At 63.5% G+C, this 114,200-nt stretch carries 110 protein-coding genes, 2 tRNA genes and 1 pseudogene (2 of these 113 cut by a window edge); 48 read left to right on the top strand and 65 right to left on the bottom strand.

Annotation, left to right across the window (positions count from 1 at the left end; all coding sequences use genetic code 11):
* On the top strand, positions 1-55 hold the final stretch of the coding sequence (locus tag WIMU1_RS01640; RefSeq protein ID WP_062794868.1) for a TetR family transcriptional regulator. 557 nt of this gene lie to the left of the window's left edge; 55 of the gene's 612 nt are visible here — the last part of the coding sequence; its start codon lies off the left edge, out of view; its stop codon occupies positions 53-55.
* Between the two features lie 116 nt (positions 56-171).
* Here WIMU1_RS01640 and WIMU1_RS01635 read toward each other — a convergent pair whose 3' ends face one another.
* From WIMU1_RS01635 to WIMU1_RS01615, 5 genes are all read right to left on the bottom strand, one after another.
* Positions 172-1,404, bottom strand: coding sequence for an amidohydrolase family protein (locus WIMU1_RS01635; RefSeq protein ID WP_062794867.1), 1,233 nt, complete (start codon positions 1,402-1,404; stop codon positions 172-174).
* A 174-nt stretch (positions 1,405-1,578) separates the two neighbouring features.
* Positions 1,579-2,493, bottom strand: coding sequence for an LLM class F420-dependent oxidoreductase (locus WIMU1_RS01630; RefSeq protein WP_062794866.1), 915 nt, complete (start codon positions 2,491-2,493; stop codon positions 1,579-1,581).
* 15 nt (positions 2,494-2,508) lie between these two features.
* Entirely contained in the window at positions 2,509-3,318 is an 810-nt protein-coding gene (locus tag WIMU1_RS01625; RefSeq protein ID WP_062794865.1) for an SDR family NAD(P)-dependent oxidoreductase, read from the bottom strand.
* Positions 3,319-3,333: 15 nt separating this feature from the next.
* Positions 3,334-3,792: a nuclear transport factor 2 family protein gene (locus WIMU1_RS01620; protein WP_062794864.1), complete on the bottom strand. Its 459-nt coding sequence runs from the start codon at positions 3,790-3,792 to the stop codon at positions 3,334-3,336.
* A 194-nt stretch (positions 3,793-3,986) separates the two neighbouring features.
* Positions 3,987-4,844, bottom strand: coding sequence for a PaaI family thioesterase (locus tag WIMU1_RS01615; RefSeq protein WP_147431440.1), 858 nt, complete (start codon positions 4,842-4,844; stop codon positions 3,987-3,989).
* Positions 4,845-5,036: 192 nt separating this feature from the next.
* Here WIMU1_RS01615 and WIMU1_RS01610 point away from each other — a divergent pair, with 192 nt between their 5' ends.
* Positions 5,037-6,248 (top strand): CaiB/BaiF CoA transferase family protein, encoded by a 1,212-nt coding sequence (locus tag WIMU1_RS01610; RefSeq protein WP_062795687.1) that lies wholly within the window; start codon positions 5,037-5,039, stop codon positions 6,246-6,248.
* 76 nt (positions 6,249-6,324) lie between these two features.
* A complete protein-coding gene (locus WIMU1_RS01605) occupies positions 6,325-6,855 on the top strand; it encodes a DoxX family protein (RefSeq protein WP_062794862.1) in 531 nt (176 codons plus the stop codon).
* Between the two features lie 33 nt (positions 6,856-6,888).
* On the opposite strand, the gene WIMU1_RS01600 is transcribed toward WIMU1_RS01605, so the two are convergent.
* On the bottom strand, positions 6,889-7,167 hold the full coding sequence (locus WIMU1_RS01600) for an NAD(P)-binding domain-containing protein (RefSeq protein ID WP_062794861.1): 279 nt from the start codon (positions 7,165-7,167) through the stop codon (positions 6,889-6,891).
* A gap of 92 nt (positions 7,168-7,259) precedes the next feature.
* Between WIMU1_RS01600 and WIMU1_RS01595 the strand changes: the two genes are divergently transcribed.
* Complete coding sequence (locus WIMU1_RS01595) at positions 7,260-7,544, top strand: hypothetical protein (protein ID WP_062794860.1); 285 nt, start codon at positions 7,260-7,262, stop codon at positions 7,542-7,544.
* A gap of 22 nt (positions 7,545-7,566) precedes the next feature.
* Here the strand turns inward: WIMU1_RS01595 and WIMU1_RS01590 are convergent, their stop codons facing one another.
* Entirely contained in the window at positions 7,567-8,436 is an 870-nt protein-coding gene (locus WIMU1_RS01590; protein WP_062794859.1) for a mycofactocin-coupled SDR family oxidoreductase, read from the bottom strand.
* A 45-nt stretch (positions 8,437-8,481) separates the two neighbouring features.
* Complete coding sequence (locus WIMU1_RS01585; RefSeq protein ID WP_062794858.1) at positions 8,482-9,978, bottom strand: aldehyde dehydrogenase family protein; 1,497 nt, start codon at positions 9,976-9,978, stop codon at positions 8,482-8,484.
* A gap of 123 nt (positions 9,979-10,101) precedes the next feature.
* Here WIMU1_RS01585 and WIMU1_RS01580 point away from each other — a divergent pair, with 123 nt between their 5' ends.
* A complete protein-coding gene (locus tag WIMU1_RS01580; protein ID WP_062794857.1) occupies positions 10,102-10,767 on the top strand; it encodes a TetR/AcrR family transcriptional regulator in 666 nt (221 codons plus the stop codon).
* Between the two features lie 5 nt (positions 10,768-10,772).
* Here WIMU1_RS01580 and WIMU1_RS01575 read toward each other — a convergent pair whose 3' ends face one another.
* The 15 genes and pseudogenes from WIMU1_RS01575 to WIMU1_RS01510 form a co-directional block, all read right to left on the bottom strand.
* Positions 10,773-11,519, bottom strand: a complete 747-nt coding sequence (locus tag WIMU1_RS01575) for an SDR family NAD(P)-dependent oxidoreductase (protein ID WP_062794856.1) — start codon at positions 11,517-11,519, stop codon at positions 10,773-10,775.
* A gap of 39 nt (positions 11,520-11,558) precedes the next feature.
* A complete protein-coding gene (locus WIMU1_RS01570) occupies positions 11,559-12,134 on the bottom strand; it encodes a hotdog domain-containing protein (RefSeq protein WP_062794855.1) in 576 nt (191 codons plus the stop codon).
* Positions 12,131-13,075, bottom strand: a complete 945-nt coding sequence (locus tag WIMU1_RS01565; RefSeq protein WP_062795683.1) for an LLM class F420-dependent oxidoreductase — start codon at positions 13,073-13,075, stop codon at positions 12,131-12,133. Before WIMU1_RS01565 ends, WIMU1_RS01570 begins: the two co-directional genes overlap by 4 nt.
* Before the next feature lie 10 nt (positions 13,076-13,085).
* On the bottom strand, positions 13,086-14,273 hold the full coding sequence (locus WIMU1_RS01560) for an acyl-CoA dehydrogenase family protein (RefSeq protein WP_062794854.1): 1,188 nt from the start codon (positions 14,271-14,273) through the stop codon (positions 13,086-13,088).
* 8 nt (positions 14,274-14,281) lie between these two features.
* Positions 14,282-14,866, bottom strand: coding sequence for a flavin reductase family protein (locus tag WIMU1_RS01555; RefSeq protein WP_062794853.1), 585 nt, complete (start codon positions 14,864-14,866; stop codon positions 14,282-14,284).
* A gap of 31 nt (positions 14,867-14,897) precedes the next feature.
* Complete coding sequence (locus WIMU1_RS01550; protein WP_062794852.1) at positions 14,898-16,097, bottom strand: thiolase family protein; 1,200 nt, start codon at positions 16,095-16,097, stop codon at positions 14,898-14,900.
* Positions 16,098-16,128: 31 nt separating this feature from the next.
* Complete coding sequence (locus WIMU1_RS01545) at positions 16,129-17,595, bottom strand: aldehyde dehydrogenase (RefSeq protein WP_174548704.1); 1,467 nt, start codon at positions 17,593-17,595, stop codon at positions 16,129-16,131.
* A 52-nt stretch (positions 17,596-17,647) separates the two neighbouring features.
* Positions 17,648-18,433 (bottom strand): enoyl-CoA hydratase/isomerase family protein, encoded by a 786-nt coding sequence (locus tag WIMU1_RS26575; protein ID WP_245969290.1) that lies wholly within the window; start codon positions 18,431-18,433, stop codon positions 17,648-17,650.
* Between the two features lie 75 nt (positions 18,434-18,508).
* A pseudogene (locus tag WIMU1_RS26570) lies at positions 18,509-19,945 on the bottom strand (AMP-binding protein); the annotation flags it as partial.
* Positions 19,946-20,016: 71 nt separating this feature from the next.
* Positions 20,017-21,585: a class I adenylate-forming enzyme family protein gene (locus tag WIMU1_RS01535; protein WP_062794849.1), complete on the bottom strand. Its 1,569-nt coding sequence runs from the start codon at positions 21,583-21,585 to the stop codon at positions 20,017-20,019.
* Positions 21,586-21,642: 57 nt separating this feature from the next.
* A complete protein-coding gene (locus WIMU1_RS01530) occupies positions 21,643-22,158 on the bottom strand; it encodes an aromatic-ring-hydroxylating dioxygenase subunit beta (protein ID WP_062794848.1) in 516 nt (171 codons plus the stop codon).
* Entirely contained in the window at positions 22,155-23,453 is a 1,299-nt protein-coding gene (locus tag WIMU1_RS01525; protein ID WP_174548691.1) for an aromatic ring-hydroxylating oxygenase subunit alpha, read from the bottom strand. The genes WIMU1_RS01530 and WIMU1_RS01525 overlap by 4 nt, the downstream gene beginning before the upstream one ends.
* Positions 23,440-23,928, bottom strand: a complete 489-nt coding sequence (locus WIMU1_RS01520; RefSeq protein WP_062794847.1) for a Zn-ribbon domain-containing OB-fold protein — start codon at positions 23,926-23,928, stop codon at positions 23,440-23,442. Before WIMU1_RS01520 ends, WIMU1_RS01525 begins: the two co-directional genes overlap by 14 nt.
* Positions 23,925-25,046 (bottom strand): thiolase family protein, encoded by a 1,122-nt coding sequence (locus tag WIMU1_RS01515; RefSeq protein ID WP_371850282.1) that lies wholly within the window; start codon positions 25,044-25,046, stop codon positions 23,925-23,927. The genes WIMU1_RS01520 and WIMU1_RS01515 overlap by 4 nt, the downstream gene beginning before the upstream one ends.
* A 23-nt stretch (positions 25,047-25,069) precedes the next feature.
* Positions 25,070-25,369 (bottom strand): hypothetical protein, encoded by a 300-nt coding sequence (locus WIMU1_RS01510; protein WP_062794846.1) that lies wholly within the window; start codon positions 25,367-25,369, stop codon positions 25,070-25,072.
* Between the two features lie 253 nt (positions 25,370-25,622).
* On the opposite strand from WIMU1_RS01510, the gene WIMU1_RS01505 reads away from it, so the two are divergent.
* From WIMU1_RS01505 to WIMU1_RS01465, 9 genes are all read left to right on the top strand, one after another.
* Positions 25,623-26,519, top strand: coding sequence for an alpha/beta fold hydrolase (locus WIMU1_RS01505; protein WP_062794845.1), 897 nt, complete (start codon positions 25,623-25,625; stop codon positions 26,517-26,519).
* Positions 26,516-27,346: a 2-oxo-hept-4-ene-1,7-dioate hydratase gene (gene hpaH / locus WIMU1_RS01500; protein ID WP_062794844.1), complete on the top strand. Its 831-nt coding sequence runs from the start codon at positions 26,516-26,518 to the stop codon at positions 27,344-27,346. Before WIMU1_RS01505 ends, hpaH begins: the two co-directional genes overlap by 4 nt.
* The gene (locus WIMU1_RS01495; RefSeq protein WP_062794843.1) at positions 27,343-28,131 is read left to right on the top strand and encodes an aldolase/citrate lyase family protein; all 789 of its coding nucleotides are present in this window, start codon (positions 27,343-27,345) and stop codon (positions 28,129-28,131) included. The genes hpaH and WIMU1_RS01495 overlap by 4 nt, the downstream gene beginning before the upstream one ends.
* A gap of 84 nt (positions 28,132-28,215) precedes the next feature.
* Positions 28,216-29,388 (top strand): acyl-CoA dehydrogenase family protein, encoded by a 1,173-nt coding sequence (locus WIMU1_RS01490; RefSeq protein ID WP_062794842.1) that lies wholly within the window; start codon positions 28,216-28,218, stop codon positions 29,386-29,388.
* A 16-nt stretch (positions 29,389-29,404) separates the two neighbouring features.
* Positions 29,405-30,433, top strand: a complete 1,029-nt coding sequence (locus WIMU1_RS01485; RefSeq protein ID WP_062794841.1) for an acyl-CoA dehydrogenase family protein — start codon at positions 29,405-29,407, stop codon at positions 30,431-30,433.
* On the top strand, positions 30,430-31,581 hold the full coding sequence (locus tag WIMU1_RS01480; protein WP_062794840.1) for an acetyl-CoA acetyltransferase: 1,152 nt from the start codon (positions 30,430-30,432) through the stop codon (positions 31,579-31,581). The genes WIMU1_RS01485 and WIMU1_RS01480 overlap by 4 nt, the downstream gene beginning before the upstream one ends.
* Positions 31,578-33,125, top strand: coding sequence for a class I adenylate-forming enzyme family protein (locus tag WIMU1_RS01475; RefSeq protein WP_062794839.1), 1,548 nt, complete (start codon positions 31,578-31,580; stop codon positions 33,123-33,125). Before WIMU1_RS01480 ends, WIMU1_RS01475 begins: the two co-directional genes overlap by 4 nt.
* The gene (locus WIMU1_RS01470) at positions 33,122-33,838 is read left to right on the top strand and encodes a tyrosine-protein phosphatase (RefSeq protein WP_062794838.1); all 717 of its coding nucleotides are present in this window, start codon (positions 33,122-33,124) and stop codon (positions 33,836-33,838) included. Before WIMU1_RS01475 ends, WIMU1_RS01470 begins: the two co-directional genes overlap by 4 nt.
* 27 nt (positions 33,839-33,865) lie before the next feature.
* Positions 33,866-34,060, top strand: coding sequence for a ferredoxin (locus WIMU1_RS01465; RefSeq protein ID WP_062794837.1), 195 nt, complete (start codon positions 33,866-33,868; stop codon positions 34,058-34,060).
* A gap of 20 nt (positions 34,061-34,080) precedes the next feature.
* On the opposite strand, the gene WIMU1_RS01460 is transcribed toward WIMU1_RS01465, so the two are convergent.
* Positions 34,081-34,905, bottom strand: a complete 825-nt coding sequence (locus tag WIMU1_RS01460; protein ID WP_062794836.1) for an NAD(P)-dependent oxidoreductase — start codon at positions 34,903-34,905, stop codon at positions 34,081-34,083.
* Between the two features lie 204 nt (positions 34,906-35,109).
* On the opposite strand from WIMU1_RS01460, the gene WIMU1_RS01455 reads away from it, so the two are divergent.
* Genes WIMU1_RS01455 through WIMU1_RS01435 form a run of 5 tightly spaced genes read left to right on the top strand, consistent with a single transcriptional unit; the run spans position 35,110 to position 39,889 of the window.
* Positions 35,110-36,150, top strand: a complete 1,041-nt coding sequence (locus WIMU1_RS01455; RefSeq protein ID WP_371850281.1) for a phosphotransferase family protein — start codon at positions 35,110-35,112, stop codon at positions 36,148-36,150.
* Position 36,151: 1 nt separating this feature from the next.
* Complete coding sequence (locus WIMU1_RS01450; RefSeq protein ID WP_062794834.1) at positions 36,152-36,913, top strand: SDR family NAD(P)-dependent oxidoreductase; 762 nt, start codon at positions 36,152-36,154, stop codon at positions 36,911-36,913.
* Positions 36,914-36,932: 19 nt separating this feature from the next.
* Complete coding sequence (locus WIMU1_RS01445; RefSeq protein ID WP_062794833.1) at positions 36,933-38,252, top strand: acyl-CoA dehydrogenase family protein; 1,320 nt, start codon at positions 36,933-36,935, stop codon at positions 38,250-38,252.
* A gap of 47 nt (positions 38,253-38,299) precedes the next feature.
* Positions 38,300-38,911, top strand: a complete 612-nt coding sequence (locus WIMU1_RS01440) for a TetR/AcrR family transcriptional regulator (protein WP_062794832.1) — start codon at positions 38,300-38,302, stop codon at positions 38,909-38,911.
* Positions 38,912-38,920: 9 nt separating this feature from the next.
* Positions 38,921-39,889 carry an NADPH:quinone oxidoreductase family protein gene (locus WIMU1_RS01435; RefSeq protein ID WP_062794831.1) on the top strand — a complete coding sequence of 323 codons (969 nt, stop codon included), beginning with the start codon at positions 38,921-38,923 and terminating at the stop codon, positions 39,887-39,889.
* Between the two features lie 73 nt (positions 39,890-39,962).
* Here WIMU1_RS01435 and WIMU1_RS01430 read toward each other — a convergent pair whose 3' ends face one another.
* The 5 genes from WIMU1_RS01430 to WIMU1_RS01410 form a co-directional block, all read right to left on the bottom strand.
* The gene (locus tag WIMU1_RS01430) at positions 39,963-40,775 is read right to left on the bottom strand and encodes an enoyl-CoA hydratase/isomerase family protein (RefSeq protein ID WP_062794830.1); all 813 of its coding nucleotides are present in this window, start codon (positions 40,773-40,775) and stop codon (positions 39,963-39,965) included.
* Between the two features lie 5 nt (positions 40,776-40,780).
* Complete coding sequence (locus tag WIMU1_RS01425) at positions 40,781-41,704, bottom strand: SDR family NAD(P)-dependent oxidoreductase (RefSeq protein ID WP_062794829.1); 924 nt, start codon at positions 41,702-41,704, stop codon at positions 40,781-40,783.
* 66 nt (positions 41,705-41,770) lie between these two features.
* Positions 41,771-42,211, bottom strand: coding sequence for a Zn-ribbon domain-containing OB-fold protein (locus WIMU1_RS01420; RefSeq protein ID WP_062794828.1), 441 nt, complete (start codon positions 42,209-42,211; stop codon positions 41,771-41,773).
* 2 nt (positions 42,212-42,213) lie between these two features.
* Positions 42,214-43,020 (bottom strand): enoyl-CoA hydratase/isomerase family protein, encoded by an 807-nt coding sequence (locus WIMU1_RS01415; protein ID WP_245969291.1) that lies wholly within the window; start codon positions 43,018-43,020, stop codon positions 42,214-42,216.
* Between the two features lie 14 nt (positions 43,021-43,034).
* A complete protein-coding gene (locus WIMU1_RS01410) occupies positions 43,035-44,300 on the bottom strand; it encodes a cytochrome P450 (RefSeq protein ID WP_062795678.1) in 1,266 nt (421 codons plus the stop codon).
* Between the two features lie 146 nt (positions 44,301-44,446).
* Here WIMU1_RS01410 and WIMU1_RS01405 point away from each other — a divergent pair, with 146 nt between their 5' ends.
* Positions 44,447-45,049, top strand: coding sequence for a cysteine hydrolase family protein (locus tag WIMU1_RS01405; protein WP_062794826.1), 603 nt, complete (start codon positions 44,447-44,449; stop codon positions 45,047-45,049).
* Positions 45,050-45,062: 13 nt separating this feature from the next.
* Here WIMU1_RS01405 and WIMU1_RS01400 read toward each other — a convergent pair whose 3' ends face one another.
* From WIMU1_RS01400 to WIMU1_RS01390, 3 genes are read right to left on the bottom strand one after another with little or no spacing between them, the layout of a single operon-like run.
* Positions 45,063-45,866, bottom strand: coding sequence for an SDR family NAD(P)-dependent oxidoreductase (locus tag WIMU1_RS01400; protein ID WP_062794825.1), 804 nt, complete (start codon positions 45,864-45,866; stop codon positions 45,063-45,065).
* Entirely contained in the window at positions 45,863-46,069 is a 207-nt protein-coding gene (locus WIMU1_RS01395; protein WP_062794824.1) for a hypothetical protein, read from the bottom strand. Before WIMU1_RS01395 ends, WIMU1_RS01400 begins: the two co-directional genes overlap by 4 nt.
* 11 nt (positions 46,070-46,080) lie before the next feature.
* The gene (locus WIMU1_RS01390) at positions 46,081-47,313 is read right to left on the bottom strand and encodes an amidohydrolase family protein (protein ID WP_062794823.1); all 1,233 of its coding nucleotides are present in this window, start codon (positions 47,311-47,313) and stop codon (positions 46,081-46,083) included.
* Positions 47,314-47,533: 220 nt separating this feature from the next.
* Between WIMU1_RS01390 and WIMU1_RS01385 the strand changes: the two genes are divergently transcribed.
* Together WIMU1_RS01385 and WIMU1_RS01380 are read left to right on the top strand one after the other, a co-directional pair.
* Positions 47,534-48,325, top strand: coding sequence for an SDR family oxidoreductase (locus tag WIMU1_RS01385; RefSeq protein WP_174548703.1), 792 nt, complete (start codon positions 47,534-47,536; stop codon positions 48,323-48,325).
* A 22-nt stretch (positions 48,326-48,347) separates the two neighbouring features.
* On the top strand, positions 48,348-49,397 hold the full coding sequence (locus tag WIMU1_RS01380; protein WP_062794822.1) for an alpha/beta hydrolase: 1,050 nt from the start codon (positions 48,348-48,350) through the stop codon (positions 49,395-49,397).
* A 99-nt stretch (positions 49,398-49,496) separates the two neighbouring features.
* On the opposite strand, the gene WIMU1_RS01375 is transcribed toward WIMU1_RS01380, so the two are convergent.
* On the bottom strand, positions 49,497-50,681 hold the full coding sequence (locus WIMU1_RS01375; RefSeq protein WP_062794821.1) for a thiolase family protein: 1,185 nt from the start codon (positions 50,679-50,681) through the stop codon (positions 49,497-49,499).
* The gene (locus tag WIMU1_RS01370; RefSeq protein ID WP_062794820.1) at positions 50,678-51,070 is read right to left on the bottom strand and encodes a Zn-ribbon domain-containing OB-fold protein; all 393 of its coding nucleotides are present in this window, start codon (positions 51,068-51,070) and stop codon (positions 50,678-50,680) included. The genes WIMU1_RS01375 and WIMU1_RS01370 overlap by 4 nt, the downstream gene beginning before the upstream one ends.
* Positions 51,071-51,435: 365 nt before the next feature.
* Between WIMU1_RS01370 and WIMU1_RS01365 the strand changes: the two genes are divergently transcribed.
* Positions 51,436-52,638 carry a CaiB/BaiF CoA transferase family protein gene (locus WIMU1_RS01365; RefSeq protein ID WP_062795674.1) on the top strand — a complete coding sequence of 401 codons (1,203 nt, stop codon included), beginning with the start codon at positions 51,436-51,438 and terminating at the stop codon, positions 52,636-52,638.
* Between the two features lie 256 nt (positions 52,639-52,894).
* Here the strand turns inward: WIMU1_RS01365 and WIMU1_RS01360 are convergent, their stop codons facing one another.
* The 3 genes from WIMU1_RS01360 to WIMU1_RS01350 all read right to left on the bottom strand — a co-directional run bounded on the left by WIMU1_RS01360 (position 52,895) and on the right by WIMU1_RS01350 (position 56,732).
* Entirely contained in the window at positions 52,895-54,058 is a 1,164-nt protein-coding gene (locus WIMU1_RS01360) for an NDMA-dependent alcohol dehydrogenase (RefSeq protein WP_062794819.1), read from the bottom strand.
* Between the two features lie 36 nt (positions 54,059-54,094).
* A complete protein-coding gene (locus WIMU1_RS01355; RefSeq protein WP_062794818.1) occupies positions 54,095-55,531 on the bottom strand; it encodes an aldehyde dehydrogenase family protein in 1,437 nt (478 codons plus the stop codon).
* 118 nt (positions 55,532-55,649) lie between these two features.
* Positions 55,650-56,732 (bottom strand): TIGR03857 family LLM class F420-dependent oxidoreductase, encoded by a 1,083-nt coding sequence (locus tag WIMU1_RS01350; protein WP_084247937.1) that lies wholly within the window; start codon positions 56,730-56,732, stop codon positions 55,650-55,652.
* A gap of 90 nt (positions 56,733-56,822) precedes the next feature.
* On the opposite strand from WIMU1_RS01350, the gene WIMU1_RS01345 reads away from it, so the two are divergent.
* The 5 genes from WIMU1_RS01345 (at position 56,823) to WIMU1_RS01325 (ending at position 61,165) form a co-directional block, all read left to right on the top strand.
* Positions 56,823-57,926: a phosphotransferase family protein gene (locus WIMU1_RS01345; protein WP_062794817.1), complete on the top strand. Its 1,104-nt coding sequence runs from the start codon at positions 56,823-56,825 to the stop codon at positions 57,924-57,926.
* Positions 57,923-58,375: an FAS1-like dehydratase domain-containing protein gene (locus tag WIMU1_RS01340; protein WP_084247936.1), complete on the top strand. Its 453-nt coding sequence runs from the start codon at positions 57,923-57,925 to the stop codon at positions 58,373-58,375. Before WIMU1_RS01345 ends, WIMU1_RS01340 begins: the two co-directional genes overlap by 4 nt.
* Entirely contained in the window at positions 58,372-58,803 is a 432-nt protein-coding gene (locus WIMU1_RS01335) for a MaoC/PaaZ C-terminal domain-containing protein (protein WP_062794816.1), read from the top strand. The genes WIMU1_RS01340 and WIMU1_RS01335 overlap by 4 nt, the downstream gene beginning before the upstream one ends.
* Before the next feature lie 70 nt (positions 58,804-58,873).
* Entirely contained in the window at positions 58,874-60,208 is a 1,335-nt protein-coding gene (locus tag WIMU1_RS01330) for a TetR/AcrR family transcriptional regulator (RefSeq protein ID WP_062794815.1), read from the top strand.
* Positions 60,209-60,394: 186 nt separating this feature from the next.
* Positions 60,395-61,165, top strand: coding sequence for an SDR family NAD(P)-dependent oxidoreductase (locus WIMU1_RS01325; RefSeq protein ID WP_062794814.1), 771 nt, complete (start codon positions 60,395-60,397; stop codon positions 61,163-61,165).
* Between the two features lie 105 nt (positions 61,166-61,270).
* Here WIMU1_RS01325 and WIMU1_RS01320 read toward each other — a convergent pair whose 3' ends face one another.
* Entirely contained in the window at positions 61,271-62,461 is a 1,191-nt protein-coding gene (locus WIMU1_RS01320; protein ID WP_062794813.1) for a CaiB/BaiF CoA transferase family protein, read from the bottom strand.
* Complete coding sequence (locus WIMU1_RS01315) at positions 62,458-64,602, bottom strand: acyl-CoA dehydrogenase family protein (RefSeq protein ID WP_084248037.1); 2,145 nt, start codon at positions 64,600-64,602, stop codon at positions 62,458-62,460. The genes WIMU1_RS01320 and WIMU1_RS01315 overlap by 4 nt, the downstream gene beginning before the upstream one ends.
* A 345-nt stretch (positions 64,603-64,947) precedes the next feature.
* Here WIMU1_RS01315 and WIMU1_RS01310 point away from each other — a divergent pair, with 345 nt between their 5' ends.
* From WIMU1_RS01310 to WIMU1_RS01295, 4 genes are read left to right on the top strand one after another with little or no spacing between them, the layout of a single operon-like run.
* Positions 64,948-66,459 carry a class I adenylate-forming enzyme family protein gene (locus WIMU1_RS01310; RefSeq protein WP_062794811.1) on the top strand — a complete coding sequence of 504 codons (1,512 nt, stop codon included), beginning with the start codon at positions 64,948-64,950 and terminating at the stop codon, positions 66,457-66,459.
* Positions 66,460-66,510: 51 nt separating this feature from the next.
* The gene (locus WIMU1_RS01305) at positions 66,511-66,816 is read left to right on the top strand and encodes a hypothetical protein (protein WP_062794810.1); all 306 of its coding nucleotides are present in this window, start codon (positions 66,511-66,513) and stop codon (positions 66,814-66,816) included.
* The gene (locus WIMU1_RS01300; protein WP_062794809.1) at positions 66,809-67,909 is read left to right on the top strand and encodes a CaiB/BaiF CoA transferase family protein; all 1,101 of its coding nucleotides are present in this window, start codon (positions 66,809-66,811) and stop codon (positions 67,907-67,909) included. Before WIMU1_RS01305 ends, WIMU1_RS01300 begins: the two co-directional genes overlap by 8 nt.
* Positions 67,910-67,950: 41 nt before the next feature.
* The gene (locus WIMU1_RS01295) at positions 67,951-68,751 is read left to right on the top strand and encodes a crotonase/enoyl-CoA hydratase family protein (RefSeq protein ID WP_062794808.1); all 801 of its coding nucleotides are present in this window, start codon (positions 67,951-67,953) and stop codon (positions 68,749-68,751) included.
* Positions 68,752-68,818: 67 nt separating this feature from the next.
* Here the strand turns inward: WIMU1_RS01295 and WIMU1_RS01290 are convergent, their stop codons facing one another.
* Both WIMU1_RS01290 and WIMU1_RS01285 read right to left on the bottom strand, forming a co-directional pair.
* Positions 68,819-69,406, bottom strand: a complete 588-nt coding sequence (locus WIMU1_RS01290) for a nuclear transport factor 2 family protein (protein ID WP_062794807.1) — start codon at positions 69,404-69,406, stop codon at positions 68,819-68,821.
* 49 nt (positions 69,407-69,455) lie between these two features.
* Positions 69,456-70,316, bottom strand: a complete 861-nt coding sequence (locus tag WIMU1_RS01285) for a 3-carboxyethylcatechol 2,3-dioxygenase (RefSeq protein WP_174548689.1) — start codon at positions 70,314-70,316, stop codon at positions 69,456-69,458.
* A gap of 177 nt (positions 70,317-70,493) precedes the next feature.
* Here WIMU1_RS01285 and WIMU1_RS01280 point away from each other — a divergent pair, with 177 nt between their 5' ends.
* Positions 70,494-72,173 (top strand): FAD-dependent oxidoreductase, encoded by a 1,680-nt coding sequence (locus tag WIMU1_RS01280; protein WP_062794806.1) that lies wholly within the window; start codon positions 70,494-70,496, stop codon positions 72,171-72,173.
* A gap of 383 nt (positions 72,174-72,556) precedes the next feature.
* Complete coding sequence (locus WIMU1_RS01275; RefSeq protein ID WP_062794805.1) at positions 72,557-73,798, top strand: ABC transporter substrate-binding protein; 1,242 nt, start codon at positions 72,557-72,559, stop codon at positions 73,796-73,798.
* Between the two features lie 382 nt (positions 73,799-74,180).
* Here WIMU1_RS01275 and WIMU1_RS01265 read toward each other — a convergent pair whose 3' ends face one another.
* The 4 genes from WIMU1_RS01265 to WIMU1_RS01250 form a co-directional block, all read right to left on the bottom strand.
* Positions 74,181-74,945 (bottom strand): ABC transporter ATP-binding protein, encoded by a 765-nt coding sequence (locus WIMU1_RS01265; RefSeq protein ID WP_084247932.1) that lies wholly within the window; start codon positions 74,943-74,945, stop codon positions 74,181-74,183.
* Complete coding sequence (locus WIMU1_RS01260) at positions 74,938-77,703, bottom strand: branched-chain amino acid ABC transporter permease/ATP-binding protein (protein WP_062794803.1); 2,766 nt, start codon at positions 77,701-77,703, stop codon at positions 74,938-74,940. Before WIMU1_RS01260 ends, WIMU1_RS01265 begins: the two co-directional genes overlap by 8 nt.
* Before the next feature lie 127 nt (positions 77,704-77,830).
* Entirely contained in the window at positions 77,831-78,838 is a 1,008-nt protein-coding gene (locus tag WIMU1_RS01255; RefSeq protein WP_062794802.1) for a MaoC family dehydratase, read from the bottom strand.
* Positions 78,838-79,683, bottom strand: coding sequence for an HpcH/HpaI aldolase/citrate lyase family protein (locus WIMU1_RS01250; RefSeq protein WP_062795663.1), 846 nt, complete (start codon positions 79,681-79,683; stop codon positions 78,838-78,840). The genes WIMU1_RS01255 and WIMU1_RS01250 overlap by 1 nt, the downstream gene beginning before the upstream one ends.
* 198 nt (positions 79,684-79,881) lie before the next feature.
* On the opposite strand from WIMU1_RS01250, the gene WIMU1_RS01245 reads away from it, so the two are divergent.
* Genes WIMU1_RS01245 through WIMU1_RS01235 form a run of 3 tightly spaced genes read left to right on the top strand, consistent with a single transcriptional unit; the run spans position 79,882 to position 82,355 of the window.
* Entirely contained in the window at positions 79,882-81,036 is a 1,155-nt protein-coding gene (locus WIMU1_RS01245) for an acyl-CoA dehydrogenase family protein (protein ID WP_062794801.1), read from the top strand.
* A 28-nt stretch (positions 81,037-81,064) separates the two neighbouring features.
* Positions 81,065-81,805 carry a GntR family transcriptional regulator gene (locus WIMU1_RS01240; protein ID WP_062795661.1) on the top strand — a complete coding sequence of 247 codons (741 nt, stop codon included), beginning with the start codon at positions 81,065-81,067 and terminating at the stop codon, positions 81,803-81,805.
* Positions 81,806-81,839: 34 nt separating this feature from the next.
* Positions 81,840-82,355, top strand: coding sequence for a DoxX family protein (locus tag WIMU1_RS01235; RefSeq protein ID WP_062794800.1), 516 nt, complete (start codon positions 81,840-81,842; stop codon positions 82,353-82,355).
* A gap of 15 nt (positions 82,356-82,370) precedes the next feature.
* Here WIMU1_RS01235 and WIMU1_RS01230 read toward each other — a convergent pair whose 3' ends face one another.
* Both WIMU1_RS01230 and WIMU1_RS01225 read right to left on the bottom strand, forming a co-directional pair.
* A complete protein-coding gene (locus tag WIMU1_RS01230) occupies positions 82,371-83,054 on the bottom strand; it encodes a TetR/AcrR family transcriptional regulator (protein ID WP_062794799.1) in 684 nt (227 codons plus the stop codon).
* Positions 83,051-84,526: an MFS transporter gene (locus WIMU1_RS01225; protein WP_062794798.1), complete on the bottom strand. Its 1,476-nt coding sequence runs from the start codon at positions 84,524-84,526 to the stop codon at positions 83,051-83,053. The genes WIMU1_RS01230 and WIMU1_RS01225 overlap by 4 nt, the downstream gene beginning before the upstream one ends.
* A gap of 341 nt (positions 84,527-84,867) precedes the next feature.
* Here WIMU1_RS01225 and WIMU1_RS01220 point away from each other — a divergent pair, with 341 nt between their 5' ends.
* Together WIMU1_RS01220 and WIMU1_RS01215 are read left to right on the top strand one after the other, a co-directional pair.
* Entirely contained in the window at positions 84,868-86,076 is a 1,209-nt protein-coding gene (locus WIMU1_RS01220) for a CoA transferase (RefSeq protein WP_062795660.1), read from the top strand.
* Positions 86,070-87,419 carry an amidohydrolase family protein gene (locus WIMU1_RS01215; protein ID WP_062794797.1) on the top strand — a complete coding sequence of 450 codons (1,350 nt, stop codon included), beginning with the start codon at positions 86,070-86,072 and terminating at the stop codon, positions 87,417-87,419. Before WIMU1_RS01220 ends, WIMU1_RS01215 begins: the two co-directional genes overlap by 7 nt.
* On the opposite strand, the gene WIMU1_RS01210 is transcribed toward WIMU1_RS01215, so the two are convergent.
* The 3 genes from WIMU1_RS01210 to WIMU1_RS01200 all read right to left on the bottom strand — a co-directional run bounded on the left by WIMU1_RS01210 (position 87,414) and on the right by WIMU1_RS01200 (position 89,481).
* Entirely contained in the window at positions 87,414-88,382 is a 969-nt protein-coding gene (locus WIMU1_RS01210; RefSeq protein WP_245969168.1) for an enoyl-CoA hydratase/isomerase family protein, read from the bottom strand. The genes WIMU1_RS01215 and WIMU1_RS01210 overlap by 6 nt on opposite strands.
* Before the next feature lie 135 nt (positions 88,383-88,517).
* Positions 88,518-88,868 (bottom strand): nuclear transport factor 2 family protein, encoded by a 351-nt coding sequence (locus WIMU1_RS01205; RefSeq protein WP_211339036.1) that lies wholly within the window; start codon positions 88,866-88,868, stop codon positions 88,518-88,520.
* Positions 88,858-89,481 (bottom strand): TetR/AcrR family transcriptional regulator, encoded by a 624-nt coding sequence (locus WIMU1_RS01200; protein WP_062794794.1) that lies wholly within the window; start codon positions 89,479-89,481, stop codon positions 88,858-88,860. The genes WIMU1_RS01205 and WIMU1_RS01200 overlap by 11 nt, the downstream gene beginning before the upstream one ends.
* Before the next feature lie 95 nt (positions 89,482-89,576).
* Between WIMU1_RS01200 and WIMU1_RS01195 the strand changes: the two genes are divergently transcribed.
* Positions 89,577-90,512, top strand: a complete 936-nt coding sequence (locus WIMU1_RS01195) for an FAD-dependent oxidoreductase (protein WP_211339037.1) — start codon at positions 89,577-89,579, stop codon at positions 90,510-90,512.
* A gap of 22 nt (positions 90,513-90,534) precedes the next feature.
* On the top strand, positions 90,535-90,810 hold the full coding sequence (locus WIMU1_RS26515; protein ID WP_211339038.1) for a hypothetical protein: 276 nt from the start codon (positions 90,535-90,537) through the stop codon (positions 90,808-90,810).
* A 724-nt stretch (positions 90,811-91,534) separates the two neighbouring features.
* Here WIMU1_RS26515 and WIMU1_RS01190 read toward each other — a convergent pair.
* Positions 91,535-92,647, bottom strand: a complete 1,113-nt coding sequence (locus WIMU1_RS01190; protein WP_062794793.1) for an ABC transporter permease — start codon at positions 92,645-92,647, stop codon at positions 91,535-91,537.
* Positions 92,644-93,888 (bottom strand): ABC-2 transporter permease, encoded by a 1,245-nt coding sequence (locus WIMU1_RS01185; RefSeq protein ID WP_147431441.1) that lies wholly within the window; start codon positions 93,886-93,888, stop codon positions 92,644-92,646. Before WIMU1_RS01185 ends, WIMU1_RS01190 begins: the two co-directional genes overlap by 4 nt.
* 106 nt (positions 93,889-93,994) lie before the next feature.
* Here WIMU1_RS01185 and WIMU1_RS01180 point away from each other — a divergent pair, with 106 nt between their 5' ends.
* Positions 93,995-94,645, top strand: coding sequence for a TetR/AcrR family transcriptional regulator (locus tag WIMU1_RS01180; RefSeq protein ID WP_084247931.1), 651 nt, complete (start codon positions 93,995-93,997; stop codon positions 94,643-94,645).
* A 313-nt stretch (positions 94,646-94,958) separates the two neighbouring features.
* Complete coding sequence (locus WIMU1_RS01175; RefSeq protein WP_084247930.1) at positions 94,959-95,240, top strand: hypothetical protein; 282 nt, start codon at positions 94,959-94,961, stop codon at positions 95,238-95,240.
* A gap of 250 nt (positions 95,241-95,490) precedes the next feature.
* Here WIMU1_RS01175 and WIMU1_RS01170 read toward each other — a convergent pair whose 3' ends face one another.
* From WIMU1_RS01170 to WIMU1_RS01160, 3 genes are all read right to left on the bottom strand, one after another.
* Positions 95,491-96,981 (bottom strand): flavin-containing monooxygenase, encoded by a 1,491-nt coding sequence (locus WIMU1_RS01170; RefSeq protein ID WP_062794789.1) that lies wholly within the window; start codon positions 96,979-96,981, stop codon positions 95,491-95,493.
* A gap of 332 nt (positions 96,982-97,313) precedes the next feature.
* A tRNA-Arg gene (locus WIMU1_RS01165) sits at positions 97,314-97,386 on the bottom strand.
* Between the two features lie 36 nt (positions 97,387-97,422).
* Positions 97,423-97,514, bottom strand: a tRNA-Ser gene (locus WIMU1_RS01160).
* 139 nt (positions 97,515-97,653) lie between these two features.
* Here WIMU1_RS01160 and hisC point away from each other — a divergent pair.
* Positions 97,654-98,715, top strand: coding sequence for a histidinol-phosphate transaminase (hisC, locus tag WIMU1_RS01155; protein ID WP_062794788.1), 1,062 nt, complete (start codon positions 97,654-97,656; stop codon positions 98,713-98,715).
* 13 nt (positions 98,716-98,728) lie between these two features.
* On the opposite strand, the gene WIMU1_RS01150 is transcribed toward hisC, so the two are convergent.
* On the bottom strand, positions 98,729-99,718 hold the full coding sequence (locus WIMU1_RS01150) for an alpha/beta hydrolase (RefSeq protein WP_443097271.1): 990 nt from the start codon (positions 99,716-99,718) through the stop codon (positions 98,729-98,731).
* Positions 99,719-99,915: 197 nt separating this feature from the next.
* Between WIMU1_RS01150 and WIMU1_RS01145 the strand changes: the two genes are divergently transcribed.
* The gene (locus tag WIMU1_RS01145) at positions 99,916-100,353 is read left to right on the top strand and encodes an acyl-CoA thioesterase (protein ID WP_062794787.1); all 438 of its coding nucleotides are present in this window, start codon (positions 99,916-99,918) and stop codon (positions 100,351-100,353) included.
* Between the two features lie 13 nt (positions 100,354-100,366).
* On the opposite strand, the gene WIMU1_RS01140 is transcribed toward WIMU1_RS01145, so the two are convergent.
* From WIMU1_RS01140 to WIMU1_RS01130, 3 genes are read right to left on the bottom strand one after another with little or no spacing between them, the layout of a single operon-like run.
* The gene (locus WIMU1_RS01140) at positions 100,367-101,620 is read right to left on the bottom strand and encodes a hypothetical protein (protein ID WP_245969171.1); all 1,254 of its coding nucleotides are present in this window, start codon (positions 101,618-101,620) and stop codon (positions 100,367-100,369) included.
* A 32-nt stretch (positions 101,621-101,652) separates the two neighbouring features.
* A complete protein-coding gene (locus WIMU1_RS01135; RefSeq protein WP_062794786.1) occupies positions 101,653-102,789 on the bottom strand; it encodes an acyltransferase family protein in 1,137 nt (378 codons plus the stop codon).
* A 22-nt stretch (positions 102,790-102,811) separates the two neighbouring features.
* Positions 102,812-104,128: a UDP-N-acetylmuramoyl-tripeptide--D-alanyl-D-alanine ligase gene (locus WIMU1_RS01130; RefSeq protein ID WP_062794785.1), complete on the bottom strand. Its 1,317-nt coding sequence runs from the start codon at positions 104,126-104,128 to the stop codon at positions 102,812-102,814.
* Between the two features lie 93 nt (positions 104,129-104,221).
* Between WIMU1_RS01130 and WIMU1_RS01125 the strand changes: the two genes are divergently transcribed.
* Positions 104,222-105,313: a D-alanine--D-alanine ligase family protein gene (locus WIMU1_RS01125; RefSeq protein WP_062794784.1), complete on the top strand. Its 1,092-nt coding sequence runs from the start codon at positions 104,222-104,224 to the stop codon at positions 105,311-105,313.
* A 65-nt stretch (positions 105,314-105,378) separates the two neighbouring features.
* On the opposite strand, the gene WIMU1_RS01120 is transcribed toward WIMU1_RS01125, so the two are convergent.
* Positions 105,379-106,023 carry a class F sortase gene (locus WIMU1_RS01120; protein WP_062794783.1) on the bottom strand — a complete coding sequence of 215 codons (645 nt, stop codon included), beginning with the start codon at positions 106,021-106,023 and terminating at the stop codon, positions 105,379-105,381.
* The gene (locus WIMU1_RS26810; RefSeq protein ID WP_158599295.1) at positions 106,023-107,339 is read right to left on the bottom strand and encodes an ice-binding family protein; all 1,317 of its coding nucleotides are present in this window, start codon (positions 107,337-107,339) and stop codon (positions 106,023-106,025) included. Before WIMU1_RS26810 ends, WIMU1_RS01120 begins: the two co-directional genes overlap by 1 nt.
* A 624-nt stretch (positions 107,340-107,963) precedes the next feature.
* Between WIMU1_RS26810 and WIMU1_RS01110 the strand changes: the two genes are divergently transcribed.
* Positions 107,964-108,956: a magnesium transporter CorA family protein gene (locus WIMU1_RS01110; protein ID WP_245969172.1), complete on the top strand. Its 993-nt coding sequence runs from the start codon at positions 107,964-107,966 to the stop codon at positions 108,954-108,956.
* 31 nt (positions 108,957-108,987) lie between these two features.
* On the opposite strand, the gene WIMU1_RS01105 is transcribed toward WIMU1_RS01110, so the two are convergent.
* From WIMU1_RS01105 to WIMU1_RS01090, 4 genes are all read right to left on the bottom strand, one after another.
* The gene (locus WIMU1_RS01105) at positions 108,988-110,034 is read right to left on the bottom strand and encodes an isopenicillin N synthase family dioxygenase (RefSeq protein WP_062794780.1); all 1,047 of its coding nucleotides are present in this window, start codon (positions 110,032-110,034) and stop codon (positions 108,988-108,990) included.
* A gap of 110 nt (positions 110,035-110,144) precedes the next feature.
* Positions 110,145-111,059: an alpha/beta hydrolase gene (locus WIMU1_RS01100; protein ID WP_062795656.1), complete on the bottom strand. Its 915-nt coding sequence runs from the start codon at positions 111,057-111,059 to the stop codon at positions 110,145-110,147.
* 82 nt (positions 111,060-111,141) lie between these two features.
* Positions 111,142-112,569 (bottom strand): fatty acid desaturase family protein, encoded by a 1,428-nt coding sequence (locus tag WIMU1_RS01095; protein WP_062794779.1) that lies wholly within the window; start codon positions 112,567-112,569, stop codon positions 111,142-111,144.
* 17 nt (positions 112,570-112,586) lie between these two features.
* Positions 112,587-113,684, bottom strand: a complete 1,098-nt coding sequence (locus WIMU1_RS01090) for a ferredoxin reductase (protein ID WP_062794778.1) — start codon at positions 113,682-113,684, stop codon at positions 112,587-112,589.
* A gap of 321 nt (positions 113,685-114,005) precedes the next feature.
* Here WIMU1_RS01090 and WIMU1_RS01085 point away from each other — a divergent pair, with 321 nt between their 5' ends.
* Positions 114,006-114,200, top strand: partial view of a hemerythrin domain-containing protein gene (locus WIMU1_RS01085; protein WP_062794777.1) — the 5' end (the start) only. Its footprint extends 516 nt past the window's final position; the window shows 195 of its 711 coding nt (coding positions 1-195); its start codon is at positions 114,006-114,008; the stop codon falls past the right edge of the window.

Below are 114,200 nucleotides of genomic sequence, written 5' to 3'. Positions count from 1 at the left end.
TGAGTTCGAGACCCTTCACGGGTTGATCGGCAACTACCAGGACAGCGGCCCCTGAACACGGGAGGCCGGGCGCGGATCTGAACCGGACACGACGATTCCTGGGACACGAATGGACCAGGGCCGCGAGCACAATGTGCTCGCGGCCCTGGCATTTTCCGTATGTGGTGCGGGTCAGACCGAGACGGCGTCCGCGGGCGCCTCGGCGGCGTCCGGACTCGGGTTACGCAGCGGTAGACCGAGGAACCGGCGTGCGTTGTCACCCATGAAATCGTAGGCACGCCGTTCACTCATGCCCTCGGCATACTTGTAGAAGCCCTTCGGCTCGGTCAGCCCTTCGGGATGCGGGTAGTCCGAACCGAACATGACCTTGTCCCAGCCGACTGTTTCCACAACATCGCTGACCGACCCTTCCCAGAAGGGGCTCACCCAGACGTTTCGACGGAAGACCTCGAGCGGGTCCTCCGGGAAGTTCTGCGGCATCTTCTTGTTCAGATCCGCGAGGTCGTGGAACAGCGGATGAATCCAGGCGCTGCCGTTCTCCACCGACGCGATGCGCAGCTTCGGAAAACGGGTCAGGGTGCCGTGGCAGATGAGCGACCCCAGCATGTCCGAGATCTCCCGGTGACCCAGCGCCAGCCAGCGGAAAGAGCTCATGGTCATGAAGTTGTTGGTGGACGGCGGTTCCCACTTGTTGATGTATTCGTCGAGCGGAGGCTGGCTGGCGTGCAGCACCACCGGCATACCCGCATCCTCGACGTCTTTCCAGAACGGGTCGAACTCGGGCAATGCCGGCGACCGCCAGCCTCTGTAGCCGTTGACGGGGGCGGGCTTGATCAGCACCACCTTGGCACCGTTGTCGACCAGGTATTCCAGCTCGCGACGTGCCTCATCGACAAGAGCGCACGTGATGACCGGCGTCATGAACAGCCGGTTCTCGTGGGTGAAGCCCCACGTCTCGAGCATCCACTGGTTGAGGGCATGGATCATCGCGACGGTGAGGTCGGGATCCTCGGCGGCAGAATGCTCCACCAGGTTGGCCAGGGTCGGGTAGACGAGCGCGGCGTCCACGCCCTGTCGGTTGATCTCTTCGATGCGCGCGCGGGGTTCCCGTGAGGCAGGCGGCGCCTCGATGGCCGTTCCCTGCATCTCACGCAAGGTCAGACCTTCGACATTTTGACCGGAGTAGAACTTCTCGTGGGCACCAGGCGCGGCCACCTTCTCGAAGGTCGGATTCGGGATGAACTCCGTGATCTTGTTCAGGATCGCGATCCGGGTGCGCTTACCGACCTGGACGAATTGCACCGCCGGCGAGAACTTTTCAGGCAGGAACTTGGTCAGGGCATCCGGCGTCTCGTACATGTGCGTATCGGCGTCGAAAATCGGAACATCGTTCAAATCGATCATGGGTAGGCCTTTTCTATCGGGTGGCTGAAGTCTTCGTCCAGCTTGCATGAGTTTGACGTAAACGTCAATAAATGGCGATGCGGCAGGTCTATCAACTTCTTGACGAGCGATTATAGCCTTCCCGAGGCGGTGACATAGTTGTCATAACCGCCGCGTAACGGCAGCAGTGACACCTCAACCGACTGTTCCGACACCGGCCAGTCGTGTGCCCAGCAGTTCGATCTCCGCCAAGCAGGCATCCATGCTGCGCGTCTTCGATTCCACCGAGATGTGGGTGACGCCGGCCTCGGACAACGGCCCGATCTGCTGTGCCACTGCGTCGGCCGTCTCATCGGAGTCACGTCGCGCGGTCGGCGTGAAGCACACCTCGAAGTCCGCGGGCCGCCCCAGAGCGCGCCGCTTGTCCCTGATCTGATCGATCCGCTCGGCGAGCTGATCGGTCTGCAGCTGTGGCGTATTCGTGATGGCAGACATTGCCGCGGATTGCTCGAACGGCAACCAGCCGTCGGCGAGCTCGGCGACCCGGCGGATCGACGCCTTACTGTTCCCGCCGATCCAGATCGGCGGGCCCGGACGCTGCGCCGGACGTGGGAGCATCCGGTGCCCGTGAGCGGGAAAGAACGGTCCCTCCCGGTCGATCACCTCGCCGGTCCACGCCTCCTGCATCGCCACGATCGCCTCGTCGAAACGCGGTCCGCGGTCATCGAACGACGCACCCAGGACGTCGAACTCATTCGCCTGGTATCCCGCACCCATACCGGCAATCACCCGGCCGCCGGACAACAGATCCAGCGACGCCACCGACTTCGCTGTCGTGTACGGATTGCGGTATCCCGCAACGAGAATGAAGGTCAGCAACCGGATCCGTGACGTTGCAGCAGCCATGAACGACAGCGCCACAAAGGGGTCCAGCGCGTGGTGGCCTCCGCCCACCAACCACTCCTCCGAGGGAAACGGGTGATCCGTGGTGGAGACGACGTCGAATCCGCTGGACTCTGCCACCACGGCGATCTCGGCGAACTCGTGTGCACCGATCCAGGTGTCCCAGTGCTTGACGGCCCCGGTGGGAAATTGAAAATTGAGTTTCATCTCGGCCTCCGACCGCTAGTAGATGGATCCGGTTCCGCCGCCGTCGAGGTGGAGGTTCACCCCGTTGATGAAACCGGAGGCGGGGCTGGCGAGCATGGTCACCGCATACGCGATGTCCTCGACCTGCCCGATCCGGGTGACGGTTTGACCGGTCCCCTTGAGCACGTACTCGGCCGCTCGGTCGACATCGTCGCCCCAGCCGCGTTTGTCGGCGAACGTGCGCAGGAACTCGACGAGCTTGTCGGTCATGATCATGCCGGGCGACACCGTGTTCACGGTGATTCCCGAGCCGGCAAGCGCCTTCGACAGGCCCATCGACATGTTGACCAGGGCCGCTTTGGACGGACCGTAGTCGGGCTGCCCGGACGTCGGGATGATGCCTGCGGCACTGGATATCTGGATGATCCGACCCCACTTGTCGGCCTTCATGCCGGGTACCACGTGGTGGATAAGTCGTCCGGCCGAGATGACGTTGCTCTGATACGTGGCGGCCCAGTCACTCGGCGGCAGATCGAACCACGACCCTCTGCCGGACTCCGAGGCGCCCCCGGCATTGTTCACCAGGATGTCGATGCCACCGAATGCATCAACGGCCCTCGCGGCGACGTCGTCGGCGCCCGCATCGGTCGACAGATCACCGGCGGCCGTCGCGACTGCGCCACCGCGAGCAGAGATCGCGGCCTCAGCCGCGGCCAGTTTTGCCTCGTTGCGCCCGTGAAGCACCACCGACACCCCTTCGTCGGCGAGTGCCTGAGCGATTGCGGCGCCGATGCCTCCGTTACTACCGGTCACCAGTGCGCGTTTGCCATTGAGCTGTAAATCCATGACGAGTCCTTATCCTCAGGCCTTGCTCGATGCGGCAGACGAGCCCGGGCGCGATCCGTCGATCACGACGAGTCGGCGCTTGAACAACCACTCATCGCCCACGGGCACCAGAACATCGCGATACGTGCCCCAGTGATCGGCGGCATCGGCTTGAAACACCGCGAAGTAGGCCGAGGATTCGATCCGATCGGGCGTGATCGAATCGAAGCGAAGGCTCGCGACAAAGTGCCGGACGATGGGTCGCGTCGTCGTCGCCGCAGCGGTGGCATGCGCCACCAGTTCGGCAGATACCGAGGTCAGCGTGTCGATGATGTTCTGTCGCCCTGTGGCGTTAAAGGAGTTTCGCGCCTCCAGAGACCCATCCTCGGTGAAGCATGCCGCGAGCTCGACCAGTCGGCCCTTGTCACCCGCCCGGTTGTATCGGGCGTACCGGTCCCGAACCAGCTCCCGAGCGATGAGATGTTCGACGTTCAACGCACAACCTCCGTATGCTGCCTTTGCGCACCCTAGTGGAGCATATAGTTAAATGAACGACCTCATAACGCTATACCCGATCCAGACAAGACGGAACACTTTCGCACAATGCGGCGGGTGTCATAGATCAGCACCGCCCGATGTCAGACGTCGAAGATGGGTTCCACAGCGGTGCTTCCGGTCGGTGGCACCGATTATCGGTACCTGGTGACGCGCGCTATTGCCGATGCCTGGCCATCGGCGCCGATGGCCACGCTGTCGGCCACTGCGGTGCCGCGCCCGATCCGAACCGGGGTCGCGTTGTAACGGGCCCCATCCCCCACCTTCATTGGCCGGAGGTAGTTGATACGCAATGAGCCAGAATAGTGGGCATCCGAATCACCCTGCTTCGATTGCAGGGCACCGACAGCCACCAGTTCCAACGCTATGGCCACGACGCCGCCATGCACACTTCCGATGTCGTTGTTCAGGTCTGGATCGAGCATCGGAATCAAGCTGTATCCGGACGAGGCGCCGTCCACCCGGAGTGACAATTGCTCCAACAACGTTGCGTGCCGGGACGGGGACGCGGGGTTTCTCGGACGCTGCAAATCGACGCCTCGCGCCGGAACGAAGACCGAACGGATCAACCCTGTACCGACTTCGATGCCGCCAATTCGAAAAGTGGTCAGCGACAATGCTTGTACCGAATCGAAACCGATCGACCGGAAGGACGCGACCACCTCGCCGGAGCTGACCATGGCCGCTCGATTCAAATCCATCGACAGCTCGCTGGTGACGGTCCACGTGTCGTCCGGTCGCACAACATGGTTCGACAACCCACCGGATCCGTCGAGCATCAACGCCAGTGGCCCCAGGCTCCTTACTCCCGTCTCCGTGTTCTCGAGAGAGGCGACATCCATGGTCAGCAAACTGCGACCGGTCCTCGGATCAGCCTCCACGATCGTTATGCCGAACCTGCGTTCGACAGGGGTCGGCTCCACCGCTGCCACCGCCGGTCGGCTTCCGGCCGCGTCCTCCAGTTCAGCCGAATCCGCATGAGGCTCGGTCATGTAGTACACCCCGTCAGGATATGTCCGATTCTGCAAAACCGGTTAATTAGTTACCTATACGGATATACACTAAGAGAGTTCGCGGGCCGAGTTGTGGCTCAAGGTCCCGCCGGACTCACCAAACCTCGCTTGTGAGGGCTATTCGGTCGCCGCCTGTCGCTTTGCCGATTCGACGGCATGAAAGGAAACGCCATGAACGACACCCTCTCCGGTATCCGCGTAGTCGAGCTCGCTGCCTGGACTTTTGTTCCCGCTGCCGGCGCAGTGCTCGCGGACTGGGGCGCCGACGTGATCAAGATCGAACACCCTGAGACCGGCGATCCTCAGCGCGGACTGATCAGTTCCGGGGTGGTCACCGGCTCCGGAGGCGTCAATCACTTCGTCGAGCAACCCAATCGCGGCAAGCGAAGTGTCGGTATCGACACAGGAACCCCCGAAGGCCTCGAAGTCCTGATGAAGCTGGTCGAGACCGCCGATGTGTTCGTGACAAACCTGCTGCCTGATTCGCGTGCGCGCATGGGCGTCGATGTCGGCGCCATCCGCGCCCGTAACCCGAAGATCATCTACGCACGCGGACACGGCTACGGCACAAAGGGCGACCTGGCCGTGCAGGGTGGCTACGATCTGGCGGCCTACTGGTCGCGCGGCGGCATCGCCGAAGCTTATTCGGCCGGCAACGGCGACTACCCACCGGTACAGCGGCCCGCTTTCGGCGACTCGTATGGCGGGCTCGCGATTGCCGCAGGCATCACTGCGGCCTTGCTCAAGCGCGAACGCACCGGAGAAGGATCTGTCGTTGACGTCTCACTTCTGAACGCCGCCATCTGGCAACTGGGGCCAGACATCGTTGGCGCCGGGGTTCTCGGCGCCGACATCCCCAAGTTCGATCTGAGCGCCATGCCGAACCCAGTGGCCAACATCTACAAGACTCAGGACAACCGATTCATCAGCTTCGTATTGCTGCAGGCCGATCGATTCTGGAGTGATTTCTGCACCCGACTCGGTCGCACCGACCTCATCGAGGACGAGCGCTTCTCACACGCGCTCCTCCGTTTTCAGAATCGGGTCGAATGCATCACGGAGCTGCGGGGCACATTCGAGTCGAAACCGTTGAGCCACTGGGAAGCTGCGTTTAGCGGCTTTGACGGCGTCTGGGACGTTCTGCGAACCCCATACGAGGTGCACAGCGACCCGCAGGTCATCGCAAACGGCTATTTGCCGAGGACTTCGGACAGCAGCGGCAACGAGTTCGCGCTCGCGGCGAGTCCCGTTCAATTCGACGAGGCACCATTGGAACTTCGTCGGGCCCCGAGCCATGGTGAGCACACCGACGCGATCCTCACCGAGCTCGGTCTGAGCGAAGAAGAGATCATCGAACTCAAGATCAGCTCCGCCATCTTGTGAGCAGCCGGGGATCGGGTTTGCGGCAGGAGTGTGCCGCAAGCCCGCACTCGCGTCATCCGATCCAAGGACTACACATATGACCCGCGTGCGAATCGAACCCGATTCAGCAACAACCCATTCCGGCCACTCCAGCGTCCAGCTGCTACTGCGCGCGGCAATCGGCGGCACAATGATCGCTCATGGCGTCAAGCACGGCCGCAGCATCGACGGCACGGCCGGCTGGTTCGGATCGATTGGCTTTCGCCGGCCCAAACTTCAGGCCCAGACCAGTGCGTTCGTAGAAGTCGGTTCCGGCGCGGCGATAGTCGCCGGCGCCGCAACGCCGCTGGCTGCCGCGGCGGTGGTCGGGACGATGGCCGTCGCGGCCCGCTCAGTGCACGTACCGAACGGTTTCTTCATCACCTCGGAAGGATGGGAGTACGTCGCCAACCTCGCCGTCGGCGCTGTCGCCCTGGCTGGCATCGGTCCCGGTCGTTGGAGTGTCGATCGGGCGCTCGGACTCGACACCAAGGTCAGTGGAAATCACGCTGCGGCATTGGCTGCCGGTCTCGGGCTGGTTGCCGCAGGTGCACAGCTGGCCACCTTCCACCGACCTGAGCCGCACTAGCGCCGACGCCGGGGCTCAGCCTTTCAACGAAGGTCAATCTACCCGGTCGATGGCACCGAACGCGTCCAAGGGCTTGTCTTGAGCAAGGACGTGGCCGAAGATCGTATTCAATGCCTTCACGACGTGTGCGCTCTCATGGGCGACAACCGCGATCTCCTGGGCCGCCGATGTGCCTGTGGCAGTTGCCAGTCCGCTGGCGTCGGCGTTGAACGTGTTGGAGATGTCGACGAGGATCCTGCCGGTCAGCGGTTCCCCGTAGTTCGCTACCGCTGAAAACTCATGCTCGACGCCTACCGGGCCGAGCGGGCACACCCGCTACCCGAGCCGCCGACGACGTACGATTCTTCACCCACCGCGCGCCGCCAACTGTCCGGAATCGAGAGTCACCCCACGCATGGCTGAATATGAAAGCGCAACCGACAGCGTTGCACGACCGCGGACTGGCCGTCGCCGAAGCCTCCACCGCGGTCGATTCGGCCACACAGGAGCAGGTCTGGTCGCTCTACGACGGACTGTCCGACGACGCAATCGCAGAGGCGCTCGGCCGAGAGACTGAGATCAACCGGGCCTGGACCGCCGAAGTGAGTGCCGGTGCGCAGTCCAGCAAAGCTGTCTTCGAAACGGACGGCCGCAGAACGCCGGCAAGCGCTGACCCAATCAACACCTGTGGTCACCCTTCTGCAGGGTGACCACAGGGCATAGAGCGGCCACCTACATGTTGGTGGGGCCGCCCGGCATCTTCAGGAGCGAACCGGCATCGACGCGCAGTTGCTGCCCTGTGACGTAGCGGGATTCGTCCGACGCGAAGAAGAGCACTGCGTTGGAGATGTCCACGGGTTCCACGTATGGGATGGGCATCGCCTGGAACATCGTGAACGCGGGCTCGACATCCTCACGCGTCGGGTTCTCCAGGTCCGGACGGAACATCGAGTAAAGACCGTCGTTGTGCAGGAGATGGGTGTTTACGTTTGTGGGATGGATCACGTTGACGCGGATGAACTCCGGCGCCAAATGCAGCGCAAGCTGCTCGGAGTACCCCATCAATGTCTTCTTGGCCCAACCATATCCAGCAGAACCGGGCCCCATCGCCGGATTATCCGTTGTACCCGGCAGCATCGCCGCCGTCGATCCGGTGATCACGACGGAAGCGTGCTTGCCCAGGTGCGGCATCGACACCGCGACCGCGTTCATCACACCGACGAGGTCGACGTCCACCGCATCGACGAAGTCGGACGCGTGCGGGTCACCCATCGCCATCGGCAGAATGCCGGCGTTGGCGACCACGATGTCGAGATGGCCGAGCGCGGCCAATCCTTCGTCGAGTGCAGATTTCAGCCGTGACCGGTCGCGCACATCGGCCTTGACTGTCACGATCCTGCGGTCCAGCTTCTCGACCAACTTGGCGGTCTCGGCCAGATCTTCCTCGGTGGCAAGTGGATAGGGGTTCGACTCGATCTGCTCACAGATGTCGACTGCGATGATGTCGGCGCCTTCTTCGGCCAGTCGCACCGCGTGACTACGGCCCTGGCCGCGTGCCGCACCGGTGATGAAAGCAACTTTGCCTTCGACTCTTCCCGCCATGATGTGTTCTCCTCGTTCAGTTCTCGATGATGATGTGTGTGGTGTTCAGGGGATGTCGAGCGGGAGCGTGGTCGCGACCGCCTTGGTCTCAAGGTAGGTCTCGAGGCCTTCAATGCCACCCTGCCTGCCGACACCGCTGTGTTTGTAGCCGCCGTACGGCGAGTCGGATCCGTAGAACATGCCGCCGTTGATCATGAAGGAACCGGTGCGGACCCCGCGGGCGATCGTCAACCCGCGCTCGGACGAGGACGTGAACACGTTGCCGGACAACCCGTAGACGCTGTCGTTGGCGATCCTGATGGCATCGGCGTCGTCGTCGAACGGTGTCACCGACAAGACCGGGCCGAAGATCTCGGTCTGGGAGATCGTGGCCGAATTGTCCACGTCGGCGAACAGCGTCGGCTGCACGAAGTAGCCATTGGGCTGGTCCTCGGGGATCTTGCCGCCGACGACCAACCGCCCACCCTCGGACTGACCGCGGGCGATCAGATCGAGAATGTTGGTCCGCTGCTTCTCGGTGATCACCGGACCACAGAACACACCGGGATCAGCGGGATCGCCGTAAGGGAGTGCGGCATAAACCTGCTCCAAAGTGGCGACGGCCTCGTCGTACTTGGACCGATGAACAAGCAGACGAGTCGGCAGCGCGCACCCTTGACCGGCATGCATGCACGCCGACATCGCCGACGGCAGCGCCAACGCGAGATCTGCGTCTTCTAAAATGATTCCGGCGCTCTTGCCACCCAGCTCGAGCAGCAGCTTCTTGAACGTCGGAGCGGACTTCTCGGTGATCAGCTGCCCGGTCCTGGTGGATCCGGTGAACGAGATCATGTCGACACGAGGGTCGGTGACCAGCTGCTGCGCGACGGCGGTGTCGCCGGTCGTGATGATGTTGACGACGCCGGCAGGGATGTCGGTCTTCTCCGCGATCAACCGCCCGACGCGGGTGGCATTCCACGGTGTCTCCGACGCCGCCTTGATGACCACCGTGTTCCCGGTCGCCAGGATGGGACCGAGCTTGCTGATGAGGATCTCGAAAGGGAAGTTCCACGGGATGATGCCCGCCACGACGCCGACGGGCTCTTTGAAGACATAACGCATGTTGGTCATACCGAGCAGTGAACTGTCGGCGATGCGCCGGTGCCAGGGAAAGTCTCCGACTGCCTCCGCGGGCCACAGGAGACCGTCGGACAGTGGCCAATCGAGTTGTGCCATATACGTGGTCATGAGCGGTGCACCCACCTCGGTGACCAGCTCCAGTCGAAGGTCCTCGACTTCGGAACTGATCGCCTCGTGAAGTTGGCGCAAGCACCGTTGGCGGAACTCGAGATCCGTTGCCCACGACGTGGTGTCGAAGGCCCGGCGAGCTGCCGCGATCGTCGCGTCCATGTCCCCGCCGGTGGCGTCGGCGACAACGCCGACGCTCTGGCCGGTGGCCGGATTCACGACGTCGAGTGTCGCTCCGTTTTCGGAGTGCCTCAGGGTGCCATCGAGGAGAAAACGCTCCTCGTGTGTGACGGAAACCGGTTGTGCTGCTGACATTTGTGTCCTCCAATCCCGCACATCCATGTGCGGGGCGACCTGTGTCCCCTGTCACAGACGGTATCTTTTGGGCCTCAGGTCCACAACCCCTGTGCGTAGTAGAGTTCGCAGGAAGGAGGACCGATGACCGATCTACAGAAGACGAACCGGGGTGGACGGCCCCGCGTCACCGACAAGAGCGCGATCGCAGCGGTCGGGCTGCGGCTGTTCGCCGATCGCGGTTACGACTCGGTCACCATGGCTGACATCGCCGAGGAATGCGGGATCGGACGCAGCACCCTCCTGCGGTACTTCGCCGCCAAGGCCGACATCCTGTGGGATCGGTCCGCCGACGAGGTGACCGCGCTGGCCGAGAAGCTGGGAACGGTGCCGGAAGCCGAGGATCCCATCGCCGTCCTCTGCGTAGAACTTCCCGCGATGCTGACCTATCTCGATTCCGAGATAGACCTGTTGCGCACCCAAGTGTCCATCATTGCGGAGTCGTCGAACGGATGGCCTCTCGGATCGACCCGGTTCAATCCCTGGGAATCGGTGGTCATCGGGTTCATCACGGACCGGACGCATCACAGCGCCGACGATCTGTTCACGAAGTTGTTGGCGCAGAGCCTGTTCAGCGCCGGCTGGACCGCTCTCACGGTATGGGCCGACTCCGACGAGGCGCGGCCGGACCGACTGCTCGACGAAGCGTTTGCTCTGGTGCGCAACGGTTTCAAGGCCGCCCGACCGTCCATCGAGCAGGCGGACAAGGGCACGGCCGGCGGTTGTTTCGGCACGGCCGGCGGCGTGTAGGGACGTCAATCCCACATCAGGCCACCGTCGATCAGAAGGGTGTGTCCGGTGACAAATCCCGCCTCGTCCGACAGCAGATAGGCGACCGCTGCCGCGACTTCTTCGGGCTTGCCCATGCGGCCGACCGGGATCAGATCCGCCCACTTCTCCTGCTGGTCTGCGCCGAAAGCGATGATTCCTTCGGTCAGGATCGTGCCCGGTCCGACCGCGTTGACCTGAATGTTGCGGCGCGCGTACTGCAGCGCGGCATTCTTCGTCAGCCCGACGACACCATGCTTCGCTGCCGTGTAGGCGGCCATGCCGGGCGCGTTCTTGGTGCCGGCGTTCGACGCCATGTTCACGATCTTGCCGTGACCCGCCTCGACCATGTGAGCCAATTCGCTCCGCATACACAGGAATGTGCCGCGCAGGTCGACACCCATCACCGCGTCCCACTCCGCAATCGCCAGCTGGTGCAGATCCCCCGGCGTGTGGGCGATACCGGCGTTGTTCACCGCCAGATCCAGTCCGCCGAGGTAGTCGATCGACCCCGCGATCAATGCCTCGACGCTGTCGGCGTCGGAAACGTCCGCTTTGATGAAGGCAGCCTTACCGCCCGCCGCCTCGATGGCGTCAACCGTGGCTGCGCCGCCCTCTTCGCTGATGTCCGAAACAACCACCTTCGCACCATCTTTCGCCAGGCGGATCGCGATTGACCGGCCCAGACCGGATCCCGCTCCGGTGACCAATGCGCCGGCATTCTCAAATGTCATCGTCTCTCCTTGGTTGATGCCTTCGGCTGGACTCGGCGGTCACGGTTGACCTGGCAGCAGGCGTATGAACAGGGCTTCTGCCGTGGCGCACACGACATCACCATTCAGAATCGTGCCGGTCACGAATGTCTTGCGGCCTTCGATCCTGTCTATCGACGCGTCTATCCGAAGGTCACAGTGGACGGGCGTCACGTTGCGGAAATCGACCTTCAAGTAGGCCGTTCGGGAACCGAGCTGGGCCCTTCGGCTGACAAAAGTTCCCAGGAGGTCGTCGAACAACATGGTGATGACTCCGCCGTGGGCGGCTCCTCCCCCACCCATGTGTGCATAACTAAAACGAACCGTTCCGACCAACTTCTTATCCGAGGTGTCGTACGACTGATAAGGAACCAACACGGGGTGCGCGATACCTCGCATCCCGAGGTCACGTGCTGGACGCGCTCCTTCTGGTGCCTCGAATTCCTTGAGCCGGTTCGTCACATCGGCGATGGCGGCCGTCAGCTCTGTCGTCGCCCCGGGAGGTGGCGCCACCAGGCAGAGAGTCGCCTGCAATTCGCGGAACGCTTCGATCATGTCGACGAATACGTCGGTGTCGTAGGCCTGCGCCTCTGTCATCTGTGATTCCTTCTACGCGCGGCCTGCCGGTTGACGAGTCCAGCGCTCATCACGGCGAGGTCTGTCTTGAAGTCTGCGAACGTGCGGCTGGTCGGCTCGATGGTGATCCACGTGACCCCGGCATCTTCGTAAGCATCCAGCTTGGGTCCCACCGCGGCGACGAAATCGCCGGCACCACCCTTTCGCAGCGCTCCACTCTCGAACGGTACGAACGAGACGTCGATGTCGGACTTGCCCGCCTCCGCGCGCAGCTTGTTCTGCGCGGTGATCTGAGCACCGAGAGCCTCGATGTCCTCCAGGGGTGGGGTTTTGGTGATCGCCGCCATTTCAGCCTTCTGGGCAATGGGCATCCAGCCGTCCGCCTTTTCGGTCACGCGACGTCGAGCGGCCTTGCTGTTCCCACCGATCCAGATCGGAGGACCACCGACGGTCAGTGGCAACGGCAACGCCACGTGCCCCGTGACGCCGAACGCCGGGCCACTGTGTTCCTCGCCTCGCCAGGTCGCCCGCATCGCATCGATCCCCTCGTCAAAGAGTTTGCCGCGACCTCTGTAGTCGGCGCGGAGCGCCTCGAACTCCGATTCCAGGTAACCGGCACCAAGCCCGAGTGTGACCCGGCCGCCGGACAAGAGGTCGAGACTGGCAACAGCTTTGGCACCGAGGTACGGACTCCGGTAGCCGACGACCATCAGGTAGGTGATCAAGCGGATGTCCTTGGTGGCCTCGGCCGCGATCGCCAGCGACACAAACGGATCGAACGCGTGGTGACCACCGTTGGCGAGCCACTCGCGATCCGGATACGGGTGCTCGCTCATCGAGAATCCGTCGAATCCAGCGTCTTCGCAACACTTTGCGACCTCGCCGAGGCTGCCGTCCCCGATCCACTCGCGGTAGTGCTTGACCGCACGCATCGGGAACATCAGGTTGAACTTCAAAGCCATCGTCACACCTTCACTTGAACAGTTCGCGGGCGATCACAACGCGCTGCACCTCGGTGGCACCTTCACCGAGCCGCTTCACGCGCAGATCGCGGAACCACCGCTCCAGGGGTAATTCGTCCGAAAGGCCGAGAGCACCGTGGACCTGAATGCACTTGTCGATGACCTTGTAGGCCACCTCGGTGCCGTACATCTTGGCGATCGACGCATCGACCTTGACGTCCTTGCCGAGGTCGGCATTCCAGGCCGCCTGATACATCAGCAGCCGGGCCGCCCGAAGTTCTACCTCGGCGTCGACCAACATCCAGGCAATGCCTTGTTTGTCTGAGAGTTTGCCGCCGAAGACCTCTCGGTCCTTGGCCCAGCAGCACGCCGCGTCCAGGGCTTCCTGCGCAATACCGATCGGCCCGGCGGCGTAGATGATCCGACTGTAGATCAGGAAGTCGCTGGCCAGTTTGAACCCGCCGCCTTCGGCGCCGATCAGGTTCGACGACGGCAGGCGCACGTTGTCGAAATGCAGCTCGTACGGCGAGAACGACGCCATGACGCCGATCCGGCTGAACGACAGTCCAGGCGTGTCCTTTTCGACAATGAAGCAGGAGATCCCGGCCCGACCCTCCCCGGTCCGCGCATACACCACCCCCCAGTCGGCGTTCTCTGCGTGCGATGTCCACATCTTGGTGCCGTTGAGAACGTAGACGTCTCCGTCGCGAACCGCCTTGAGGGTGATGGCCCGGGCCGGATCCGACCCACCCGTCGCCTCACTGATGGCCGTGTAGGCCTTGGTCATCCGACCGTCGAGGATCGGTTGCGCAAACTTCTCGAACTGCTCCGCCGACGCCTTGAACATGACATTCGGCGGGTTGCCTCCGAACGCCCCCAACGCCGGAAAGAAGGCTCCCATCCGGCACTTCGAAGCTTCTTCGGCAACGACCACCTGACCGAGCACGCTGAGTCCGGCACCGCCGTGCTCCTCGGGAGTTTGCAGAGCCCACAAGCCGAGACGGCGGGCCTTGTCCTGCAGCGGGATCAGTTGGTCCCGTGGAAGGCCGGCCGCGTCGTGCGGGAGTGTTGCCTCCAGCGGATGAACCTCGCGCTCCATGAACCGGCGAACAGTGTCGCGGAGCATTCGCAGTTCTTCGGGCAATTCCCAGGAGCCGAGCGGTGGACCTTCGACTGCGAGGGCGGCGTCGACGGTCATATGCGGCCTCAGACCTTCTGACCGAAGCGGTGGTCCTTGGCGCTCTGCAACTGCGGCACGTGGTTGGCGTCATACTGCTCGATCCAGTCCTCGGGCAGTTTGCCCCAGGCCTCACCGATCTTGATGCGTTGAGCCTCGCTGAACACCTCGGAGGCGACAACGTCACCGACGAAGATGGTGCTCTCCTGGACGTCGAGGGATCCGACCACCCGGCATTCGACGTAGCTGTGGGCATCGAGAAGGATCGGCGCACCCGTGACACCCTCCTTTGTCCGCAGTTTGCCGATCTTGTCACCGTCGCGGCCGGAGCTGCCGCCGAGAGTCATCAGGATCTCCAACGAGGCGTCGACCTCGTCGTCGCCGGCGCTGAGCATGTGCATCGCGAAAACACCTGAACTCAGCAGCATGTCGTGAGTCAGGTTGTACTTGGTGAGGCTCACGGTGGCGCGTGGCGCCTCAGGGATGATGCTGGCAGATCCGGCCGACAGCGACATCAGGCCGTTGGCGAAGCCCCCGTCGATGGTGGTGATGGCAACCGGGAACGGGCGCAGTCCGGCGAGGACCTTGTTTGCGGCGTCGGTGTCTACGGTCATGTCGTGTCCTTTGTTTCGGTTCGGAGAAGGTCTATGTGGTCGCGGGCGCAGGAACGTCGATGACCACTGCTCCGGCCTGTCCGCCACCGGCACACATCGCGGCGACACCGTATCCGCCGCCACGGCGGCGCAATTCGTTGATCAGAGAGAGGATCATTCGCGCACCCGACGCCGCCACCGGATGACCGATGGAGCATCCGCTACCGAGGACGTTGACGATGTCGTCGCTAATACCCAGCTTCTTGCAGGCCGCAACGGGTACCGCCGCGAACGCCTCGTTGATCTCCCATAGCGCCACATCGGACACCCCGATGCCAGCGCGATCGAGGACCTTCGGGATGACGTCGAGGACTGCAAGGCCGGTGTGGGCCGGGTTGATACCGGTAGCCGCCCAAGCCTTCACCGTGGCCAGGACCTCGAGCTCTTCGGACGCGGCGAGATCGGAGCCGACCACCATGACGGCGGCGGCGGCGTCATTGATGCCGCTGGAGTTGCCGGCCGTGATCGAGAATCCCTCGATCTCCGGATGCAGGGTTTTCAGACCAGCCAGCCGTTCCGCAGTCGTGTCGCGACGCGGGTGCTCGTCCGTGGTGAACTCCACGAACGTGCCGTCTTGCTGCCGTGCCGAGACCGGGATGATCTCGTCGACAAAGGCGCCCGCGTCGATGGCGGCGATGGCGCGCTGATGGGACCGGAGTGCCCAGGCGTCCATTTCCTCGCGGGTCAGGTCGAGTTCGGTGGCGGTGTTCCACCCGACCGTGATCGACATGTCCATGTTCGGGGCCGCGGCGCTGTCCGGATGGGTCGGCGGCATCCACTTGTTGGTGAACTCGTCGACGGTGCCGGGGGTCCGGAAGGACTGAAGTGGGCTGGTCGAGATGGATTGCGTGCCGCCGGCGATGATTGCCCGCTCGGCTCCGGAGATGATCTGTGCTGCCGCATTTCCGACCGCGGTCAGGCTGCCTGCACAATGCCGGTTGATGGCCTGTCCGGGTACCTGGGTCATCCCGGTCACCACTGCCGCATGCCGCGCGACATCGCCGCCGCCGTAGTTCGACTCGGCGAGGATGATGTCATCGATCTGCGAAGGCTCGAGGCCTGAGCGCTTCTGGACCTCCGCGACAACGACTTCGGCGAGTTCCATCGCCGTCGTGTCGCGCAGGGTTCCCTTGAATGAGGTGCCGACCGGGGTGCGTGCTCCGGCGACGATGACGGCTTCGATGGCTGACATGGTGTGAACCTTTCGTTCGGGGTGCGCGGCCTCAGCCGAGCGTGAAGGGGTCGCGCGTGGCACCGCTGAGTTCGACCCAGACGGATTTGGTTTCGGTAAAATCCTTGACGGCGTCGATGCCGTTCTCGCGGCCGATACCGCTGGCACCCACTCCACCGAAGGGGACGTGTGGTGCAACGGTCCGGTAGGAGTTGATCCAGACCGTGCCCGCCCGCAGCTTCGCGGCGACCCGGTGGGCGCGGTGCACATCCTTGGTCCACACCGAACCGGCCAGCCCGAACTCAGTGGAGTTCGCAGCCGTGATCGCCTCGTCCTCGTCGGCGAACGTCGAAACGGTGAGCACAGGTCCGAAGATCTCCTCGGAGACCGCGCGCATGTCCGCGGTGACTCCGGTCAGCACGGTCGGTTTGACGAAGTACCCGCCCAGTTCGCCGGCAGGCTCACCGCCGTAGGCGATGGTTGCGCCCTGTTCGCGCGCAGAGTCGAAGTGCGACAAAACCTTTTGATACTGCGGCTCGTTGGACACGGGTCCCATCTCGGTACGTGGGTCCTTGGGATCGCCGAGGACGATCGTCGACGCACGGGCAACGACCTTCTTGATCAGTTCGTCGGCCACACTCTCGTGGACGAGCAACCGGGAGCCCGCCAGACAGGTCTGTCCGGTGGCAGCAAAGATCCCGGAGATGACCCCGTTGGCAGCGGCATCGAGATCGGCATCGGGGAAGACCACCTGCGCCGATTTCCCACCGAGTTCGAGGGTGAACCGGGTCATGTTCGCCACCGCAGCCTGACCGACCCGGATTCCGGTTCCGGTCGACCCCGTGAACGCGATCTTGTCGACATCGGGATGCGAGGCCAGCGCGGCACCGGTCTCCGGGCCCCAACCGGTGACCACGTTGACCACGCCCGGCGGGAAGCCGGCTTCCGCGAAAAGCTTCCCGAATGCCAGGGTGGACGCCGGGGTGTGGTCGCTCGGCTTGATCACGAACGTGCAGCCTGCAGCGAGGCCGGCGGCCAATTTCCACGACAGCAACAGAAGCGGGGAGTTCCACGGGGTGATCGCGCCGACCACACCGACCGGCTCGTGGGTGGTGTACACGAGGAAATTGGGCTTGTCGGTGGGGATGACGCTGCCTTCGAGCTTGTCGGCCATCCCCGCGTAGTAGTAGAAATATTCGGGCAATCCGCGCATCTGTCCAGACATCTCACGGAGCAACTTGCCACCGTCACGGACCTCGAGTTCGGCCAGCTCGTCGGCATCCCGTGCGATGAGCTCGGCCAAGCGCCAAATCAATTTGCCTCGGGCCGAGGCGGTCAGGTCGCCCCACGGACCCGACAGCGCCGCGCGAGCGGCCTTCACCGCCCTGTCGATGTCCGCGGCGCCGGCGTCGGGTACCCGTACCCAGGGCTCCCCGGTGAACGGATCGACACTCTCGTAGGTCTTGCCCGATTCCGCCGCCACCTCGTCGCCGCCGATGAGCAACGGATAGCTGGCGATCTGGTCGGTGAGGGTATGTGTGCTCACGTGAACTCCTTAAAAACCTGGCAGGTCAACGAAAACGCGGGGTGCGCTTGTTCTTCCGGGAATCGCTCCGACCCGATCCGACGTTGCCGATCTGCGTGTACGACAAGCCGGTTCGCAGCGCGGTGGACGGCGTCATGTCCAGCGACTCCCAGATCGCACGCACCGTGCCCTGGATGGCCTCCGGTCGCCGTCCGGCGATCTCGGTTGCAAGTTGCTGCGCACGATCACGCAGTTCGGGTCGGGACGTGATCTCGGTGACGATGCCGGTCCGCAGAGCGCTGTCAGCGGTCATCCTCTCGTCACTACCGATCAGCGCCCACCGCAAGACCTCGCCCAGCGGTATCCCACGGGCCAGCATGCCCATAGGTTCGAGCGCGGAGACGATGCCGGCGTTGGCATGGGGGTCGAAGAAGGTCGTGTCGTCGCTGCAGATGACGATGTCGGACTCGTTGACGAAATACATCGCGCCACCGGCCACCATGCCGTGCAGGGCGCAGACGACCGGTTTCCAGACCCGGTGTTGTTTCGGTCCCAGCAGCACGCCGGGGTCTTCCTGGTTGAACCGGTTGATGTGTGTCCACCAGGCGCCTTCGCTGACGTCCACACCGGTGCAGAAGGCGCGCTCACCGTTGGCCTGTAGGACAGCGACGCGGATGTCGTCGTCATCGCGGACCCGTCCCCAGATCTCCGCAATTTCATTGGCCATCGTCTCGTTGAAACAATTCAGCCGATCGGGCCGGTTCAGCGTGATGGTGGCGATGTGGTCGGCGACCTCGAACTCCACTGTTGTGTACTGTGATTCGGACGTCATCGTGGAGACCGAGACCTTTGCGGCGGGGTCGAGAAGATCGCTGCGCAATTGCGACTTGGTGATCTTCCCGAGTGAGTTGCGGGGAATCCGGTCGACTACTTCAACCTGTTCCGGGTATTTACGTTTGTTCAGGGTGGTGGTCGCGAGGTACGCGCGGATCGAATCGAGGTTCGGCGGTGCGGCCGGATCGCTGGGCACCACCACCGCGCACACCCGCTCCCCTGACGCGTTGTCGGGCATACCGATCACGGTGAGATCGGCGATGGCGGGATCGTTGATCAGCACTTCCTCGACCTCACGCGCTGAGATGTTCTCCATCTTGCGCACGATGATGTCCTTGATCCGTCCCGTCACCGAGAGCCGGCCCGCAGCGTTCAGGAAGCCGAGATCGCCCGTCCGGAAGAATCCCTGCTCATCGAGCGCACCCTCATCCTGGGCCGAGTCCACATAACCGTGGAACAGTTGCGGGCCGTGCACGCGGATCTCGCCGATTTCGCCGACCGGCAATTCTGTGCCGTCGGCACCCACGATGCGCACCCGGCCCTGCGGACCGGGCGTACCTTCGAAGACTGCATGTTCGTCGTCCGTGTCGTCCGGACTGCCCCACGTCAGGTACGGGCATTCGGTCATCCCGTATCCGGAGATGATGCCTACTCCCCCGAGATGTTGTGCTGTTGCACGGCTCAATTCGGCCGGTCGACCCGACCCGCCACCGAGAGTGGCACGCGCCTGAGGGAACAGCGGAGCAACACCGCTCTCCCGTGAGATGCGAAGGTATTCGGTGGTGAACGGCAGGCCCGAGCCGATCAGGGTGGCGCCCTCGGAGATCAGCTGTTTCGCATTGTCTTCGGGGACAAACGCGGCAGCGGTGATCAGGGTGTGCCCGACCAGCAGGCTGCTCAGCACGTGGGCGATGCCTCCGACGTGGGTGATCGGTACGTAGGCGGCGCAACGCTCATCGGGAGTGACCTGCACATTGGTGACGAAGGTCTTCGCGGCGGAGATCAATCCGGCGTCGCCGTGCTTGACGCCTTTGGGCGCCGCCGTTGTTCCGGAGGTGTAGAAGATCCAGCTCACCGCGTTGTCGTCTCGCTCCGAGCGGGTCGGCAGCGTCGAGGAATCCCCGGAGATCCACGTGTCACCGACGATCAGCGTCCGCAGACCGTCGATCCGCTCGGCGACCGCATTCGCCATGGCCCCGTGATCGAAACCCCGGAACTCGGTGGGCACGATCAGCAGCGATGCGCCGACCTGCCCGGTGATGAACGCGACCTCACTCTCCCGCAGCATCGGGATGATCGGATTCTGCACGGCGCCCAGACGCGACAGGGCCAGCGACAACGCCATGGATTCGACACTGCTCGGCAGCTGCCAAGACACCACGTCGCCGGCCCGGACGCCGTGGGCGTGAAGGGCTGCGGCCGTGCTCTCTGCCAGATCGGCCAGGGCGGCGAAGGTGAAGCGGCGTCCGTGTTCGTCGACGGCGAACTCCCGCGACGGGCTCAGTTCCACCCGCTCGCTCAGGAGATCCCAGTAGTTCGTCGCCTGCGCGATCGCGACCACCGGTTTGTTCTGTGTGGAGGTCACGACGACACCTGGGAAGCCGCAACCTTCTCCGGCACGGGGACCAGCGAATCGGCGATGACCCGCTTGAGAATTTTGCCGGCCGGTCCGAGCGGGAACTCGGTCCGGAAATCGAAACGTCTCGGTTGCTTGTAGCCGGCCAATTCGGCGCGGCACAGCGCGGTGAGTTCGGCCGTGACGGCGTCTTCGTCGATGTCTCCCTTGGGGACCACAACAGCGATGGGCGTCTCGCCCCATTCCGGGTCCGGGACACCGACGACCGCGACCATCTCCACGGCGGGATGATGGCCGATGACGCGTTCGATCTCGGCCGGGTACACGTTGAAGCCACCGGAGATGATCATGTCCGTCTTACGGCCGGTGATGTGCAAGTAGCGCTCGGCGTCGAGGTATCCCAGGTCACCGGACCACAATCCGCTCGGGCGGAACGACTGCTTGGTCTGATCCGGGCGCCTCCAATAACCGACTGCGTTGGCTTCGCTGACGATCACGATCTCGCCGACCTCGCCGGTGGGCAGTTCGTTGCCGTCGGCATCGACGATGCGGATCGAACACATCGGGGTCTCTTGGCCGCAGGACGTCAGGATGCTCGTCTTCCCGTCGACCATGTCGCGATGATCTTGGGGCGTCAAGATGGTTGCCTGGCCGCCACATTCGGTGAGTCCGTAGCGCTGCTGCAAGTCACACCCGAGCAGATCCATCGCCTTCTTGGCCAGGCCAGGAGGAACGGGCGCCGAACCGTAGCTGATCCGGCGCAGACTCGACATGTCGCGCGCCGGACCCTCTTCGAGGATCCGGAGGGTCCGCTGCAGCATGGTCGGGATGAATGTGGTGAAAGTGACTCCACTGCGTTCGATCTCGTCGATGACCGCTTGCGGATCGAAGCGCTTGTGGATCACCATCGTCTGGCCCAGGTACGTCCATGACAGCGTCCGGACCATTCCGCCCGCGGTGAAGAACGGAGTGGTCGCGAGGAACACATCGCTGCGGTTGGTTTCGGTGACCAGACTGGTGTCGACGGCCTGCGCGAGCATGCCGCGGTGGGTGTTGATCACACCCTTGGAACGGCCCGTCGTGCCGCTCGTGTAGAGGATGAACTGGATGTCGTCGGGCCGCAGCGATTCCGGCGTGGGATCGCTGTCGTCGGCGGCGCGCAGGGCTGTTTCGTAATCAGTTCCCACTGTGCCGCCGCCGATTTCGAGAAGCGCCTTCAGATCGCCCAACTCTGAACCGAACCGCTCGACCTGATCGGTGTGGACCACCGCGGCCACCGCCCCCGAGTCGTCCCGGACATGGGCCAGCTCGTCCGGTGCCAGCCGGATGTTCACCGGCACGGTGACAAGTCCTGCCTTCGCGAAGGCAAAAGTGATCTCCGGCCACTCGATGCAGTTGCGGGCGATCACGATGACCCGGTCGCCCTTCTGCAGTCCGGCGGCGAACATGTGGTTGGCCAGGCGGCGGGCCCGCTCGTCGACGTCACTCCAGGTGTGCGTCCGCCCGGATTCGACGATGGCGGGCTTGTCCGGGTATCGACGAGCGTTGTTCTTCGAGATGTCGCCTACAAGCACGGTGCCTCACAGGTACTTCGGCGCGAAGGTACGGCCTTCGCGGGATGGAATGGACGTTCAGATCAGGAAAGCGAGTGTGTCGACCGGTCCACCGGCGCTGATCATGTGGACGGTTTTGCCGGCCAACTTGAATCCGTCGGCGTGACGGCGGACCTTGTGGATCACACGGCCGGCCCAAACTCGCTGGGTGTGCCGGTATTCGAAAAGGGCGAAGTTCGATCCGACCGTCACGGTGTCGACGGTGGAGTCGAGGACCTCCATGTTGGTCAACTGGCGCCGCATCACCGACGGCGGGGTCTGCGAATGCCGATTCCCGGTGTTCAACTGTGCGACACGGCTTTTGATCCGGCGACGGTTGTCGTAGATGTACGACAGGTTGGTCGCCGGGTCGTCGTCGGGATGCATGGGTACCCAGTACAGGGCGTCGTCGTCCCAGAGCAGTTCCCACTCGGAGTAGCGCGCTTCGTCAGCCAGACGTGCCTCCAGGTACAGGAACCCTGCCACCTCCGGCGACGGTGCCGGTAGTGGTTGCAGCGCCGAGGAGAAGACATCGGTGTCGTCGAGTGTGCTCATTGGGTGATCTCCTGTCCTACGACGCCGGCCCACTGGCGGTAGAAGCCCCGTTGGGGAGTCTCGGCGCTCTTGTCGCTGTTGACGATTCCGGTCTCGTCGGTGATGTCGGTTTCGAGCCCACGCGAGAGCCGCAGCCATTCCGGGTCCCTGGCTGCCAGACCGGCCTGATTGCGCATTCCGATTTCGCCGTCGTCGGCGATGAGGAAGCCGGCCGGGCCCATGGCACCCTCGGAGCGACGCAGCGTCCGCACATTCAGATCGTCTTGTCCTGGGATGAGGGCTGCAGTGGTGTACGCGATCGTCTCGTCCGGGCCGATGGGTTCGACATACATCACGTTCATTTCGGCGAGGAACAGGTTGGGCCAGATCAGGGTGTGCGGGGGGCCGACGACCAGGGAGTCGTGCGCCTTCTCCTCGCCGTACTTCTTTTCGAGCGCTGCAACATATTTCGGCAGCTTGGTGCGAGGCATCCGGCCGTACCAGATGAACTCCTCATCCAGCTTGCGGTATTCGGCCGAGTAGTCGATCTCGGAGTGGCCGTCGCCGATGTCGCGCACCACGACGTCCGTCTTCGACGGGATGTGCGATACCTTGGCCGGCCGGATCGCGTCGTACACCGACGCGTGCGTGAACAGCGCGTGGTAACCATCGACGTTGTTCTCCACCACCATTTTCCAGTTTGCGTGGTGCAGGTGCTTCATCCAGTTGGCGCGCAGATCGATCGTCCCGGTCGGCGACAGGTTGAGCAGGCGGTCGAAGGCCGCGATCGAACCGCCGAGATGTTCGGTGAGCGAAGGGCCTTCGGCGGCCAGTGAAGCGAAGATGAAGCCGCCGTAGCTGTCGACCCGAGGCGCCTCGGCCATTCCGAGCTCGGACCGGACAGCGCGGAAAGCCTCGCCGTAGCCCTCTTTCATCGGAACAGCGGTCAGCGAGCCGGTATTGCTGAACGTCCAGCCGTGGTACGGGCACCGGAACGAGCTGGCGTTGCCCTTCTCGGCGTTGCACAGCTTGTTGGCGCGGTGCGAGCACCGGTTGAGCAGAACCCTGATCTCACCGTCCTTGCCATGGGACACGACGACCGGTTCGCTGCCGATCCGCCGGGTCAGGTAGTCGCCGGGTTCGGCGACCTCGCTGTCATGGGCGACGTAGACCCAACCGGTGCGGAAGATGGTGTCCATCTCGCGCTGGAAGATCTCCGGTGACGTGTAGACGGAACCGTGCACACGATCTTCCTGCACGATCTTCGACACGTCGAAGTCGCTGGCGGTGCCGGGGTTCGACTCAGTGGTTGTCATTGATGGCCTCCGTATCGGTGGAATTGATGGGCCGTGCGGTATCGGTGGAATTGATGGGCTGTGCTGCCGGGAGCGCTGTTCCCGCGAGATTTCTGAAACCGATGTCGACGACGTCGCCGATCTGCGGGGCGCGGGTTGCCGGGTCGACGGTTGTCATGATCAGCCGGTGTCCGCCGGCGAGTTCGATGTCGACGATCGGGTACGGGCCGGTCGCGGTGACCAGTCCCGGTTCGAGGCGGTGCATCGTGGTCGACGAATGCACGACGCCGGTGGGAGCTGTTTCGAGCCAGTCGATCCGGTGGGACCCGCAGCCGTCGCAGACGTGCTGTTCGAGGTCGAGTGGAAGTGAGCAGGCGGCGCAGAACGGGAGCACCAGCGCGCCGCGGGCCGCCCCGGTGTACAGCGGTTCCAGTGGGTCACCCGACACCACGGGGCCGAGTGAATCGCTGAGCAGCCAATCGGTCGCGACGGTCATGCCGCACGCTCCAGGATCAGGGCGGCGTGGTGATCGATCCGACCACCGATTCCGCCGACCAGTGCGGTCGTCGCATCGGACACCTGCCGTCCGGCGCCGTCGCCGCGTAACTGCACGAGCGCCTCGGCCAGCGGGGTCATGCCTTGCAGGTAGAACCCGGACAGCTGACCGCCGCCGGTGTTGGTGGGGAGTGTGCCTCCGGCGGCGGTGTTGCCTTCGCGCACAAACTTTCCGGCCGGCGCTCCCCCGGTCAGACCATATTCTTCGAGCAGGATCAACGTGACGACCGAGAACGGGTCGTACAGCTGAACGGTGTCCAGGTCGTCGCGGGTCATTCCGGCGGCGGCCAGCGCGTCGTCGACGCAGCGCCTGCCGCCGCCGAACCAGGACTCGGCACCGGACCGCCGGTGACGGACCGGATGGTCTCTTCCGGTACCGCGGATGTCCACGCGCACCGGGTTTCCCACTGCCGGATCGGCACTGACGATGACGGCTACGGCACCGTTGACCGGCCGTGCGCAGTCGAGCCGTCGCAGCGGATCGGAGATCATCGGACTGTCCAAGTAGCCCTCGATGTCGAGGGGTGTGCGGATCACCGCGTCGGGATTGTCGAGCGCCCAGGCGCGGGTCGTGGTGGCCACCGCGCAGAGATCCTCGGGGGAACCGTCGCTGACGTGCATCCACCGCTGGGTGAGGAGGGCGTAGGTGGGCACCGAGCCGAGCACACCACTGGCACGCTCCAGGCCACGTGATCCGGATTGGCCGCCACTTCGCGCATACGTGGAGCCGGCGGCCTTTCCAGCGACAAGGGGGGCGTCGGCGAAAACGCACATGACCACGCGCGCGGCACCGGTCTCGACCGCATGCTGAGCCCGCTGGATCATCGCAATCGTGGTGGCGCCCTTGATCTCCACGTGCTCGAGCAGTCGCAGATCAGAGAAGCCGCCGGACGATGCAAACCCGACGCCGAGTCGGTCCGGCCGGATCCCCTGCGACGAACCGACCAGAAGTCCGTCCACGTCCGACAGCTCGATCCCGGCGTCTGCCACAGCATCTCGGCTCGCGCGACAGGCGAGGTCGAGCGGGCTGTCCCCCGGCTTGAGGGACATCGGGGTCATCCCCAAGCCCACGATCGACGCACTCACGATGATCTCCCCCGCAGGGGCCCCAACGAGCGGTCGCGGCGCTCGTCGCGGTAATTGCCGACGCGCAGCCAGTCCTCGCGGTCGTCGGGCGTGGCCAGGCACAGGCTGACGAGTTCGAGTGGTGACAGGAAGATGTAGTCGTCACTCTCGAGGTCCTCGACGAGCAGCCTGTCCCCGTTGCCGGTCGAATCCAGCGACACGCGTACCGCCGCGAACTCGTTGATCAGAGATGCGAGCTCCCGGCGGCGCACGCGGCGCGCATCGGCGTCGGCATCTTCATGTTCGTGTCTGGTCATAGTCATCGACGACCCGTCTCGCCCAACCTTGCTCTGGTGATTTCTCGAAAAGTTGAAACAACTCGTCGGAAGCCACTTGCTCTTGCGGTGATCCCGCCTCATAGTCATATCGTATACGGGTGTCAGAAACAATCCCTCGATTCGCAGAATTGGGGACCCAGAATTTGATACCTACCCAGCTCAAGGCACTGAAAGTGCTAAGACTGAAAGTGCACACAGTGGAAAATTACGTACTACAACGGAGGCCCCGACCATGACTGAGACAGCGATTTCCGCCCCCGCGGCCGACACTGACGAGTACCGCAGCATCTGGAGCCATCTGCGAGAACTGGAGTTCCGACAGGGCTTCGCAGACATCGGCGGAGTGCGAACCAGGTTTGTCGAGGCGGGATCCCCGGACAAACCGCACGCCATCCTGCTGCACGGCACCGGCGGCCACTGGGAGACGTTCGCACCGAACCTCGGACCACTCTCGGAGGACTTCCACTGCGTCGCGATCGACATGGTCGGCAACGGCTTCTCCGACAAGCCCGACTACGACTACGAGATCGCGGTCTACGTCAAACAGATCCTGGGCGTGATGGAGCACTTCGGAATGGAGAAAGCGCACTTCATCGGCATGTCACTAGGCGCCTGGGTGTCGGCTGCCATCGCGGTGGAGCATCCGGAACGGGTCGACAAGGTGATCTTGATGTCGCCCGCCGGCCTGATCGCCACCGCGTCGAACATGGCCCGGATCCGCGCCGAGCGCACCGAAGCGGTCAACAACCCCAGCTGGGAGTCCCTCCACAAGGTTTTCGCACACCTGATCGCGGACGAATCGAACCGGCTGCCCGACCTCATCGCACTCCGGCAGGCGATCTACCGCCGCGACGACACCCGCACCACGATCGACCACCTGCTGATCCTGCAGGAGGCCGAAGCCCGTGATCGCAACCTCATCCCCGAGGAGAAGTGGGCGACCATCGCCGCCCCGACCATGGTGGTGGCATCGGGCAAGGACGACGGTGAGTATCAGAGCACCGCGCACATCGTCGCCGGCCTGATCCCGAACGCCGAGGTGTTCGAGATGGCCGCGGTCCGGCACTGGCCGCACTTCGAGGATCCCGCTGCCTTCAATCCGGCGGCGCTGGAGTTCTTGCGGCGATGACGAACACAACCCTGCTCGATACGGCCGTCGCCGAGCTGGCGCGCCGCTTGCATGAGGCCGAACAGACCCGGGTCCCGATCCGGCAGATCTCCCTGCAGTATCCGGAGATGACCATCGAGGACTCGTATGCGGTGCAGCGGGAACTCATTCGTCTCAAGGTCGAAGGTGGCGCGGTCGTGCGGGGTCGCAAGATCGGCCTCACGTCCAAGGTCATGCAACGTGCGGTCTCCATCACCGAACCCGATTATGGCGCGTTACTCGACGACATGTTCTTCGACGACGGCGCAGTCGTGCCGGCCAACCGCTTCATCCGGCCGCGCATCGAGGTCGAACTCGCGTTCATCCTCGGCGAGTCGCTGTCCGGACCCGGTGTCACGCTGTACGACGTGCTGCGGGCAGCAGAGTACGTGACGCCGGCACTCGAGATTCTCGACGCGCGCGTGCAGATGGCCGACCCGGAGACCGGACACCTCCGCACCATCGTCGACACCATCAGCGACAACGCAGCCGACGCCGGCATCGTCCTCGGAGGGCGCGTGATGAAACCGATGGACGTGGACCTACGGTGGGTTGCCGCCCTGCTGCTCAAGAACGGCTCGATCGAGGATTCCGGCGTCGCGGCGTCGGTGCTGGGCCACCCGGCCAACGGCGTGGCCTGGCTCGCAAATCGTCTTGCTCCCCATGGCGTTTCGTTGAATGCGGGTGAGGTGATCCTGGCCGGGTCCTTCACCGCGCCGGTCTTTGCCGAGCCCGGTGACACCCTCGTCGCCGACTACGGACCGATGGGGACCGTGTCGATCCATTTTGCCAAGGAGAGTTCCTCATGAGCAGCGCCGCGCAATCGAACACGTGGAATCGGCAGATCCACGGCGACCGCGCCCAGATCGGGATGTGGATCGCGTCGGGCAACGCCTACAGCGCCGAGATCTGCGCCGGGGCCGGGCTCGACTGGCTGATGCTCGACCTCGAGCACGTACCGAACGACATCAGGTCCACTCTGTCGCAGCTCCAGGCCCTCGCGGCCTACCCGGTGCAGGTGCTGGTACGGCCGGCGTCCGGGGACCCGATCGCGATCAAACAGCTCCTCGACATCGGTGCGACGAATCTGATCATCCCGATGGTCGAATCCGCCGACGAGGCCCGAGCGCTGGTGGCGGCCACGCGCTACCCACCAGAGGGCATCCGGGGCGTCGGTAGCGCCCTTGCCCGAGCCTCTCGCTGGAACCGCACTTCTGACTATCTGGCTACGGCTGATGCCTCCGTGTCACTCACCGTCCAGGTCGAATCCGCGGCCGCACTCGAGCACCTCGAAGAGATCGCCGCAGTCGATGGCGTCGACGCCGTCTTCATCGGTCCGGCCGATCTGGCAGCGTCGTTGGGATACCTGGGCAAGCCCGAACATCCCGAGATGGTGGCCCTGATCGAGAAGGCATTGTCGCAGATCAAGGCCACCGGCAAAGCGGCAGGCGTCAATGCGTTCAACCCGGATCTCGCGCAGCGATACATGGCTGCGGGTGCCTCATTCGTCTTGGTCGGCGCCGACGTCACGGTGCTGGCCCGCGGAAGCGAGGCACTGGCCGCACGCTTCATCTCGCAACCGGACAAAACCTGACACTTGACTCCGAGTGATTTAAATCTGACAATAGTGTCACTATAGTAGCGAAGATGGTGACGCACGAGGACGGAAGGCCCCCACATGGATTTGGACTTCAGCACCGAACAGTTGGAGTTCCGGGATGAGGTGCGCACGTGGCTCCGGGAGAACAAACCCACCGAGCCCCGCCCCCGCGAGGCCGACGGTATTCGTGAGTACGACACCGCGTGGCAGCGCACCCAATGGAACGGTGGCTGGGCGGGCATTGCCTGGCCGAAGGAATACGGTGGCGGCGGCCTGACCTTGCTGCAGCAGCTCATCTGGTACGAAGAGTATGCGGCGCAGGGATTTCCAGGAATCGACGCCAACTTCGTCGGACTCTCGCACGCCGGCCCCACCCTGATCACCAGGGCCGACGAAGCCATGAAGGACTTCCACCTCCGAAAGATCCTGCGTGGAGAGGTGATCTGGTGCCAGGGTTTCTCGGAGCCCGAAGCCGGTTCCGACCTCGCCTCACTACGCGCCAAGGCCGTCATCGACGGCGATCATCTCGTGGTCAACGGCCAGAAGATCTGGACCAGCTTCGCGACGATCGCCGATTACCAGGAGCTGCTGGTACGCACCGACAACACCGGATCCAAACACCAGGGCATCACCTGGATCATCTGTGACATGGCAACGCCCGGCATCGAGATCCGTCCGATCGAGACCATCGAGGGCGGCGCCGAGTTCTGCGAGGTGTTCTACGACAACGTTCGGATCCCGTTGTCCAACATCGTGGGCGAGATCAATGACGGCTGGAGTGTTGCGATGTCGACGCTCTCGTTCGAGCGTGGCACCGCATTCACGGCCAACCAGGTCCGTCTCGCCAAGGTCGTCGAGGACCTCATCGAGTTCTCCCGCGACCACGTCGGACCGGACGGCCGCCGTCCCGCGATCGCCGACGACGAGATCGCCCGGCGTCTGGCGCGAGCCCGGGCAGCGGTGACATCGCTGCGGGCCATGACCTACGTCGGCATCTGCCGAAGCATGCAGACGGACACTCCGGGCCCCAAGGGGTCGATGCTCAAACTGTTCTACGCCGACTTGGCCAAACAAGTGGCCGAACTGGCGATGGACATCATCGGCACGGACGCCCTGCGCAGCACCTCCCGTTGGGACAAGAACGGCTGGGTGGGCAACTACCTTTATGCGTTCTCCCAGTCCATCGGCGGCGGGACCTCCGAGATCCAGCGAAACATCGTCGGCGACCGGGTCCTCGGACTCCCGCGCTGAAGGAAAGAAGCACACCATGAATCTGCTCCCATCGGACGACCAACTCGAGTTGGTCGCCGCCGCTGGAGATTTCATCAGTTCTCGGCCTCCCATCGACGAGATCCGCAGACACCGCGACGATCCGACGCTGGTCGACCCCGGCGTGTGGCGTGAAGGCGCGGAACTGGGTCTGCTCACCCTTGGTCTCGGTGAGGAGTTCGGCGGTTCCGGCCAGTCCATCGATGACGAAGTCATGCTGTTCATGGAGTTGGCCAAACACCTTGCGGTCGGCCCGTACCTGGCTTCCACGCTGGGCGCCCGGGTTGCGGCCGCCACCGGAGAGGACGAACTCGTCCGCCAGATCGGCGGCGGAAACGCGATGATCGGACTTGCCGAACTGCGCGGTGACGGTGAGATCGGGGCCGACGGGTTCAAGGGGTCGTTCGACCTCCTGGACTGTGCAGGATGCAGCCACGCACTGCTCGTGTCCCGCGACGGCGCCGCACTCATCGAGCTCACCGAGTTCGGAGAAATCACCGCAGCCGAATCGGTGGATCCGGGAACGCGATTGGCCGGGGCCACGGTCACCTCGGGCCGTGTCACGGCCTGGCTTCCGGCGGAGACCGAGTGGATCTGGGGCCGGGGTCAGATCCTCGCCTCGGCGTATCTCGCCGGTCTGGCCGAAGCGATCACCGAGATCTGCACCGAGCACGCTAAAACTCGCGAACAGTTCGGGCGTCCGATCGGGGTCCACCAGGCCATCAAACATGCCGTCGTGGACATGGCTGTTCGTGCCGAATCTGCTTCGGCACAAACATTGTTCGCGGCCGCCGCTCTCAAGGCAGGTCGCCCCGACACCGAGTTCCAGATCCTGGCGGCCAAGACGGTCGCAGGTCAGGCGGCGATCAGCAACGGCAGCGGCAGCATTCAGGTACACGGTGGCATGGGTTACACCTACGAGCACAACGCCCACCTCTACCTGAAGCGGGCCATCGTCTACAAACAGCTGTTCGCCGGCGCATCCGAAGTACTCGCCGATCTGCTCGATCTGGAGGCCGCACAGTGAATCGCAAAGTTGCCATCGCCGGTGTCGCCCTGTCCGATGTGGGCAAGGTAGACAACAAGAATGCTTACGAACTCATGGCCCAGGCCAGTCGGCGAGCTCTCGCGGATACCGGCCTGACTCCCGCCGCCATCGACGGGCTGGCATCGACCAGTCAGGGCACGCTGCCCCCTACCGATGTCGGCGAATACCTCGGCATCAAGCCGAGGTGGATCGACTCGACCTCAGTTGGTGGGGCGTCATGGGAGGTCATGGTCTCCCACGCCACCGACGCGATCGCCGCCGGCCACGCCGACGTCGTCCTGCTGACCTACGGATCCACCGCACGTGCCGACATCAGGAAAGGACTGCGAGGCGCGAACATCAACTGGGGCGCCCGCGGCCCCTTGCAGTGGGATGCACCCTACGGGCACACCCTGATCTCCAAGTACGCCATGGCCGCCCGGCGGCATATGCACCAGTACGGAACAACGATCGAGCAACTCGCCGAGGTCGCGGTATCGGCGCGATTCAATGCCGCCGAGAACCCCGAAGCGATGTACCGGGACCCGATCACCATCGACGACGTGCTGTCCGGACCGATGATCGCCGATCCGTTCACGAAACTGCATTGCTGCATTCGCTCCGACGGTGGGGCCGCGGTCATCCTGGTCGCCGAAGACCGAGTGCCTGACCTCAAGTCGCCACCGGTCTGGGTCCTGGGATCGGCAGACGCCACCTCGCACATGCTGACCAGCCAGTGGGACGACATGACCGTCGGTCCCGCCGCCGTTACCGGTCCCCTCGCGTTCGAACGCGCCGGTCTCAAGCCGTCCGACGTCGATGTCGCCGAGATCTACGACGCGTTCACCTACATGCTCCTGCTGACCATCGAAGACCTCGGCTTCTGCGAAAAGGGCGAAGGTGGGGCCTTTGCGGCCAAACAGAGCCTGCGCCTCGGGGGCGAGTTACCGACCAACACCGACGGCGGCGGTCTGTCGGCCTGCCATCCCGGACAGCGTGGGCTCTTCCTCCTCGTCGAGGCGGCCCGGCAACTGCGGGGCGAAAGCGGTGCTCGCCAGGTCCCGGACGCAAAGATCGCCTGTGTCAGCGGAACCGGGGGCTGGTTCTGCTCGAGCGGGACGGTATTGCTCGGCTCGGAGAAACCGTGAGCGCTCCGGCTGCCGCCACAACCGGAAGCACGCCGCCGCTGCCGGACACCTTCGCGAACACCAAGGAACTCCTGGAGGCTGCCGCGAAGGTGCACGGCGACCGGGACGCGTACGTCGAGCCCGGGTCGCGGGTTTCGTTCGTGCAGTGGGTGTCCCGTGCCCGAGCGGTGGCGAGCCACTTCGCCGCAACGGGAGTCGGAAAGGGTGACGTCGTCACCCTGCTCCTGCCCTCCGGAATCGACTACGCCACCTGTTACGCCGCCGCCGCGATGCTCGGCGCCATCACCACGGGTGTCAACGGACGGCTCGGCCCGACGGAAACCAGTTCCATTCTGGAGGTGTCCACACCGGCGCTCGTGGTGTACGGATCGCAGCCGCCGGAATCGGAATCGATCAGAGCCAGCGTGAGCCTCGACGAACTCCGAACGTGGTATTTCGACAAGGAAGGCGATCTACCGGCCGTCGATATCGGCCGCGACGATCCGGTGGCCATCATCTTCACCAGCGGGACCACCGGCCTGCCCAAGGGCGCCTGGTTCGACGCCGACAATCTTGCCGCGTCCGCTCAGGCCGCCGGGATCATGAGTGCGCCGTATGACCGCCGGATGACGTCGACACCGTTCTCCCACGCCGGCTACATGTCGAAGCTGTGGGACCAATTGCTTTGGGGCACCGCCCTCGTCATCCCGCCGGCACCGTGGACGGCGGCCGGGATGGCTCGCACCCTGACCGACGAAAGCGTGACGGTCGGCGGTGGAGTGCCGACCCAGTGGGCAAAGCTGCTCGAACAACCCGGTCTCGATCGGAGTTCGTTTCCCGATCTCCGGGTCGGAGTGGTCGCCACCGCACCGGCCTCCCCAGAACTGGTCAAGCGCACCGCCGAACTGATCGGCGTGCCGCTTGTCGTCCGCTACGCCATGACCGAGTCGCCGACGGTCTGCGGGACCGAGCCGAGCGATCCACCCGAAGTACAGTTTCGAACCGTTGGGCGCCCACAGCACGGGATGACCGTGCACGTCGTCGACGATGAGGGAACCGTTCTCCCGCCCGGCGCGGTCGGCCGGGTCCGCATCAAGGGTGGCTGTGTGATGCGTGGCTACTGGCACGACACAGAATTGAGCAACGCTGCCTTTGATTCCGATGGCTTCCTGCTCACCGGCGATCTCGGTAGGTTCACGCCGGAGGGGAACCTCACGCTGGTGGGCCGAGCCGGTGACATGTACATCCGTGGTGGGTTCAACGTCCATCCGGTCGAGGTGGAGCAGGTCATCGCCCGCCACCCAGCGGTCCGGGATGCCGCCGTCGTCGGGCACAGTGCGCCGGTGATCGGTGAGATCGGGGTGGCCTTCGTGGTACCGGCCGATCCGGCGCACCCACCAGCTCTGACCGAACTGCGGGCATGGACGAAGTCGTTGCTCGCCGACTACAAGGCGCCCGATCACGTAGTAATAGTCGATGCCATCCCGCAGACCGCGCTGTCCAAGACAGATCGCTCACGCCTACGTGAGCTGGCCGTCGCACATCCACCGCCGCCGCGCGCATGAGCTCTCCTACGATCGATCAACTGGTCAACCTGCGCGATGTCACCGGACTCCCCCTCGTCGACGGAGGACGGTGCGTCGCCGGGGTTCTCTATCGCGGCGACGCACCGCACGTCGATGACATCGCACCGGCCAATGTCCCCGCCTGGCCACCGGGAACCGTCGTCGACCTGCGCTCGGCCAAGGAGCGCGAGCGCACCGGATTCGACTGGGGCAGTGGCACAGTCGTGCATTCTCTGCCTCTGAACGATGCGGCCGCACCCGGTGACGTCCTGCCTCCGGATCTGCGTTCCCTGTACCTGACCACCTTGGAGACCAAGGCCGATCGAGCTGCCCGAGTAGTGGAGATCGTCGCGCACGCCGAAGGTCCCGTCCTGGTGCACTGCACCGCGGGCAAAGACCGCACCGGACTCGTCGTGGCGGCCCTGCTGCTCGCGGCCGGCGTCGAACCTGCCGCGGTCCGCGACGACTACCTGGCCACCACGGCCAACATGGCTCTGCTGCGAGAACGATGGAAAGCCAAGGGGCCGAGCGCAGCACCAAGGATCACCCTGCCGCGCAGTTGGCTGACCACATCACCAGAAGCCATCGACGAGGTCATCGGACATCTCACCGGATGGCCCGGTGGCGTCGACGGTTGGTTCACGGATGCTGGTGCCGCGGCGGCTGATCTACAGGCCTGGCGACGCCGAATCACACTCCGCGACAACCCCTGACAAGCCCACGACCTCAAGGAGACAGCCATGCGGATCCAGATCGCCCTCGACGAATGCGAGGCGCACGGGATGTGCGCCCTACACGAACCCGACCTGTACGAACTCGATGACGACGGCTACGCTGCCAACGCCGATTTCGCTGTCCCCCCAGGTATGGAGACCGCCGCACGAAACGGCGCAACTCGCTGCCCGATGAGCGCGATCAAGGTCGTCGAGGACTGACAGCACGGTGTGCGCCGGGTTCACCGTGGCGGATCTGCGCTGAAATCCAGCGGACCCTCAACGGCTGCGTGGCCGAGAACACCTTTCTGCGCACCGGAATCCCGCACCGCGTCGAGGCATACCGCGATGTCCTTTCTGAGAAACGGACGGGCACGGTCCACAAAGTTCAACAGACCACCGACTTCGACCACTCGTGCGGTTGCCGAACTGCTACCGCTGCAGTGCTGTATCGCGCCCAGGAGACCCTCAGGCTCGATGCCTAATTCGTCGCCGATCCTCACAGCGTCTGCGACGAGCTGGAGATTGGCGGCGAACAACAAGTTGTTGATCAGTTTCACATTCACTGCGGACCCGAGACGTCCGGTCCGGATCATATGTCGCGCATAACTATCCAGAATCGGAACAACTGTATCGATCGGCTCGGGGGCCCCGCCGAGCAGGACTGTCAGCGTTCCGGCGAGGATCTCTTCGGCGGTCCCACTGATCGGCGCGTCGATCACACCCACCCCAACTGCTTCCCCAGCATCGGCGAGTCGGCGGATTGTTTCCACGCTGCCGGTGGTGTGTGAGACCAACGTGCTCCCGGCCTTCATCGCAGCAATGAGGCCCCCGCTCCCCAGCGCGACATCCTCCAGCTGCGCATCCGAGAACAACGTGCAGAACACGACATCACAGGAGCCGAGTGCCGCCACCGATGGTGCCGAATGCGCACCTCGCGCTCGTAACCTGTCTGCCACCGCGTCCTTGCGGGCATATACGTGTACCTCATGGCCGGCGGCGAGCAAACGTATCACCATTGGCTCACCCATTTGGCCGGCGCCGACAAACCCTACTACTGAAGGCATTCCTGTTCCCTTCTAGCGAGATCCGCCCCAAAAAGCCGGATCCGTCCGCCCAGTATCCAAACGGCCACGCGCCGAATCGGATACGGCGCGTGGCGGCGATGGCTCCCGGAATCAACGGCCTGATCGGTACATGATCACACATTAAGCTCATTCTGGGAACCTCTTGACCTCCATAATGGAGAACGTTATTCTCCAGGTATCGACATTCTCGATTCGGAGGTATCTGTGGAAAATCCAGAAGACAAGGCCGCGCTGGCCAGGTGGCTCGATGATGTCGGGGCACCCGGCAATGGTGAGGCGCCGGCGATCGAACGCCTGACCGGCGGATCTCAGAACGAACTGTTCACGGTCAGCCGTAGCGGCCTTGCAGGTGTGCTGCGGATGCCACCGGCGGGCGCCGACGACGCCCGGCTCGACGGTTTGCGACGCGAGTTGCGATTGTTGGCCGCACTCAAGGGTTCTGAGGTTCCTCACGCCGAACTCATCGGCGGCGAGCCGACCGGCGAGGTGCTGGGATCGCCGTTCTATCTGATGGAGGCCATCGACGGGTGGAGCCCGACGGGGTCGTGGGCGCCGCCGTTCGACGCCGACCTCAAAGCCCGCGGCGAGCTGGCGTTCGAACTGGTCGGCGGAATAGCTCAGCTGTCCAAGGTGGACTGGCAGGCCCGCGGTCTGACCGGGTTCGGCCGTCCGGAGAACTTTCACGAGCGTCAGGTCGACCGCTGGCTCGCGTTCCTGGAGGGCTACCGGTTCCGTGAGCTGCCCGGCCTGGACGTCGCTGCGGAGTGGCTACGCAAGAATCGGCCCACCAGTTGGTCACCGGGAATCATGCACGGCGACTATCAATTCGCCAACGTCATGTTCGAGAACGGCGCGCCCGCAAAGCTTGCGGCGATCATCGACTGGGAGATGACCACCATCGGTGATCCCCTTCTCGACCTGGCGTGGGCCCTGCTGGGCTGGGACGGTGAATCCCCCAAGACCGACTTCTATGTCGACCTTGAGGGAATGCCGAAGCGCTCAGAGTTGATCGCACACTACGAGAAGATCAGTGGACGCTCAACCGCCGACATTCACTACTACCTGGTACTGGCCAACTGGAAGCTCGGGGTGGTCTTGGAGAAGAGCTACGCGGCACTGGTCAAGGGCGATCGCAAAGACGACAAGATCGAAACCTTCGGGCCGCTGATACTCGATCTGATCGCGACCGCCGCGGACCTGACCACGCAGACAGAGAGTGTGTGACATGGGATATGCAGATGCCTTGTTCGATCTGACCGGCAAGGTGGTCGTCGTCACCGGCGGCAGCCGTGGTCTAGGTCGCCAGATGGCTTTCGGTGCCGCCCAGTGTGGCGCCGATGTGGTGATCGCCAGCCGCGACTTCGAGTCGTGCGCGACCACCGCCAAGGAAATCGAAGAAACCACCGGCCGCACCGCCATGCCATTCGGGGTCCACGTGGGCCGCTGGGATCAGCTCGACGGACTCACGGACGCGGTCTACGACCGATTCGGTCGAGCCGACGTCCTGGTCAACAACGCGGGGATGTCGCCGGTCTACGACTCGGTGTCCGACGTCAGCGAGAAGATGTTCGACTCGGTCGTCAATCTGAACCTCAAAGGGCCGTTTCGCCTTTCGGTCCTCTTCGGTGAGCGGATGCACAAGGCCGGCAGCGGGTCGATCATCAACGTGAGCTCGACCGGTTCCATCCGGCCCGCGCCCTGGATCATTCCCTACGCCGCGGCCAAAGCCGGGCTCAACGCACTCACCGAGGGACTGGCACTGACCCTGGGACCAACCGTCCGCGTCAACACATTGATGTCCGGACCGTTCTACACCGACGTCAGCAAGCACTGGGACCTCGAGGCCACCAAAGAAGCCACCAAGGCCCACGCTCTACAGCGGGCCGGCGATCCGCCCGAGATCATCGGCGCCGCACTCTATCTGATGTCCGGCGCATCCAGCTACACCAGCGGCGCGACCCTTCGGGTCGACGGCGGCATCCCGTGAACCCGAAGGAGCTTTGACCATGGCGTGGGACTTTTCCACCGATCCGGAGTTCCAGGAGAAGCTCGACTGGATCAAGACATTCGTCGAGCAGGAAGTCGAACCTCTCGACGTCTTGTTCCCCGGATGCGAATATCTGCCTCTCGACGACGAGCGCCGCAAGATCGTCGACCCTCTCAAGCAACGCGTCCGCGATCAGGGACTGTGGGCCGCGCATCTGGGCCCCGAACTCGGTGGACAGGGTTACGGCGCAGTCAAATTGACACTGATCAACGAGATCCTCGGCAGAACCGACTGGGGCCCGATCGTGTTCGGCACCCAGGCGCCGGACACCGGCAACGCCGAGATCCTGGCCCGGTTCGGGACCGAAGCTCAACGTGATCGCTACCTCGCACCGCTGCTCGCGGGTGAAGTGTTCTCGTGCTTTTCGATGACCGAACCCCAAGGCGGCGCCGACCCCGGTGTCTTCACCACCCGGGCCGAGCGCGACGGTGACGACTGGATCATCACCGGCAGCAAATACTGGTCCTCCAACGCCGCGGTCGCGTCTTTCTTCATCGTCGTTGCGATCACGAACCCCGACGTCCCGGTCCACCACGGTGCCACCACCTTCCTGGTGCCCGCCGAGTCCGAGGGTGTGGTCATCGAGGCCAGCCACCACTTGTTCGGGGCGCACCGGCATGAGCCGGGCCATTCGCTGGTCCGCTACGAGGGGGTGCGTGTCAGCAGTGACGCCATGCTCGGCAGCGAGGGCGGCGGATTCGAAGTCGCCCAGTCGCGACTGGCCGGCGGCCGACTGCATCACGCGATGCGGTCGATCGGCGTCGCCCAAAAGGCCATCGACATGATGGCTGAACGTGCATTGAGCCGCGAGACCAAGGGCTCGCTGCTCGCGGACAAACAGTTGGTTCAAGCGGCGATCGCCGACTCCTACACCGAACTGATGCCGTTCCGGCTGGCCGTCCTGCATGCCGCCTGGCTCATCGACGAACGCGGGGAACACGCCGCCCGCACAGACATCGGCGCCCTCAAGGTGCTCACTCCCAAAGTGCTCCAATCGATCACTTTGCGCGCCATCCAGATACACGGGGGACTCGGGGCCACCGAACAACTCCCCCTCGTCGACATGCTGATGACCGGCATCGCACTGGGTCTGGCCGACGGCCCCACCGACGTGCACAAGATGAACCTGGCGCGAGGACTGCTCAAGGGTTACAAGGCCGACGACCCGATGTGGCCCTCGCAATTCCTGGGACGCAAGATCGAGTCTGCACAGATCAAGTACGGCGATCTCGTCGACTCCGTCCCGTCAGTCCCGGTCGGACCGCCGACCGGTCCATGACTGCGGGCGATATCCTCGAATCTCGCAGTCGTCACCAGGAGTCGCAAATGAGTTCACGTGCAACCGCGGCGGTCGACCGGGCCCTGGACAAAAAGCAGCGCCAGGCGACTGCCGATGTCGAGCGGATCCTGGTCGCCGCGGTTACCGTGATGGAGCGGACCACACCCGCCGACCCGCGGGTGTCCGACATCGTCGCCGAAGCCGGTACCTCGAACAAGACCTTCTACCGATACTTCACGGGTAAAGACGATCTGATCCTCGCGGTGATGGAGCGTGGTGTCGGGATCGTCGCCTCGTATCTCGATCACCAGATGTCCAAGGAGTCGGACCCGGTCGGGCAGATCGCCCGGTGGATCAGGGGGGTCATGGCCCAAGTGGGGGACCCGCAGCTGGCGAGTATGAGTCGCGCGGTGACCCGGCAACTCAGTGTCACCCAGGACTCGGGACAAGCAGATGTGCGGGTGACCCAGCCGATGCGAGACCTGTTGTTTCGCCCGGTCTCCGAATTGGGTATCCCCGATCCCGACCGCGCCACCGACACAGTCTTCACCGCGGCACTCGGCATGATGCGCAGGCAACTGTCTTTGGACCGGCCCGCAGACACCCACGACATCGACTTCTTCATTTCATTCTGCCTGAAAGGGCTTGGAGCAGAATAGGTTTACCAGATGCGCGCAGCGATCTGCCGACGGTACGGACCACCGGAAGTGATCGAGATCGGCGACTTTGCCAACCCCGTAGCCGCCGACGGGGAGGTTGTAGTCGCCGTGCGATCGGCAGCGGTCAACTTCCCCGATGTGTTGTCGATGGCCGACGAGTACCAACGGTCGACTCCGTTGCCCTATATCCCCGGCAGCGAGTTCGCGGGACACGTCGTCTCCGGCGGCGCCGACCACGGCTTCGCAGATGGCAACCGGGTCTACGGCACCATCCACTCCGGAGCGTTCGCCGAATACGTGACCCTACCCGTCACGCGACTGCAGCGCATGCCCGACTCCGTCGACTTCGACGCAGCCGCCGGCTTCGGTGTCGCGTACACGACCGCTTACCACGCGCTCCGTACCGCGTCCGAAATACGTTCCGGCGATTGGGTTGTCGTTCTCGGTGCCGCCGGCGGCGTTGGACTGGCGACAGTTGATCTCGCCCGACACTTCGGAGCACGGGTGATCGCCGCCGCGTCCGGCGACGACAAGCTGGCACTGTGTCTTCAGCGCGGTGCCGAGGCAGCCATCGACTACCGAACCGACGATCTGCGGCGCCGGATCAAGGCGATCACCGGTGAGGGCGCGCATGTTGTCGTCGACCCCGTGGGAGGCCCGGCGTCGGAATCCGCGCTGCGTGCCCTGCGTCGCGGGGGGACCTTTGTCACCGTCGGCTACGCATCCGGTGAGATACCGGCGATCCCGCTGAATCTCGTTTTACTCAAAGGGATCACGATTACCAGCGTGGATATCGGGACGATGACCATCCATCACCCCGAAGTCGAGAAACAAGGCGGGACCGAACTGCACCGACTATTCGCCGCCGGTGCACTGACGCCCTATGTGCACGAGGTGTACCCGCTTGCCGAGACCGCTGCAGCGCTACGCCACGTCGCCGACCGCAAGGCGGTCGGAAAAGTGATCATCCGACCCTGACCACCCCGAAATTGGGCCCTTGTGGCGAACATAACCCCAGGTCGGGTCCGCCAAAAGGGCACATCTTCGGAAATTAGAGACGGCCTTCGACGCGAAGCTCTTCGGGCACCCAGGAGGGTGAGCGGCGTTCCTTGAAGGCGCGGAACCCCTCGATCGCTTCGGCTCCGGTTTGGCTCTGCCGCATGGCGATCCGATCGAACAGCCCCAGATAGCCGTCCAGGCTCTTCTTGATGTCGAGTCGCGCGACCGGGGCGGTCCGGCAGACCCCGGTCACGACCTCGGTCGCGCGTTCCATGAGCTGGTCATGCGGCACAACCCGGTTCACGAGTCCCCAGTCCAGCGCTTCGTCAGCGGTCAGCACCCGTCCGGTCAGCATGAGATCCCGAGTCCGGACCGGACCGACGGTCCGCGCCAGAATCTGCGCGTAATAGGTATCGCTGATGCCGCGGAAGAGTTCCGGGACCCGGAAGGTCGCGCGCTCGCTGACCACAGAGATGTCGCTGCAGAGAGTGATCATGAACCCGCCACCCTGGCAGATGCCGTTGACGGCCACCACCACCGGCAGCGAGGTGACGCGCAAGGTGTCGAAGGGGGTGGCGTCCATCCCCAGGTGGCCCATGTCCATCCAGTCGTCGACGCCGGTCCGTCCCAGATCCCCTCCGGGGATGAAGACATCACCGGTACCGGTCAGGATCAATCCGTGGATATCCGGATCCGCCTCACAATGGGCGATCGCGTAGCGCAGTCCGAAGTACATGGCCGGACTCAGCGCATTGCGCGCATCCGGACGATCCACCGTCACCACTGCGAAGGGCCCGCGACGTTCCAGCGTGAGGAACGGAGTACCCAGCCAGTCTCCCTCTGGCGGACGCGGTGTCGATGACATCGCGACTATCCGCCCATACGCAGGCCCGAGGCGCGCGTACCGAACACGTCGATACCCATGACGCTACCGAGCTTGTTGGCGTCCCAACGCTTTCCACCGTTGGACACCACACTGATGGGTGTCCACCCCTTGAGCCACTGGATGTTCTCGCCGAGTGCCTTGATGACCTGGCCGCTGACGTGCCCGGCTTCTGGACTCGCCAGCCATGCGACGACCGGCGAACCCAAAGACGGATCCTTGGGGTCGAACTCGTCCTCGGAACGCTCGTCGGGTTCGATGGGGGCTGCGGCGCCGGCCATCGTGGCCGACATGCGAGTGCGTCCACCCGGGCTGATGGCGTTGACGGTTGCACCCGTCGAGGCCAGTTCGAGACTCAGCGTCTGCGTCAGGCCTACGATGGCCGCCTTTGCAGCACTGTAGTTGGTCTGTCCGAAATGGCCCTGCAGTCCGGCACCTGATGTGGTGTTGATGATGCGGCCGTAGACCTTCCCACCGGTGTCCTTGGATTCTTCACGCCACTTGCGGGCGACGGCGCGGCTGGTCAACCAGCTACCGCGCACATGCACTCGCATCACCAGATCGAAGTCGTCGACACTCATGTTCCAGATGGCCTTGTCCCGGACGATCCCGGCGTTGTTGACCACGATGTCGAGGCGACCCAGCTGTGAGTACGCTCGCTCGACGAGCAGGTCGACGGACTCCTCGTCACCGACGTCGCTGAAGTCCGAGATCGCTTTGCCGCCACGATCTTCGATGATCTGGACGACCTCGTCGGCAACCTTGCCGGTGCCCTGGCCGTCGAGGGAGGTACCCAGATCGTTGACGATCACGGTGGCGCCTTGTTTCGCGAGTTCGAGCGCGTGGCCTCGCCCGATTCCATGTCCGGAACCGGTGACCAGTGCAACCTTGCCGTCGAGCAATCCGCTCATAATGGTGCTACTCCTTGTGAATCGATATGTGTGTGCGGCCGTCTGAACGCGGTCCGGGCGAAAAGATCAGGCCGGGCGAAAGATGGTCGCCGTGAAGTCATCGGTGATCGGCCGGAAGCCGACCGTCACCGGCATCCCGACCTCGAGGTCGGCGGGTTCGCAGTCCTCCATGTTGGTCATCAACCGCGGACCCTCGTCGAGTTCGACGATGGCCGCAACATACGGCAGCCGCTCTTTGAACGGATGCAGATCATTCATGTAGACCGTCGAGTACGTGTACAGCGTTCCGCGACCGGTTGATTCGATGCTGGTCACATTCTCGCTCCAGCAGGACGGGCAGAACGGCCGCGGATAATGATGGACCTTGCCGCAGTCCTCACATTTCGCGACGAGGAGTTTGCCCTCGGCCGCTGCGTCCCAGTACGGCTTGGTCGCGGTCTCGACTGTCGGGATGTCTGCACGCGGCTTCGCGGGCCTGGTCGCATCCGGCTTAGCTGTCTCTGCCATCGTCACCACCCCACAAAATTCGCCGGCCGCTTCTGCACGAACGCCTGGACACCCTCGCGGGCGTCGAGCGAATAGGACTGGATCTCCTGGGCCATGGCCTCGGTCACGAACGATCCGGCGCGGTCGACGTCGGGAGATTCGTTGAACAGCCGCTTGGTCAAGCCGATCGCGCTGGTGGGGGCCCCGGCCAATCGTTGAACGTAGTCGTCGATGGCCGCGTCGAGCTCTGCCGCAGGGACGACCTTGTTCACCAGTCCAAGATCGAATGCTTCGGCGGCTGACAGCTTCTCACCAAAGAATGCCATCTCCTTCGCTTTCTGCATACCGATCCGTCGGGGCAACAGGTAGGCGCCGCCACCATCGACGACCAGCCCGCGCTTGACGAAAGATTCTGCGAAGTAGGCATTATCGGTCGCGACCACGAGGTCCGAGGCGTACGCCAGATGGGCGCCGACACCGGCCGCCGCTCCCTGGACCGCGGTGACCACTGGTTTGCTGCAATCGAGCACAGACGCGACGAGTCGCTGCGCTCCACCCATGATGGTCTTCATCGGCCCGGTGGTCCGCTTGATGTTATTGGCATGACCGTCGGCGAGTCTCACCACATCGGCACCGGCGCAGAACTGCTTGCCGCGGGCACGCAACACCACAACCCGCACCTCGTGGTCGACGCTCGCATCCGTGAACAAGTCGATCAGAGTGTTGCGGTCGTCTGGCCGGATGGCATTGGCCGCCTTCGGGCGGTTGAGATGGATGGTGAGAATGCCCTCGGCCAGCTCGCTCTGGATGGCTTCCTCGTCGATCCGCACGTCTGTCACGTCCGTCATCGTGGTGCCACGCTGTATTCGGCACGAAGGTGCTTGATTCCGTTGAGGAAGTTCGACCGCAATCGCACCGGCTCCCCCACTGCACGAATGTCCGGATACCGCTCGAAGAGCATGCGGAAGGCGACGTCGAGTTCGAGCCGGGCAAGGTGTGCACCCAGGCAGAAGTGCGCGCCGGCCCCACCAAAGGCCACGTGCGGGTTGGGATCCCGGGTGATGTCGAACTTCTCCGGGTCCTCGAAGATGGTCTCGTCACGGTTGGCCGAGGTGTACCACATCACGACCTTGTCGCCCTCGGACAATTCGAGGTCTCCCAGCATCACGCCATCGCGCGTCACCGTCCGGCGGAAGTGGATGACCGGTGTCGCCCACCGGAGCATCTCCTCGATGGCCGTCGTCGCGTACTCCTCGTAGTCCGACAGCCAGAGGTCACGTTGATCCGGATGCTGGGTCAGAACATGGAGGCCGTGCGAGATCACGTTGCGCGTGGTCTCGTTGCCGGCGCCGACCAGCAAGATGAAGAACTTCGCCATCTCCTGCGGAGTCAGGTTCTCGTCGTCTGCGGCAACCAGTTTGGTGATCAGATCGTCCTGCGGGTTGGCGATCCGGTCCTCGGCGAGGTTGTTGAGGAGCGCGATGAGTGCTTCACTCGCCGCAGTGACCGCCTTGCCGATTCCACGGGCCGACTGGTCCTCGACGTACTCGGAGTCCGACGCACCGAGAATGGTGTTGGTCGCCTCGAGGATGAACTTCTCGTGCTCACGCGGGATTCCGAGAAGATTGTCGATGATGCGCAGCGGCAGCAGCGATGCGAACTCCTCGACGAAGTCGCATTCGCCGGTGCCGGACATCTCGTCGAGGATTTCGCTGACGGTCTCCTCGATCTCGTCTCGCAGGCCGGAGAGGTTGCGGGCAGTGAAGCCACGCGAGACGATCTTGCGAAGTCGCGCATGCTCCGGGTTGTCCATGTCGATGATGGAACCGCGGTACTCCTGGAGTTCGGCAGGCTGGTCGAAGATCTGGGTTCCGCCGATGCCCGACGAGAAGTCCTCAGGACGCCGACTCACCTCGAGAACGTCCTGGTACGTGGTCAGCGCCCAAAAACCCTTGGGGCGCTGACCTTCCTTGGCCGGGCCCAGCGGCACGAACATCCGCGGGCGATCACGGCGCAGGCTTGCAAACACCGCATCTCGTTCGGCCGGCGACTGCTGCCACCAGGAAAGGTCATGCAACGGGGTCGACGCGATCTCGTCGGTTTCGATCATGGGCACCGCCTCTGATAGATATGCTGGGTACATTCTGGCATTGGTGTCATGTTTTGGCAACCACGCTGAACTGCAGGTTCGCTCAATTACAACTCGGCGTAGTTGGACACAACTGGCTACCACGTCACTTGAGACACGGAGGAAGAATGGCCACATACGCGGCCCCCGCCCTAGTCATCAGCGAATGCCAGCAAGGACTTCTCGATCCGCCTCCAGGAGCGTTCTCCGGACTCGCCGAGCAGGCCGCCACGCGCGACCTTGTCGAGCACACGGCAGAACTCGCCCGCGCCTTTCGCACGCGTTCGTTGCCCGTGATCCACTGCATCATCGCCCACCGGGTCGATCAAATGGGCATGCTGCCGAACTCGTACCTCGGAAAGCTCGCCATCCGCGGGCGGATGATGGTCGAGGGAACCCCGGACGTGGCGATTCCCGCCGAACTCGGACCCGAGCCGACTGACCTGATCAGCTCGAGGGCCACCGGCCTGACGGCGTTCTATGGCACCAATCTCGATGCGATGCTGCGGTTGCAGCGTGTTCAGACCCTGGTTCTGGCAGGCATCTCCACCAACGTCGCGATCCCCGGCCTGGCTCTCGAGGCCGTCAACCGAGGGTATGACGTCGTGCTTGCCGAGGATTGCACTGCCGGGACCACCGCCGAAGGCCACGACTACATGGTGCAGAACATGCTGGCGATGCTGACGCGAGTCACCCCGGCAGCCGACGTGATCGGCCGGCTGCCGGGGTGATGTTGCTCGACCTTCAGTTGGCTGCGAACACCGCAGCTTCCGCGTCGGATACCGCATCGCCGTTGATGGAGAATCCGCCGTCGACGGTAACCATCGAGCCTGTCGCGAACGCCGCCTCGTCAGAGGCCAGATAGGTTGCCGCATAAGCGATGTCCATCGGATTCCCGATACGGGTGAGCCGGCCGCCACCGGTGTGATGACCGGAGTCTCCACGTCCGGAGACCACTCGGCCCACCAAGATGCAGTTCGCCCGAATGCCATCAGGACCACCCTCGACCGCGAGCGAACGCGTCAGGCTCGCCACCGCTGACTTTGCTGCTCCGTAGGCCCCGAAACCCTTGAAGCCTGCGATCGCCTGCCCCGACGAGATGTTCAAGATCGACGCGCCTTCCGCCGACACCAGGTGCGGCCATGCGTATTTCGATGCCCAGAACACATTTCCAGTGAGAGTCCCGGTCATGATCGAGTCCCACTCGGCAGTCGAGTACTCGTGCAACGGCTTCACCGTCGTGGCGACCACGTCGGTCGGAGCCGCGTTGTTGACGAGAGTCGAGAGACCACCGAAACGGGACACCACTGCATCGATCGTGCTCCGCACGCTGTCCTCAGAGGTGACGTCGAGCGGAAAGAACTCGGCCTCGCCACCGGCGTCGCGAATGAACTTCACGACCTTGTTGCCGCGCTCCACCGTTCGGCCGGTGACGGCCACCTTGGCTCCCTCTGCCGCGAAGTGCTGGGCGATGGAACGTCCGATACCCCTGGTTGACCCGGAGACCAGTGCAACTTTGCCGTTCAGACGCGAACCCTGTGTAGTCATAGAGAGTCTCTCAAATTCTCCATGGCGATCAGCCTTCGCTTCGTCAGGTCGAGCGAATCCTGACTGCTGGGCACAGATTCGAGCTCTTTCAGCTTGTTGCGCTCGAACTCGATCTCCTCATCGAGACGGTCCCGGGATTCTTCGCGGGTGAGGAGGTCCTGATCGATCCAGTCCGCTGCATCGATGTCTTTTCCGTGGGCCATGTCCGAGATCCTTACAGCGCCGCGGCCTCGACGCGCGGAAAGTTGTACAACTTGCGCGCGTTGAGTTCGACGATCTTATGTGCCTCGTCATCGGGGACCTCGGCGAGGAGCTTCTCCGTGTACCGCCGACTGTTGGGCCAGTTGGAATCCGAGTGCGGGTAGTCGCATTCCCAGGTGATGTTGTCGATGCCGACCTTGTGGCGACGGGCCACACCTTCGTGGTCATCGATGAAGCAGCCATAGATGTTCGACCGGAACAGATCCGAGGGACGGACCTCTTTGTTGACGTTCTGGTACCAGCGGTGCTTCTCCCACGTCAGGTCGATCCGCTCTAGCAGGTACGGCATCCAACCGATCCCACCCTCGGACAGAGCAACCTTCAAGTTCGGGAACTTGTAGAAGACCGGCGAGAACAGCAAGTCGGCCGTTGCGTACATCGAGTTGGTTCCGAACAGTGCGATCATCACCGCCATCGGCGCCTCGGGCGAGGTGATCGGAGCGCGGCCCGACGACCCGAAGTGCATACACAGCGGCAGATTGGTTTCTTCGGCCGCACGGAACACCGGATCCCAGTGATCGGTGTAGAAGGACGGAAGACCCAGTGACACGGTATTTTCCGGGAACGTGATGGCCTTCGCACCCTTGGCCGCACAGCGGTAGATCTCGGCTGCAGCGGCCTCTGGATCCCACAGGGGCAGAATGATCAGCGGGATGATCCGGTCGGGAGCCGCTGCCGCCCACTCATCGAGGTGAAAGTCGTTCCAGGCCTTCACTGACAGCAGAGCAAGCTCCTTGTCCTTGCCCTCGAGGAACACCGTGCCGGCGAAGCGCGGGAACGACGGGAAGCACAAAGCGGCCTGCACACCGTCGATGTCCATGTCGGCAACTCGGGCCTTGGGGTCGTAGCAGCCGGGGAGCATGTCCGAGTAGCGCGTCGGATCCATGCCGTACTCCTGTGGCTTCTTTCCGGCGACCGCGTTCAGACCGATGTTCGGATAGATGCGGCCCTCGTAGCTCCACACCTCGGCGATCTTCTTCTGAGCAGCCTGGCCACCCTCACCGCGCGCCGCATCGAGCAGGATGGCCGAAAGGCCCTCATCCCCGTGCTGTTCACTCATGTCCATCTCGACGATCCGGGGACCTTGGTCGAGGAATTTCTGCGGCAACCGGGTGGACCAGACATCCGGCGGCTCGATCAAGTGATCATCGACTGAAATCAAATGCATGTAATCCTGGAGCGGCACAACGCCTCCTGCTACGTATGACGGGCTGAAAAAGAAACGGGACACCAGCGATTTCGGCGCCGTTCCCGTGTATCTGACACTACGTCACGCTAGTGACAGCGATCACAACTGTCAAGCTCTACCAGCAATTTTCTTGTCTTTTCGGGAAATGCGCTGGCCTTCGACTTGGTCTAGTAACGTTTCCGTCTGACATCAATGTCACTACGGAAGGCGATTGACAGTGGATCTGCGGATACGCGAGAAGCGGTATGTCCTGATCGGCGGCACCGCGGGAATCGGTTCGGCCACCGCTGCCGCGTTGGCGCAGGACGGCGCTTCGATGGTCCTCGTCGGTCGCGACCTCACCCGGGCCCAGGCCGCCGCCCGCGCCGCCTCAGAAGCAGGCGCGACGAAGACGTTCGGCATCGGCCACGACGCGAGTGCGCCCGGTGGCGCGCAGGCCGCCATCGACTCCGCCGTCGAGCTCCTCGGGGGAATCGACGGATTGGCGGTGACGATGGGAACCGAAGGTATGGTTCCGGTCGAATCGACGGACGACGTCTGGACGTCCGCGTTTCGCGACGTCCTCCTGGCGACGACACGATCGGTCGAAGCAGCTCTTCCGTACCTGACGCAGTCTCGCGGCACCATCGTCACCACTGCCGCGTACTCGATCCGCTCCCCCGAAATCGCGAGGCTCCCCTACGCCTCCTTGAAAGCCGGTGTCGCGGTCTTCACGAAGGGGATCGCGAAGACCTACGGGAAGCACGGCATCCGTGCGAACTGCGTCTGCCCAGGCGCCGTCGAGACCGCTCCGCTGGCGGCGCTGCGTATCCAGCTCGCCGAGGAACGCGGCTACCCGGTGGAGACCGCACTCGAACGGGTCATGGTCGAAGAGTGGGGCTTTGATGCGGCTTTGGGCCGGCCCGGCAAACCCGAGGAGGTCGGCGAGCTGATTGCGTTCCTGCTCTCACCGCGGGCCGGCTATCTCACCGGATCGCTCATCAATATCGACGGTGGCACAAACTTCTAGCTCGACGAAAGTAGGTAAGGCGATGAAACTCTCTCTTCCACTACGCCATTGCATCTACCCAGTCATCGCGGCCGCCGTGGCCGTCGGACTGTGCGCACCGGTTGCCGGCGCGGCCCCACGTCAGACCACCGGATGCACCGAGGTCTCGGTTCCCGTGGCTCTCGATCCCGGCGGCCCGGACACCTCCCACATAGCCGGGAGTTATTGCGTCCCGGACGGTGGTCCGGGGACCACCCTGCAAATTCTGATCCCGGGCGCAACCTATGACCGCTCGTATTGGGACTTCCCAGGATTCGACAGTCGATACTCGTACGTCGGACACGCCTTGGAGTCCGGAAAAGCCACTCTGGCAATCGATCCCATCGGGGTCGGGAACAGCTCGAAACCGCCCGGCGCTCAGGTCTCGGCGTATACGGCCGCGCAGACCGTTCACGAGGTCATCGCGGCTGCCCGCGATGGGCAATTGGGCCATCGCTGGGAGAAGATCGTCCTGGTCGGGCACTCGTTCGGCTCGCTCACAGCGATGATGGAAGCCGGCACCTATCACGACGTCGACGGGCTGTTGATCAGTGGCGCCTCGCACGCTCCTGGTCCGGCCGGAATCCTGCAGATCCAGGGCACCGTGCGGCCCGCACTCCTCGATCCGCTCACCAAGGACTCCGTCCCGGCCGGCGATTACACCTACCTCAGCGTCCCCGACGCCCGCGCGAAAGCATTCCACGCACCGGGCGACTCCGACCCGGGGGTCGTGGCTGCCGACGAGGCGAGCCGGGTCGCCGGCACCATCGGGGTCCTGGCGACCATTCCGGTGTTCATCCCGACGACGTTTGACATCGATGTTCCGGTGCTCATCGCCAATGGCCGGGCGGACAAAGTCTTCTGCGCCCAGGGCGGTGGCGGTTCGCTCACCGACTGCACCGATGCCGACAGTCTGTACCGGTCCGAACAGCCGTTCTTCCCGCAGGCCGACCTCAGCACGTATGTGCTGCCCGGGGCCGGCCATTCGATGAACCTCGCGTTGAACAATCGGGAGTTCTTCGACCGTGCAACGTCGTGGGTCGATGGGATCTGATCAGCCCGTAGCCACCGGTGGAGGCCCACCGCCTACCTGAATGCGTAGTGCCCACCGCAATTGCGGTGGGCACTACGCGTTCGGGTGGAGACGAGTGTGTCAGGCGTCCAGACGCAGCAGCATCGAGCCCGCCTCGGGACCGCCACCGATACCTACCGCTGCGACCGACAGATCTTTCTTGATCTGCCGGTCCCCCGCCTCTCGCCAGAGTTGAGTGCAGGCTTCGTGAAGGAATCCGTACCCGTGCAAACGTCCGGCGGAGAGCTGTCCGCCATGGGGGTTGATCGGCAGCGTGCCGTCGATCGCGTAGTAACCCTCGTCGTCGAGGAACTGACCGACCTTGCCGTGGTCGGCGAAACCCAGTGCTTCGATCCACTGCGAACACAGGTAGCTGAATCCGTCGTAGAGGGTTGCGAAGTCGACGTCGGCGGGAGTGAGTTCGGTGCTGTCCCACATCGACGCCGCCGCATCGTGTGATGCCATCGTCGTGAAATCCGTACGCTGATCCCAGGTATGGCGCTCATAGAGGGCCGAACCGGCCGCCTCGATGGTGATCGGCGTGTGGGCGAGCCCTCCGGTCTCTTCCCGCCGGGACAGAATGATCGCCGTCGCGCCGTCGCACGGCACATCGCAGTCGTAGAGGCCCATCGGCGTCGAGATCATGCGGGCATTCAGGTAGTCGTCCATCGTCATCGGCTTGCGGTAGATCGCGTTCGGATTCAATGCGGCATTGTTGCGGGCGTTGATCACCAACTTGCCGAGATGCTCACGCGTCAGACCGAACTCGTACATGTAGCGCTGGGCGTACATTCCGATCCAGTTCGCGGGAGAGGCAGCGCCGAATGGCATCCGGAACTCCGCGTGGCCTGATGCCCGCATCGCCTTTCCGGTCAGCGCGGCAGCGCGCCCCGATGCCTGAGCGGTTGCCTCCCACACGGACCGGAAGCACAGGACGTGTGTGGCCCGGCCGGACGAGATTGCTGCCGCGGCGTCGAGAAGTGTGCCGATCTGCCCGGAGGTCTCGACACCGCTGACATGCCACTTGGTCTTGAGACCGAATGCGTCACGAACATCGTGCGTAGTCGCTCCGACAAAACCGCCCTCGGCCAGGACCGGACCGGGATAGCTTGCGACGCCATCGATGTCGTCGAACGACAGACCCGCATGGGCCACTGCCCGTTCGGTGGCCTCGAGCGCGAGATCGATGCCCGAGCGACCGATCCGCCTGCCGATCTGTGATTGGCCGATACCGCTGATGACGGCCTTGTCGTCTACGAAGCTCATGCTGCCACCGGCCTGAAGAATGGTAGGGCCACGTCGTCATGCTCTTCGAAGACGACCTCGACCGCCATCCCGATCTCGACTGCATCGACGTCGATCTCGACGATGCACGTCGTCAGCCGCACGTCGGGCTGATCGTCGAGTTCCACGACCGCGATGACATAAGGCGGAGGGAAGGCCGGGAGCCACGGGTGGTGGTTGATGGTGAACGAGGCGATCCGCGCGCGCCCGGACGCCGCTTCAGGTCCGACATTCCGGCTCCGGCAGCGCCAGCAGGCGCCCACCGGTGGATGAATCCAGCCACGGCAGTCCTGGCATCGGTAGATGCGGAGTTCGCCTTTGAATCCACCGGTCCAGAAGGCCTGGGATTCCAAGGTCACCTCCGGAAGCATCCGGCCCGTCTCAGTTGACCGGCCCGTCTCAGTTGACATCGTCTAATTCCTTCCGAGAACCACCGGTTGCCCAAGTGGCAGTACGTGGTGCCGGCGTGACGCCGGTCACGGGTAGTCAGGCTACCACTTATGGTCATAGCGTCAGATAGCTTGTCCTCGATTCGTGCGCCAGCGGCCCTGCCATAGCGAAATAGTCCTTACACCTGCAAAATCAGGCACTGAATTCGCAGTGATGCGCGACACAAATCGGACAATTTTATGTGTACACTCAGTCAGATACTGGTCGATGGGGCACACGACGACACTCGGTCGCGACCCGTTCCATCGAAGTCTGGACCGAAAGGAACAATGCCGTGGTCGGTGTGATGAATGGAATCCGTGTTGTCGAGGTGGCGGCATGGACGTACGTGCCGGTCGCGGGGGCGATCCTGGCGGAGTGGGGCGCCGATGTGCTCAAGATCGAGCATCCCGAATCCGGCGACCCCCAGCGCGGACTGGTCACGTCCGGCCTGATCCCGGCCGGCGGGGTCAACCACATGTTCGAACTGCCGAACCGCGGAAAGCGCAGTGTCGCGATTGATCTCAAGTCCGAAGAGGGCCATGAGATTCTCATGAAGCTGATCGCGACAGCCGATGTTTTCCTCACGAACTTCCGCCCCGACGCCCGCAAGAAGCTCGGACTGGACGTCGACGACGTCCGGGCGGTCAACGACAAAATCGTCTATGTCCGCGGATCCTCGACCGGTCAACGCGGCGAAGAGTCCAACCGCGGTGGATACGACATGACGTCCTTCTGGAGTCGTGGCGGTGCCGCCGACAACGTCAGCCCGGACGAACTCGATTACCGGCTCACCATGCCCGGGCCTGCGTTCGGTGACGTGCTCGGTGGACTGACCATCGCCGGCGCCATCTCCACCGCACTCCTGCACCGTGAACGCACTGGCGAGGCCCTGACCGTCGACAGCTCCCTGTTGGCAATGGGTGCCTGGTCGATGGGTGCGACGATCGCGGGTGCGCACGCGTTCGACATGGAGCGCTACCCGAAGCACACACCAGCGACTGCGGCGAACCCGCTGGTGAACATGTACAAGACGTCCGATGGCCGGTTCATCTCACTGGTGATGCTCGAGTCGGACCGCTTCTGGCCGGAACTTGTTACCGCTCTGGGGATCCCAGAGATGATCACCGACCCTCGGTTCGAAAGTCACGCAAAACGCGGCGAACATCGCCTCGAAGCCATCGAGGTCCTGAACAATGCGTTCGGCAAACGGACGCTCGAAGAATGTAAGAAGGACCTCGCCAACATCGATGGTTCGTGGTCTGTGGTCCAGACGCCTCGCGAGGTCGTCACCGATCCGCAGGTCGTGGCCAACGGGTACATCTCGGATCTCACCGATTCGAACGGCGTCGACTACAAACTGGTCAACACACCCATCCAGTTCAATGAGACGCCCAGCGAGCTGACCCGGGCACCCGACCACGGCGAACACACCGACGCTGTGCTCGAAGAGCTCGGACTGTCGATGGACGAGATCATCGGATACAAGGTCAGCGGCGCGATCCTGTAGGCCGCGGACACAAAGAGGGAGTGCACCGAAAGGTGCACTCCCTCTTTGTCATTGATCGGGCCCTTGAAGCCGTCGATCGGGCCGTTAAGCGCGCTGACCGTGCCCTTGTAACCGTCGATCGGGCCCTTGGTCTCATCGAGTGGTCTTCAGCCTGCCGCGCACAGTCGTTTTGGCGCAGTTAATTTCAGCAAGGGCCCACTCGACGCGCGTAAGGGCACGGTCAACGGTCAGAAGGGCACCGTCGCCCGTCGGTGAATCAGACTCCGGCAGAAGCGGTTTCCAGGGCAGCGGCGTCTGCCGCTTCGGCAGCCGGATACCGCAGGATGCCGCGAACATTCTTTCCGGCGCGCATGTCGTCGTAGCCATCGTTCACACCCTCGAGCGGGTAGCTCCGGGTCACCATCGCGTCGAGATCGACGAGCCCACCACTCCACAGCTCCAGGATTTTGGGGATGTCTGCACGCGGATTGGCCGAGCCGTAGAGACTGCCGACAATTTGCTTCTCTTGCAGGGTCAGGTCCATCAGGTTCACCGACACCTCCCGCTCCAGCATCGGATGGATGTTGGTGACCACGAGGCGGCCACGCTTGGCCGTCATGGCCAAAGCCTTTGCGATCAAACGCCCTTCACCGACACCCATGGCGCAGATGAACTTGTCGGCGCCTCGGTGCCAGGTCGCCTCGGCGACCACACCCGGCGCTTCCTTCCATGACGCGGCCACGTGGGTGGCACCCATGGAGAGTGCGATCTCGCGCTTGTATTCCGACGGATCGATCACCGTGATCGTCCGGGCTCCGGACAGTTTCGCACCCTGGACCGCAGCCGCGCCGATACCACCGACGCCGGCCACGACAACGTTTTCCCCCGGCTGTACGTCCGCGGTGTAGACAGCAGAACCCCACCCGGTGATGAATCCGCAGCCGAGCAGGCACGCGCGGTCGAGCGGATGGTGCGGTTCGATCTTGATGCAGCTGGCTTCGTTCACCACGGTGTGGTGCGCGAACGAACCCACGCCGCAGGACAGCGCGAGGTCTTCACCCTTGGTGTGGTGCCGGGCGGTGTCGTCCTGGATCTGATTGCCGCCATATATCTTTGCACCCAGGTCGCACAGATTCTGGTGCCCGTTGGAACACGACGGGCATCGTCCACACGACGGGATGAACCCGAAGACCACGTGATCCCCCGGCTCCAGCCAGGACACGTGGGAGCCGACCTGCTTCACCACACCCGCGCCTTCATGTCCGCCGATGCAGGGCAACCGGAACGGCATATCGCCGGTCACGATGTGCTCGTCGGAATGGCACATCCCCGAAGCATGCAGCTCGACGAGCACCTCCTGCTCTTTGGGAGCATCGAGCTCGATGGTTTCGATCTGCCAGGCAGCATTACGCTCCCACAGGACCGCGGCCTTGGTCTCCATATGTTTGTCCTTCCACACTACGTTTCTGACGAGACGTCAGAGGATGATCGATTGCGATTCGAGGTACGCCGCGATGCCTTCCGGCCCGCCTTCGCGTCCGATACCGGACTTCTTGAAACCCCCGAAAGGGCTTCCGAAGTCAAGTGGTGCAGGCGAATTGATCGACACCGAACCGGTTTGCATACGTGTCGCGACGCGGGTGGCCCGCTCCGAATCGGCCGACCAGACCGCGCCCGCGAGTCCGTACTCGGAGTCGTTGGCCACGGCCACCGCATCATCGTCGTCGTCGTAGGCGATGACCACGGCCACCGGTCCGAACAACTCGTCGCGGGCGATCGCCATGTCGTTGTCGACATCCGCGAGCACAGTCGGGCTCACGTACGACCCGTCGTCGAAACCCTCGGGCCGGGCTCCGCCCGCGACCACGCGCGCGCCGGCATCGATGGCAGCGGCAACTGCCGCCTCGATCCGGTCACGTGATGCGACGTTGATGACCGGGCCGACTTCGGTGTCGCGCTCCGCCGGATCACCGATCCGCATCGCGGCGACGGCTGCGGCGAAAGGCTCCAGTATTTCGTCGTAGCGGCTGCGCGGCAGCAGAATACGGGTCTGCGCGGCGCAGATCTGACCGTTGTTCGCCATCACGCCGGTGACCAGACCCTTGATGAGTGTGGAGTCGACGACGACATCGTCGAGGACGACGGCGGCCGACTTGCCGCCGAGTTCAAGCGTGACGCGGCGGACGTCCTGGGCGCAGGCGGCACCGATTTGTTTTCCGGCACCGGTGGATCCGGTGAAGCTGATCTTGTCTACACCCGGGTGAGCGACAAGTGCCACGCCGGTCTCGACTCCACCGGAAACGATGTTGATCACGCCCGGCGGGATCCCGGCTTCTTCGATGCATTCACTGAGCATCGACAGACCGAGCGGCGCATCCGGTGACGGCTTGAGGACGATGGTGCACCCGGCGGCCAGCGCAGGAGCCATTTTCAACGCGGCGGTGAACAGCGGTGCGTTCCAGGGCACGATCGCGCCGACCACGCCGACCGGAAGTCGGCGAACCAGCACCTCGCCACCCATCACCGATGATCGTTTCGCCTCGAACTCGTAGTCCGGAACGATGGCGGCACAGGACCGGTAGACGCCCAGTGTGGTGGCCAGCTGACCGAACGTCGTCCACTTGCGCGGCGACCCGACCTCCGCGGAGACGACGTCGGCGAAGACCTTTGTTCGGGATTCGATCGCGTCGGCCAGCGCGGTGATCGCCGCGGCACGCTCCGCGGGCGTGCTACGACTCCAGGGACCGCGCTCGAGAGCCGCCCGAGCAGCCTCGACTGCGACATCGACATCGGCCGCAGTCGCCTCACTGACCTGGCCGAGCAGCTCGCCGTCCGCCGGCGACCGGACCTCGATCTCCGGCCCGGACGTCGGGCTCCATTTGCCCGACACGTACATGCCTTCGTATTCGTACACGTGCAACCTTTCATTCTTCTCCGCGAGCGTCGGAGCAAAATGCAGCGGTCGCCCATCGAATCGGATCAATTCTGGCAGTAATGTCACTCTAGAGCAAAGATCGCTCACCGCCCTTGTTTCAGCCGAACAGCGGCCCCAGTTGGTCGGGTGTACTGCCGTGCAGGACCAGTTCATCGGCGCCGGCATCGCGATATTTCTCGAAGGTGTCCCAGCACTCGCTCGCCGAACCCACCGCGGACGCCGACCGGATCCATTCTTCGGGCAATGACGACGCCACCTCGGTGAGCTGTTCGCGGGTCCTGACCGAATCTGCTGCTCCCCGAACACCGATCAGGTGCGGATGCGCGCGAAGCGCGTCGAGGTCGTCGACCGACCACCCGTTGACCTTCGCCAGCTGCTCACCGAAGTTGGGGATCTGGTAATACGTCACAGCGCGCCCGCCGACCACGGCCATCTCCTCGTCGGGGTCGAGTCCGGACGCGACCACCACGGTCGCGTAAACCCGAACGCTGCCAGCCGGCCGACCGGCTTGTGTCTCCGCGTCGCGGACCTGTTGCACCGACCGGGCAACTGCCTCCGGAGTGAGGAAAGGATGCAGAAGCACTCCGTCGAAATGCGCACCCGCGATTCCGAGACCCTTGGGGCCGATCGCAGCGAACACCAGCGGCGGTATCGGCTGGTCCGGGAGATCGGTGAGACGAAGAGACGGATATTTGCCTGCCGGTCCGTCGTACTTGACCTTCTCGCCTCCGCACAGTCGACGGAAGAGTTCGACCGAGTCGACAATCGAGGCGTTCGTGGACGGGTGCAGTCCGACCGCCTTCCACATGGCATCGACCGAACGCCCGATCCCGATGATGATTCGTCCGTTCGACATCGCCTGGGCGGTCATCGCCATCGAAGCGAGCATCGCCGGATGGCGCGACTGGAAGTGGGTGATCCCCGAGGCGATCTTGATCGTGTCCGTGACCTGGCCGATGGCCCCGGAGAGAACACCGAAGTCCTTCGTGCCCCAGCGCTCGCTGAGCCACAGCGTGCTCAATCCCAGCCGCTCGGCCTCGATCGCCTGACTGATCGCCGGCCGAGGATCTGGCACTCGCCCAGGGAGTGTGTAGGCGCCCAGCGCGAGGGACGTTCGATGCTCGGCATTCCGGGCCGGGTCCGGCACAATTTCGGCAATGTTGGATTTTCCGTCGGTCATAGCCCTATTCTGACAGTGTTGGTCACTTTAAGAAAGGGCGTTCGCTTCCGAGTTTATCGGCGGCTGTTCGGGCCCCGGAAAGGCAATCGCATGGTTTACACACCGACCCGAGGTGAACTCGGTGGCGGCGCTCGCGAAGTTCTGGACTCCTGGCTTCCCGCGCGCATCGCGTCCGACAGCACCGAGTTCGAGATCTCCGACTTCTCGGCGCCTGACGCGGGCTATTCGGGCAAGACGGTGTTCTTCACTGCGAGTTGGACAGACACCGCCGGAGCCCGGCAGCAGACGGACCTGGTGCTACGTATGCAGGCGTCGGACCATCAGCTGTTCACCACGCCCGATGCTCCTCGACAGGCCGAGATCATGCAGCGGCTCGGCCATACGGCAGGTATCGCGGTTCCCCAGATCGTGTGGATCGAACATGACGAGTCGGTACTCGGCGCCCCGTTCTACCTCATGCGTCGAGTCGCCGGCCGCACGCCATCGGACGTTCCCAGCTGGCACAAGCGCGGCTGGACTACAGAGCTCTCGAGGCAGCAACGAGAACTGCTCTACGACAACGCGATAAAGTCCTTGGTCGCGATTCACCGGGTTGACGATCCGGACGTGCTGGACTTCCTCCGCGGCGATCTGATGACCGGAGCCACCGGGCTGGCCCGCTACCTCGACAATCTCCGTAAGTGGTACGAGTGGGCCCGCTCCGACCTCGTGGTCGGGTCGGAGACCCTCGAGCGCGCGTTCGACGTCATCATGACCGGAGCGCCGGCCAACGACCGGGACGGCGTCGTGTGGGGTGATGCCCGGGTGGGGAACATGTCTTTCGCCGACGACATGTCGGTTGCCGCGCTGTTCGACTGGGAGACCGCCACCACCGGACCGCCGGAGATCGACCTGGGTTGGTGGTTGATGTTTGAGGAATTCCTATGTGAGGCAATGGGTTTCCGACGTCTTCCCGGTGTTCTCGACAGCGATGGGACCGTCCGTCGCTACGTCGAACTCGGTGGACGAGTCGACGGTGACATCACCTACTACAAGCTGGTGGCGGCATTTGTGTTGTCGCTCATCAATAATCGCCTCGCCGTTCACCTCGCCAGAGACGGTCTCGACGTCGAGGTGGCCCACAGCTACCCCACAACCGTTGTCGGACTCGTCGACCGATATCTCACCGAACTAAGCACCCGAGGAGCCAGATGACCAACAGCGCACCGCCGCAGCCATCACCGGTCGGCACCACCGGCCAGCCCTGGGAGATGGTGATCGAGCAAGGAAAGATCCGCGAGTTCTCCGCCGCGATGCAGTCGGACAACCCTGCCTATCAGGGTCCCGACGCGATCATCCCACCCACATTTCTCGTAAACGCCGCGCAATGGGCACCGGCCGGCGTTCGGATCAACGTCGGCTTCGAGCGCAAGCGTCTGCTGCACGGTGAGCAGGAGTACACGTTCACCGGCCCTCCTCCCAAGGTCGGTGACGTCCTGGTGGCGCAGGAGCGCATCGTCGACCGATACGAGAAGCCCGGCAAACGCGGTGGCCAGATGCGATTCGCCGTGGTGGTCACCGACTATCGGAACCGCGCCGGCGACCTCGTCGCGCAGGCCAAGGCAACCTTCATCGAACGCGCTGCTCGAGGAGCAACACAATGACCAGCACCCAAGCCGCTGTCGCCGTCGGAGACACCGCCGCCCCACGTGAATTCGGACCACTGACCCGTCAGATGTTTGTCCGATATTCCGGCGCCTCCGGTGACCTGAATCCGATGCATTACGACGACAACATGGCTCGCAGCGCGGGCAACCCCTCTGTGTTCTCCCAGGGAATGCATCAGTCAGCATTGCTCGCGACCTTCGCCACCGACTGGCTCGGCGCCGAAAACGTACGACGCTTCGGTGTCCGGTTCCGTGAACAGGTCTGGCCGGACGACGTCTTGACCTGTAACGGATCCGTCACCGCGATCACCGAGGGCGCCGGCGGCGAGGTCGTGGCCACGGTGGAGTTGGTCTGTACTCGACAGACAGGCGCCGTTGCGATCGCCGGGTCGGCCGATTTCGTCGTTCCCAAGGCGACAACGTGACGAAACCGACGGTCCCGATTCCGGACTGTCGGTCGTCAATCACGGCAATCAGCAGTTAGGCTGACCTCCAGTGTCAGATACAACGCCGATTACACGCCGAGCCAGCTACGGCCCGTCCAGCCCCGATGTGGGTAGCCGGGGCGCTAACACGCGCACCAAGATCGTTGACGTTTCCCTGGAATTGTTCGGTCGTGTGGGGTTCTTCAACACCTCGGTCGACGCGATCGCCAAGGAAGCCGACATCTCTAGAGCGACGCTGTATCAATACTTTCCCGGCAAGGACGAGATCTTTCTGGAACTGCTCGATGTCTGTGGACGGGCACTCTTCCGGGTGGCGCGGCGTATTGGCCCGCTGGGTCCCACCAAAGTCGGTTTCGACAACCTCAACTGGTGGCTCGGCGAGTGGAGCTGGGTCTTCGATCGCTACTCGACGATGTTCGTGCAGTGGACGAGCGTTGCCATGGCGGATACCTCCGTCCGACCGCAGATCGACACCTTCATGTCCGGATACACCCGAACTGTTACCGCGCGCCTCGAGCAGTCCGAACTGAAGGGACTCGAGCCGCGGATAGCAGCGATGGCGATGATCGCGATCGTGCACCGCATCAATCTGTTCCTCGCCACCGATCGAACCTACGGCCGAGACACACAGGCCGTGGTCGACTCATTGTCCGTCTATCTTCAATTGCTTTTGTTTCCCGAGACTCCGTCATCCGTTCTGAACAGCATTCCGTTGGAGACACCGCCAGAAGACCCGGTAATCAAAGTACCTGCGCTTCCGTCGACCGCCGGCCTGTCGACGGAGGACCGGACGGCGAATCTGAGCAAGCGCGCAATCAAAACCGTCCGCACGTTGGTTGACGCCGGCGCCAAGCAGTTCCGGCTCAAGGGCTACCACCGCACGAGCGTCGACGACATCGTAGAGGAGGCCGGCCTCGCCCGCGGCACCTTCTACAAGTACTTCAGCGAGAAGCAGGATCTCCTCGTCGCCATCAGCATCGAGGGCACCGGGCACGCAATCGAACACGCCGAACGCCTGAGCAAGATCGATCTCACTGACCCCGACACCACAGAACTCCGTGCGTGGATCAGCAGCTTCACCGCCTTCACGACGTACTACTCGGGATCCATCGGCGCTTGGACCGAAAAGACCACGGACAACGACATCGTCACCCAGCTGGGCATTTGCGGACAGGCGGCCATGGATTCAGCGATGGTCGCCGACCTCGTCACGAGGAAACGGGATTACCCGTTCGATCCGGTCGTCGCGGCCATCATCTTCCGCTCACTGGTGGCCAGGATTCCGCAAGCTGCACAAGAACTCTCACCGCCCTTGTCGGAAGACGCGACCGCCGATCTCTTGATCGCCTGCATCAGACGTGGCTTCTTCACCCACCTGACCTGAGTAATTTCCATCTGACGACCGGCGGTTGGCGCTCTGCTGCCATAGCCTGTGTCCTGCAGGATATTTGAGTATTGGCCAGTTCGGAACTTGATTGCTTCTGACAATTATGTCATCTTTGATGGAGTTCGGTTCTATAAGCCACGTCGGCGCTCGATCGAAGTGCCGAGGCAGGAGAGGAAACTCCAGATGGATATCAGTCGCGCATCCGCGCTCGTCACCGGTGGCGCCGGCGGTCTCGGTGAGGCCACGGTTCGCACCCTGGCCGCCGCTGGCACCTCCGTCGTCATCGCCGACCTCAACGACGAGAAAGGCAAGGCCCTCGAAGTCGAGCTCGGCGATCACGTACGGTACGTCAGCACCGACGTGCTCGACGAGGGCAGTGTCAACGCGGCGCTCGCGGTCGCCAATGAGCTTGCGCCTCTTCGTATCGTCGTCAATGCCCACGGCGGTTCGGCCGGCGCGTCACGCGTCGTCGGTCGCGACGGTGAGCCGGCCTCGTTCGAGCAGTTCCAGTGGTACATCAACCTCTTCCTAAACGGGACCTTCAACGTGCTGCGTCTCGGCGCTGCCGCGATGTCCAAGAACGAGCCCGACGAAGTCGGCAACCGTGGCGTCATCGTCAACACCGCAAGCATCGCCGCGTTCGAGGGACAGATCGGCCAGACGGCCTACTCGGCCGCCAAGGGTGGTGTCGTGGGACTGACACTGCCTGCCGCCCGCGACCTGACGAAGCAGGGCATCCGTGTGATGGCCATTGCTCCGGGTACCTTCTTCACCCCGGCGTTCCAGATGGAGCGCGAAGAGGCCGAAAAACACTGGGGATCAACGGTTCCCTACCCAAACCGGATGGGGAGCCCGTCGGAGTACGCGGCTCTGGTCGAGCACATCGCCAAGAACGACTATCTCAACGGTGAAGTCATCCGCATCGACGGCGCGTTGCGGTTCCAGCCGAAGTAGCCACTTCTGGCGAGGACCACAAAAGCACACCGTTCAGTCACAAGCACATGTTGCACAACATGTGTTCGTGGCTGGACGATGTGCACTTGTGGTCCGAAGGTCGATCTAGATGACCCTCTGTTCGCGCAACTCGGCAATGTCGGTATCGGACCTGCCCAGTTCTCTCAGAATCGCCGCGGTGTGTTCGCCCAGTGCCGGAACCGGATCCATCCGGGATTCGACCCCCCGCAGGGTGGCGGGCGGTAACAGCGCCCGGATGTGCCCGCCAGGCGTCTTTACGTCACGCCAGCGATCTCGTTCGGAGAGCACCGGGTGATCCCACAGTTGCGCCATGGTGTTCATCCTGGCGTTGGCAACCCCAGCGTTTTCGAGTTGTTCTTCGAGTTCGTCCGCGCTGAAGGGTTCGATGGCCGCGGTGATGATGGCCTCCAGCTCCTCGCGATGAAGAACGCGGGCAGGGTTTTTCGCAAATCTCGGGTCGTCTACCAGATCCGGAAGGTCCAAGACCTCCGTGCACAGGCGCTCCCATTCGGGCTGATTCTGAATGGCCAAAAGCACCGTGCCGCCGTCTCCCGCGGTGAACGGACCATAGGGGGCGATGGTCGCGTGCCTGGCGCCGGTGCGACGCGCGGGTGTGCCGCCGTATTGCGAGTAGTACATCGGCGAACCCATCCATTCAGCCAAAGCCTCGAACAGCGAGACCGTGACTGCCGGAGCCTCTCCCGTCATCGCGCGCGTATAGAGCGCGGCAAGGATCCCCGAGTACGCGAAGCTCCCGGCCGCGATGTCTGCGACCGAGATACCCGCCTTCGCCACATCATCCTCAGTACCGCTGACTGCAAGCAACCCGGCTTCGGCCTGCACCAGCAGGTCGTAGGCTTTGCGCGATTGCCACGGCCCTTCGCCATAACCGGTGATGTCGCATACGACCAGGCGTGGATGTAATTCCTTGAGGGCGTCTGCGCCAAGACCCATCCGGCTTGTCGCGCCGGGCCCCAGGTTCTGGAGGAATACGTCCGCGCCGGCGACCAGTTCCCGCAGTACCTTCTGCCCCGCAGCGCTCTTGAGGTCGAGGGTGAGAGATTCTTTCGACCGGTTCAGCCAGACGAAGTAGCTCGATTCGCCGTGCACCGTCTCGTCATAGCCCCGCGCGAAGTCACCGGCACCGGGGCGTTCGATCTTGATGACCCGCGCACCGAGATCAGCCAGTTGCCGGGTGGCATACGGGGCCGCTACCGCCTGCTCAAGACTGATCACGGTGATGCCGTTGAGCGGCAACGGGTGTGTGCTTGTCATCGCGCCAAGGGATCGCGAGGCAGCCCGAGAAGGCGTTCGGCGATGGTGTTGCGCATGATCTCCGATGTACCACCGGCGATGGTCAGACAACGTGCGAAGAGGTAAGCGTAGGTCAACTCTGGAGTATCGCCGGTGACCGCCGCGGTGCCGGCCAGATCGATACCGAGCTCGGTAATACGCTGCGAATGCTCCGCTTTGACCAACTTGGTGACGTTGGCCTCCGGCCCGGGACCCGCACCGATCACCGCGCGGGCAGCCTGCCGCAGATTCAGCAGCCGGAGTGCGTGGGCTTCGGCAATCATCTCGCCGACGCGGTGCTCGCCGTCAGTCGATCCGGTTTCGTCGAGTAACTTCACCAACTCTGCCGTACCGAATGCGATGGAACCGCTTCCGCCACCGATGGATACGCGTTCGTTGCCCAGGGTGGCGCGGGCGACCTTCCAGCCTTCGCCCACTCCCCCGACCACATCGGAGTCGGGCACGAAGACTTCGTCGAAGAACACCTCGTTGAACAGCGCGTCACCGGTGATCTCACGCAATGGGCGGATCTGGACGCCCTCGGACGAAAGGTCGATTGCCATCATCGATACTCCCGCATGCTTGGATGCATCAGGATCGGTGCGGACGGTCGCGAGGCCCCACTGGCATTCGAGAGCCACACTGGTCCAGACCTTTTGGCCGGTCACCCGCCAGCCACCGTCGACCTTCTTCCCGACGGTCCGGACGGCGGCGGCATCCGATCCGGCGCCGGGCTCGCTGAACAGCTGGCACCATTGGTCCCGCCCGCGGAGCACAGGCTCGATCCAGCGGTTGCGCTGGTCATCCGAACCCACCTGCGCGATGGTCAGATTGACCCAGCCTGTGATTCCCAGGTCGGGAAGGTCGATGCCCTCGAATTCCTCCTCGATGACCAACTGCTCGATTGCCCCGGCCTCACGTCCCCAGGGCTTACGCCAGTGCGGGACAAAGTATCCGCTGTCGACGAGGTGATCGCGACGCTGAGCCTCGGGCAGGGACCGAACAGCCTCTGCCTCGGTGCGCGCAGCAGCGCGGAACGATTCGGCTTCTTCGGGCAGCTCGAACGACGCACCCTGGGCCTGTCCGGCCCGGTAGGCGGCGACGATGTCGGACAACGGATCGGTTCCGTCGGACAGGATGGCGGCGACCGTGGTTGCCCGGCGCAGATACAGGTGCGCATCGTGCTCCCAGGTGAAGCCGATGCCACCGTGGAGTTGGATGTTCATCCGTGCGTTCTTGAGTTGTGTCGGACCCGCGTAGGAGGCAGCGACAGCCGCAGCGAACCAGGTCCCGTCGATGTCGTTCGCGCGGGCGGCATCCCACGTGCTCGCAATGGTCGCCTCGGTGGCGATGAGCATATTGGCACAGTGATGCTTGACCGCCTGGAAAGAGCCGATGGTTCGCCCGAACTGTTCACGGACTTTTGCGTAATCGGTCGCCATCTCCAGACAAGCCAACGCCCCGCCGATGGCCTCCGCCGACGCGAGAATGCGCAGGATGCTTCGTCCCGAACGTGTTGCGCCGCGGAAAATTCGATTGGCCGGGACCGTCACACCCGAGCACGAGACCGTACCGAGCCCGCGGGTGGTGTCGAGGGCCTTCGCAGCAGTGATGTCGACGCCGGGAGCAGTCTTGTCGAGCACCACGAGATCGTCGCCGAGCGCGAGGACGAGTAGGTCTGCCTCCGGAGCCGACAACACGGCGCGCACCTGGCCGCTGATCGAGCCGTCGGTGTCGAGAGACAATCCGGTCGCGAGGCCGACCCCACCAACCGTTGATCCGTCCGCCAGCCCGGGGAGGACTTCCGCCTTGAGGTCGGTGTCGCCGGCGTGCGCGATGACGGCCGACGCGATGACCGTCGGCAGGAACGGCCCGGGTGCCAGATCGTGCCCCATCGTCTCGAGTACAACGGTCAACTCCGCGATGCCGTAGCCCGAGCCACCATATTCTTCCGGAAGGTGCAGGCCGAGCCAGCCGAGGTCCGCAGTGCTGGACCAGAACTTCCCCAGATCAGCTTTTCCGTCAAGGGAGTCGCGCGCGGCCTGGCGAACACCATGGCGCGCGAGATGCCCTGCTGCGGCATCTGCCAGGTCAATGTGTTCGGAGGATATGGCAAGCGCCATCTCGGCCACCTTTCGATTTGCGAACTCGTTCGCCTTTCGGCATACGCAACTGACCCTAGATGTCAGATCACGGATATTCAAGGCTCGCTGTAGAACGAGGCTACAAACCGTCCAGGAGGCTGGCGCAGTCCAGATAGTTGGTTCTGAACTGCATAAATGGTCGTCAGCAGTCCCAAGGGGAACTGATTCGGCCAACGCGTAGACAATGTGTCAGATGATCTACTATGGTTTCACCTAGAAGTGACCCACGTCATTCTGCCGGAACATTCGACTACATCCGTCGTCGAGGCGGTCCTGAGGTCCTGTACGTGGAGTCCACGTCACACGAGAGATTTGGAAGTCTGTATGAGCATCTCGCTGATCTTGGACATGGCGATGTCGGGCAACCCCGACCAGACGGCGATCACGGTCGATGACACGTCGCTGACTTACGCCGAGTTCGGCGAACTGGTTGCCGGCGCGGCGACCGTCATCGCGGAGACCGGCGCCAAGAACGTCGTCTTCCTCGGGAACTCCGGGCTGGAACTTCCAGTACTGCTGTTCGCCACCGCCCATGCAGGTGTTCCGTTCGTGCCAGTGAACTACCGGTTGGCAACTGCCCAACTCGAGCAGTTGATCGCACGCACCGACTCACCTCTAGTCATCGCGGACCCCAGATACGTTTCCGAACTGTCCTCCGTTCTCGACGTGATGACCACCGATCAGTTCGCCGCGGTGTCGCGTGCCGCCGCAGCGGATCCTCTACCCGCCGCCACCGTCGACCCGGACGATCCGGCGATCGTCCTGTTCACCAGTGGAACGACATCTGCGCCCAAAGGTGTGATCCTCCGGCACAGTCACCTGCTCAGCTACGTCATGAGCACGGTGGAATACGGGTCGGCGGCCGAATCAGACGGTGCGGTGATCAGCGTCCCTCCGTACCACATCGCCGGCATGGGGACGATCCTGACCAACATTTACGCAGGTCGGCGCATGATCTATCTCCCGCAGTTCGATGCGCGCGCATGGGTGGAACTTGTGCGTCGTGAAGGTGCAACATCCGCAATGGTCGTGCCGACGATGTTGGACCGCATCGTCGATGTTCTGGCCGGCGAGCCCGCCGACGTCCCCACACTCAGATCGCTGTCCTACGGCGGAGCAAGGATGCCGCGTCCGACGCTCGAAGCTGCGCTGCGCGCATTCCCCGGAGCCGGTTTCGTCAACGCATACGGACTGACCGAGACGAGTTCGACCATCGCGCTTCTGGGACCCGAGGATCACCGCGCCGCGCTGGAAAGTGACGACCCTGCTGTGCAGGCGCGTCTGGGATCCATCGGACGGCCGGTACCGGGCATCGAGATCCAGCTGCGGAACGCCGATGGCGTCCCGGTGGTCGCAGGCGAGCAAGGCGAGCTGTGGGTTCGCGGACCGCAGGTCTCCGGCGAGTACATGGGGGCCGGGTCGGTCCTCGACGCCGAGGGATGGTTCCCCACCAAGGACCTCGCATACACCGACTCCGAGGGTTTCCTGTTCATCGTCGGCCGCAACGACGACACCATAATTCGCGGCGGCGAGAACATCGCGCCTGCCGAGATCGAAGACGTACTAGTACAACATCCTTCGGTACGTTCGGTGGTGGTCGTCGGTGTGCCCGACGATCACTGGGGTGAGGCAATCGTCGCTGCAGTGGTTGTCGAGCCGGAGGCCAACCCCGATGCCGAGGAGTTGCGGACTTACGTTCGGGAACGCCTCCGAGGCTCGCGCACGCCGGACCGGATTGTTTTTCTCGACGATCTCCCGACAACCGCAACGGGAAAGATATTGCGCAAGAAAGTCGTAGCGGACATCGTCGAACCGTCGGCGGCATCATCCGCGTAACCGGGGGTGACCCCGGGGCGTTGAATCAACAACTAGTACAAGGGAGACACCGTGTTGAAAACCGGAACTCGTCTGCAAAGCCAGGTTTGTGGCACGCAGGTCATCATCATCAAAGCGGCAAACGGTGATTCGGAACTCGATTGCGGCGGCCAGCCGATGATCGATGTGGCGCAGACGCCGACTCCAGGCCTCACGCCGGCCGCCGGACTCGACGGCGGCACTCAGATCGGCAAACGCTACGTCGATGCTGCCGACACCGTCGAAATCCTTGTCACCAAGCCCGGTGCCGGAAGCCTTTCTCTCGGCGGCACACCTTTGGACATCAAGAGCGCCAAGCCACTTCCCTCCAGTGACTGATCACCGCATTCCCGCCAGAGGTCCTCTCGCCGGAATCCGGGTGCTCGAACTCGCCGGCGTCGGCCCGGGTCCCCACGCCGCGATGGTGCTGGGAGATCTAGGTGCCGACGTGGTGCGCGTTCAGCGACGAGGTGGGCTCCCTGCGCCCGGACAACCATCAGGTGCCGGGCTTCGAGGCCGAACAATCGTCGAAGCCGACCTCAAGAACTCCGGCGACCTGCTCGAGGTGAAACGCCTTGTGCAACAGGCTGACATCTTGATCGAGGGATTTCGCCCGGGCGTGGCAGAACGCGTCGGCCTCGGCCCCGACGACGCCGCCGAACTCAATCCACGTCTCATCTACGGTCGCATGACCGGATGGGGACAAACCGGGCCTCGGGCGATGGAGGCCGGCCACGACCTGAACTACATCGCATTGACCGGGCTGCTGCACGCCGTAGGGCGACCGGGTGAACGTCCGGCCCCGCCCCTGAATCTCTTCGGCGACTTCGGTGGCGGATCGATGTTCCTGCTGATCGGCCTCATTTCCGCGCTCGTCGAACGGCAGACCTCCGGGCGCGGTCAGGTCGTGGACGCGGCGATCGTGAACGGCACGCCGGCACTCGGACACCTGCTGTGGGCCATGCGCGGATCCGGTCGTTGGTCGGATGACCGGGGCGAGAACGTTTTCGACGGCTCTGCTCCTTTCTATGACACCTACGAATGCTCCGACGGCAAGTACGTCGCGGTCGGGGCCCTGGAACCGCAATTCTTCTCGATGCTGTTGAAGACTCTCGATATCGATCCGGCCGAGGTCGGCGCCCAGCGCGATCGGAAGAACTACCCACGAATGCGCGAACTCTTCACCGAACGCTTTGCTTCGCGATCTCGTGACGAGTGGGCAACCACGTTCGCCGGCGTCGATGCCTGCGTCACCCCGGTCCTGACTTTTGCCGAAGCCGAGACCGATCCGCACATGGTGTCCCGCGGTGTGTTCACGACAATCGACGGGATCACCCAACCTGCACCTGCACCATCGTTCTCACGCACGTCGCCCGCAGTGCCTGCATCACCGCCCCGCCACGCTGTCGACGCCGTGGACGTCTGGGCTTGATCGTCATCCGTTGTTCGACAACTACTTTGGAGGAATCAACCATGACCGAGACACCTGAACCTCCCGCGCTGATCGAGCGCCGCGGGCACGTCATGCTCATCACCCTGAATCGTCCACAGGCGCGCAACGCCGTCAATGCCGAGATGTGCATTCTAGTGGGAGATGCCCTGGCTGAGGCAGACAAGGACCCGGAAGTTCGCGCGGTAGTGCTCACCGGTGCCGGCGACAAAGCGTTCTGTGCCGGCGCCGACCTCAAGGCCCTCATGCGCGGAGAACCCGTGATCCCGCCAGGACGCGAGCAGTGGGGTCTGGCGGGCTATGTCGGACAGGCGATCAGCAAACCCACCATCGCGGCCGTCAACGGACCCGCCCTCGGCGGTGGCACCGAACTGGTGCTTGCCAGCGATCTGGTCGTCGCGGCCGATACCGCGGTGTTCGGGCTGCCAGAAGTGACGCGGGGTCTGATCGCCGGAGCCGGCGGTGCGTTCCGCCTCGCTGCCAAACTGCCACCGGTCGTGGCGATGGAATTGCTGCTGACCGGCGAACCGATCACCGCTGCGCAGGCTCTCGAGCTGCATTTGGTCAATCGCGTGGTACCGGCGGCCGATGTCGTCGACACCGCACTGGCGCTCGCCGAGAAGATCGCGTCGAACGCGCCACTCGCCGTGGCCGCCACCAAGAGGATCGCACTGGCGCAGAGCGAGACTGGCGAACGGCCCGATGAAAGCGCCGGCTGGGAGATGACCAACGCCGCACTTCCGGCGATTGCGTACTCCGAAGACGCCAAGGAGGGACCGCGGGCTTTCGCCGAGAAGCGAGCCCCGGTCTGGCAGGGTCGCTGACCGGCTCGCACCAACTCAAACGGACTGCCCCGGAGCCATACTCCGGGGCAGTCCGTTTTGGCGTCACTCAGTGCGAACGAACGCCGAAATTGATCTCATCGATACTCGCGAACGGTGTGAATCCCTCACGATCGACCCACGATGGCCGCGCGATGTGTCCAGGCTCGGGCCGTGCCCAGTCCACCCAGGGCCCCCAATCCTTGCGGCTGAGCTTCTCGTCGAGTGTCTGCGGCCACTGCGCAGATGCCTCGGCATATTTCTTGGCAAAGGCCTTCATCTCACCCATCACCCACACGTCTTCTTCCGAACGCCACTTGCCGTCCCCGGCGTACTCGATGATCTGCAGCGACGGAAAGTCGATGGGCGGAGCGCCGGGCTGCGGATTGTCGGCACGATTGGCCAGCTTATAGACCACTCGATGTCCGTCGATCACGTACCAGATCAGGGGGTTGTAGACGTGCGGTGCGCCGCCCATGGTCCCTTCGATGAAGCGGACGATCTCGTCGGGTCCGGTGAAGGTGCCGTAGAAGTGGTCGGTGTAGGTCGCGTCACCGGTGAAGAGGTTCGCCCACGCTTCCCAGTCCTCGGCGACCTGACCAACCATGAAGTAGTGCCGGAACGCGGCTTCCACTTCTGCCTTTTCGAAATCCGCCATCAAAATCCCTTCCTTCTCTTGCGACCCGAGGTTGCTGTCCTAGTGCGGCTCACCGCGACACGGCGAGCCCCATCCCGGTGATCCATTCCTCTACCGGCTGGTAAACGATCGCGTCGAGCGGTTTGCCACCGCCCGCGGCTCCCGCGGCGAGCCAGGTTCGTACCTCGTTGGCACCGACACCGGCCTGGGCGCGCGCGTCGTCGGTGAGTGAGGCGAGTTCGGCACCATCCCACTCGGCCAGCGCGTTCAGGAACGCTTTGTCCCACTGCGGCTTTATCTTCTTGCGTGCAGCCGCGGCGCCCTCGGCGATCACGCGGCGACGCTCCTCGTCGCTGATGTCGTAGGCATCGAGTTCAAGGCTGGGTGGGGAGTGCGACAACCCTCCGGTTCCGATGACGAGCACGCGAGCATCGAGGGTGTCGAGAAATCGTCCGACAGCTTCTCCGAATGAAAGGACCCGCGCAGCCGACGGCAACGGCCCCGTCGCGCAGTTGATCGGCACCGGGATGACCGGGTACGCGTTCAGATCTCCGGTGAGGTCTCGCAGCGGTTGCGCGAAGGCGTGGTCGAGGCCCACATCCCGGCAGATCGAGATGTCGAACTCGGAGTCCAGCAGATGGGCCGCAAGGTCTTTGGCGACGTCGACCGGGATGTCAAGAGTTCCTTCGGCGTGGCCCCCTTCAGGGAGTATCGACGCCGTCATGGCAACAGCAAAGGTCGGGACGACGTGCCGGAAAGCGCGACGATGGTCGCCGCCGAACAAGATGACGAAGTCGGGGTCGAACTCGGTCACCAGGGCGCGCGCGTCCGCCAGACCGGCCCGGAACTCGGATCCGAAGACATGGTCGGTGTCGCGTTCCATGCCGGGGCTGTGACTTGCGCACACCACCAGCCGGTTCTGTTCGGTCATGACACTCCTTGTCATTACACGTTCGGCCGCCTGACTGTCGCGGCAAGTGAACCAATAGTGACACTGACGTTAGATCAGTTGCCCACACTAGTCGAGAGTCATGTCTTACACACTTGACAGATCGAGGTATCCACACTCAAAGTGTACGTAACTGTCAGATACTGGAGGGCGACACTCGTGGCTTTTGTGATCCTGCAAGCTTGTTGCAACGACGCCTCGTGCGTCGACGTATGCCCGGTTAACTGCATCCACCCGACACCCGATGAGCCGGACTTCATGCGCACCGAGATGCTGCACATCGATCCGCAGACGTGCATCGATTGCGGCGCGTGCGTGGAGGCCTGCCCCGTCGAGGCGATCAAGGCAGAGGACGAGTTGGACGACCCGGAGCTCCCGTTCATCGAGCTCAACGCCGACTACTTCGAACAGCACCCCCTGCAGACCGGACAGCTCGACGTCCCGAAGCCCCTGTGGCGGAAGGCGGATTTCTCGCAGATGCGCGTGGCCATCGTAGGCTCGGGGCCGGCCGCGTTCTACGCAGCGTCCGAACTGATCGCGCTCAAAGGTGTCCAGGTCGACATGTTCGAGCGCCTGCTCACCCCGTACGGACTGGTGCGGTCCGGGGTCGCTCCCGATCACCCGGGCACGAAGGCGGTCACCGACATCTTCCGAACCCTGGAGCGCCGCAAGAACTTCAGGCTGCATCTCGGAGTCCAGATCGGTGTCGACCTGACGCACGAAGAGTTACTCGCCCACAACCACGCAGTCATCTATGCAGTCGGCGCGTCATCCGATCGGCGCCTTGGCATCAGTGGAGAAGATCTGCCCGGCAGTCACACGGCCACCGAATTCGTCGGCTGGTACAACGGCCACCCCGACTTCGCGGACCGGACCTACGACCTGAGCGGAGAACGGGCCGTCATCGTGGGCAACGGCAACGTTGCACTCGACGTCGCCCGCATCCTGCTTACCGATCCGGATGACCTCGACCGCACCGATATCGCCGACCACGCACTGGAAGTGTTGCGCACCAGTAACATCCGCGAAGTGGTCGTACTCGGCCGTCGCGGTGTCGCGCAAGCCGGTTACACGAATCCCGAAATGATGGCATTGCGCCACCTGCCCGGAGTCGACCTCTTGATCGATCCGGACGAGACGCAGATCGACGAAGTGACGCGCGGCATCCTCGATTCACCCGACACCGAATCGTCGGTCAAGGCCAAGGTCTCCCTGGCCCGTAAGGTCGCCGAAGAGGGCGGTTCCGGTGCGGCGAAACGCCTCGTGTTGAGGTACCTGGCTTCCCCCACCGAGATCTCGGGCACCGACCGGGTCGAGTCCGTCCGCGTCACGCGCAACAAACTAGAACTAACCGACACGGGCACAGTCGTCGCCGTAGCGACAGAGACAGACGAGACGATCGACGCGACCCTGATCCTCCGGGCGGTCGGCTATCGAGGTGCCCCAGTCCCCGGAGTGCCCTTCGACGACGCTCGTGGTGTTATCTCGAACATCGAGGGCCGGGTTGTCGCGCTGGGCGGCGATCGGCCCATCCAAGGCGTCTATGCCACCGGGTGGGTCAAGCGGGGTCCGTCCGGTGTCATCGGAACCAACAAGAAATGCGCGGCCGATACCGTCGACCTCCTCCTTCAGGACTATGTCGCCGGCGCACTCGCAGATCCGCCGAAGGACACGGATTCTTTCGCAGACCTGGTGTCGCAACGGGCTCCTGAAGTCGTCGATTTTGCCGGGTGGACACTGATCGACAAGGCCGAAAAGGCCGCGGGCAAACCGCGGAAGCGGCCGCGGGTGAAGTTCGTCGACGTCGACTCGATGAGGGCTGTGGTTCGCGGGGACTGACTACCCACCAGTCGCGTTCGAATTGTCGCTATCTGACACTGACGGATATCTGTGGTCCCGCTCTAGACTTCCGCCGACGCAGCGTGAACGATCGGTGCGATACGCCTTCCGCCGTTGCCACATGCCCAAATCGCCGCCGCAGTCCAAATTCTGGCATTCCTTTAGATCACGGTTCGATAACATTGTCGTCAAACAGTAGGAGTGACGCCGGTCATAGTCCACGATTCAGGGGTCCGTATCTGACACTGCGTCTCCGAATAAGTCCGATTCGGGTGACTGCCCGCAGAATCCGATACGACGCTCACGCAACAACCAACGTGCGGGCGCAGTTTTCGTCCCGACCTCAGGAGCACAACATGCAGAAATCAAGGACAGGCCGGCGGTTGATCGCAACGACCCTGTTGTCGGCCGCCCTCGCCGCCGGAATGGTCGCCTGTAGCAGTTCGGATGATGGTGGCGACAAGGCCGCTGAGCCTTCCGCCAACGAATCCGTACTCGGCACGCCGAACAAGGCCACGGGGACTCCCGTCACCATCGGATTCGTGAGCGAGGGGCAATCTCAGTCCATCGACGTCACCGACGAGATCCGTGGTGCCGAAGCTGCCGCCAACTACGCCAACGAGTACCTCGGTGGCATCGGCGGCCACCCCATCGAGGTCAAGTCGTGCCAGGCACTGGCGCAGCCCGCCGTCGCGACCGACTGTGCCAATCAGATGGTCCAGGCCAAGGCCGCCGCCGTGGTCGGACCGACCCCCGGTGAACTCGACAACCTTGTCGACGTCCTGTCACCGGCCGGTATCCCACTGGTGATCCACAGTGGGACAACGCAAAAAGGTCTCAGCTCCCCCGGCGTCTTCTCGCTGACGAACGGTACCGCCTACTTCGGCATCTCCGCGACTGCGGCGAAGGACGAGGGACTCAAGAACACCGTCGGTGTCGCCATCGGCGTACCGGGCGCCGAGGGACCCACCCGTCAGCTCGGTAGTTTGATCTGGGGCAACGCAGGTCTCGACTTCAATGTCGTCGGCATCCCGCCCGGCACCGCGGACATGACCCCGCAGATCAGCGCCGCAGGGGCCGACGCCGACAACTTCTTCGTCATCGGCAACGACAGCTTCTGCACCAGTGCGTTCAAGGCGATCAAGACCACCAAGCCGACCGCACCGATCTTCGCGATCGACCGGTGCGTCACCATCGGTGGCGGTTCCTCGATCCCCAACGGCTATGAGGGCATCAATGTCGCCACGGCTCTGAATCTGAGCCCGGATGCTCCCGATTCACAGCTCTACTCGGCGGTTCTCGCGAAGTACGGCGACGGCGCCAAGTTCGGCCAGCTGTCCTCGGCCGGATACGCCCCGATGCTCGGCATGATCAAGGCACTCAACGCCGCCAAGGTCACCGACCCGACGCAGCAGACCGTCATGGAAGCCATGAAGACGGCTCCGCCCACCGAGTACCCGCTCACCAACGGAATCATGTTCCAGTGCAACGGTAAGCAGATCCCCATCTCGCCCAACATCTGCAGCGCCGACGGCATTCTCGCCAAGGCAACCAAGAACGGTGAACTCACCGACTTCCAACAGGTGACCATCGATCCGAAGCTGTACGCAACACCGAGCGCCTGATCGAATAGCTCGAACTCAACTGGCCGTCAACCCGAAAGGGTTGGCGGCCAGTTTCGTTGTCGCTTAATGTCCCACCCCGCCATCGACCGTGCCGATATCACCGCCGAGCGTGCCCTACCAACCATCGAGCGTGCCCTCGTTGCCGCCGAGCGTGCCCATCGCGCCGACGACACCCCGACTTTGCACACTCACCGACGAGTAGATCGCACCAGGAGAAGCCTCGGCGGCGACATCGGCACACTCGATGGTTGGTAGGGCACGATCGGCAGTACTTTCGGCACGGTCGACGGTTGGATTGGCACGGTCGGCGGAGGACGTGCGAGCACAACAAGGCCGGCCACCCTCCGCTGCGCGGAGGATGGCCGGCCTTCGTGTCGAAAGGTCAGACAGCCTCTCCGAGGTAGGCCTGCTCCAGGAGCTCGGGATTCTTTGCGAGATCGCTTGCGGAGCCGCTGAGCCGGACACCACCGTGGACGATGACCAACGCCTCATCGGCAACCTCGAGGGCCAACTGGACGTGCTGTTCCACCAGCACCACAACAGCATTGGTCTCATCGGCGATCCGGCGGACGATCGGCAGCAACTCCTCGACGATGACCGGTGCCAGCCCCATGCTCATCTCATCGATGAGGAGAACTCTGGGATTCTGGGTCAGGGCGCGAGCCACGGCCAGCATCTGTTGCTCGCCACCGGACAGCGACCCTGCATTGACCCTGATCCGCTTCGCCAAAGCCGGGAACATCTCCATCGCCGCATCAACGCTGAGACCACCGGATCGCTTCGCGATGGACAGGTTCTCGCGCACCGTCATCGACGTGAAGAGCGCGCGGTCATCCGGAACCAGCACCAGTCCGCGACGATTGGCCTCTCCGGGCCGGCCACTCCGCAATTCCTTGCCCTCGACGACTACGTCGCCGCCCTTTCGCGGCAGCAATCCCGCCAGAGTGTTCATCAGTGTCGACTTGCCGGCACCGTTCGGGCCGAGGATTGCGAGGACAGACCCGGCCTGCAGCGAGAAGCTGACATCGCGGACCACCTTGACCGAGCCGTAGCCGGCGGAAACGTTGCGGCATTCCAGGATCGGAACCGCAGTGGGCCCTGGGTCGTTCGGGTGGTTCGCTTTGTCAGCCAGTTTCAAGTCAGCCATGAACCTGAGCCTCTCTTCCTAGGTATGCGGTCGCGACGGTCCGGTTCGCCCGGATCTCCGCTGGGGTTCCGGAGGCGATGAGCTCACCGAAGTTGAGGACGTGGACCTCATCGCAGATGTTCAGAACCAGATCCATATCGTGATCGACCATGAGAATTGTGATCCCACTGTCGCAGATCCTTCTCAATCGTTCTCCCAGCCAACGGCTTTCGGTGCTGTCCAATCCACCGGCCGGCTCGTCGAGCAAAAGCAGGTTGGGTGAACCGGCCAGAGCGCGAGCGATCGATACCAGTTGGCGCTGCCCCTGAGACAATTCGCCGGCCGGACGCTCACTGATGTCGCCGATGCCCAGAAGTTCGAACACCTCGGTCAGATGGCCGATGTCGCTGTGTTCGGCCTTGACGTCCGGACGGTGCACCGCGGCGGTGCGGCCGACCTTGACGTTCTCGGTCACACTGAGGTCGTCGTAGAGTTCGATCGCCTGGAAGGTTCGACCGAGACCTGCCCTGATCCGATTGTGCGGTGCGAGCCCGCCCATCGAGGCACCGGCCAGGGTTACATCGCCGGTGTAGTCGGCAAATCCGGTGATCGCGTCCATCAGCGTCGTCTTGCCGGCGCCGTTCGGGCCGATGAGCCCCACCAGTGCACCCTTGGGGATCTGCAGCGACACGTCTGACAGTGCAACCGCACCACCGTATTTCACCGAGACATCAGTGAGGGAGAGCTCCGGCAGCGCTGTGCGGTCGAAGACCCGGGGCTCGGCCGACAGGTCCTTGGCGGGAACATCGGTGGCCGCGTCCGCAGCCGACACCGCTTTGGCCTTCGCTTTGAGTGACGCAGCGCGACGATTCGCCAGCAACGTATGGGCCGGTCCGACGATGCCCTCGGGGTTGATGATCACCGTGAAGATCAGCAGCACGCTGGAGATGACGACGTACCACCCACTCACCGACCACATCTCGTCGACGAAGATGAACAAGAGCCCGTTGGCTGCTGTGACGCCCGCCAGGATGCCGCCGGCCACGGACGTGATGCCCGCCAGATAGACGGTGGCGAAGAGAGCCACACCGCCCAACGCCGCATAGGAATCGAAGGTCACCGTCTGCTGTTGATAGGCGAGCAGGGAACCACCGATGCCGGCGATGAATGCACCGATCGCGAACGCCAGGATCTTCACCCGGACAACGCTGACACCGGCCGCGGCAGCAGATCTTTCGTTAGCTCGCACAGCAAGCATTTCCGTACCGAGGCGGCTACGCCGCAACAAGGCGACGAAGACGGCGACGGCGACGAAGACCAGGAGCACAAGCACCCCGAAGGTGACTCGCGGATAGTCCAGTCCTTGACCGATACCCAGATCCCAACCGAACAGGCTGGGCTTCGGTGCCTTGACACCCTCGGCGCCGACGATGTCGACGTTCCGGAACCAGATGGCCTCGACCGCGAATGCCATCGCGAGCGTCACCACCGCAACGGTGAGTCCTCGAATTCGCAAGGCGGGCAGCCCGATCAGGACACCGAGTGCGGCCGCACACAGCGCCGCCACGATCGGAGCAATCGGGAAGGGCAGATGGAATGTGTTGGCGATCGGACCGAGCAGGAAGCCCGCGACACCGGCGATGGTCAACTGGGCCAGGGAGACCTGTCCCGCGTAGCCGGTGACCACGACCGACGACAGCGCGACGATGGCCATGATGAAGCTGACGATCAGTCCGGTACGCATGCGGTCGTCGAGCAGCACCAGGGCCAGTACACCGACGATCGTCATCACAACGGCGGTAGGTGCCACATGATTCGGTCTCGGCGCACGTCCAAGGGTCTGCAAGATGATCGCACCGCGGGCCGGCAAGGGCTTGGCACGGATCAGCAGCACCAGCAGGATCAGGATCAGCGGAACCAGTTCGGGCAGTCCGGCGGCCGGCAACCAGTCGAACTTCGTTGCCAGATACTGCGCTTCGGACTGAAGCATTCCGACCGCCAGGCCGGCGAATACGGCTACCACCACAAGATCGAAGCGGGCCAGGATGGCTGCGGCCAAGGCCGGGACGATGAACAGGGTGTACGCAACCGGCACCAACGGGACGATGGGCGCGATGAGGATGCCCGCCAGGCCGGCAACAGCGGAACTGAGCATCCAGTTGTAGGCCGCGATCCGGTCGGGTGAGATACCGCTGACGTAGGCGCCGCGCTCGGTTTCTGCGGATGCACGTGTTGCGAGGCCGAACTTCGTGTAGCGGAAGACGAGTGCCAGCAGGATCGCCAGGACGACGATCGTGAGCGCGAAGTAGAAGCGGTCGGCCGACAACTGGAGGTCACCGGACTGCCAGATGTCGACTGGGAAGATCGGATCCACCGAGATCGGGTCAGTGCCGAGTTTTTGGGCAACCAATCCCGCAATCAGAAGCGAGATTCCCAGCGCCGCGACTGCCCGCGCCACGAGCGGCGAGGTGCGCAGCGGCCGGAAGACCAGTAAGTAGAGGATCAGGCCGAGAAGCGCGGCGATGACCAGTGAGATCGCCATCGCAGGCCACAGTCCCATCGGCCCGCCGAGATCTATCGAGTCCGGCAGACCCGGGATGAGGATGAGTAGCTCGCCCTCTCGTAGGTATGCGTACGTGTACGCGGTGTACAGCGCGATGGCTCCCGTCGCAAAGTTCACGACGCCAGAACTGCGATACGTCAGGACGACAGCCAGTGCCAAAGCGCCGAAAACCGCGCCGTTGCCTAGCCCGAGTAGCAAAAACACCAGATGCTGCATTGTGACGCCATTCCTCACCGGAGATCTTTCAAAGGTGACACTGATGTTAGATCATACTGCGACCTACGTCACCCCTTTGCCGCGGATTGATGTCAGTCACATCGATGGCGACTACTTCTGCGGGCGACTATGCGGTCAACGCCGTGAAACGCCAGTCGAGTACGGGCACGTTTTCTTTGTCACCGTGCACCACTTCGGCGATCGACCGCAGTCGCAGCGCCCTGGCTCCGTCGCGGAGTGATTCGGTCCCGTCGACATGTAGCCGGCTGGTGATGGTATCGCCTTCGCGGACGGGTCCCAAGTGGTCGCATGATTGCCAGCCAAGGACGGTGATCAGGTCGGGAAATGCCCGCGTCGCCTGGGCCAGCGCGATACCGATGGTGTGACCACCGTAGACCAGACGCTGTCCGCCATTGACGTGCGAATCATGATGCGTCGCCGCAATGTTCAATGTGAGACGCGCGAGTTCGGGAGCGCTGGAAACCACGTCGGCGCTGCTGATGAATGTTCTTCCCACCAAGTCGGCAGGATCGGATTTCGAAGGGAAAGCAGCGAGATCCCAGCCACTGGGGATGGCCCACGTCGGCTCGACTGTCGGGCCGATGGCAGTCAGGTCGTCGGTGGGTGCTGGGCTGCCGCTCTGGTCGGCGTCAGAGAACGGGATCATCGCGCAACGATAGAAGTCCAAGACCAGACGTCCGTTGTGATCGGTGGTCTCCATCCGCAACGCGGCGAGACCGGTGGGCCGCCGATCGGGCTTGACCGAATTGGCGCGCAGGCCAACGACTTCGGTGCGAGTGTGCAGCGTGTCGCCGATGTGGGGGAAACTATGGAACCGCAGGCCGCGGTAGAAGAGGTTCGCCTTCACATGATGGGTGGCCAGTGTCGACTGGCCGATGGCAACATCGCACACCAGTCCCGGATGGGCGAGCGCGGTGTCTCGCCCAGTGACTTTTGACGACAGATGGGCATCGAGGGGCAGCCGCAGACGATCGCCGAGGATGGCCTGATGCAACGCTGCTGCACCGCTGGTGAGGGTCATCGACGGCGCTGAGTCGAAGACTTGCCCAACTGTGAGTTCGTCAAAGTACGGTCCGCCGACCGTGGTTGCGTCGGCAGGCTCGGATCCGGCCATCATCGAAGCTCCTCGGCTTGTGCCAATACGCGACGCGCCGATGCGGCGATCGCTTCATCGAGCATCTGCCCGTCGAGAACCGCAGCGCCTGCGCCGCGAGCCTCCGCATCGGCCAGGGCGTCCAGTATCCGCTGGGCCTGCGTCACGGCGTCGATCGTCGGAGTGAACGCTCGCGTGACGAAGTCTATTTGAGAGGGGTGGATGACCCACTTGCCGTCGAAGCCCGATTCGCGGGTCCAGTTCGTCGCGGCACGGAAGTCGGCGTCGTCTGAGATTCCGAGGTGTGGTCCATCGATGACTGCTACCCCGGCTGCTCGTGCGGCAACCAGGACCCGATCCTGCAAGCTCGCCCACCGGTGCGCTGGGAGATCGCGCTGGCGGCCCAAGGTCGCGGCGAGGTCGGCGTAACCGATGATCACCGCATCCAACCGGTCAGAAGAGCGGCAGATGTCGTCGATGAACGTGAGTCCGGCGGGCGTCTCGATCAACGCCTGCACTGTGGCCTCGTGTCCGTCCAACCCTTCCACCACTGCTTCCAGGTCTTGTGGGCTCTCCGTTTTCGGGACGACCACACTCGACAAGTTCTCACTTGTCATTGCCAGGGCTGCCAGATCGTCACGCGCCCAGGGTGAATCGATACTGTTCATCCGAACCGCGATCTTGGGACCATTCGCATCGGCCCCGGCGAGAACCTCGACGACGAGTTCGCGGGCTAGATCCTTTTGCGGCGGCGCAACCGCATCCTCGAGGTCGATCACCACCTCGTCAGCTCCCAGACCGAGCGCCTTGTCGATTTTGCGGCGCTGCGACCCAGGCACGATCAGAACCGATCTACGGCGGTGCATCTTGCTCTCCAAGTCTGGTAGATATGTCCGGCCAAAGTGTGCAGAAAGACTGACGCTCCAGTTCGGCCAACGTATGGCGAAATTCTTTGTCCTCGGCAGATGCTGGTTCCTCCGAAGGCATATGTCAAGGACGGCTGGTTGACTTAGAAGGCAAAATAGCCAAATATGGCCGTACAAAGACGAACCGCCGGAGGGCAGATGAAACACGACCTGAACGACGAAGAGGCATTCCTGGTCAAGACGGTGCGCGACTTCATCGATCGCGAGGTCAAGCCGTCGGTGCGCGAGGTCGAGCATGCGAATGAGTATCCCGAGAAGTGGATCGAGCAGATGAAGCAGATCGGCATCTACGGGCTCGCTGTCGGCGAGGAGTACGGCGGTTCCCCGGTATCGATGCCGTGCTACGTACAGGTGACCGAGGAGCTCGCGCGCGGCTGGATGAGCTTGGCCGGCGCGATGGGAGGTCACACAGTGGTCGCCAAATTGCTGTCGCTGTTCGGTACCGAGGAGCAGAAGCGGCAGTACCTGCCGACCATGGCGACCGGTGAGCTGCGCGCGACGATGGCCCTCACCGAACCCAGTGGTGGCTCGGACCTGCAGGCGATGTCCACAGTAGCGAAGACCGATGGCAACGACATCGTCATCAACGGATCCAAGACGTGGATCAGCAACGCCCGCCGATCGGGTCTGATCGCGTTGCTGTGCAAGACCGACCCGACTGCGACTCCACGTCACAAGGGCATCTCGATAGTTCTTGTCGAACACGGTCCCGGCCTGAACATTTCACGGGACCTACCCAAACTCGGCTACAAGGGGGTGGAGACGTGCGAACTGTCCTTCGACAACTACCGAACCTCCACGTCAGCGATCCTCGGTGGCATCCCGGGCAAGGGGTTCGGGCAGATGATGAAGGGCCTGGAAACCGGCCGCATCCAAGTCGCCTCGCGAGCACTCGGTGTCGCGGCCGCAGCTCTGGAAGACGCGCTCGCGTACGCCCAGCAGCGGGAGAGTTTCGGTCAGCCGATATGGAAGCATCAGTCCATCGGCAACTATCTCGCCGATATGGCCACCAAACTCACCGCCGCCCGTCAGCTCACACGTTATGCCGCCGAGAAGTTCGATTCGGGAGAGCGCTGCGACATGGAGGCCGGCATGGCGAAGCTCTTCGCATCCGAAGCGGCCATGGAGATCGCCTTGAATGCTGTTCGCATCCATGGCGGATACGGCTACTCCACCGAATACGACGTGGAACGCTATCTGCGTGATGCGCCGCTGATGATCGTCGGTGAAGGCACCAACGAGATCCAACGCAACGTCATCGCGGCCCAGCTCGTGTCACGCGGAAAGCTCTGAGAGCACCCGCCGTACCATCGTGGACACCATGATCGTCAAGAAACGCGAGACTGAGCCCGCTTACCAGGTGCTCTCGAATCAACTGCGCCAAGACATAGTCGCCGGGCTCTACGACAACGGGGCCCGGCTGCCCACCGAATCAGAACTGTCCGACCGCTACGAGGTCAGCAGGCAGACCGTGCGGCGCGCGTTCGTCGATCTGGTGGCCGCGGGCATCGTCTACCGCGTACCCGGGCGGGGAACCTTCGTCAACGAATCCGGCGGTCGGTATCTGCGGCAGCAGGGTTCGATCCAGGACCTGATGAACCTGTCGACCGACACCACGATGGAAGTCGTCAGCGCGCTCCAACGTCGTGTCGACGTCGAAGCGGCCAGCCGGCTGCGACTCGACAGTGACGTCGTCTACACGGTGGTGTTCCGGCGGTTTCACGAGGGCGTGCCATTCGTACTGACAACCGTCCATCTACCCCAGGAGACCGCCAGGCTCATTCTCGAGGCACCAGAAATGACTACCGGTGCCGAAAGTACATGCACGGTTATCGGACTGCTCGAGCCACATCTGTCATCACCGATTTCCGAAGCGGCGCAATCGATCACAGTGGACATCGCCGACGCCGCCGATGCCGTCAATCTTTGCTGCGATCAGGGGCATCCGGTCTTGCGCATCGACCGCCTGTACAGCGACGAACGCGGTGTCGCGCGAGAACTGTCGGTCAGTCACTACCTGCCCGAGCACTACACCTACCGCGTCACATTGCAGCGGGCCTAGACGTCCGGCACGAACTTCAGAGTTAGGAAATCCTATGGCACACCTCTTCTCCCGATCGCAACCAGACAACACCGGTATCCAGTTGCTGCTCCGAGCAGCAATCGGCGGCACAATGATCGCTCATGGGCTCAAGCACGGCCGCAGCATCGACGGCACGGCCGGCTGGTTCGGATCGATCGGCTTTCGCCGACCCAAACTTCAGGCCCAGGCCAGCGCGGTCGTAGAAGTCGGTTCCGGCGCGGCGATAGTCGCCGGCGCCGCGACACCGCTGGCTGCCGCGGCGGTGGTCGGCACGATGGCCGTCGCGGCCCGATCGGTACACATGCCGAACGGTTTCTTCATCACCTCGGAAGGATGGGAGTACGTCGCCAACCTCGCCGTCGGCGCTGTCGCCCTCGCTGGCATCGGTCCCGGTCGTTGGAGTGTCGATCGGGCGCTCGGACTCGACACCAAGGTCAGTGGAAATCACGCTGCGGCATTGGCTGCCGGTCTCGGGCTGGTTGCCGCAGGTGCACAGCTGGCCACCTTCCACCGACCTGAGCCGCACTAGCGCCGACGCCGGACCTCAGCTTTCGACGAAGGGCGATCTACCCGTCGATGGCACCGACCGCGACTTCGCGCGCGCCACGTCATGCTCGTCCACCGGCGGTTCAGCGAATTTTTCAGCGCCTGGACGCATTCCGGCGATCACGACCGCCAGATGCCGGCGCCACGCGGTGTCACTGACACCGCGGGTGGTTTCGATGACACCTCGAATCGCCCAGAAGGTCAGATCGATGTCGGTGTGGGTGACGTCGCGGCGGATTCGTCCGGCGTCCTTGGCGAGGACGAGCAATTCGGCGATGATCCGGCGATACTCGTTTTTCATCGCCGTAGTCTGATCGTCATTCCAGAGCCGCGACAGACAGCCTCGGTGCGAGGCCTGGAGTACACCGGTTCCGTACAGGAGCTGCTCTAATCCTTCACCTTCGGGCACTTGCAGCGTGGCGGTGGCCATCTCGACGAGGTCGACGAACATCTCACGAACCAGCTCGCTGATCAGGGCTTCCTTGGTCGGAAATCGCCGATACAACGTTCCCATCCCGACACCGGCGACGCGCGCGACCTCTTCGACACCGACGTCGAGACCGCCCTCGCTGAACACCTGCTCGGCGGCAGCGAGTAGTCGCTTGCGGTTCTCCGCCGCGTCGCGGCGCAGCGCTCTACCTTCGACCACGGAATCCGAGCGAACAGCGGGTCTGATGCTCATTCCGACTTGTCGCCTACCACTGTGCCTGCGGCAACCAGCGCGAGTTCGGGGTGCGAGAGTTCCGCCTGCTTCTCGAGATGGCTCTTCTTGTCGCGGGTAATCGCCGGGATGAACAGCGCCGCAACGGCTGCGAGAGCGACTGCTGCTCCCAGCATGACGAAGCCGTTGGTGTAACCGGATTCCTTTGGAAGTCCAGATGACGACGCACCGGCTGTGACGACGCTGGCCATGAACGCCGCGCCGAGGGAGCCGCCGATGGTGCGGATGTTCGCGTTCATCCCACTCGCGACCCCGGTCTGTTCCGCCGGCACAGCGGCGACCACGACATTCGACATCGCCGAGAAAGCCAGTCCAAATCCGACTCCCACAATGGCCATAGCCAGGTAGATGTCGACTTTCGATTCATGCAGGAAAGCGACCATGAAGTACCCGATCGCACCGATCACAGAGCCCACCACCAAGATGTTCTTGGAACCGAAGCGTGCGGCGAGACGGCCGGATGCGAGGCTGAGGACAAACATGCCGATGCTCATGGGCAGCAACATCATTCCCGACTCGGTCACCGATACGCCAAATCCGTACCCGGAGTCCTTTGGTGTCTGCAGGAACTGCGGCAGGAACCCGAACGATGCATACATACCGACGCCCATGAGCAGGGCCACCAGGTTGGCCGCCCACACGGTGCGAACCCGCATCATCTTCATGTCGATCAACGGGTTGGACGAACGCGCCTCGGCGAACACCCAGGTCACCACGAGGAACACAGCGGCCACGAGCAGGCCGATGACCTTGGGCGAATCCCAACCCCACGTCGGCGCCTGGCTGACTCCCAACAGCAGAGCAACGAGCCACGCAGACAACAACACAGCGGTGATCCAGTTGATCTTTCCTGCGGTCCGAACTTTTGATTCAGGGACGAAGAAGAATGCAGCGACCCCAGCCAGGACGATCATCATCAGCGGAATCCAGAACAGCCAGTGGTAGCTCAGCGCCTCCACGATCGGGCCGGCGAGCACGATGCCCAGACCCGCGCCCACCGCGGTGAGTGCAGCGATGACGCCGACCGCGCCGGCAACCTTCTCCTTGGGGAACTCATCACGAATGATGCCGAACGCCAACGGCAGTACGCCACCACCCACACCTTGAATGACGCGAGCGACAATCATGACCGGGAGCGACGTGGCGAGTGCCGCCAACAGCGAACCGACTGCAAGCGCGAACATCGCGATCACAAAGATGCGCTTCTTCCCGGTCATGTCGCCGAGACGACCCATGATCGGCGTGAAGATCGACGCCGACAAAAGGTATGCCGTCAACACCCAGGTGACATTGGTCTGACTCGTGTGAAGCGCCGCCTCGATAGTCGGCAAGACCGGCGTAACCAGAGACTGCAAGAGAGCAAAAGCCCCAACTCCCACGGTCAGGACCGCGAATGTCACTTGATAGTGCGCACGGCGAGGTGTGGTTTCCATGGATTCCCCCAAAAGCTTCGAAAGCGGAGCGCTCGGCTCCGGATACGAAAAAACGTATCACCCGAAGCGGAGTGCACGCTCCGCTTGAGGTCTGAATCACACTTACGAGGCGTCCCAGAACGGGCAATTCAGACAAACCGGTCGCGAAATGTCCTCAGTGTCAACCGGTTACGCTGCCTTGGGCCGGGCTCATCGACGCTCACCGGGAGCTGGGTACCGGTCGTCGTCTAGGCGTCGGGCTTGCCTGGCCAGGGTGACCTGCGGATCGATCAAGCCGCCCAGTCGCGGCCTTCTTAGGTAGTTCTGTGCGCGCGCCGTCGGTACCTGACACATTTGATGTCATGGCGCGAGGAGACCGGTCGGGAGGCGACGTCCAGACGTTCGTGCGGCGATGGGCGCAGAGCGGCATGGCCTACCTGACCGGCGATCCCGAAACCCCCGACTACTCCCGAGCGCAGATCCTGGAGCGGGCCGATACCGTCGCCGCGACGTTCGGCGCGGATGCCGGCGAGCTCTTGACAGGCCGGGCGGCGCTCATGGGCACATCCCGCGCCGGCCAACAGGGTGCAGGAGGCGGCACGCGCCTGATCCGGTGCCGCGACACCTGGGTGGCTATCACGTTGTCGCGCGCGGGCGATATCGACTCACTCCCGGCGCTGCTCGAATCAGCGGATCCGATCGAGAACCCGTGGGATGTGCTGAACGAGCGGCTGCCCCACCTGTATGCCGATCAGATCGTTGATCGTGCCCAGATGCTCGAGATCCCGGCCGCCGTACTGGGGTCGGTGACCACCGACCCATTCGAGATCACCAGTGCGTGGCCGGCACATCCGGCCCCCGATTTCTCGGATCTGTTGGTGGTGGACCTGTCTGCCATGTGGGCCGGACCGTTGTGTGGCCATCTCCTGCAGAAGCTCGGCGCCACCGTGATCAAGGTGGAGAGCCCGCACCGGCCGGACGGGGCCAGAGCCGGCAACCGCGACTTCTTCGCGTGGATGAACGGCCACAAGCTCTTCTACACATCAGAACTGAGTCACCGCGCTGTCGGACTCACCGGCCTGCTCGACGTCGCGGACGTGGTCATCGAGGCATCCCGCCCTCGCGCGCTCGAACAGGCCGGTCTCGATGCGCCGACGAGATCGCCCCGGGACGGGCGTGTGTGGGTGCGGATCACCGGCTATGGCCGGGCTACCGGGATGACCAACCGCGTCGCCTTCGGCGATGACGCCGCCGTCGCCGGTGGTCTCGTCGGACGCGGTACACGCGGCCCGGTGTTCTGCGGCGACGCGATCGCCGACCCGCTCACCGGCCTGGAGGCTGCGGGGGCGGTACTTGCATCTCTCGCTCGCGGTGGCGGTGAGATCATCGACGTGGCGATGGCCGGAGTGGCTGCCCAGTACGCCGCCCTCCCGACAATCGAGGGGACCAAGCCCACCGGTATCGACATCTCGCCGCCGGCTCTCCCACAGTTCTCCGATCCAATATTCGAAAGAATCGACGACACAACGGTTCTCGACATCGTCGCCGAGCGTCGGGGCCGGGCATGCTGATCACCGGCGCACGCCGGATCACCGGTGAGCCCATTGCGGTTCGTATCGCCGGCGACCGGTTGGCAGACGTGGCCTTCGAGTTGTCGGCGACCGGTGACGAACCGGTGCTCGATGCCCGAGGTGGCACGCTGCTGCCCGGACTACACGATCATCATGTGCACGCCAGGGCCGCGGTGGCTGCGATGCAGTCAGTGAAAGTCGGCCCGCCACATGTGACGACACCGCAGCAGCTGGCCGAGACACTCCACCGATGTGCACCTCGCACCGACGGCTGGATACGTGCGGTCGGATACCACGACAGCGTCGCCGGCGAGCTGGACCGCCACCGCCTCGACGAATTGTTCGACGGTGCACCGGTGAGAATCCAACACCGCAGCGGCGCACTGTGGATCGTGAACACACCTGGCCTGATCGCTCTTGGTCGGCCGGATCACCCCACCGGCCTGTTCTTTCGACAGGACGTCGAGTTCGCGGCGATCACAGCCGGCGAATCGATGGACTTTCGCCCACTCGGCTCAGCGCTGGCAGCGTTCGGCGTCACCGGGATCACGGAGGCCACACCGAATCTCGGTGCCGCTGATCTCGAGGCCCTCGACGCAGCCGTGCACACGGGACAACTCCCACAGCGGGTGATGGTGCTCTCGCGCCCTGAGGGACAGCGCTTTTCGCGGCTCGAGTTCGGGCCGACCAAACGGATCCTCGACGACAACTCACTCGACCTCGACGAACTGACGCTGTGGGTGGCCCGGCAACACTCGAGTGGTCACGCGGTGGCTCTGCACTGCGTGACGGTCGTTCAACTTGTCGTCGCACTCACCGCCCTACGAACTGCAGGTGTGCGTACGGGCGATCGGATCGAGCACGCGGCGATGGTGCCGGACGACATGCTCGACGATCTGGCCGGTCTCGGAATCACCGTGGTGACACAACCCAATTTCGTCGCCGAACGGGGCGAGGAGTACGTCGTCGACGTACCCGCCGCCGAGCAGCACGAGTTGTGGAGGGTCGCAAGCCTGTCTCGAGCGGGTGTGCCGATCGCGGGAAGTACCGATGCGCCATTCGGCGAGCTCGATCCGTGGGCGGCCATGCGCGCAGCCAGAGACCGGCTCACCACATCGGGAACCCTCCTCTCGCCAGACGAACGTGTTTCCGCGGCAACAGCATTGGCGATGTTCCTCGGCGATCCGCACACGCCGGCACGACCGCGCGACCTGGTGGCGGGAGAACGCGCCGATCTGTGCCTCATGTCCGCCGGGCCCGACGCCGTACTGGCCGAACTCTCCGCGGAACTGGTCGCGGCCACGGTCATCGGCGGACACATCCGTCACAGCGTCGGCCTATGACGGAGGTGCCGGCTCATTCACCTCATCGACCAAGCCCCATCGCAGCGCAGTGGCCGCGTCGATCCGGTGCCCGGTGAGGACCAGATATGCGGTACGCCAGCGCCCGATCCGCCGAGGAACGCTCACCGTGCCACCGGCACCCGGAACCAGCCCCAGGTCCAACTCCGGTAGGCCGAACACCGTATCCGGATGCGCGGCAACAACACCGCAGTAGGCTGCCATCTCCATTCCACTGCCGAGAACAGCGCCATGAACATCCGCCCGGCAACCCGCGCCCAATCGACGGGTCAGAGCATCGAGAAGCAATGCCGGGCTGTGCCGTGTACGAGCGAGGTGGGCGTCGGCGGGATCGGAGAACATTCCGAACTCCGAGAGGTCACCACCGCTGCAAAAGGAACGGCCCCGGCCGCTCAACCTCACCGACTCGACCGAAGGGTCCGCCAGTGCCACCGTCAAACCGTCGATCAACCCGGCGCGCAGGGCATTGCTGAAGGCGTTATGACGATCCGGGCGATTGAAGGTGATGTCCATCGCTAAACCATCGCGAGACAACAACACAGCATCATCCTGCTCGTGACGACGCCGCGGACCCTGGGCTGCGAGCCACCCACCGAACTCGGCCCCGGCCTGCAAGGTCGAGTAGGCCAGCGACTCGGTGATCAACCCACCGGCGGTGCTACCGGCGGCCGACCCGGCACGCAAGACGTCATCGCAGATGGCCGCCGCGACCGGCCGCGACGCGACCCTGTCGGACAACAACGCGATGGTCTCGTCAATGTCTGAGACCTGCACCACCCGTCGATCATCGGACGCAGTGTCGGTCACGGTGAAGGAGCTCAGATCGAGCCACCGGTCTGCACTGTCCGAGCGCGGGACGCCACCTCGGCACACCCCCACCATCACCCCGGGCAGCGACCACTCCCCCACCGTGGGGACAGCCGGATCGGCGAGATCAACAATCATCAAATCACCCGGCACATTGCCTCCTTCAACTGCCGGGGTCCGACTGATCCCAGACATTTTCCACGCTGTGCACCAGTGCCTCTACGTCCGATCGCAGAGTTCGTTGCCCCGGCCCGGTCCGTGCCCGCACGGGGATCAGTCCGCGGCTGTATTTGCGCTCCAGTAATCGCGATTCGTGGTAATTCTGCCGTCATGAGCAACAGTGCCCACGGATGATCCGCGCAGTCCGGCCGGTTGCATGATCCACTCGACTGCAAAATGTTCACCAGCAACCAGTTCGGTCACTACCTTGTACGTCGCGCCGGGTACCAGCTTGAGCGACTCCACCACCAATGTTCTGGCCTGCTCTTTACCTTTCGCTCCGTGTCCGGTTGGGATATCCTCCAGCACAACGTCTTCGGCAAAACATTCAACGATGGCCTCAACGTCCGCCGAATCCCAGGCCGCGAAGTACGCCGCTATCCAGTCGCTCTTGTCAATGCTCAATGTTGCTTCTCTCATTGTGTGTGACATGCTTGGCGCCTTCGAAGAGGTGGCGCAGTGCGGATTCCAGAGCTTCGATGCCGTCATTACCGGCCGCGGTGCCGACCGCGGCGAGGGCGGGGTGGATCGTACCGCTCTGCGCGCGTCCGCGAGTCGCCAGCCAGCCCACGAAGATCAGGTATGTCGCGGTGAAGATCTCCCGGGCATCCCGATCCGGGAACCCCGCGCCGCGCAGGATGTCGAGTGCGGTGGCGCTCAACCGCGCTGCAGCAGCGGATCTGCCTTCAGCCGTCAGTGCACGCAATCCCGTACCCGGATATCGCAGGAAGGCGCGGTCCATCGCCGCGACGAGGCAGATGTACTGATCGATCCAATGGTCGTCCGGCTCGATCGAGATCTCGATACCCGCCGCGACCGCCTCGACCACACGATCGGCGAGGTCGGCCTTGCCCCGCAGGTGATAGTGGACTGCAGGAGCAGTGACACCACACTCATCGGCGACTGCACGAACGGTCAGCTCGTGAAGAGACGATCGTTCCACCACCCGCAACGCCGCCTCGACTAGGTCGAACTCCGACATCGGCGACGGTTGGGTCCCACCCCGGTTCCGCACCACCGTTACCCCCCTTCTGGTCTCGTCGAGCCCATTATGCCATAGTAAATGACGGCCATTGACCGGTTGTTAATGGACCCTCGAGAGGATTTGGTTGAATGGACGCGGATGTTGTGGTCATGGGTGGAGGAATCGGTGGTTGCGCGCTGGCCACCCGACTGGCGACGGCGGGTGTTGCCGTCACCGTTCTGGAACGCGAAGCCACGTACCGGGACATGGTGCGCGGCGAGGCGATGGTTCCATGGGGGTTCACCGAAGCCCGAGAACTCGGTGTGGCCGACGCCGTGCTGCAGGCCGACGGGGTATCGGTCATCACTCGAATGGTTCCCTATGACGAGTCTTCGACGATCGACCAGGCACTCAGTCGATCCAGCGATTTGTCAGCAGTCGTTCCGGGTGCGCCAGGAGTGATCGGCGTGGGTCACCCCGAGCTCCGCGCGGCCTTGGCCAACGCCGCAGCCAAAGCCGGTGCGGCCGTTGTCCATGGCGTCCGTCGCGCAACCGTGGTTGCAGGAGACGATCCGCAGGTCACTTTCGGCCGCGACGGCGCGCAGCGCACAATCAGCTGCCGCGTCATCGTCGGGGCCGACTGTAAGTTCTCGGTGACGCGCGGGGCACTGGGCATTCCGATGTTCACCAGTGAGCCACGCGTCAGGCTTACCGGGATGCTCGTCGACGACGGAGGACTATGGGATCGTGACGTGACCACGATCGCTGTCGATGGTCGCAACCAGTTCATTGTTATTCCCCGCGCCGACAACAAGTTACGGCTGTACGTCGGCCGACGTGTCGACGATCCGGACCCGCTCAGAGGCCCGGCGACGCTCACCGAATTTCCTCGACTCGTACCGGACCCCGATATTTCCCGATCACGACCAGCTCGCCGAGTCGACACCGATCGGCCCCTGCGCCACATTCCCCATGAACGACGCGTGGACAGATACCCCAGTGGTACCCGGTGGTGCATTGATCGGCGACGCGGCTGGCTGGAGCAACCCGGTCACCGCCCAAGGTCTAAGCATCACCCTCCGTGATGCACGAATGTTGTCCGAAGCGTTGCTTGACAATGTTGCCTGGAATCCGGCGACGCTGTCCGAGTACACCGTCGAACGGAACGCGAGAATGGCGCGACTGCGTTTCGCCAGTGCACTCACCGAGCTCATAGCTGGATTCGGAATGACGGACCGCATGACGCGACGGCCACGCATCATTAGAATGCTCGGTCAACGACCCGAGCTCGGAGCAGCACTTGCAGCGGTGCACTCCGGACCGTGGAGCGTCGAGGCCGACTCCTACTCTCCCGAAATCCTCACCACGCTCGCGCTCGCATGAGCAGACTGAGCGGTGAACGTGCCGAAACGCCCGGCCGGCGACGACATCACTTCGCCGATAGGCGCATAGCGGTTCAACCCGGCCAGCATTTCAATCGGGGGCAGAACACGTAGCTGCTGTTGGCTTGAAAAGACCAAACGCTGTGCACCCGGTAAACAACGGCGCACAGGGTTCAGGCATCTGCGTCAGGCTGACTGCTAGCTGCCCGGTAGCTCATAGAGCGCGGGATCAGCCGGGATGCGCTGGAGTCCGAAGGGCTGCTTTTCTTGTCCGCGGTCGCCAGAATACCGTCGGCACTGCAGGTGTTTGGCGAGAACGCAATCTGTTTCCGTTGCGTTGGAACATGATTCCATCGGAGTTCAGCAATTCAGTCGGAGGCGCGGACTTGATCGCCGCCGGCGAGCACCCACAGTTGGACACCGATGAAACGTTCGTGCCGTCACCGTATTTGGCAAGCACAGCAGTGAACTACTTGACCGATTCGAGGTGTGGGTTGAAGTCGGCCGAACGCCGAGACCTTTACTGCGCCATAGCCTCCCGAAATGAGGATCACGTTCAACGTCTTTCTCAAGTACAGGCACGGCGAGTCCGGTTCTCGACTGAAATTCCCATTGTCGACCAGAATCGACCTAGATGAAGGACAACCCCCTACCGGCTCTTGTGGAGAGTAGAGGGTTGTCGTGCTCACCGCGTCATCGCGGCCGTGCGTCCGGGTACCGTGCAATCATGCAGTCACCGACTCACGCTCTTTGTCTGCCACCGGACCCTTCTGCGCGTAGTACTCGGCGACGATCTTCGACCGACGACGGTGGGCGAACACGAGACCCACGGTCGCGGCAGCGATCCAGATGATCATCGTGAGGATGATCGGTCCGATTCCGTTGGCGTCGAAGTAGACGATGCGCTTGAGTCCGTCGAGAGCAGCGGAACTCGGCAGCAACGGTTGCAGGAACTGATAAAACGACGACGCCATATCGATACCGATGGGCACCCCCGACGCCGGCACCCCGAGGAAGATGAACAGTCCTATCGATACCAGCAACTGGATGGGCCCCCACAAGACGAAACCGGCCAGATTGACGATGCCGCAGGTGAAGGCCAGCAGTGCCGCAAGGGCCGCGGCACCCCACATGTTCTCGTGCAGGGTTCCGGTGATCCCGTAGCTGATCAAGATCTGGACCGCCGCCGCAGCAATACTCATCACCCCGAGCACAATCACCTTGGTGCGGATCCGGATGCGCGGCGCGACAATCGAAGCGGTCGTGGTGGTCAGGAAGCCCGCGACGATCGCGCCGAGGCCGATGTACATGACCCCGGCTCCGACCACGTCACTCTGTGGCAGCCCCTGGAGGTTCTCGACGGTCACACTCTGATCGTTCGACGCCGCGATGGCGGTCGCGAACGCCTCGGCCGCACCGGTCGCCGTCGCGTTACCCGCGCTCGCCACGTACAGGGTGCCGGTCGCCGGGTCATAGGCGGCCCGGGAATCGAGATGCATAATTCGGTCCTTGGCCTCGTCCACCGAGTCGACCTGGTTGATGTCGAACTCACCATGTGGCGAACCATTTTCCGCGGTGGTGACGAACTCCTCCGCGGCACTGCTCGAGCCGACAACGCTGATCTCCATCCCGTTCGGGGTGGGTGAGTGCATCAGACCGACGTAGGCCAGGGGCAGGCCGATCAGGAAGAACAGCGGGAGCAGCATGCCACTTAGCAGGGTGCGTCGGCGCCGCAGCTGTCTGCCGGTCGGGTGGTCTTCGCCACCGAAGAACTTCAGCACGTCCCTGCGCAGGGCGGCGACGAAGCCGAGGTGCACGGTGGGTTCGGGGGCGGTCATCGCGGGTCTCCTTCGACAGCGCTAGTTGCGAGTTCATCACCGCTCGCGCGGCCAGGGGAATCGGACCCGCCGGAGTCCGGGTCGGCCGGGTCGGCGGGTTCAACCGATTCGGCCGGCGCCGACTCTTCTTCGACAGGATCGGGGATCGGGCCGAAGTTGGTGAGCAACGGCTCCTCCTCGGCGGGGTGCTTGAGCGCCGCGAGTACCAGCAGGAAGATCGCGATGACCGCCCACACGGCGAGCGTGGTGACCGTCGCACCGAGCGGTGCGTCCGGAAAGTACACGAGCCGCTTGAGTCCCTCGATGAGGGCCGGCGTCGGCAGCACCGAGTGCAGGTGGGTGAAGAAGCCGGGCACCATCTCCGGGGCAATGGCACCGCCCGATGCCGGGACCCCGAACAACAACATGATCAACAGCGTCGGCAACACCATCGCAGGCCCGATCAGTCTCATCCCGGCGAGATGGAAGCTGCCGATCACAAAAGCGAAGGCGGACAACAACAGTGCGACTCCGAGCACGTTTGCCGACAGTGCGCCGTACACCGAGTAGGCGACGAACGTCGGGATGATCCCCGAGATCGCCGACATCACCGCGAGGATGGCCAATTCTATGCGTAATCCCATGCCGGGCAGGAGCAATCGCATCATCGTCGCCGTGAGGAAGCCACCCATGATCGCAGCGATCGCGATGAACATCACGGTGTTGCCGAGGGCATCGCTCGCTGGGGCAGGCGCCAGATCGACCACGTTCGGGGTGGCACCGGCGACATTCTCACCGATGCTCTTCAACACCGCCGTCGCGGCCTGCTTGGCGGCGAGGTTGCCGACGCTGGCGACGTAGACGGTGTTGGTCGCGGGGTCGTAGGCGCCGCGGGTGTCGAGCTGCATGATGGCGGTCCTGGCCGATTCCGCATCGGGGATCACCCCGAAATCAAAGCTCGACCCGACCTGCGCCTGCATCCCTGCGGCCATCTGGCTCGTCTGTTCGGACGAGCCGATGATCGAGACCTCCATATGGCGAGGGCTCGGAGAGTGAAGGCCCCAGGTGTAGAGCAACGGCAGCAGGATCATCAGCAGCACCGGCATCGACAGCCCGGCGTACATCATCACCTTTTCCGGCGGCTTCTTGCGGAGCGGCTTGGGAACGAGGACCTTGTCGTGCTCGTGCGTCACGTTCGGCACAACGGCGCCGTCAGTGCCCGACTGGGTGCCGGTAGACGGGGAAGTTGAAAAAGAAGTCATGATCTCTCCGTCGATTGAACTTACCTTACAGATGTAAATTAGACTACTGACGTAAACTTTACTACATGTGTAATAAAAGTCGAGTTGCCAGTGGTGAGGGTCTCGCGTGACCACCCCGAGTGGCGCAGCCCGGTCGACCCGCGACTCCATTACCGCCGCAGGCTCCCCCAGGACCGATCCACGGACTCGCCGATCACGAGATGCCCTGATCGCGGCAGCAGGCGAGTTGCTTGCCGAGCTCGATCCCGACGACATCTCGATCACCGACATCGCGCAACGCGCCGGATTGAGTCGCCCCACCGTCTACCAACACTTCGCCGATAAGGAATCAGCACTTGCGGCGGTGATTCAGGTGCGGATCGACGACATCCTGCACGGCGAGCAGCAACTACCGCCCGGCCCACCGACCCAGGACGAGGCCATTGGGCGGATCAACGCGCTGGTCTCCGAGATCAGCAAGAATCACGATCTCTATCACCGGGTGATCAACTCCAATGTGGGCACGCGAGCCCGCACCGAGATCTCCGGGTACCTCTTCGGCCTGGTCATCGATTACATTCAGCGCGTGCACCCACGCGGGGGCGACCAGGAAGAGCTGGCCCACTTCGTCACCGGCGGAGCCATCGCACTCCTCGAGCATTGGGCCCGCGAAGCCGACATCGACTCCGAGAAGGAGCGTCGCCGAATCTCCGAACGGATCTGGATACTGATGCAGCACGCCGTTACCGCGCCGGCCTGCCCGGCCACCGGCAAATAACCCCCACACGCACGCATCAGCACTGTTGACCCACTCGCGAGGGCACTGATCGATCCGGCAACCGACCGACGGCCAAATCGGGCGTCGCACCACGAATTGACTGTCGGCATAGCCGTTTAGCGTGTCACGTGGCGGAGTCTGGCCAAGTCATCCAGCGCCTGTCCGGCAATGTCAGTCTTGCCGGGTTCGATTAGTTAGCAACACACAACTACCCTGAGATCGGGCCGCGATGGAGCAGCCCAGGGGCCGCCGCTGTTAGTGCGTCGACTCTCCCACCGTCTCAAAATCTCTCGGCACTCCAGGAGTAGATGTGATGACGCAACAAACATTGCACCGCAACAGGCTTCGCACCATCGACGAGCTCGGTCCGCACTACAAGTGGATTGCACTGTCGAACACCACACTGGGCATGCTAATCGCGACGATCAACTCCTCCATCGTCTTGATCGCATTGCCAGACATCTTCAAGGGCATTCACCTCAATCCGACCTTTCGATGGGCGAACGACACTCAGTCGACCCAGTTTCGTGGGAGACGCTGTGCGAGATGTGCGATGGCGTCCGCGGCGGCGTCGATCACCTTTCTGCGCACGTGACCGTGGACTCATCGGAGGACCCCCAGCCTGAACGCTGAGTGGTACCAAAGCGCCGGTATGCGGCACCGAGTATGTATGCCGGGGTGTATGCCGTGCGACATAGCAGGTGCAGGACGGTTTCTGCAGCTTGAACCTCGCGTATCCGCGCTAATTGGATTTAGCGCGGAGTCAGTCCGCCTCTGAGTTCTGTGCGCAGGCCGCGAGACGTCCACGAGGCGTTAGTGATCTGTCGACCGCGGGCACCCGTTGCCTACTCGGCGAAGGTGTAGTCGGCAAGGGAGAACCGCCGGCTCTGCCAGGCTGCTTCGAGTGTGGTCGATGCCCGGAAGGGCACATCACCGTTCTTGGTGAAGTAGTAGCTATTTGCGCTCGCGCAGGTCGGATTGGTGAACACCTGCAGCGGGCGGCGCGCCAGTATCGAGGTCATGTACTTTTCCTGCGCGGTCGCGGTCACTTCGGCCGACGTGGCTTGGCGGCGGCGGGCTTCGTCGAGTACCCGCACGATATGGGCCGCACTGTTCTCGACCAGCGTGAAGAAGGAGGCACCGTTGTAGCCGTATGGGCCAAAGACGGTGAAGAAGTTCGGGAAGCCCGCCGTCGTGACGCCCTGGTAGGAATGGAACCGCTCGGAATCCCAGTGCTCGGCCAAGTCGGTGCCGTCGTCCGAGGTGAGCTGATAGGTCGGTAGCGCATCCTTGTCGGTGAACTTGAAACCCGTTGCCAGGATGAGTACGTCGAGTTCGTGTTCGGCGCCGTCGGTTGTCCGGATCCCGTTCGGGGTGATCGCCTCGATTGACGTGGTTTCCAGGGCGACGTTGTCGCGGTTGAACGTTGACAGATACGAATTGTGGAAGCTCGGCCGTTTGCACCCGAGGGCGTAGGTCGGCGTGAGCTTGTTTCGTGTGGTCGGATCGTCGACCTGTATGGCGACATACTTGCGGGCGGCAACTTCGAGGGCGGCGGTGCCGGGAATCCATCGATGAAAGTGCGCCAATACCGGGAACGTCGCCTCGACGAACGCCTGGCTCGCCAGGCGGGCGCCCTGCCTGACTCCGGGGATTTTCTTCAAGCCTGCGCGTCCGACGCGGCCGAGGGGGAAGTCTGGTTTCAGTAGACACCAGATGGGCGTGCGTTGGAAGACCGTCAAATGCTCGACGTCGGGTGCGATCTCGGGGATCACCTGCACGGCCGTCGCTCCGGTGCCGATGATCCCGACCCGCTTACCCGCCACGGACACCTCGTGATCCCATCGGCTTGTGTGCATCGTCGCGCCCTCGAAGGTGTCGATGCCGTCGATCTCGGGCAGCTTGGGCTGGCTCAGCGGTCCACCGGCGTGAATCAGCCAGCGTGCGGTGACATCCCCCTCACTGGTCGAGATCAACCAGTTTGCGGACTGCGCGTCGAACGTCGCCTTGTGCACGCGGGTGGAGAACTGCAGGTGGGGTGTGAGGTTGTATTCGTCGACGATCTGCTCGGCGTACATGCGAAGCTCACGGCCAGGTGCGTAGCTACGTGACCAGGTCGATCGCTGAGCGAAGGAAAACTGGTAGCTGAACGACGGGATGTCGACCGCCACACCCGGGTAGGTGTTCCACTGCCAGGTGCCGCCAGGACCATCGGCGTCGTCGACGATGAGCAGGTCGTGGAAACCGGCATCCTTGAGTGCGATCGCGGTCCCCAAACCGGAAAAACCACCGCCGACAATGACGATCTCGTAGTGCGGACGCTGAGTGTCGGGCACGATTCAGGCCTCCCGTTTCAGATACGTGGTGCTTGGTCGGGGCACACTCGCCGCCCCACCATCAGCCGTTGACCAGCCACATTACTGCCATTGTCCAATGTTACGCTCGTGGATGTCACATCGATCGTGACCTCTGGAATCAGAGCAGAAGCGGCGGTGGTTGCCGAAGATGGCCGCTGGTGAGGTGGCCGCGCCATCGCCTCGGTCGCAGGCGCGGAATCTGCTGTTGCACATACCATTACTTGCACCAGGGACCGTCAGGCGTTCGGCCCACTCGGCAAAAAGAAACGGCCCACACCTCGCGAGTGCGATGGTGTGGGCCGCATCTGTAGTGCGCCCGAAGGGATTCGAACCCCTAACCTCTTGATCCGTAGTCAAGTGCTCTATCCGTTGAGCTACGGGCGCATGTTCGTGTTCAGTTGTACGTCAGTCTGGTTGCACTGGCGGAGGCGAGAGGATTTGAACCTCCGGTTCCGTTTTAGCGGAACAACTCATTAGCAGTGAGTCCCATTCGGCCGCTCTGGCACGCCTCCTGGTGGAGTCCTTTCGAACTGCCGAAGCAAAAGATTACACAGTCCGCGGCAGCCAGAGCAAACCGCCTCGTCGCGCCACCTCCGCAACGGCAAGAGGCCCTGGTGAGGGGAGTCGGCAGCCTCCCCTAGATTGGTTGGGGTGACCCCGCATATCCGCCCCGATCTCGCCGACGTCCCCGCCTACGTGCCCGGCAAGAACGTGCCCGGCGCTCTCAAACTCGCGAGTAACGAGACCACCGACGGACCCCTGCCGGGTGTCGCCGCCGCGATCGCCGAGGCCGCGGCCGGCGTCAACCGCTACCCCGACAACGGTGCGGTGGAGCTGACCAGCGAGCTGGCCAAGCATCTCGATGTGGCCCCGGAGAACATCCAGACCGGCTGCGGGTCGGTCACCCTTTGCCAGAACCTGATCACCATCGCCACGCGGCCTGGAGACGAGGTGCTCTTCGCGTGGCGGTCGTTCGAGACGTACCCGCTGGCCACCCGGGTTGCTGGTGCGACCCCGGTCCAGGTGCCGCTCACCGAGGGACGAGTGCACGATCTGCCGGCGATGGCCGACGCCATCACCGACCGCACCCGGTTGATCTTCATCTGCAACCCGAACAACCCGACAGGCACCGTCGTCGACTCAGCTGCCCTCCACGACTTCATGGCTCGGGTTCCGTCCAATGTGATCGTGGCGCTCGACGAGGCCTACTACGAGTACGTCAGGCCCACCGAGGCCCAACGCTACGACGCAGTCGAACTACATCGCCGCTACAAGAACCTCGTTGTGCTGCGCACGTTCTCGAAGGCCTACGGTCTGGCCGGGTTGCGGGTCGGTTATGCGATCGCCGACCCGGCAGTCACGAATGCACTGCTCAAGGTGCACGTGCCCTTCAGCGTGAACTCGCTGGCCCAGTCGGCTGCCATCGCGAGTCTGCATGCCAAAGACGAACTCCTGGCCCGGACCGACTCCGTGGTCGCCGAGCGCGAGCGGGTCACCAGCGAGCTTCGCAACGCCGGATACAACGTGCCGGCAAGTCAGGCGAACTTCGTGTGGATCGACCTCGCCGACGACACGACACGTTTCGCTCAGGAAGCGATGGACGCCGGTGTGATCATTCGCCCGTTCGCAGGCGAAGGTGTGCGGGTCACCGTGACGCATGCAGCGGAGAACGACCGGTTCGTGGCCTTCGCCCGCGACCGCGCGTCCCGCTAGATCACCGCGTTGGTCAGAGGCCGGGCGACAGGGCCGGCCAGAGCGTCTTGAGGTCCTCGGCCCAGTACGCCCAGGAATGGGTGCCGATCACCTGGAAGTTCTCGGTGGCGGGGATCCCAGCGGCCCGCATCCGTACGGCGAACTCGATCGAGCACCGGTAGGCGCCGATCTCCAGGTAGCCACCGACGGCAACTGCTTGGTCTTTGGTGAGGCCCGGGTCGGGCACAGTGCGCCGATCGAGGGGCCCGGGAACACCGGAGCCCGCCGAAATGTAGATCTGCTTGCCGCGCAACGCATCGAGGCGTCCGGACGGGTCATGTTCAGCCCAGCCGGGCGAACCCCACGGTCCCCACATGTTGGTGGCATCGCCACCGTCTTTGGCGACGGTCGCGCGGACGTAGCTTTCGTTGATCGGGCCGCTCACCGGCGGGCAGCCGCTCATCGAGCCGACGCCTGTGTACAGCGACGGATGCCGGGTGGCGAGCGCGAACGCCGATTGGCCGCCCATCGACAGCCCCGCGACTGCGTTGTTGCCGTTGCTGTTGTACGTCTCGTCGATCAGCGGGGGCAGTTCCTTGGTCAGGAACGTCTCCCACTTGGGTTTGCCCATCTCTGGATCGCGCTGCTGCCAGTCGGTGTAGAACGCGCCCCGCCCTGCCGGAAGGACGACGTTGACGTCTTTGTCGGCGAAGAACTTCTCGGCGCCGCCCTTGTCGATCCAGTCGCTGACCGTCGACGACTTGCTGCCCGCACCGTCGAGCAAGTACAGGCTGCCGCGCGAGGACGACCGGTCTTGGGGCAACAGCACGGTGAGGTGAACGTCCCCACCCATCGCCGGTGACGCGATTGTCAGATCTTCACGCTGCGAGCCGACTTTGACGACCTTCTCGATCGTCACTTCGCCGGCCGGGACGGCGGTGGCCACCGCTGCATTCGAGGCCATGATCACGCCGCATGCTGCCAACGCTCCCAGTAGACCGAGCTTTGGTGCGTTGCGCGCCACGTATGGCCTCCTCGTCGCCGTTTTCTGGACACCGAAGGGTACCGAGGTTCGCAAGCTAAGAAAAGTGAGGTTAACGAATCAGTAGCGAATCTTCATTGTGAACTTCGGCACCTGGACGCGCGACCACGACGTGCACCAACCGCTAGCCTCGACCGGGGTCCTGCCCACCCGACAGCGCACCACGATGGAGGACAGCTATGAACGGCGAGCCTGCCGGCGGATTCGCCTATGTTGCCGACGTGCCTGTGCGCTGGTCGGACATGGATGCGTTCGGACACATCAATCACGCCCGCATGATCACCCTGATGGAGGAGGCGCGCGTCGCCTGGCTGCTGAGCGTGGGTGAGCAATACGCGCCGCTGATCAAGAGTGCCATGATCGTCACCGTCGAGATCCGGTATCAGGCGCAATTGCGTCACGAGGACAGTCCACTCCGAATTGCGATGTGGATCAAGGGGTTCCGATCAGTCGACTTCACAATCGGTTATGAGGTGAGGTCGGCGGCGGCCGCCCCGGACTCCAAGCCCGCCTGCGTTGCGAGCACCCAGATGGCTGTGGTCGACATCGACAAGCAGCGACTACGACGGTTGACGGACACCGAGAAGTCCTACCTTCGAGAGTGGTCGCACAGTTGAGGAACCGAGAGCCTCAGCTGTCCGTTTCTTTTCGCAGGCGCGGGTTGGTGATCGCCCGGCTCGGCGCAGGCAGGACCGGCTCTTCGTAGGCCGACCCCAGAACGCCGGTCACGTTGCCCTGCAAGATGTTCCGGTAGTCCCGAAGGTGTGTGCGACCCATACCGAGTTGCTCGCTGAGACGACGAGTGTTCTCTGCCGACAGCTCTCGCTCGCCGGAGCGGCCTATCAGTTGGTCGATGCGATGGTCGATGGTGCCGGCGTAGTTGACCTGCTCGAGGATCCGCAGTTCGTGAGCCGCCGCGGCCACCGCGTCGGCGACATCGGCGAGGGCAGCCACCCGCGCGATCAACTGCGACCACACCGGACGCAACTCGGCCTCCCGTGAACGCAGCTGCTCACCGAGACGCTCATCGGATGCTGCCACCACACGAACCCGGTCCAACTCGATCCGGACGGTACGGAGGTTGATCACGTCGGCGGAGATCTCCGCCAGCTCGGCATGCAGATTGATCTGAGTCCGCTGCGCCGAGAAGTGGTCGCTGCGCCACACGGGCGACCGAACGATCCGGTCGTAGGCACTGCCGGCGACGTAGAGCAACGTCTCGTAGCCGTCGACGAACCCTGCCGACGACGAACTGTCGTCGTCGGGCCCCTCGATGATCGCGGCCTTTTCCGCCACCCACTGCCCCGCACGTGAACGCCCGTCGGTGAGCTGGCCGATCACACCCGCAGCGGTGTTCGCAGCCATCGCACCTGCGCGGCGCAGATAACCGGAGTCGAGGCTGTTGGGGGTCGGGGTGAAGAGCAGCGCGTTGAAGAGCCGTTCGCGGTCGGGAATGTCGAGGTAGAGACCGTCGCGACGCTCCCGGCGGATGCCGCGCACGGTGCCCGCGAACACCGGCTTGGAGGCGGTGACAAGATTTCGGGCGGTCTCTCGCCGACGGGTGAGGGTCATGATCCGCGATCGCAGCACCATCGCGCCGACCCGGGGCATTCGGGGATTACGCAGGTAGTCGTCGAGTTGGTCGAGCTCACGATGCAGTCGGCGGAGATCCCCGAAACCGCCGATCGCGGGAATCGGCATCCCGGCGGTTGCGCGACGCACCAGCACAGCCCGTGCCGAATCGGACAGGAAGCCGGATGCGATCAGGATCGAGGCTGCGTCCGACAGATCGGGGTGACGACCGGGGATCTTGGAGTGGTCACACCAACGGCGGATATCCGCGGCAGCACCACCGTCGGTGGCGAATGCAGAACTGTCGGTCATGTGACCTCCCGGTGAAGCGCTTTCAACCAGTATTACCGGACGCTCACGACCGCCGACTTCCGCTTATGCCACAAAGGGGCGGTGACCTGGTGCAACGCCCAGGCCACGGGGGTGGCCAGCACCACAGTGACGATGAACACCCCGACCACGGATCCGGAGAAGATCGGATAGCCGAGCATGTCCATCACCAGTTCGAGCACGATGAGATGGACGAGGAAGAACTCGTAGGAGATCTCGCCGAACCACACCACCGCCGGCCGCGACATCACCCGGCTCCACCAGTGGTCCCGTGAGCCGATTGCCAGCGGCGCAATCAGCCCGACCGCGATGACGAGGTACAGCACCGACTTCACGATGGTCGCCGAGAGGGAGTTCGGGGTGATGGTCGGCTCTCCCGCGATCGACGTGCACGCGAGCTGGAACGCGAGTACCGCCACCAGTACCGACAGCAGCGGATGCCAGCTGCGCATCAGTTGACCCAGGATTGCCAGCAGCATTCCGCCGGCAAACCAGATCAGGAACGCCGGCGCCCACAGCCGAGCCGTGACGTCGAGCCCGGTGATGTGATGAGTGGCCACCGCCCAGGCCGGCGACACCAGCATGAGCACGATCACCGCGGCGATCATCACGCCTGGACGCCACCGCCCGCCGCACAGCCGGGAGATCACCCACCCGAATACGGGCAGCAACAGATAGAAGACGACTTCGGTGGCCAGGCTCCACATGTGCGTGAGGCCGGAATGGAGGTAGCCGAAGCCGTAGGTCTGCGTCAGGGTCAGGTTGCGGACCAGGCCCTCGGCTCCGTGACCGAGGGTCGAGTTGTCCTCTTTCCAGACGAAGACGAGGTAGACGCCGAGCACGGTGAGCCAGTACGCCGGAAGGATGCGACGGGCCCGGTGCCAGAAATACCGGCCGACATCCGGAGCGGCCCCGGACTGTCGTAGCGCGGTGACCCACGGGGTGAAGAGCAGGTACCCCGACAGCACAAAGAAGATCGCGACACCCACCTCGAGGCGAGCGAAGAACCACCCCTCGACGTTGTCGGTGTACTTGCCCGTCCAGAACGCCGCGTGGGTGGCGCACACCAATAGTGCTGCTAGAGAACGGATCCCGGTGAGTGAGTCGACTCGACCGACGGGTGCGGGCCTTGCTGCCGGAGCGTCGGTCATGGTGGGTTCGGCTCGGTGGGAATCAGCCGGCGGTCAGAGCCGCGGCGACCCGTTCCAGTGCGGCCACGCGACTGCCTTTGACGAGCACCGCGTCGCCCGAGGCGAGATCGGACAGTGCTGCCGCAGCCTGTTCCACGGTCTGGACATGCTGGGCGTCCGGACCGTAATCGGGTGCATCGACGGCGATCACCTCCACGCCCAGTGCACGGGCGCGCTCGGTGATGGCCAGATGTTCTGCCGGCGCCGACTCACCGAGCTCGGCCATCACGCCGAGTACCGCGACGCGACGCGAGGCGGCCAGGGTCGCCAGGGAGTCCAGCGCTGCGGCCATCGACGTGGGGTTGGCGTTGTAGGCGTCGTTGAGGATGAGCACGCCGCCCTCGGTGCGCGTGAGTTCCATCCGCAGGCCGGAGATCGCGGCCTGTCCCAATCCTGCGGCGATCCTGTCCACCGGGACGCCGATGCCGCCGGCAGCGGCCACCGCCGCAAGCGCGTTGGAGATCTGATGTTCCCCGCGGGCACCGAGGGTCACGGCCGCACTTCCCCAGGGGCTGTGCAGGGTGAAACTGCCGCGCAGTTCGTCGTCCAGCGAGATGTTGTCGGCGTAGACGTCGGCGTCGGGGGTGAACCCGTAACGCAATACGGTGGCCGACGTGCGGTCGGACATGGCCACCACCAGCGGGTGGTCGTTGTTGAGTACGGCCAAACCGTCGTCGGGCAGCGCTTCGATCAATTCGCCCTTCGCCCGTGCCACCGACTCGATGTCGCCGAAGAGTTCGAGGTGCACACCTTCGACCCTGGTCACGATCCCGACCGTGGGCCGCGCGATGTCGCACAGCAGGGCGATGTGCCCGACGCCACGTGCACCCATCTCCACGACCACGGCCTCGGTGTCGTCGCGTGCACCCAGCAAGGTCAACGGCAAGCCGAGTTCATTGTTGAAAGAGCGCTCGTTGGCCGCGGTGACGTACGACGTGGCCAGCACCGACGCGAGCAGGTCTTTGGTGGACGTCTTGCCCACCGAGCCGGTGACTCCCACAACGGGGCCGGTCAACCGCCCGCGCGCGGCACGTCCGAGGTCAGCGAGGGCCAATGCGGTGTCGGGGACCACGATGGCTGTGCCGCTACCTTCGGCCTCCCGGCTGGTCAGATAGGTGGTGACCCCGGCCTCGCGCGCCTTGCCGATGAAGTCGTGGCCGTCGCGCTCGGCGACGATCGGCACAAAGAGCTGGTCGGGACGCACGCTGCGTGAATCGATGCTCGCACCGTCGATGGTTGTGTCGGGTCCGATCAGACGTCCACCGGTCGCCGCTGCCACATCACTCGCCTTGAATCGCACGCGTCGACGCTACCGGCATCGCAGCGCTTCCACACGACCCATCCCGCACCTGGGCGTCGTTTGCCACCTCCTTCGGCCCGTATTGTGTCTGCCATGTCTTCGCCCGTACTTTCCGATCGCCTGCGTCTGGTCGTGTTGTTCGGCGGTGTCTCCGCCGAGCACGACGTGTCCTGCGTGACAGCAGCGCACGTTCTCGCCGCGGCCGACCGGTCCAAGTACGACCTGGTGCCGGTCGGCATCACCAAAGACGGCACGTGGTTCCGCAACGACAAGGCCATCGCGGCCCTGTCCGACCCCGACGTCTCACTGCCCGACGCCCTCGAGCCCGCCGGTACCGAAGTCGATCCGCTGTCAGAGCTGCTCGCGTCACCGGACGGGCTACCCGTCGTCGTGTTGCCGTTGCTGCACGGCCCCCACGGCGAAGACGGCACCGTTCAGGGAATGCTGGAGCTGGCCGGGATCCCCTACGTAGGGGCAGGCGTTCTCGGGTCGGCTGTCTGCATGGACAAAGCGTTGGCGAAAATCGTTGCCGCGCAGGCCGGAATCCCTCAGTGCCGGTGGATCGAGTACCGGGTGGGCGCGTCGGACCACAGCACGCTGGTGGACCGCGCAGTCGCCGAACTCGGATTTCCGATGTTCGTCAAGCCCGCGAATCTGGGTTCCTCCGTGGGTATCTCGAAAGCCCATGACGAGGCCGAACTCATCGTGGCGGTGGAGCTGGCGCTGCGCTACGACGAAGTCGTGGTGATCGAAGAAGGTGTTGTCGGGCGCGAGATCGAAGTGGCCGTGCTGGGCAACAACGAGCCCGAAACGTCGGTGCCGGGCGAGGTGCGGCCGGGCGCCGAGTTTTACGACTACGAAGACAAGTACATCAACGGTGCCGCGGCATTGACGATTCCGGCCGAGCTGCCGGCGAACGAGGCCGAACGCGTTCGCGAGCTGGCTGTGCAGTCGTTCCGCGCGCTGCGATGCTCAGGGATGGCCCGGGTGGACTTCTTCTTCGAAGAGGACGGGCGCGGCTGGTTGCTGAACGAGGCCAACACGATCCCCGGCTTCACGCCCCACTCGATGTACCCCAAACTGTGGGAGGCCACCGGACTCGACTACAGCTCGTTGATCGACAGGCTGGTCGAGTTCGCTCGCGAAAGACACGCACTGCGAGCCGGATTCAGCACCGAACACTGACCAGCGACCGAACAAGGCGCGGAACACCCTCAGGTGTCCCGCGCCTTGTGCGATCGGGTGGTCGGTCAGCCGGTTCCCACCAGCTTCGCGAATGCGACAACATTGTCCTGGTAGCTGCTCGCGCTCTCGTCGAACGCGCCGCCACAGGTGATGAGCCGAAGACCCGCGTAGTCGAGCGTGCCGTAGACGAGGTCCGTCGGGAACTCGTCCTTGGGGAACGTCGTCACCTCGGTGACCTCGAACCGAGCGATGCTGCCATCTTCACGCGTCACCGCGATCTCGGCACCGGGCTCGAGGTTGGCGAGCTCGAAGAAGACGCCTGGAGCGCCTGCCCAATCCACGTGTCCAGCAATGACTGCCGGGCCAGTCTCCCCCGGTGTCGGCGCGCCGGTGTACCAGCCGGCCGGGAAGCCTTCTGCCGGAACCTGCATCGCCCCAGTTGCATCGAGCCCGAGTCCCATCAATGACGAGTCGACGCCGATCGAAGGAACCTCGATCCGGGTGGGAATCGACTTGGTCAGCCCGGCGGCGTTGACCGCAGGATTGACGACGGCATCCCTCGTCGGTACGTCGACGCTGCCAGGCGACGTCTGACCGGCACATCCCGTGGCCAGCACCGTGATCGCCAGCAACATAGCCGCGAGCACCGCCGACAGGCGAGCTGTTCTGCGTCTACCGCCGTTTCCGGTCGACGCGTTCGACGGAATCATCAGGGAACCTGGACACTGGAAGCTGTTGCGCGGCCGAATTGTTGGAGCCACTGAACACTCAGGGCGCTTGCGCTGCTTCCGTCGCCGGTGTTGACCGAACCACGCGGCACGTTGGGAACCTGACGACCCGGTGACGGTGCCCGGGGTGCGGTGTACCCCCCTGACTCCGGTGCCGGCTGGTTGTAGCCCGGCGCTCCTGGCTGTCCCGGTGTCCCTGGTCCACCCGGTGCTCCGGGCAGGCCCGGGATGTTCGGTAGACCCGGGACGTTGGGCAGAGCCGGCAGTCCGGGGATCGACGGCAACGTCAGCGTCGGCAATGTCGTTGTGGTCGAGGTGTTTTCGTTGGGCAGCAACGTTGTCGTAGATGTGGTGGTGTCTTCGGTGGTAGTCGTCTCTTCAGTTGTGGTGGTCGTCTCTTCAGTTGTGGTGGTCGTATCCGTTGTTGTGGTGGTGTCCTCGGTGGTGGTCGTGTCTTCAGTGGTGGTCGTGTCTTCAGTCGTGGTCGTGGTGTCGGGCGTCGTGGTCGTTGTGGTTGTCGTGGTGGTTTCCGTCGGCTCGTCCTCACACCCCGAATTGAAGATCGTGTTGTTGTCCAGCGTCACCGCCGCGTTCAGAGAGATGAGGCGACCGTCGATCGTGGCACCTTGAAGTGCAGTGATGGCCTCGGTGTTCGTGATGACCGTCCCGACGAAGTCGGTGTTGGTACCGATGGTTGCCGCCGTGGGAATCTGCCAAAAGACATTGCACGCTTGTGCGCCGTTGGTGAGCACTACGCTGCTCCCGGCTGCGGTGATGAGTGTAGAGGTGCTCTTGAAGATCCACACCCCATCGTTCCGCCCCTGCCCGTCGAGCGTGAGGGTTCCGGTGAGCCCCAGCACACCGCCAGTGTCGTACGTGTCGCTGAACAGTGTTCGCCCGCCCAGTTCGACACCCCCGAGGGTGGTCCCGCTCTGGCTGCCCATGTTGTTGTACGCGGTGTTTGCCGACCCACGCGCGAGCTCCGAATCCGGGACGCTGCGAACGGTCGGCGAAGGGATGATCTGATTTGCACCCGGACCGATACCGGTGATGGTCGACGTGGTGGTCCCGATATCGCCGGCTGTGATGGTGGTGGTGTTGGTGTTGGTGATGCCGGAGTAGGCCAGTACCGCGAACTCCTCAGCGGTGCCCAGCGGCGGAGCCACCGCGGCAGCTGTCGCTGTCGTGGCGGTGAAAGTGATTGCGGCAAGTGACATGGCGACAACGGAGGTCGCGGCCAGGAGCACCTTCTTCAGGGGAGCTTGGCGGACGATTGCCGGTCTGTATTGCGGGTTCATACGCATTTGGCTTCAGCCCAATCCTGGGTCTCAGAGGTCGATGACTGCCGAACTTCGGACAGGCACCACTCACGTCCACCTGGCGAACAGCGGACCCCGCGCCCCGATTTGCCTGGCCGTATCAAGTGGTCTCACTCTGGTGAAACTCTCGCGATACCGGCCGCTTGATTCGAGTGAACGCTCATTCAGACACGTTGTCAAACAAATGCTGAGATCAAGTACGGTCGGCTAATGATGGTTAATGGTAATTGGTTATCACTATGTATCACCATTCGTTGTTCCACCAATCTGACAACCCTCCGATGACGAACTACGTACAGATACGAGCACAATTCCAATTTCGACGAGGCCTCAACCAGCATATTTGTCTATCTCACAGGAGCTATCGGGACTGGGCCCATCCCAGACAAGAAGGCCGATGGCGGCTTCTCCGCGTCCTTTTAGTCCACACTCCAAGCCGAAGTCCAATCCTCTACCCGTCGAGTCGACATGATCGCCACAGCAATAGACAATAAGACCTTTTGGATATTTTGTTCGCAAAACTGTTTAATTAACTAGAATCAGACTGCAGTTGCTCTAGAGCTAAGCGGCACGACCGACGTGCGCGACTGGCACGATGGGCTCGTGACGGACAGGGTGAATGGCCGGGTATGGATACACGGCGAACCACAGCAGGACTTTGCGCTCGAGATGGTGTCCGATTGCCTCGGCGACGCCAGCAGATTGGTGTGGGTAGACCTCGTCGATCCCACCCATGAGGCGTTGAGCAAGCTGGCCGCCGAACTCGATCTCAACACCTGGGCGGTGGAGGACGCGTTGGCTGACGCCGAGAGGGTGAAGGCAACCGCATACCCCACCCATCGCTTTGTCACCGTGTATGCCGTTCACGTCGATGCCGATCCCACATCAGGAAAGGGCGCGGCTCTGCACAGCGACCGCATCTCGCTGTTCATCAAGGACAACGTCTTGATCACCGTGCGGCTGTCCGACCACTTCGACATGTCCGAGGTGACCACCCGGTGGGAGGAGATGGGAGGCCAGCAGTACGGCATCGGCGCGCTCATTCACGGCCTGCTCGATGTGGTGGTGGACGGGCACTTCGACGCGGTGCAACGACTCGACGACGGCATCGAGGACCTCGAGACGCTGCTCTTCGACGACAAGTACAACAGCCGGGTGCTTCAGCAGCGGACGTATCAACTCCGCAAAGACCTTGTCTCCCTGCGCCGAGTGGTGATGCCGATGCGCGAGGTGGTCGCGATGATCCAGCGAAGCCGGCTGGAGAACAACGCACCCAGCGAACTCGATCCAAACTTCTCGGATCTGTACGACCACGTCCTGCGCGTCACGGAGTGGACGGAATCGTTGCGGGACATGGTCACAACGCTTTTCGAGACCAACTTGTCGTTGCAGGACGCGCGCCTGAACACGGTGATGAAGAAACTCACCGGATGGGCCGCGATCATCGCGGTGCCCACCGCCGTCACCGGGTTCTACGGGCAGAACATCCCTTACCCCGGCTTCGACCACTACAGCGGCTTCATCTCCAGCACTGTGGTGATCGTCGTGGCCGTCCTGGCGTTGTACATCCTGTTCAAGAAGCGCGACTGGCTCTGACCCCCGTCCCGCCTCGTGCAGTGTTCGCGGATCAGCGGGCGCCTGCCGACCGCAGGCGGGCAGCTTCACGTCCGGCAGCAGCGTTGGCCACCCCGGCACGCGACCCCGCGAGTTTGCCCGCGATGTGATCGGCAACGGTCACCGGCGAGTACCGACTCCCGGCGCCCACACACGAGGGCAACGTGCTGATCGTGGCGTCGATGTTGCCGTCGTGGAAGTAGGCGGCCGAACGGCGCCGCTCGATCGTGCCGTCGACGATCGGCGGCTTGACCCGGTGCAGCGTCGACATCCAGCGCTCGTTGGTCCACCGGGCCATCAGATCGCCGAGGTTGACCAGCAACGCTCCATCCGCAGGCGACACGTCGTGCCACGTGCCGTCGTGCGCAAGCACCTGCAGCCCTTTGACCTGGTCCGCCCACAACACGGTCACGATGCCGTAGTCGGTGTGCTCCCCCATCCCGGTCAACTCGCCGTCCAGCTCCACTTCGCCGGGCGGCAGCGCATAGTTGTTCATACGCAACACATCCAGCGAATGGTCGGTGAACCGTTCGAAGAAATCGGGTTCGAGATCGAGTGCGTCGGCGAACACCCGTGTCAGCGTGCGGGCCACCCTGGCGGCCTCGGCGAAATAGGGTTCGACGCCCGCTTTGAACTCCGGGGCCTCAGATGGCCACAGGTTGTCGGCATAGTCGTCGGCCGGCAGATCGTGATCGGGGTACTGCGCTGCCGCGACGCCCACGTTGAACGCCTCGAAGAAATCGTTCATCCGGTTGGCCGCTTCGACCCCCAGACTCAATGACAACGATTCGGTCTTGGGCGGCGCATACCCACGATTGATGCGCGGCGGTGTGCGGTAGGCCTTCTTCGTGTCGAGTGGGAGCGCGAAGAACTGGTCCATGGCGGCGGTGAACGCGTCGGTGATCTCGGGTGGGATTCCGTGACCAAGGATTTGGATGAAGCCGACCTCTCGGCAGGCCTTGTCGATCTTCCGGGCGACCTCTGCGCGTTCCTCATCGGTTCCGCGCCGCACGTAGGGCGAGATATCCACAAGGGGGACAACAAAATCGGATTCTGACATGTCTATCTCCTCGCGGGACACGTGTCGACATCAAGTCAGTTGTGGACGTGAACCGCTGCAGCGGCAATGCTAGGTCACCCGGCCGCGAGCTGCACGCCGGGCGAGTGGTGTCAGGCTCCCAGCACCGTGTCCAGATGGTTTACGATCGCCTGCACCGCCTGCTCGGCGCCGGGGAGCACGTTGATCAGCTGAAAGAACCCGTGCATCTGTCCCTCGAAGATGGTCAACTGCACCGGTACTCCCCTATCGGCCATCGACGAGGCGTAGGCCTCGCCCTCGTCCCTGAGGACATCGTGCTCGGCCAGCAACACCAGTGCGGGCGGAGTGCCGGCCGGGTCACCCTCCAGCGGAGAAGCTTCCGGGCTGAGCCGGGTGGCCGGGTCTGGGGCGTAGTGGTCCCAGAACCAAATCATGGTGTCGCGACCCAGCAGCAACTGATTTGCGGGGTCGAGGTAACTCACGGTGTTCACATCGTGTCCGGTGACGGGGTAAACCAGGATCTGCAGGGCGAGTGGGGGACCCGATTCGGCCACCGCCCGCTGTGCGACCACTGCGGCCAGGTTTCCGCCGGCGCTGTCGCCGGCGACGATGAGCGGCTCGTCCGGCCAGCTTGCCGACGCCCACATCGTCGCGTCCCAGGCGTCGCGCACCGCGTACGGAAACCGGTGTTCAGGTGCAAGGCGGTAACCGGGCGCCACCACAACACAATTGGTGGCCTGAGCCAACCGGCGCGAGAGGGCGTCGTACTGGTCCACCGAACCGATCACCCAACCGCCACCATGAAAGAAGACGATGACGCCGCGAGTGCTGTCGGATGCGCTGTAGACACGCACGGGGATGTCGTAGCCGTCGTCGGCCGCAATCGTGTCGTCGCGCACCGCGTGTAGCTGTGGACCGGCTCCGCTGAGGTCTCCGAGCGCTGTGCTGACCGACCGCGCCTGGGCCGGACTCAGTTCGGCGATGGGCGGTCCGCCGGCCTTGGCCAACTCGGCGAGCAGGGCGGTGGTCGCATCATCGAGTGCCATGAAAACGAGCCTACCGAGCACACCACCGGTGCACGAGCCTCTTCGGCTCATGCACCGGTGGTGGGTAGTTCAGATCCGACGCTCAGTCGCGCGGCGGCGGCGACACCTGGACGCCGCCGGATTCGTGCTCCGGTCCGGCGTTGGGGTGTGAGGCCGGGACGCGACTACGGAAACGAGCCGCTTCGCTCGGCCGGGGGTCCTGTCCGGATCCGCTGTGCGGCGGCCGCTGGAACGGGCCCGGCTTGGGACGCGGCTTTCCGCCCGGCAGTGCGAGACGGAAGATCGTGCGGTGCACTTGGAACCACTGCTGACCGAACGGCCCTGTGTTGTAAGGCAATCCGTACCGTTCGCAGATGTCCTTGACCTTGGGTGCCACCTCTGAGTAACGAGTGCTCGGCATATCCGGGTAGAGGTGATGTTCCACCTGGTAGCCGAGGTTTCCACTGATCACGTGGAACAGTGGGCTGCCCTCGATGTTGGCCGCGCCGAGCAACTGCCGGACGTACCAACCACCACGGGTCTCGTTCTCGGTTTCCTTCTGACTGAACGTGTACGTCTGGTCCGGGAAGTGGCCGCAGAAGATGATGGCGTGGGCCCACACGTTGCGGATGATGTTCGCCGTGAAGTCCGCCGCGAACGTCGCGATGAAGGTCTGCTCGACGCCCGGGAGGGCCTTGTCCATCACGTTGGCAACGTTGCCCACCGCACCCTTGCCACCCCGGACGCGGCGCAGCCTGCGCGCGAGGCGGGACGTCTTCGGCTGCTCGATCCGCCCACCGGATGCGATCTGGGTGAGCGCAAATGCGCCGGCGCTGATGGCCGGCCAGCCGATGTAGTCCTTGATCACCTGGCGGCGCGCCTTCACACCGATGCCCTTGATGTCGTGCCACAGCTCCGACATCGACTTCTCGCGTTTGCGGATCGCCTCCAGGTCGAGGTCGTGCAGCGCCACACCCCACTCGAAGAATGCGGTCAACAACCCGTTATAGAAAGGCTGCGCAAGGTACACCGGGTTCCACGGCTGGTGCGGGTCGATCCGCATGATCTCGTAGCCGAGATCTTTGTCTTTGCCGCGGATGTTGGTGAACGTGTGGTGGATGTAGTTGTGCGAGTGACGCCAGGATTCGCCGGTGGATGCGGTATCCCAGTCCCACACCGACGAGTGGATGTCCGGATCGTTCATCCAGTCCCACTGGCCGTGCATCACGTTGTGGCCGATCTCCATGTTCTCGAGGATCTTGGCCATCCCGAGACACGCGGTGCCTGCCACCCAGGACACCTTCGACCGCGACCCGAGCAGCAGCACACGGCCGGCGACGGCCAGCTGACGCTGGGTGGCGATGACGTTCTTGATGTAGGCGCGGTCGCGATCACCGAGGTCGCCGTAGACCTCGTCATGGATCGCATCGAACTCTTTGCCCAGCTGTTCGATGGTCTCGTCACTCAGATGCGCCAGCGGGTTCTCTGGGTCCGGAGTGATCGGACGGATTCGTTCGGCGTTGATGGTCATGGTGACTCCTAAAAGTTCTACAGTTCGATTTCGACGTCGCCCTCGGCGGTGTTCACGCAGATACGCACCGACGAGTTGATCGGTTCGCTGACATCCCCGGTCCGCAGATCCCTGATCTGACCGGACCGCAGGGTGCCCGTACAGGTGTGACAGATTCCGATGCGGCATCCGAACTTCAGTTCCAGTCCGGCTTCTTCGCCTGCAGTCAAAATCGGTGTTCCCGGGGAACACTCGACTTCCTTCTTACTCTTGGTGAAGGTGACGTTGCCGCCTTCACCTTCGCCCGCTGCTCCACCGATGATCGGCTGGAAGCGCTCGAGATGGATCTTGTCGGACACATCGTGGCGGTCCCAGTGCTCGACCAGTGCATCCAGCAATTCGCCCGGCCCCGAACACAGCGTCTCCCGCTCACGCCAGTCCGGGACGAGATCATCCATGTCCTCCGGTTTGATCCGGCCTTCCTCCCCGGTTCGCCGGATGATCAGGCGCAGCCCCTCATGCCGCTCGTCCATGTCTTCAAGGTCTTTGAAGAACATGCACTGCTCTTCGGTGCGGGTGGAATGGAGCACCACCACGTCGCGCACCTCATCGCGGTGATCGAGGCTGCGCAGCATGCTCATGATCGGCGTGATGCCGCTGCCGGCACTGATGAACAGCATCTTGTCGGGCAACGGCTCGGGAAGGGTGAACACGCCCTCGATCTCACCCAACCGAACGATCTCGCCCGGCTTGATCTTCTGGACCAGGTACGGCGAGACGACGCCGTTCTCCACCAGCTTTGGTGTCACACCGATCAAACCGTCACGCGGCTCCGGGTCCGACGTCAAAGAGTAAGCGCGCCAATAGAACACGCCATCGATGACAAGCCCCAGCCGCACGTACTGTCCCGGCAGGTGACCCGGCCAGTCGTAACCCGGACGAATCCAGACGGTGGCGGCCTCAGCCCCTTCCGGACGCACCTCCTCCACGCGGCCACGGAGTTCTTTCGTGGTCCACAGCGGATTGATCATCTCGAGGTAGTCGTCGGGTTCCAACGGACTGAAGAGATGACTTATCGCGCGCAGGGCTCGCCTGCGCAGCGTGGGCACATTGGGTGTTGCACCGCGCTCAGCCATTACTGCCTCCGCACCGGTGCGGCAGTGTCGTCGGTGTGGGGTTACTTCGAACAGTTCTCGGCACTTTTCAGACCCCTCGGCCGGCCCGATCACGGGCCTCATAGGACACCCTCGCCGTGGGCTCGACGTCAGGTGTGGCTGCCACGTTGCCGTCCGCTTCCAGCGGACTATGGCGACCATACGTTCCGGCGAACGATGACACCACCGATTGGTCGATTACGCTGCGAAGTAGCGATTCTGGGTCGGTTCCGTCTCACTGATTGAGAGCACATTCCCTGGGTACTCACGGGTCGAACAATCCATGTCCGACCAGGAGCGACCATGACCAGATCCATTGCCGACCAGACCGAGTCCCAATTGGGCGGGTCCCGGAGTGTGCTGGTACGCCAGAAACGCGACCACATCGAACTCGACCGACTGCTGCACGCCATCGACAAGTCGGCCGGAGCGCAACGTCAGGACCTCATCAACAGCCTCTGCCAGTTGGTGTTCCCCCACGCCTTCGCGGAGGAATCG

It is taken from the genome of Williamsia muralis NBRC 105860 (genome assembly GCF_001598915.1).
GTDB classification, from domain to species: domain Bacteria; phylum Actinomycetota; class Actinomycetes; order Mycobacteriales; family Mycobacteriaceae; genus Williamsia; species Williamsia muralis.
Note: the sequence above shows the minus strand (reverse complement) of the source record. Positions and strands in the feature narration are given on the sequence as shown.

Excerpts from the sequence above, each read along its gene's own strand:
- WIMU1_RS01220 (WP_062795660.1), top strand. The coding sequence starts at position 84,868 with ATGGCGCGAGGAGACCGGTCGGGAGGCGACGTCCAGACGTTCGTGCGG.
- WIMU1_RS01345 (WP_062794817.1), top strand. The coding sequence starts at position 56,823 with ATGGTTTACACACCGACCCGAGGTGAACTCGGTGGCGGCGCTCGCGAA.
- WIMU1_RS01625 (WP_062794865.1), bottom strand. The coding sequence starts at position 3,318 with ATGGATTTACAGCTCAATGGCAAACGCGCACTGGTGACCGGTAGTAAC.
- WIMU1_RS01510 (WP_062794846.1), bottom strand. The coding sequence starts at position 25,369 with ATGACCAGACACGAACATGAAGATGCCGACGCCGATGCGCGCCGCGTG.
- WIMU1_RS01175 (WP_084247930.1), top strand. The coding sequence starts at position 94,959 with ATGACGCAACAAACATTGCACCGCAACAGGCTTCGCACCATCGACGAG.
- WIMU1_RS01400 (WP_062794825.1), bottom strand. The coding sequence starts at position 45,866 with ATGACTACACAGGGTTCGCGTCTGAACGGCAAAGTTGCACTGGTCTCC.
- WIMU1_RS01320 (WP_062794813.1), bottom strand. The coding sequence starts at position 62,461 with ATGACAAGCACACACCCGTTGCCGCTCAACGGCATCACCGTGATCAGT.
- WIMU1_RS01235 (WP_062794800.1), top strand. The coding sequence starts at position 81,840 with ATGGCACACCTCTTCTCCCGATCGCAACCAGACAACACCGGTATCCAG.
- WIMU1_RS01290 (WP_062794807.1), bottom strand. The coding sequence starts at position 69,406 with ATGGCGGATTTCGAAAAGGCAGAAGTGGAAGCCGCGTTCCGGCACTAC.
- WIMU1_RS01515 (WP_371850282.1), bottom strand. The coding sequence starts at position 25,046 with ATGACCCCGATGTCCCTCAAGCCGGGGGACAGCCCGCTCGACCTCGCC.
- WIMU1_RS01335 (WP_062794816.1), top strand. The coding sequence starts at position 58,372 with ATGACCAGCACCCAAGCCGCTGTCGCCGTCGGAGACACCGCCGCCCCA.
- WIMU1_RS01575 (WP_062794856.1), bottom strand. The coding sequence starts at position 11,519 with ATGACATTTGAGAATGCCGGCGCATTGGTCACCGGAGCGGGATCCGGT.
- WIMU1_RS01310 (WP_062794811.1), top strand. The coding sequence starts at position 64,948 with ATGAGCATCTCGCTGATCTTGGACATGGCGATGTCGGGCAACCCCGAC.
- WIMU1_RS01140 (WP_245969171.1), bottom strand. The coding sequence starts at position 101,620 with ATGACCGACAGTTCTGCATTCGCCACCGACGGTGGTGCTGCCGCGGAT.
- WIMU1_RS01100 (WP_062795656.1), bottom strand. The coding sequence starts at position 111,059 with ATGGCACTCGATGATGCGACCACCGCCCTGCTCGCCGAGTTGGCCAAG.
- WIMU1_RS01295 (WP_062794808.1), top strand. The coding sequence starts at position 67,951 with ATGACCGAGACACCTGAACCTCCCGCGCTGATCGAGCGCCGCGGGCAC.
- WIMU1_RS01490 (WP_062794842.1), top strand. The coding sequence starts at position 28,216 with ATGGATTTGGACTTCAGCACCGAACAGTTGGAGTTCCGGGATGAGGTG.
- WIMU1_RS01465 (WP_062794837.1), top strand. The coding sequence starts at position 33,866 with ATGCGGATCCAGATCGCCCTCGACGAATGCGAGGCGCACGGGATGTGC.
- WIMU1_RS01570 (WP_062794855.1), bottom strand. The coding sequence starts at position 12,134 with ATGACAGAGGCGCAGGCCTACGACACCGACGTATTCGTCGACATGATC.
- WIMU1_RS01365 (WP_062795674.1), top strand. The coding sequence starts at position 51,436 with ATGAATGGAATCCGTGTTGTCGAGGTGGCGGCATGGACGTACGTGCCG.
- WIMU1_RS01240 (WP_062795661.1), top strand. The coding sequence starts at position 81,065 with ATGATCGTCAAGAAACGCGAGACTGAGCCCGCTTACCAGGTGCTCTCG.
- WIMU1_RS01495 (WP_062794843.1), top strand. The coding sequence starts at position 27,343 with ATGAGCAGCGCCGCGCAATCGAACACGTGGAATCGGCAGATCCACGGC.
- WIMU1_RS01560 (WP_062794854.1), bottom strand. The coding sequence starts at position 14,273 with ATGACCGTCGACGCCGCCCTCGCAGTCGAAGGTCCACCGCTCGGCTCC.
- WIMU1_RS01285 (WP_174548689.1), bottom strand. The coding sequence starts at position 70,316 with ATGACCGAACAGAACCGGCTGGTGGTGTGCGCAAGTCACAGCCCCGGC.
- WIMU1_RS01530 (WP_062794848.1), bottom strand. The coding sequence starts at position 22,158 with ATGAGCACACTCGACGACACCGATGTCTTCTCCTCGGCGCTGCAACCA.
- WIMU1_RS01135 (WP_062794786.1), bottom strand. The coding sequence starts at position 102,789 with ATGACCGACGCTCCGGCAGCAAGGCCCGCACCCGTCGGTCGAGTCGAC.
- WIMU1_RS01450 (WP_062794834.1), top strand. The coding sequence starts at position 36,152 with ATGGGATATGCAGATGCCTTGTTCGATCTGACCGGCAAGGTGGTCGTC.
- WIMU1_RS01525 (WP_174548691.1), bottom strand. The coding sequence starts at position 23,453 with ATGACAACCACTGAGTCGAACCCCGGCACCGCCAGCGACTTCGACGTG.
- WIMU1_RS01265 (WP_084247932.1), bottom strand. The coding sequence starts at position 74,945 with ATGGCTGACTTGAAACTGGCTGACAAAGCGAACCACCCGAACGACCCA.
- WIMU1_RS01195 (WP_211339037.1), top strand. The coding sequence starts at position 89,577 with ATGGACGCGGATGTTGTGGTCATGGGTGGAGGAATCGGTGGTTGCGCG.
- WIMU1_RS26575 (WP_245969290.1), bottom strand. The coding sequence starts at position 18,433 with ATGACGTCCGAATCACAGTACACAACAGTGGAGTTCGAGGTCGCCGAC.
- WIMU1_RS01215 (WP_062794797.1), top strand. The coding sequence starts at position 86,070 with ATGCTGATCACCGGCGCACGCCGGATCACCGGTGAGCCCATTGCGGTT.
- WIMU1_RS26810 (WP_158599295.1), bottom strand. The coding sequence starts at position 107,339 with ATGAACCCGCAATACAGACCGGCAATCGTCCGCCAAGCTCCCCTGAAG.
- WIMU1_RS01630 (WP_062794866.1), bottom strand. The coding sequence starts at position 2,493 with ATGAAACTCAATTTTCAATTTCCCACCGGGGCCGTCAAGCACTGGGAC.
- WIMU1_RS01550 (WP_062794852.1), bottom strand. The coding sequence starts at position 16,097 with ATGTCAGCCATCGAAGCCGTCATCGTCGCCGGAGCACGCACCCCGGTC.
- WIMU1_RS01145 (WP_062794787.1), top strand. The coding sequence starts at position 99,916 with ATGAACGGCGAGCCTGCCGGCGGATTCGCCTATGTTGCCGACGTGCCT.
- WIMU1_RS01375 (WP_062794821.1), bottom strand. The coding sequence starts at position 50,681 with ATGAGCTTCGTAGACGACAAGGCCGTCATCAGCGGTATCGGCCAATCA.
- WIMU1_RS01520 (WP_062794847.1), bottom strand. The coding sequence starts at position 23,928 with ATGACCGTCGCGACCGATTGGCTGCTCAGCGATTCACTCGGCCCCGTG.
- WIMU1_RS01505 (WP_062794845.1), top strand. The coding sequence starts at position 25,623 with ATGACTGAGACAGCGATTTCCGCCCCCGCGGCCGACACTGACGAGTAC.
- WIMU1_RS01190 (WP_062794793.1), bottom strand. The coding sequence starts at position 92,647 with ATGACCGCCCCCGAACCCACCGTGCACCTCGGCTTCGTCGCCGCCCTG.
- WIMU1_RS01565 (WP_062795683.1), bottom strand. The coding sequence starts at position 13,075 with ATGGCTTTGAAGTTCAACCTGATGTTCCCGATGCGTGCGGTCAAGCAC.
- WIMU1_RS01245 (WP_062794801.1), top strand. The coding sequence starts at position 79,882 with ATGAAACACGACCTGAACGACGAAGAGGCATTCCTGGTCAAGACGGTG.
- WIMU1_RS01590 (WP_062794859.1), bottom strand. The coding sequence starts at position 8,436 with ATGGCGGGAAGAGTCGAAGGCAAAGTTGCTTTCATCACCGGTGCGGCA.
- WIMU1_RS01615 (WP_147431440.1), bottom strand. The coding sequence starts at position 4,844 with ATGACCGAGCCTCATGCGGATTCGGCTGAACTGGAGGACGCGGCCGGA.
- WIMU1_RS01595 (WP_062794860.1), top strand. The coding sequence starts at position 7,260 with ATGAAAGCGCAACCGACAGCGTTGCACGACCGCGGACTGGCCGTCGCC.
- WIMU1_RS01420 (WP_062794828.1), bottom strand. The coding sequence starts at position 42,211 with ATGGCAGAGACAGCTAAGCCGGATGCGACCAGGCCCGCGAAGCCGCGT.
- WIMU1_RS01105 (WP_062794780.1), bottom strand. The coding sequence starts at position 110,034 with ATGTCAGAATCCGATTTTGTTGTCCCCCTTGTGGATATCTCGCCCTAC.
- WIMU1_RS01405 (WP_062794826.1), top strand. The coding sequence starts at position 44,447 with ATGGCCACATACGCGGCCCCCGCCCTAGTCATCAGCGAATGCCAGCAA.
- WIMU1_RS01370 (WP_062794820.1), bottom strand. The coding sequence starts at position 51,070 with ATGCTTCCGGAGGTGACCTTGGAATCCCAGGCCTTCTGGACCGGTGGA.
- WIMU1_RS01380 (WP_062794822.1), top strand. The coding sequence starts at position 48,348 with ATGAAACTCTCTCTTCCACTACGCCATTGCATCTACCCAGTCATCGCG.
- WIMU1_RS01460 (WP_062794836.1), bottom strand. The coding sequence starts at position 34,905 with ATGCCTTCAGTAGTAGGGTTTGTCGGCGCCGGCCAAATGGGTGAGCCA.
- WIMU1_RS01325 (WP_062794814.1), top strand. The coding sequence starts at position 60,395 with ATGGATATCAGTCGCGCATCCGCGCTCGTCACCGGTGGCGCCGGCGGT.
- WIMU1_RS01250 (WP_062795663.1), bottom strand. The coding sequence starts at position 79,683 with ATGCACCGCCGTAGATCGGTTCTGATCGTGCCTGGGTCGCAGCGCCGC.
- WIMU1_RS01605 (WP_062794862.1), top strand. The coding sequence starts at position 6,325 with ATGACCCGCGTGCGAATCGAACCCGATTCAGCAACAACCCATTCCGGC.
- WIMU1_RS01635 (WP_062794867.1), bottom strand. The coding sequence starts at position 1,404 with ATGATCGATTTGAACGATGTTCCGATTTTCGACGCCGATACGCACATG.
- WIMU1_RS01430 (WP_062794830.1), bottom strand. The coding sequence starts at position 40,775 with ATGTCATCGACACCGCGTCCGCCAGAGGGAGACTGGCTGGGTACTCCG.
- hpaH (WP_062794844.1), top strand. The coding sequence starts at position 26,516 with ATGACGAACACAACCCTGCTCGATACGGCCGTCGCCGAGCTGGCGCGC.
- WIMU1_RS01260 (WP_062794803.1), bottom strand. The coding sequence starts at position 77,703 with ATGCAGCATCTGGTGTTTTTGCTACTCGGGCTAGGCAACGGCGCGGTT.
- WIMU1_RS01315 (WP_084248037.1), bottom strand. The coding sequence starts at position 64,602 with ATGGCGCTTGCCATATCCTCCGAACACATTGACCTGGCAGATGCCGCA.
- WIMU1_RS01120 (WP_062794783.1), bottom strand. The coding sequence starts at position 106,023 with ATGATTCCGTCGAACGCGTCGACCGGAAACGGCGGTAGACGCAGAACA.
- WIMU1_RS01255 (WP_062794802.1), bottom strand. The coding sequence starts at position 78,838 with ATGGCCGGATCCGAGCCTGCCGACGCAACCACGGTCGGCGGACCGTAC.
- WIMU1_RS01395 (WP_062794824.1), bottom strand. The coding sequence starts at position 46,069 with ATGGCCCACGGAAAAGACATCGATGCAGCGGACTGGATCGATCAGGAC.
- WIMU1_RS01185 (WP_147431441.1), bottom strand. The coding sequence starts at position 93,888 with ATGACTTCTTTTTCAACTTCCCCGTCTACCGGCACCCAGTCGGGCACT.
- WIMU1_RS01585 (WP_062794858.1), bottom strand. The coding sequence starts at position 9,978 with ATGTCAGCAGCACAACCGGTTTCCGTCACACACGAGGAGCGTTTTCTC.
- WIMU1_RS01435 (WP_062794831.1), top strand. The coding sequence starts at position 38,921 with ATGCGCGCAGCGATCTGCCGACGGTACGGACCACCGGAAGTGATCGAG.
- WIMU1_RS01360 (WP_062794819.1), bottom strand. The coding sequence starts at position 54,058 with ATGGAGACCAAGGCCGCGGTCCTGTGGGAGCGTAATGCTGCCTGGCAG.
- WIMU1_RS01470 (WP_062794838.1), top strand. The coding sequence starts at position 33,122 with ATGAGCTCTCCTACGATCGATCAACTGGTCAACCTGCGCGATGTCACC.
- WIMU1_RS01555 (WP_062794853.1), bottom strand. The coding sequence starts at position 14,866 with ATGACCGTAGACACCGACGCCGCAAACAAGGTCCTCGCCGGACTGCGC.
- WIMU1_RS01425 (WP_062794829.1), bottom strand. The coding sequence starts at position 41,704 with ATGAGCGGATTGCTCGACGGCAAGGTTGCACTGGTCACCGGTTCCGGA.
- WIMU1_RS01090 (WP_062794778.1), bottom strand. The coding sequence starts at position 113,684 with ATGGCTGAGCGCGGTGCAACACCCAATGTGCCCACGCTGCGCAGGCGA.
- WIMU1_RS01410 (WP_062795678.1), bottom strand. The coding sequence starts at position 44,300 with ATGATCGAAACCGACGAGATCGCGTCGACCCCGTTGCATGACCTTTCC.
- WIMU1_RS01095 (WP_062794779.1), bottom strand. The coding sequence starts at position 112,569 with ATGACCATCAACGCCGAACGAATCCGTCCGATCACTCCGGACCCAGAG.
- WIMU1_RS01445 (WP_062794833.1), top strand. The coding sequence starts at position 36,933 with ATGGCGTGGGACTTTTCCACCGATCCGGAGTTCCAGGAGAAGCTCGAC.
- WIMU1_RS01350 (WP_084247937.1), bottom strand. The coding sequence starts at position 56,732 with ATGACCGACGGAAAATCCAACATTGCCGAAATTGTGCCGGACCCGGCC.
- WIMU1_RS01125 (WP_062794784.1), top strand. The coding sequence starts at position 104,222 with ATGTCTTCGCCCGTACTTTCCGATCGCCTGCGTCTGGTCGTGTTGTTC.
- WIMU1_RS01225 (WP_062794798.1), bottom strand. The coding sequence starts at position 84,526 with ATGGAAACCACACCTCGCCGTGCGCACTATCAAGTGACATTCGCGGTC.
- WIMU1_RS01610 (WP_062795687.1), top strand. The coding sequence starts at position 5,037 with ATGAACGACACCCTCTCCGGTATCCGCGTAGTCGAGCTCGCTGCCTGG.
- WIMU1_RS01440 (WP_062794832.1), top strand. The coding sequence starts at position 38,300 with ATGAGTTCACGTGCAACCGCGGCGGTCGACCGGGCCCTGGACAAAAAG.
- WIMU1_RS01230 (WP_062794799.1), bottom strand. The coding sequence starts at position 83,054 with ATGAGCATCAGACCCGCTGTTCGCTCGGATTCCGTGGTCGAAGGTAGA.
- WIMU1_RS01580 (WP_062794857.1), top strand. The coding sequence starts at position 10,102 with ATGACCGATCTACAGAAGACGAACCGGGGTGGACGGCCCCGCGTCACC.
- WIMU1_RS01210 (WP_245969168.1), bottom strand. The coding sequence starts at position 88,382 with ATGATTGTTGATCTCGCCGATCCGGCTGTCCCCACGGTGGGGGAGTGG.
- WIMU1_RS01485 (WP_062794841.1), top strand. The coding sequence starts at position 29,405 with ATGAATCTGCTCCCATCGGACGACCAACTCGAGTTGGTCGCCGCCGCT.
- WIMU1_RS01340 (WP_084247936.1), top strand. The coding sequence starts at position 57,923 with ATGACCAACAGCGCACCGCCGCAGCCATCACCGGTCGGCACCACCGGC.